This is a genomic window from Sporolactobacillus kofuensis (assembly GCF_024125425.1).
Lineage (GTDB): Bacteria > Bacillota > Bacilli > Bacillales > Sporolactobacillaceae > Sporolactobacillus > Sporolactobacillus kofuensis.
The window spans coordinates 1-82727 of record NZ_JAMXWN010000013.1 but is presented as its reverse complement, the minus strand read 5'-3'; the positions used below and the strand labels follow the sequence as shown (position 1 = coordinate 82727).

The window sequence follows — 82727 nt, the reverse complement described above, 5'->3', positions numbered from 1 at the left end:
TACTATGAGCCAATGGGAGATTTTTTTTTATTATCAAGTTAAATTCTAAATGGAAATAGGAAGTACAAGGCAAGCAAAACGTAGCGTTCACAACTCGTGAATCACGCTTTGTTCTCCATTAATTACGCGTTAATTTCTCTTTTAAGCGAGAGTAAAGGATTATTCGCTGAGTATTTGTCAGCGAAACTTTTTCTTTAACGGTTGATTGATGGAAAAATAACATGGAAGGTTGTGCCTTGATGTTCTTCACTCGTTACGATGACTTTCCCCTTGTGGTTTTTGATGATTGAATAGGTAACCATTAGTCCAAGACCGGTCCCGGTTTGTTTTGTTGTGAAAAATGATTTTCCAAGATTCTCGAAAACTTGTTTTGGCATTCCTTCGCCAGTATCCCTTATTGAAATATGTTCATGATGAGCTGATGATGAAAGATCAATGGTAATTTTTCCGTCTGCTGCTGTCGCTTCCAGCGCATTTTTAACAAGATTAACAAAGACTTGCTTCAATTGTGTCCGGTCACCAACGATAAAATGATGATGATTGCTTGAAGTGAGTTTAATAGCAACTTGCTGCTTCAAGGCTTGCCCTTCAAACAATGTCATGGTTTCCTGAGCAATCTCTACGAGATCAAACTGGGTGAATCGTTCTCGATTCGGTTTGGTAAAGTACAGCAATTCATTCGTAATCCGTTCGATCTGCTCAATCTCTCGCATAATAATTTCCATATAATCTGTATGAACCTCTGAACTCGCTTCCATAAGTTGAAGAAATCCTTTGATCGAGGTTAACGGATTACGAATCTCATGAAGAATCCCTGCTGACAATTCACCAATAACTGAAAGTTTCTCCGACTGCCGCATACTTTCCTCTACTGCTTTCCGTTCACTAATATCACGTATTGTTAGTTGAGCCATGCACTGTTCTTGATCTCTAAAAGGCTGACAAGTAAACTCAACAGGAATCTTTTTGTTCGTACTCGAATGAATGGATAGTGGAAAAGTAACGGCGTTTTTTTGGCCAGAACGAATTTCGTTTAAATGGTCAGAGAAAATCGGTAAGTCCAAAGGATCTAGAAACAAACCCATTGTAAGTCCATTGAGAGGGGTACGTTCATCGAAGGATAACAATTGATTGGCTGCTCGGTTAGAATATACAATTTTTCCATGACTAATCAATACAATAGCGTCAATGGTCTGTTCGATCATTTGTTTGAAATCGAATGCGGTCGATTTGCTATTTTCAGTCATTTCATAGCCTCCTAATGAAATCATAGATTTATGAATACCTTTTGTAAATACATATGTTGAACATTTGGCAAATATTTCTTCTTTTTGTATGATTTTATAGAAGAAAAGAAAGAATTGTCACAAATTGTTGAATTGCCGTTTTTTCATGAAAGAATGTCATAAGACGTTCATAAATTTATATTGTGATCAATAAAAAGAGGGGCTAAAATTTAATTGAAAACAATTCTCATTATCAATATTAATGCAATGACGTGAACAATAAAGGAGACTAGATCTATGGACGACGTGAATAGGTCTGTTTTAGGCAATGAACATACAGTTTGTCGTCAAGAAGCCAAGGAAGAAAAGAATCGAAATGCGCTCCCATTGAGTTTGGTTCATGCAGGTGACTCGGTGTGCGTAAAATGGATTTCCGGTAAAGGTGAAACGAGACGTCTTCTTAGCACCCTTGGATTTGTCGAAAATACTTTACTTACAGTGATTTCAGAAATGGATGGAAATGTCATTGTGAACATAAAAGGAACCAGAGTGGCGGTAAGTAAAGTCATGGCAAGACGTGTGATGACCGAATAATTGTCTTTTTAAAAGAGCACTTGACAGGTTAACCATCTGCAAGAGTTAAGTATTTATGGGGGAACAACATGAGAACACTTAGAGAAGTGAAGCCGGGAGAAACGGTTGCTGTTGGACGATTAAAAGGAGCGGGTGCACTTCGGAGGAGAATTATGGATATGGGTATTACTAAAGGAACGAAAATCTATGTACGCAAAATCGCTCCACTTGGTGACCCTATTGAAATTACGGTGCGTGGTTATGAACTCTCTATTCGTAAAGAAGAAGCGGATCAAATTGAAATCGTTTGAACGTGAAAAGTTTTTACAGTTTAGATAGAGAAGATGGGAGGCATAAGTCTTGAAGATCGCACTCGTAGGTAATCCAAACTGTGGGAAGACGACCATGTTTAATGCGTTAACAGGGAACAGTCAATATGTCGGGAATTGGCCGGGTGTCACTGTTGAGAAAAAAGAGGGAAGACTCAAATGTCATAAAGATGTAGTGATTACCGATCTTCCTGGAATCTATTCGCTTTCTCCATATTCATTGGAGGAAGTCGTCAGTCGAAATTATCTTCTTAATGAGCATCCAGATGCCATTATTAATCTCGTCGATGCTTCAAATATCGAACGCAATTTATACTTGACAACGCAAATTGTTGAACTAGGCATTCCCGTTGTTCTTGCTCTGAATATGATGGATATTTTGGTTAAGAATGGCGATAAAATCGATTTAAGAAAATTAGAGACAGTATTTGGTTGCGCTGTTGTTGAAACCGTTGCCGTGAAGGGAAAAGGTGCGATCAAAGCTGCTGAAAGGGCTATTGAACGCGTAAACGCTAACAAGAAACAGATACCTAAGCATAAATTTTCCAACGAGATAGAACTACCGATCGCAAAAATATCCGAATTAGTAAAGGATTATGTTGAACCAGTACATGTTCGGTGGTTCGCTGTAAAATGTTTTGAACGAGATAAAAAAATACTTGCAGAGGCAAAACTTTCTCCTCAAAAACTAGAACAATTGGAAAAAATTATTTCTCCGGTAGAAGATGAGTATGAGGATGATAGCGAATCGATCATTATCAATGAACGCTATGATTTTATTGCTCAGGTTGTTGAAGAGACAGTACATAAGAAAGCTAGGACGACATCGACTTCAGACAGAATTGACAAAATTGTTACCAATCGTTTTCTCTCGCTACCCATTTTTGCGGGAATCATATGGCTTGTCTATTATGTCTCCGTAACTACTGTTGGAACGATGGTCACCAACTGGACCAATGATACATTGTTCGGTGGATGGATTACTCAAGGGGCAACCCGTTTTTTTAATATGATCGGAACTGCTGATTGGTTGACTGGTTTAATCGTCGATGGGATCATTGGCGGTGTTGGCACCGTGCTTGGCTTCGTACCTCAGATGTTGATCTTGTTTTTCTTTTTGTCGATTCTGGAAGACTCCGGATACATGGCGCGGGTTGCTTTTATCATGGACCGAATTTTTCGTCGTTTTGGACTCTCCGGAAAGTCATTTATTCCATTATTGATCAGTTCAGGCTGCGGTGTTCCTGGAATCATGGCAACCAGAACGATTGAAAATGAGAAAGACCGTAAACTGACAATTATGCTCACGACATTTATTCCATGTGGTGCAAAACTGACGATCATTACAATGATTGTGACGACCTTTTTTCCTGGTTCTACCTGGATTGCACCAGCTATGTACTTTCTTGGAATTACAATGATTGCGATTTCGGGCATTATTTTAAAAAAGACAAGATTTTTTGCCGGAGAACCTGCACCATTTGTTATGGAATTACCCGCCTATCACATGCCTTCTCTAAAAGGTGTTTTGATCCACATGTGGGAACGCGGTAAACACTTTATTATTAAAGCCGGAACGGTTATCTTTATTGCCTGTGGCTTGATATGGTTTCTCTCCTCATTTGGATGGGACCTTCGATTAACAGAGGATATTAATCAAAGCATGCTCGCAACAATTGGAAAAGTGATCAGTTGGTTCTTGGTACCCCTTGGATTTGGCACATGGAAGGGGGCAGTTGCGACAATCAGTGCTCTAGCCGCTAAGGAAAACGCGATTGGCACGCTTGCTGTTCTTAATGGCGTATCCATGCAAGGAAATGCTCATGCATTAATTGACGGTATTCGTTCAATGTTCTCAAGTGTGGGTGCGTTATCTTTTATGCTCTTTAACTTGTTTAATCCACCGTGTATTGCTGCAATAGGAGCAACGAGTAGAGAAATGGGTGGCCCTAAGTGGACAATGATCGCTCTCGGTTATCAGACGATCTTAGGGTATAGTGTTTCGTTTATCGTCTACCAATTAGGCAGTGTGTTCTTCCTTGGAAATCGTTTTGGCATCGGCGCCATACTATCAGTTATTATTCTGGCGTTCGTACTCATTCTTCTTCTGAGACCAGCACCTAAGTTTCATGATTTTGCACGCCATCGTTCCGAAATTAACCTATGAAAGATAAAGGGGTTTTGTCGATGAATGGATCAACAATTCTTATACTTTTCTTCATCCTCACGCTCTATGTATTGGCGATTCGTTATGTGAAAAGAAATAAAAGCGCGTGTACAGATTGTGGACTGAGCGGTGCATGTCCTGTGAAAGATTTGCGAAAAACGGCAAAACAATGCCACGTCTCTCTTACTGAATTGCCAAAGCCTTCACGAGACGAATTGCGGATGATGATCCGGAACGACTAAATTTGAAAGGTGTGGTGACTATTTTGTCCACAATACTACTATGTACGATCCTCATCATCTTGGCGGTACTTGCATTTCAGAGCTTAGTGAGAAGCATACGCTCGGGTTGCTGTGGTAGCGGAAGGAACGCTCTCAAGAAAATAAAAGTGCATGATCGAGATCCCCGTCATTACTCTAATGTTGCGCTTATTAGAATAAGTGGAATGACATGTCAAAACTGTGCACTACGTATTGAAAATGCATTGAATGCATTGCAAGATGTTGATGCAGAGGTATATTTTGAAAAGAAAGAAGCGATCGTGAGGATGCAGAAAAGTATTCCTGAGCGGATCGTTTCTCAAGTCGTTTCCAAGGTAGGCTATACCGTAACTGCAATCTCAAAAATAAATAATTAATAAAATGATAGCCTTTACATTTTTTAAGAAAGGGTTTACAATATCATTGTTATGAGTTGTTAAATGCCCATCATAATACTTTGCACCTTGCATGGTTACCCAGTTTTTGATATGGATTTTTAAAATCTAACGTAAGCCGGATTGCCCATCACGACTTACTTCAGATTTTATTCATGAACAAATCCATGATTTGCTCCCTAATGTCTAGGGGGCTTTTTTATTATTTAAACGTAGTGAAGAGATCAATAAGTTCTATTGAGACTAACAAGGGTATAAAAAAACACTCCTAGAGGAGTGTTTTTGTTGAAAACCTTATTTTGTTTCAGCTGAAGGAAGTACTTCTTTATCGCTCGGACCTTCTGCAGTGAGGTAGTAGCGATTGAGTGGCTTCAGATTGTCGTCCAGTTCATAAACAAGCGGTGTGCCTGTAGGAATATTCAAGCCTACAATCGTATCAGCATCAACATTATCAAGGTGCTTAACCAGCGCACGAAGTGAGTTGCCGTGTGCAGCGATGATCACTTTTTTGCCGGCTTCGATTTGAGGAGCAATTTCTTTTTTCCAGTAAACAAGAACACGATCAACAGTGTCAAGAAGATCTTCTGTTAATGGCTGTTCAGATTCTGGAAGATTTGCGTATCTTGGATCATTCAGCTGAGCAATAAAGCGTTCATCATCTTTTTCAAGTGCCGGTGGCTTAACATCAGCAGAACGTCTCCAGATATGTACTTGCTCATCACCATATTTTTCAGCGGTTTTTGCTTTGTTCAGACCTTGAAGTGCTCCGTAGTGACGTTCGTTTAGACGCCATGAGTGTTCAACAGGAATCCAGGTCAGATTCAAGGCATGAAGAACGTTCCATAAGGTGTGGTTAGCTCTTGTCAGTACAGAAGTGTATGCTTGGTCAAAAGTGTAGCCGTTCTTCTTCAGAATTTCTCCTGCTTCCGTAGCTTCCTTTTCACCTTGTTCAGTCAAGTCTACGTCTGTCCAGCCGGTGAACCGGTTTTCAAGGTTCCAAGCACTTTGTCCGTGCCTGATCAATACGAGTTTGATCATTAGTGTGAAACACTCCTCTCAGTTTTGAAAACAATGTGATCACTTGTAGCCTGCTCATATAAGAAGGAAGATTAGTTTCCTTCACATTTTCTTAGTATAAGCATGTACTAGAAGTATCGACGTGATGAAGTCATTTTACTCAAATCACTTGCGTCAAGCGGCATAGAATGACGAAGCAGTGATTTTTACATCAACTAATTATAGCATGGTTTTGTTTGTTTGACATTTTCATCTTTTAAAACTCTGTGAAAGTCTTGTTATCAATGAATGCTCATATTATAATGAGCATACTCAAAAAAGAGAGAGAAGTCGTGAAGAATGAATGGTTTCTTAGAAAAGTATCAAACGAAGGGCAGTAAGGATGAATTTATTCATGAAGTTGCAGCAGTATGTGTATTAACGGGTAAAATACTTCTTCAAAATGGAGCAGAAACGTATCGCGTTGAAGATACAATGAATCGAATTGCTAACAGTTATGCGGTGCATCATGCACAGAGTTTCGTTACACCAACTGGAATCATCTTTTCCATTGAGGACCATGATGTCACACAGTTGGTTCGAATTAATCAGAGAGGCACAAACTTGCGAAAAGTAACTGAAGTCAATACGTTGTCACGAAGAGTAGCCCAAGGAGAAGTTAGTCTTAATGAATTGTATCAATTACTTCGCCAAATTGATCGTTCAACGGTCGCCTATTCCGAGCCTTTACAGATTTTTGCAGCAGCCGTTGCAAGTAGCTGTTTTTTATTGATGTTCTTGGGGAAATGGCAAGATTTGCTTCCGGCTTTTTTTGCAGGAGGAGCAGGTCAGGCGGGGATGATTTATTTCCACAAATTAGCTAAAGTTAAATTTTTCTCGGAATTTATGTCATCAATTGTCATTGGCATGATTGCTCTATTAAGTGTAAGACTCGGGTTGGGTATCGAAATGAACAAAATCATTATAGGTGCGGTAATGCCGCTTGTTCCTGGCGTTGCGATTACAAATGCCGTACGTGATATTATGGCAGGAGATTTGGTTTCCGGATTGTCAAAAAGTGCGGAAGCAGGACTTACCGCTTTTGCCATTGGCATCGGTGTGACGTCTGCCATGATGCTTGGTTGAGGTGACGGTTATGCATTTATTCATTGTGATTACGATTCAAGCGATAACGAGTTATCTTGCTACTTGTGCTTTTGGAATCATCTTCAACATCCCGATGAAACCATTGCTGCATGGCGGACTGATCGGAATGGTTGCCTGGCTCATTTATTTCTTTCTCTTTGAATTCAGTGGTAATGATTTTGCAGCGACATTTGCTGCATCCCTTGTTATCGCGATTATGAGCCAAATTTTCGCTCGCCTGTGCAAAAATCCTGTGATACTCTATAGCGTTTCCGGGATCATCCCGCTTGTTCCTGGCGGCTTGACTTATTCAGTCATGAGCCGAGCCGTTTATAACCATTTTGATGTTGCCCTGTATTTTGCAGAAAAGGTTTTTATTCTCTCAGGGGCGATTGCGATGGGGCTTATTTTTGCAGAGGTATTTTATCAAATTTTCGAAAGAGTAAAGCATCACTCATCCAAAAAAATAAAAAAAGATTTTTTCTTTGTAAAAAAGTAATTTATTTCTCACAATAATCTGTAAAAAGCTGAGTTCATTTGGTAGTATTTAGCTTATAATGAGTTTGCTCCGATCGTGTGTACACGATCTGTGCAAGGCCCTGTCGTGATAAATGAGAGGTGATTGGAAATGAAGATGATTTGTTTTGGCGACAGCGTCACGCGTGGTATTACGTTTGTTCGTGGAAGATTTAAGATTATCAGAGAGAATTATCCTGCGCTTTTGCAACGATTTCTTGGTGACCAAGATGAAGTCATCAATAAAGGAGTTTTCAATGATAACTCAGACTTGTTAGTGAAAAGGTTAGATCAAGATGTACTCAGTCTACATCCTGATTTGGTTTTCATTAACATCGGAGGAAACGACTGTAACTTTCCATGGGATCAAGTGGCGAAGTTGCCTGATTCGGAACATGTACCCATTGTCCCTTTGGATCGCTATTTAACCAATGTAACCGAGTTGATTTCTCGTATTTCTTCTTCAGGTGCCCTACCGGTGATTCTAAGCTTACTTCCACTTGATCCGGCCAGATACTATCAATCACTGATGCAGCACTACAATCATTCAATCGGTCATTGGATTGGAATGTGCGGTGGAATTGAACATTGGCATGGGATGTATAATCGTGCCCTAAAAGAACTTTGTCAGAAAACAGGTGCAAAACTGATTGATGTACGCTCCGCATTTAAGCAAAAAGGGGAATTTAATGAGTTGATCAATGAAGATGGCTTGCATCCGACAGCAAAAGGTTACCAGGCACTCGCTGAAATTGTGTTCTCGTGTATTCCCGACTTGAAAAGATCGGCAAGCCAGTTTCACGCATTATGATTTGATTCTAATAATAACTGGGCAAAATCGCCCGGTTATTTGTTTGCTTCAAATTGTGCGCTTGACGTGGGGGAGATCTATGAGCCTCCTTGGTCAAGCACCGATCTGTTAGGGCTAACTTGGCTCGCATCAATAGGAATGCGTGTAGTGTCGCGCATCTTCGCTGCATTTTCGAGCACAATGTTTTCTATATTTTTATCGTTGCAGAAAGACCATCGTTAATGAATAACGATGGTCTTTTTTTGAAGCGAACTAGGGTTCCTATCTTTATCTGATTAATCTTTATCTTGATGCGTATTAAAAGCGTTTTTCAAAGCGTCTGCAAGGCTATTTCCGAGAGGCTCACTCGTGCTGTTCAATTTATTGAGTAAACGACGTGTTTCTCTCTTGTCTGCTTTCTTCCTTGTCTGCTCTGCTTTTTCGATGATACCGCAATTCCGACACTGAAAGTAGATCCCTGCTTTTCCATGATGCATTTCCATCTTTTTGTGGCATTGTCGGCACCGTTTATTTGAAAGTTTCGGGTCTTTTCGTTTTCGAAAACCGCATTCTCGGTTGATACAAACAAGAATACGGCCACCATCGCGATCGCGAACTTCTTTCATAGGCGACCCGCATTCAGGACATTTTGAGCCCGTAAGGTTCTGCATTTTGTAAGCATGATCGCTCTCTTTGACTTCGCGGACAAGCTGCTCGGTTTGCCGGCGGATCTTCTCCATGAATTGCGAGGGGCTTCCATTACCCTTGGCAATCTCTTCGAGTCGTTGTTCCCACTGAGCGGTTAATTCCGGGGACTTAAGGCTATCATTGACCAGATCAATCAATTGTTTGCCCTTTGCGGTCGGATGCAATCGTCCATTTACACGTTCGACTGACTCTGCTTGTAACAATTTCTCGATAATATCTGCACGAGTAGCGGGTGTGCCTAACCCAAATTGTTCCATTTTTGTAAGCAAATCAGCTTCTGAGAATCGGGCCGGAGGTTCTGTCATCTTTTCCTTTTGGATAACTTGCTTAATGTTCAAGGCCATTCCTTTTTGAAGATGCAAGCGACTTGATGTGCTGCTCTCTTCATGACGTGCATTTAATTTCTTAAAACCAAGTTCTGTTTGAGTGTTCGTCTTTAAAATAAATAACTCACCATGAACAGCCAATTCAGCGCGCATACTTTGATAGGTGTATTCAGGGTAAAAGAGGGCGAGAAAGCGTCGAACAATTAAGTCATACAATCGCCGCTCATCCTCAGACAAGTCGCCTACGAATACGGGTTCTTCCGTCGGAATAAGTGCGTGATGGTCACTGACTTTATTGTCATTGTATACAAAAGAGGCAGACACTTTTCCTTTTTGTTGAGAAAGAATGGGGCGCACTTCATCTCCATACGCCGAAGAAATCGCCTTTAATCGATCCGGCATAGTCGCAGCAATGTCGCGCGTCAGATAACGGGAATCTGTTCGTGGATAGGTGACAATTTTATAGCGTTCATAAAGATTTTGCAGGACATTCAACGTTTTTTTCGCTGAAAAACCAAATTTTCGATTGGCATCACGTTGAAGCTCTGTAAGATCATAGGGGAGGGGCTGTTTTTCGTGCTTCACCTTAGTGACGACATTTCTAACGGTTGCTTCTTGACCGGTAACCTTCTGGCGTAATCTCTCTGCTTCTTCACGTGCTTGTATGCGCGATTGATCGTCTTTTTGCCAAACTGCGGTGCACTGACCAAGATCAATGTGGAGTGTCCAATAAGGTTGTGGTTGAAACGCACGAATGACTTCTTCTCTTTTTAGTATCATAGAAAGCGTTGGTGTCTGTACGCGACCGGCAGACAGTGAATCATTGTATTTAGTTGTCAATGCACGTGAAATATTCAGGCCAATCAGCCAGTCTGCCTCTGATCGACAAACCGCAGACTGATAGAGTTTATCATAGGATTTTGCTGGTTTAAGTTGGCTAAATCCTGAGCGGATGGCTTTATCTGTTTGCGAAGACACCCATAAGCGCTTAACCGGTTTGTGCCAATTAATTTTTTCAATAATCCAGCGAGCAACAAGTTCCCCTTCACGACCTGCATCTGTTGCAATGATCAGATCACCCAAATCTTTCCGTTGAGCGAGATTTTTTATGGCTTGATACTGTGCGCGCGTCTGCTTAATTGGTTTGATTTCCATTTTATCAGGAATGATCGGCAAATCTTCAAGACGCCAAGTCTTATATTTTTGATCATATTCTTCAGGCATTTTTAACTCGATGAGATGACCGAGTGCCCAGGTAACAACATAGTGATCACCTTCGATAAAGTGACGATTGGCATTCTTACAACCGAGTACACGGGCGATTTCTCTTGCTACACTGGGTTTCTCTGCCAAAACAAGTGATTTAGACATACACAAAGTTCCTTTCTTCCGAGTCCGAGATCGGGCAATACTCATTATTATAACGGAATGGATCAAGAATTTCAGGAAAAAAGAAAATGGTCAAAGAAGGACAATTAAATTTGACCTTATTTGACCATAGAGCTATAATAAGGCTGTGAGGGTTAGGAAAGGTGATAACCCCAAATAATAATCAAACATGTTTAAGAGGTGCGATGAGTGATGTGATTTATAGTTTATCAATTACAGAGCTTAAATGCAGATCATTAACCTTTAAACAAAATGCACATTTAGGAGGAATTAATATGGCAAATCTTTATCCAACAAAAAGAGATCGTGATGGATTCTTTGATTTTCTACCTTCCTTGTTTGATGAATGGGGACACAATTTCATGCATAACACTTCATTACAACCTCTTGCCGCTGATGTTCAGGAAAAGTCAAATGCATATGAAGTAAAGATGGATCTTCCTGGGTTCACTAAGGAGAACATTCACATTGATTATGATCAAGGTGTTTTAACTATTGATGCAACGCGGAATCAGGAGTCTAATGAAAAAGCTGAAGATGGAAGCTTTATTCGTAAAGAACGTGCTTCAGGCTCATATACAAGACGGTTTATGCTCGATGGTGTTAAAGATGAAGCGATTCAAGCATCTTTTAAAGATGGTGTTCTTGCGATTACGCTACCTAAGAAAGAGGAAAGTAAGCAAAATCATAAAGAAATTTCAATCCAATAAATACACTCGATGAAAATAAGAGGAGATCTCCGGATTTCCTCTTATTTTTTACAGAGAATAAACCAATTGATTAATCGTAAATGGAGTGAGGAAGCGAGACGCCAGCGGGATCAGGTGCCAGAGAGACCCCGCAGATTTTTGCTTGTTCAAGGAGGCTCACGGTGCGCCCGCGGCAAGCGAGCAATCGAAGCAAAACCGATGCAAACTAAGTACTGGACGATTTTTGCCCAGTGTTATTATGAATGATTGGTGAATTGATGGAAATTCTAACAAGATTCATTCAATTCAGGGTTTACTTCAATTGGAAATAATTATATAATGGCTACATTGATTTTAAAAGGGTGGAGGTGAACGTCATGAGAAGAACATATCGGACAATTAATGGAGTACGCAAGTTCGTTGTTAATCCCGTTGTCCTTCTGACGTTTGCCTCTTTTCCTCGGCACATTTGACGATTTAATCGGCTAGTTCTAGCGATTTTATGTCTTTACGAAAAAGCCACGGAGAAGAGATGCGTTGTTCTCCGATGGCTTTTTTTGTGCTGTTAAGATGATTGTGTTTGACAAGGGGGTAGTTGCGTGCGCATTTTTATTGATCTATGGTGGTTTTTTAAACAAGAACGATTAAAGTATTCTCTCGGCGTTCTGTTTCTCATGCTTTCAAGCTTTCTTTCGCTAATACCGCCCCATGTCGTTGGGGTGTTGGTGGATGACATTCGGACAAAAAGCTTAACGCCCGTTTTATTGGGTAAATGGATTCTATTTCTCGTGATTATTGGCGTTATTTACTATTTTACCGGTTTTCTATGGCGCCAATTGATCTTCGGTTCTTCAATCATATTGGCTAATCAGTTGCGTAATGATCTCTATAAACATTTTACAAAATTGTCTCCAAACTTCTTTCAGAAAAGAAGAATTGGAGACCTGATGGCACATGCGACAAACGATGTGAATGCAGTTCAAGGAGCTGCTGGTGAAGGAATCCTCACTTTAGTTGATTCTATGACCATGGGAACGATGGTTATTATGACCATGTCAGCGCTCATCAGCTGGAAACTGACCATTATTACATTATTACCAATGCCGATCATGGTTATGCTGACGATGTATTATGGAGCGCTTCTCCATAAACGATTTGGAAGGGCACAAGCTGCTTTTTCCGATCTCAATGACAAAGTTCAGGAGAATGTTTCGGGAGTTCGCGTGATCAAAGCTTTTGGAGAAGAGAAAGCTCAAATTAAAATGTTTCAAAATGCTTCTCGTGATGTAGTAAATAAGAACATTGCGGTCGCAAAGATTGATTCACTTTTTGATCCTACGATTACTTTTATAGTTGCAATCTGTTATTTCCTTGCCCTTATTTTTGGAGCAAAGTATGTGGTTGAGGGATCGATGACGATTGGTGGATTGACCAGTTTTACCTTATACCTTGGTCAGCTCGTTTGGCCAATGCTCGCTTTTGGGTTCTTATTTAACATTGTTGAACGAGGCAGCGCTTCATATGACCGGATTCGCAAATTACTCGCCATTAAACCTGAAATTACCGACAAAAAAGGAGCATCTGCCAAGATTCCGAGTGGTGCTGTAGAATACGCTATACCTCGTTTCCATTATCCGGAAAGTGCTGCGGAAGTACTCTCGGATATTCAAATCAAAGTGGAACAAGGGCAAACCCTTGGTATCGTCGGAAAAACTGGTGCCGGAAAAACAACGTTGCTTCGACTTTTGCTTCGTGAATTTGATCTTCAAGAAGGTAAACTATGCATTGGTGGAACCTCTATTTCCGATGTCACTTTGGAAGCATTGAGAAGTGCCATTGGCTATGTGCCTCAGGATCACATCCTTTTCTCCGCTACAATTGCTGAAAATATTGCTTTTGCAAAACCAGAAGCAACGCGTGAAGAAATTGAGCGGGTAGCAAAACTCGCAAGTATTCATGAAGACATTCTTCATTTTAAAGAGGGCTATGAGACCATTGTTGGTGAGCGCGGAGTCACTTTATCCGGTGGTCAAAAACAGCGGATTTCTATTGCCCGAGCATTACTCGCTCATCCGGAAATTCTTATTTTTGATGACTCGTTATCTGCAGTTGATGCGCGTACTGAAGTTTCCATCTTGCAGGCATTGAAACGTGAACGGTCAAACAAGACGACACTTATATCCGCCCATCGCTTAAGTGCCGTCGAACACGCGGATCTGATTATCGTGCTTGAAGAAGGAAAGATTATTGAACAAGGTACTCATGAAGATTTGATTGAACAACACGGATGGTATGCAGAGATGTATGCACATCAACAATTGGAATCTCTTGTTTCGGAAGGAGGGCAAAAGGCATGAACGAAGAAGAAAAATTAATGAATGTTAGCGGTCGTTCGGTCATGAAGCGGTTGCTATCCTATCTGAACTATCATAAAGGCAAAGTGACGTTCACTCTATTCGTCTTATTAATTGCAACTGCGGCAGATGTACTTGGTCCAATTGTTATGAAGATTTTTATTGACGACTACCTTACCCCACGCATTTTTCCGGTAAGACCGTTAATTTTGCTTGCAGGAGCGTTTTTAGCTTTGTATTCGATCTCAGCATTGTTTAATTATTACCAAGTCATTTCCTTCCAGAAAATTGCATTAGCGATCATTCAAAGAATGCGCGTAGAAGTCTTTGCTAAGGTTCAGCATCTCGGTCTGCGTTTTTATGATCAGACACCGGGCGGAAGTCTTGTGTCAAGAATCACGAATGATACGGAAACAATCAAAGATTTGTATGTGACCGTATTGTCGACAATTGTAAATAGTACAGTGATGATGATTGGTATTTTTGCAGGGATGTTCTTCCTTGACGTGAAACTCGCATTGATATGTTTCATTCTGATGCCGTTTTTGATCGTGTTAATGTGGGTGTACCGTACACTAAGTTCAAAAATCTATCGTGTAACACGAATTAAACTCAGCCAGTTGAATGCAAAGTTGAATGAGTCACTGCAAGGAATGGCTATGATTCAGGCGATGCGACAAGAGAAACGGTTACGGAACGAATTCGGTAAAATCAATGGTGATCATAAAAGAGCGATGCTTAAAAGTGTTCGGTTAAACAGTTTAATGCTACGCTCTGCAGTATACTCAGTCTATTTGCTGGGATTAATCATGATTCTTGGGTTCTTTGGTATCCAATCATTTGACCATGTGGTGAAAATTGGTGTGCTTTATGCATTTATTAATTATCTTGACCGGTTCTTTGATCCAATCAACCAAATTATGCAGCAGTTGACCATATTTCAACAAGCGATGGTTTCAGCTGAACGGGTATTTGGTCTACTTGATGATGAGCGGATGGCTCCGGTGCAGCAGGGATCCTCCAATCCGAAAGTAGAAGAGGGAAAGGTAGAATTCCGAAATGTTACCTTTTCTTATGATGGCAAAACGGATGTGCTGAAAAATATCTCATTTACAGCAAATCCTGGTGAAACGGTGGCACTCGTGGGGCATACCGGGAGCGGAAAAAGTTCAATCATTAATCTGTTAATGCGTTTTTATCCAATTGAACATGGGGGTGTCTTCATTGATGGTGCACCACTCACGGCATACTCGGATGATGAGTTAAGAACTCGAATCGGCTTAGTACTTCAAGATTCCTTTATGTTTGTAGGCGATGTGGCCGACAACATACGGCTCAGTCATGAACACATATCCGAGAAGCAGATTGAAGAAGCAGCAGAATTTGTGCAGGCCGATCGATTCATCAATAAACTGCCAAATCAATATCACGAGCCAGTGGGTGAACGCGGTGCTACTTTTTCGAGTGGACAGCGCCAATTACTATCTTTTGCGCGTACTATGGCATTATCTCCCAAAATTCTTGTTTTGGATGAAGCAACAGCAAGTGTTGATACAGAGACTGAGGAAGCAATTCAAACTGCCCTTTCTAAGATGAGAAAGGGGCGGACGACGATCGCAATTGCACATCGGCTTTCCACTATTCAAGATGCAGACCAGATTCTTGTCCTTCATCGTGGTGAAATTGTTGAACGTGGGACGCATCAAGAACTATTACAAAAAGGTGGTCTCTACTTTAATATGTATCAGTTGCAGCACGGAAAAGGAATGGAACATGTGTCTTCCGCTCAATAAATGCGATTGGAATCTTCATCAATGATTGGATTGTAAGAGGGTGGTGTCTCATTCGTTTATTTTTAACAACAAGACACTTTTCTTTTTGCAGAAAAAGAAGAACAATTTTATGAATCAAAGTACGGAGTAAATGAACAGTTACGCGTAATCGAAGCACAGCATTGTTGTTGGTATACCCGTTAGGGCTAACCTTATTTTTTTTTCGTACTCGGTGCATGAAGAACGTTTTATCGTGGACGTGTTATTTGCTGATAGGTAATACGGATCAATTTTGCTCATTTTCCTTGTTTACCTTTCGATAAGGTGGCGAAATGGCATATAATAAGGGTGTAAGGCGTGCCAAGAGAAATTGAGCAAGAGGTGATTTCTAACCATGGCAAAACAAATTGCATCGATCAAAATTCCATTAACTTCATCTGGCGGATTAACCTTAAAGCGGGCGATTCGGCTTTATGAAAGAATTAGAAAGTGCAGCTGTAAAGCATACTTTTCTGATAATGGAACGACATTTCCGATTGAGAGCCTAACACAAACAATAACCTATTTATCCACGATTAATAAAAAAGAGATATTACTGGTGCTTGAAGGTGAAGATGCGCGCGTCCTGCATCAAAAGATCATGGAAAGCATTCAACTCGTCCAAGAAAATGCACGTGAAAATCCAGGACTTTATCGGCATGGTTGAGTTACAGAGAATTTTGCAGAGTTATAGTGAAGTTAATAGATCAAATAATAAACAGGACAACGTAGATGTTGTCCTGTTTATTTAAATGGATCAGATGATGCTCATGCATGACTGATGAGGGCCAAGCATAGAATGATTTCAAGTCCATCTGTCTATCCGTAACATCACTTTTGCAAGAAGATCTGAATTCACAAGGAGAGAACATGATGCGCCGACGATCTATTGAAATCACCACTTGCTCCATTAGCGTTGCAGCCGCAAGTGCACAAGCTCTATTCGGTGGATTTTCCTATCTTGCCGTTCAAATGGATCCTATGATGACCAGGTATTCGCATATTAAGAATAATGATATAACCGTCCGCGGGATACAAAGCAGTTTGCTGTCGTTTGGCAGTCATGCTTTTTTCGCAGGTCTTCTCTGTATGCTGATGTCCCTCATTGCTTTATTGTTCTTAGTAAAAAATCGAACGCCAAAATTCTCAGGACTGTTGCTTCTTCTAGCCGGAGTAGTGAATAGTCTCATACTCTTTGGTACAGGTCTTCCAGTCGGCATCATTGTCGTTATCGCGGGGATCATTGTGATCACCGGTAAATCCGTCGTTCACACTCCATATTTACCAAATCATGATCAATGAATGGATTTCTTAATGAATAAGTTCTAATTTTTACTGACATTAAACGCTCAAATGAAGAGGAGACGTGTATCATAACGTTACTCATTTTTTGAGCAAATTGCTTATTCTTGAGCATGTAATTGTGAATGTTCAGCTTTGGTATCATTACTTGAATGAGGTTTCTGAATCGTTTCTTCCTGAGCAGGTACAACCACTAACGCACGAGTTGTTGCCATATTTATTTGTTCTTCCTGGAGAATTTCCAATACAGCATAGTTGTATTTTTCTTTTTCTTTGAGCCATTCTTCAAAGTCAATGGTTTTAATAAAAAAGTCAATTGTTAAATCCATACTGTTAGACGTAATCTTATCTAAATAGACTAATTTCTTTTCATCATAAACTTCTGGGTCTGCTGTTAATGTCTGCTTAATTTTCGCAAGGCATCGCTTTAGCTGTTCATTGCTCGTATTTGGATCAAGGTGAAGGTTGAGAACAACGCGTCGTTTATCCATTTTTGATAAATTTGTGATTGGAGAATTTGCAAGCGTTGAATTCGGAACAGTCACGAGGGCGAGATCAGCTGTTCGAATTCGAGTTGACCTGAAATTAATATCCTCAACTACACCCTGAATGGATCCCGCTTGGATTAAATCGCCAATGGTGAATGGTGCATCGGTAATGATCACAATTCCACCAAATAAATTACTTAAAGTATCTTTCGCTGCCATAGCAATTGCGAGTCCGCCAATGCCTAGTCCAGTGATCAACCCGGTTACATGATAGTTCCATTGATCGAGGATTAATGCAATCGTCATGACAGCAACAACAAATTTCATAATCTTTGAAAGAAAAGGAATGACAATCGTATTAAATTGCAGATCATAGCGATCCCCCATCCGATGGAAGAAAATACCGATCGCATCAGAGAAAATATAGAATCCCCATCCAATTGAAAATGTTGCAACTGATTTGTAGAGTAAGGTGACCATGCCCTTCCAATGATGCGGCATAGGAAGGTAGAGCAAAGCCAGATAGAAACCGGTACATAATAAGATAAAAGTAATTGGTCGACGAAACGCGGTAACCAGTGCATCGTCAATCGGTGTTTTACTTAATTTTACAATCCGAGAAACAAGGTTCATAAAGTATTTTGAGAATAATTTTCGCAATAGAAAAAAGATAAGAACGATGGAAACAGAAATAATACCGTCCAACCAAGTGATTTTTACAATCCAATCAAACATGTCCACTTCATTCACTCCGAAATAATATTTACTACTATCATAGCATGGAATGCTTATCCGTTGATCATGCGCGAAACGAAAATCAACCCTGACCTAGGCAATAAAAAAGCGGCGATGCAACGAAGCGTTGCAAGCCGCTTTTCATCTTTATTCTGAGAAGATTACATTTTACCATCAGTGAAGATTTGGAACGTAATACCAAATTTGTCTGTGACAATTCCATATGCCGGGCTGAAAAATGTTTCTTGTAACGGCATTTTCACTTGACCACCATCACTTAATGCATTAAAAAACTGTGTTGATTTGTCTTTGTTTTCAGAAGTGATACAAAGCGTAATTTGATCACCTGTTTGGCTTGATTGGCCTGGAAAATTATCGGAAAACATGAGATCGGATTCTCCGATTTTTACCATTGCATGGGAAACGAGATTTTTAGCCTCTTCAGGTAGTGGAGCATTTGGGCTTTCAGGCATCTCTCCGAAACTTTGTTTGAATACGACTTGTGCATCCAATACTTTTTCATAAAACTGAATGGCTTCTTCTGCATTCCCGTTCATCATTAAATAGGGTGCTATTTTCAATGCCATGCTTATCTCGCTCCTTTTTCAATTCGATTAGTTTGACCAAAGTACGTATTAATTATACGAAAAAGAACTTATGTTCGCAACGGAAATTTGCTATATTTGTCACATTTTTGTTGATAGATTCCAATTCTCGGTGAGCGTGACAAGCATCAGAGTGACAATGAAAAATGAGAGCGCAAAAAAGCGTTGACCGATGGCGTAGAAAGCAATTGCACTCAATGAAAAGATGATTATTTTTACAGGAATGCGTATCATTAAGCCAGTAGGGTATACCGCTTTTGGTGCAAGAAACAGTCCCCAACTAATGGCAACGACAAGCGGTAGTCCAATACCAAGCAGACATTTGAGAAGCAATCCTTTTGGTATTTGGAAACCCCAGAGACCAAAGGAGAGAAGAGCTGTAAGTTCAGCAAAAAAGGTTAGCGTAAGCATCCATATTTTTATTATGTCCATGTAAATCAACCCTTTTTTTAGATTGTGTTCGCTTTAAGATAATCAGAAAGCTGATCGGCAGGAAGGAAAACAGATTGACCGTGGCAGACCTCGAGTCGCGTAGGTTTTAACTGATCGACAATTGCTGCACTTCGAACGGCTTCAGCCATATCTCCAGTGAACATAGGCATTGGTCGGTGCAGAGCGCCTTTTTTTGATGTGAATAAGTCACCAGAAAGTAGAATGTTATCTTGTTCATGGAAATAAACGACATGTCCCGGGGAGTGGCCAGGAGTGAAATAAGGTGTGAGATCGCCAATTGGATTGAATTTGCCATTCATTTCATCAAGTGGTTGAACGCAGTGCTTCTCTACGGTCTTCTGAGCTTTCTTACGGCGTGGGTAAGGTAAGTCTCCTTCCATGTAAGGAATTTCTCTTTCGTGAGCATAGATGGGCACTTGATGATGTTTTAGAATTTTTGAAAGGGCACCTGTATGATCACTGTGACCATGCGTGAGCAAAATGCGCTGCAGAGGTCCTCGGCCGAGTCTTTCAATTTCATTTACTATGCCATTAGCCATCGGTGAAACACCAGCATCAACTAAAGTCAATCCCTGTTTGTCAGCAACAAGCCATACAGTAATTGGGATCAATATCCAAGATTGCACACTCCAGATATGTTCGGAAATTTGTTTTATTTTCAATCTTCCTCACTCCTTTTCTACTCTTCGTGTGAAACCGGTAAGTAAAACATCGAATGCTTCAATAAATGTCGGTGTAAGACGTTGACTCAATGCTTCAACTGTTTCTTCAGACTCCATATACGTGCCGATGATCCCGCGTATCAGATAGAATAAAATACGTGAATAACTGAGTTGAGCGGAATCACTGACATTATTTGGCAAACATTCGCACAATGCCTGTTTCAGTAGTTGAAAGATTTCAATTCGGATCTTATTTATTTCAATTTCAGGATGCGCTTCATCGACTCTCGATGGTTTCGTTTCAAAGAAAATCCGATACATATTACGATGTCTCAGGCAAAAATGGATGAAAAGTAAACAAAAAGAAATTAATTTTTGTTCTGACTGATTATTCTTTTGAGAGAGCACGTGTTCCAGCTGAGCTTTCAAATGAGTAAGTGACGGTTCGGATAATGCATAAAGCAATGCTTCCTTATCTTTAAAATAGATATAAAGAGTTGTGTGTGAGCAGCCAGCATTTCGAGCAATCTCACGTATAGTCACTGCATTATAACCTTTCTCAGTGAATAGTCGTGCAGCGGCTTTTAATAGTTCATTTTTAGTTCTTTCTGAGTGTTGTTGCGACAATTTGGACATAAATCGAAGTCCTTTCATTTTATATAACCATTGGTTATATAATAACCGTTGGTTACCTTATTGGCAACGGTCAAGAATTAATTTTTTCACCTGACAAATTATGTTACAGTGAGATCAGAATCTTGTTCAGAAATGCGGACATAGTAAAAGGATGATCGAAGAAAGTGTGAGGTTAGACTTATGATTCGAAGAGCGAAGAGTAATGATTTAAAACAAATTATGGAAATTATTCATCGGATCATTCCAATTATGCAATCGGGCGGTATCGATCAATGGGATCATACCTATCCAAATGAGGCAGTTATCGACGGGTGTGAACAAGGTTATCAATCGATACGACTAGATACATCGGTTAAAAATAAACCGGCAATTAAATTATATTTAAAACTTGGGTATAAAAAATTAGGAACAATTTCATTTCGAAATGGGCTCTTTTATTGCTTTGAAAAATCACTGATATAAGGAAGACGTGTTGGATTAATTTTTGCGGTATCTGCTCATACACCGATCATTTGAGACTTCTTCGGAACAAGAGTAAAATGAGTAATAGAAATGATGAGTGGGGTGTTGTTCACGATGCTCTACTTTTCATTAGTCTCGAAAAGTGAAACTTTTTGATCATTAACACGTAAGTAAGTCATGCAAGAATAGGGAGTGACTTTTTTTATGGCCAATAATTATGACCTGATCCTATTAGGTGGTGGAACAGGCGGGTATGTGGCGGCAATACGCGCGAGTCAATTAGGGCTACGAACCGCCATTGTCGAAAAAGACGCGCTTGGTGGAACATGCCTACACAAAGGATGCATCCCAACAAAAGCCTTACTCAGAAGCGCAGAGGTATATGAAGAAGTTAAAAAAAGTGCATCATACGGTATCGAAGTATCAGAAGTTGCACTGCATTTTGGAAAAATACAAGAACGCAAGCAAGCGATCGTAGACAAATTACACCAGGGTATTCAGCAACTGATGAAAAAAGGGAAAATTGATGTTTATCATGGAATTGGTCGTCTGCTTGGACCATCCATATTTTCACCTCTACCCGGTTCGATCTCAGTTGAATTTCCCGACAACAGAGATAATGAAATTCTGACATCAAAGAATGTTATTATTGCAACGGGTTCAAGGCCGCGTTCACTGAAAGGACTGGCCATAGACGGAGAGTATGTGCTCACATCGGATGAAGCATTGCAGCTCAGCGATTGTCCAAATTCGATAATCATTGTTGGCGGTGGTGTCATCGGCGTAGAGTGGGCATCCATGCTGGCTGATTTTGGCGCTGAAGTGACGATCATTGAATATAGTGATCGAATCATTCCGACAGAGGACAAGACACTTTCCATCACGCTCGCGAGAAGCCTGAAAAAAAGAGGCATAAAAATTGTCACTTCGGCGAAGGTTCTTCCGGAAACATTGCGAACAGGTGAAGGAGTCACAATTAATGCAGAAATTGGCGATCAACAGCAAACGTTTCATGCAGATAAAATGCTGGTTTCTGTTGGCAGACTGCCAAACACAGAAGATCTCGGACTTTCAAACACGGCAATTGAATTAGATCATGGGTATATTAAGACAAATGCATTTGGCCAAACGAAAGAATCTCAGATTTATGCAATAGGCGACGTCATCGGAGGTCTACAGCTTGCTCATGTTGCCTCCCATGAAGGAATAAAAGCAGTTGAGCATCTCGCCGGACTCCCGGTTGAGCCTCTACATCCAGAACTCGTTCCAAAATGTATCTATACCCACCCAGAGATCGCATCGATTGGATTGACCGAAGCTGAAGCGAAGAAAGAACATGTGGTGAAGGTAGGTAAAGTTCCCTTTGGCGCGATTGGTAAAGCACTCGTTTACGGTGAATCAGATGGATTTGCAAAGATAATCGCTGATAAGGCGACCGATGATATTCTAGGTATTCATCTGTATGGACCCCATGCTACAGACTTAATTGGTGAAGCAGCCCTAGCAAAATTACTGGATGCAACACCTTGGGAATTGTCAGAAGCAATTCATCCACATCCGACATTGACCGAAATTATCGGAGAAGCCGCGCTTGCGGTCGACGGGAGGGCTATTCATATATGATTAAAGATAAAAGTGAAACAACAATCGAGACGAATCGACACCAAGAACTCGGATTAACCGATCAAGATGTTTTGGATATCTATCTGAATATGTTGAAGGCAAGGAGAGTTGATGAACGGCTATGGCTCTTAAACCGTGCGGGAAAAATTCCTTTTGTTGTTTCCGGTCAAGGCCAGGAAGCAGCACAAGTTGGTGCAGCTTTTGCATTGAATCGAGATAAAGACTATGTGGCTCCTTACTACCGTGATTATGGCTTTGTTCTCGCTTGGGGCATGACCATTAAAGAGTTAATGCTCAATAACTTTGCAAAAGCAGAAGATCCAAATTCCGCAGGTCGTCAAATGCCCGGACATTTTAGCAGTAAGAAATTACGCATATTGAGTCATTCATCACCCGTAACGACTCAAAATCCTCATGCTGTTGGCATTGCTCTTGCCGCAAAGCTAAAGGGAGACGACATTGTCAGCTTCGTAACCTTTGGTGAAGGTTCGTCGAATCAAGGAGATTTTCATGAAGCTGCCAATTTTGCGGCGGTTCAGAAACTTCCAGTTGTCTTCATGTGTGAGAATAACCACTATGCAATCTCTGTTTCATTGAAACATCAATTAGCTTGTGAAAAGATTTCAGATCGAGCTATTGGTTACGGCATGCCAGGAAAGACTTTTGATGGCAATGATCCCCTTGCAGCATATGCCGCAGTCAAGGAAGCTTCCGACCGCGCACATCGTGGTGAAGGACCAACGTTACTTGAAGCAAATTGTTATCGTCTAATGCCGCACACGAGTGATGACAACGATATGACCTATCGGACAAAAAAAGAAGTTGATGAAGCTAAAAAAAATGATGGCGTGCTAACCTTTGCCAACTATTTGCGTGCAGTTGGTGTTCTGACTGAGGATAGAGAAAAAAAGATGGAGGAACAAGTCCGTAAAGAAATTGACGAAGCAACTGACTATGCGGAAAAGGCGCCATTTGATGATGCGGATACTGTTCTTCGTTACGTCTATGAGGAAGAGAACTAAGGAGGAGAGTTCATGCCGGTTATTTCATATATCGAAGCGCTCACTCAAGCACTTGACGAAGAAATGAGTCGCGATGAAAATGTATTTATTATGGGTGAAGACGTCGGGATGCGTGGAGGCGTCTTTCAGGCTACAAAAGGATTGTATGAGAAGTATGGAGAAAACCGAGTCATCGATACACCTCTAGCTGAATCGGCAATTGCAGGTGTTGGCATTGGTGCAGCAATGTACGGCATGCGTCCGGTTGCTGAAATGCAATTCTCAGATTTTATGCTGCCAGCCGCGAATCAAATTATATCGGAAGCAGCAAAAATGCGCTATCGTTCCAACAACGACTGGTCCGTGCCGATGACGATTCGGGCACCTTTTGGTGGTGGGGTGCACGGCGGCCTCTATCACTCACAATCTATGGAAGCAATATTTGCCAATGTGCCCGGTTTGAAAATAGTAATTCCATCAACCCCTTATGACGTAAAAGGGTTATTAAAAGCATCAATCCGTAGTAATGATCCAGTTCTGTTCTTTGAACATAAACGTGCGTACCGTTTAATTAAAGGTGAAGTTCCTAATCACGATTATGTACTCCCTCTTGGAAAAGCAGATGTGAAGCGCAAAGGTACAGATGTTACAGTGATTACCTATGGACTGATGGTTCATTTTGCATTACAAGCAGCAGAGAAACTGGCGGATGAAGGAATTTCCGTACACATTCTTGATTTGCGTACCGTTTATCCTTTAGATAAAGAAGCCATTATCGAGGCGGCATCCAAAACGGGAAAAATTCTGCTCCTTACGGAAGATACGAAAGAGGGCAGTATCATGAGTGAAGTGGCAGCAATCATTGCTGAAAATTGTTTGTTCGACCTTGATGCACCGATAAAACGTCTGGGAGCCCCGGATGCTCCGGCGATGCCTTATGCAGGTCCGTTGGAACAAGCATTTATGGTCAAGCCTGAACAAGTTGAAAATGAATTACGGAATTTAGCTGAATTTTAAGGAGAAGGGGGGATCCATATGGCAGTAGAACAAATGGCGATGCCACAATTAGGAGAAAGTGTAACAGAAGGCACAATCAGTCAATGGCTCGTATCCGTTGGTGATACAGTGAACAAGTATGATCCAATCGCAGAGGTAACGACTGACAAAGTGAACGCAGAGATTCCTTCAAGCTTTTCTGGTAAGATAACAGCTTTACTTGTTGGTGAAGGTGATACGCTACCTGTTGGTGAACCGATCTGCACAATCACTGTAGAAACAGCAGCCGAACCATCCGTTGAGAAACTTGCAAAGAATGCTTCAGTCGTGCATGCAAACCATGAAGAAGTACAGCCAGATACCTCAATGAAGAGACGTTATTCACCTGCTGTACTTAAGCTGGCTCAAGAACATCAGATTGACCTTGAGCATCTGTCAGGTACAGGGAGAAGCGGGCGTATTACGCGAAAAGATATTGAAAACTATATTACTAACGGTCAAGCAACTCAAGAAAAACAGATCGATGAGACGAAAGCAGAATCAACCCGTGCTGGCTGTTTCTCAGATGCCGTCGCACAAGCGGCTACTCAGTCAACTCCTGTTCAAAGGATTCATGAGAATGAGGCGGGTGATCATGTTGTCCCATTGACTGGGGTTCGTCGGGCGATTGCTTCAAATATGTTGCGCAGTAAGCACGAAATTCCACATGCTTGGACGATGATTGAAGTTGATGTCACCAATTTGGTCAACTATCGAAACCAAATTAAAGGTACCTTTATGAAAAAAGAAGGTCATAAGTTAACGTATCTTCCTTTCTTTATAAAAGCGATCGTTGCTGCACTTAAAGAGTTTCCTCGAATGAACAGTACATGGGCAGGAGATAAGATCATTGAAAAAAAAGCGGTCAATATTTCACTCGCTGTTGCCACGGATGAAGCACTTTATGTACCTGTAATTAAAAATGCAGATGAGAAAAGTATCAAAGGATTAGCTTTTGCTGTAGATGACCTTGCTGCAAATGTACGGGAAAATCGTTTGTCACCTGATGATATGCAGGGCGGAACCTTTACAGTGAATAACACGGGTTCATTTGGCTCCATTCAATCACAACCCATTATCAATTACCCTCAGGCAGCAATACTCTCAATTGAGTCGATTGTAAAACGTCCGGTCGTAGTCAATGATATGATTGCTATTCGGAATATGGTGAATCTCTGTATTTCTATTGATCATCGCGTTCTGGACGGGCTGATCACCGGAAGGTTTCTTGCTCGAGTTAAAGAGCTGCTGGAGAATATTAATCCGGAAAACACACCGATTTATTAATAAATAAAAAGGAATATAAGTAAACACCTCTCTTGTCCATTCTTTATGGGTAAGAGAGGTGTTTCTTTTTAATCGATAAGCTCGATGATTATTTTGTGTGTTCTCTTGTCACTATCGATTGCTGATACTGACGGCTAAGTGCAAGCACATGAGTAAAGAAAGATTCATGATAGGGGGTAAGCTCTTCAGTTGTACAACGCTGTCGTGCTTTTTTCAAGATCTCTTTCTCTCGTTGAGAATCGAGAACAGAACAGTCATGTTCCGTTTTGTATCTTGCTATAGAACGAGTGATCACCATGCGTTGGTTTAGCAGGCTGCTCAGTTGTTCATCAATAGAATCAATGGATTGACGGTACCGTTGGATTTCATTCATGACCAGTACTCCAAACCTTTGATTTGGCAGATCGAATCGAGAAGTGAGAAGGCCATTGCTGCTTCAACAACAGGTACTGCGCGTGGTACAATGCAAGGATCATGTCTTCCTTTAACGATTAATTTCGTCTGTTCACCGGTCCTCATATTTATTGACTGTTGCGGCTTAGCAATTGAGGCGGTAGGCTTAAAGGCGACATTTAAGAGGATAGGCATGCCACTGGTAATCCCTCCTAAAATACCTCCATTGTGATTACTACTCGTGGTGAGGTTTCTTTGGTCATCCATTTGATCATATTGATCATTTGCCTGACTACCGCGCAATGTTGTAATGTCGAATCCATCCCCAAATGATACGCCTTTAACAGCGGGAATCGCAAAAAGAATAGAGGCCATACTGCTTTCCAGTGCATCAAAAATAGGGGAACCAATACCTGCAGGGACACCAATAATTGCGGCTTCCACAGTCCCGCCTACGGAATCACAATCTTTACGGGCAGACTCGATCAATGCTTTCATTTGATCGCCAGCAGTATCATCAATAACTGGAAATTGTTTTAGGGCGACTTCACGGAAAAGGTGAGAGGCAGGATCAATAGGGTTGAATCGTGTATCCGAGAGCGTACCAATTGTCCGAATATGTCCGCCAATCTGAATGTTTTTGGTCGCTAGTACTTGACGAGCAACAGCGCCGGCGAAAACAAGAGGTGCAGTCAGGCGACCAGAAAAGTGACCCCCGCCGCGATAATCTTGATAGCCATGGTAACGAACATTTCCTGTGAAATCAGCATGGCTTGGTCGAGGCACAATATTCAGCTCCGCATAGGCTTTCGATTTCTGATCTCGATTCCGAATCTGGAAGGCAAGAGGCGTACCCGTTGTCTTTCCTTGAAACATGCCGCTTAATAGTTCCCATTCATCCGTCTCATGACGATGCGTTGACCATTGATGTTGACCAGGAGCACGGCGTTTCATTTGGAAGCCGACTTCATCAAAGTCAATCGTCAATCCCGGTGGTAACCCATCAATCACCCCGCCAATGGCTGTCCCATGTGACTCTCCAAAAATGGTTAATTTAATTTGATTTCCCCAACAACTACTCAATACATTGGCCTCCTAATTGATTAACAATTTGATAGAATTCAGGCCATGATTTATTCACTGCTTCTGCCTGTTCAAGTCGAATTTCACCGTGAACTGCGACACTAAGTGCAGAAAGCATCATCGCCAGTCGATGATCATTCATGGAAGATACCCGAGCGCTTCGTAGCTCGGGCACACCGTCAATGATCATGCCGTCTTCAGTTTCAGATACCTTTGCGCCGAGAGATGTTAACGCTTCGGCAACTGAAGTAATCCGATCGGATTCTTTATCCCTTAATCTTTTTCCTCCAGTAATAACACTTCTTCCTTCAGCGAGTGCCATTGCTCCGGCAATTGCCGGAGCAAGATCCGGGCACTGAGAGACATTAACGGTAGTTGCCTTTAAGGAAGATTTTTCAGCGACAAGCAACGGACCTTCCCAATACAGAGTTCCACCCATAGATTTAAAGATGGATTCTATGATTCGATCACCCTGGATACTCATTGGGTTAAGACCACTAATGGCCACGCGTTCACCAAGCAGACCCATTAAGAGCAGGAAGGCTGCCTGAGACCAGTCCCCCTCTACGGTGTATGTCTTCGGACGATACGCACTCGGTGTGACGAGATAGGTGTTTTTTGATTGCTCTATATAAACCCCGAAATGCTTAAGGACATCGCGTGTCATCGCTACATAATTTCTTGATTCAAGTGTGTCAGTAATGATCAACGTCGATTTATCTGTTAAAAGCGGTAAGGCGAAAAGCAAACCGCTGATGAATTGCGAACTGATCTTTCCTGTGATCATAAATTTTCCAGGTTTCAAGGTACCTTGAATATGTAGTGGAAATTGATTACATTCTTGGTTCCATTCAATCTTTTTATCTGTGAACAGATGTTGATAAGGCGCTAGAGATCTCTGTGCCAATCGTCCAGCACCTCTAAATGTTGCTGCTCCACGTAAAGCTAATGCAATAGGAATTGTAAATCTCAGTGTTGATCCGGATTCATTACAATCGATTTGGGGCGCATCATCATGAACCTTTCGAGAAATGCCACATACTGAGAGTGTATATAAAGTATTAGTGTTACCCTTACTCAATGTGATCTTTGCACCAAGTGTTTGCATGGCATGTAGTGTCGCTTGCATATCGGAGGACAGAGCGACATGTTTGATCGTACTGTTGCCACCCGCCAGCGCGGCGGCGATAATCGCGCGATGTGCATAACTTTTGGAAGGTGGAATTGCCACGGTTCCTCGCCATTTAGATGTTATGATTTGCACAAATCAATCGACTCCTTTTATCGACTAAAAAATGAGCGTGTTCGACTCTATTGTTTAGCTAATTAAAGTAAATTCTAGTAGTTACGCTTTTTACTGTCAACATTCCTTAGATTGGCGCGCGTTGAAACTTATGCTTCAATGACACTCCGGTTGCTCGCTTGCCGCGGGCGATCCGTGAGCTTCCTCGATCGCCGTTGTCTGCAGGGTCTCACTTGGCTCGCAGCTTTTCTTTATTCTCTAGTGAAAATTTTGTATTAACCTTATCTTTGAAGCGAGAATCTTAGCTTTCAAAGTCTATGATGACTTCTTTCGTGACATCGGTAAATGCTTTTGCAGCAGGGGAAGGAGGATTTCGTGTTGCAAGGCTGATTGATCTGTAGCTATTGGATATTAAGGGAATGGCTTTCAGCGGCGAAATGTCTTCCGGAAGGACCATCTCGGGGAGGATACTGATCCCCAGGTGGTGCGTGATCATTGCTAAAATCGCATTTTCTTCCATCAATTCAAACCGGACATTTGGTCGACAGTGGTGTTCTGCTAATAGTCGTTTGACTTCATGATAGCCTCCGAATGCAGGCATAATAAATGATTCGTTCTCAATTTGACGAAATGAAACGTCTGAAGCGTCGTAGAGCGAACTCTCTGATGAGACGATGCAAAGCATACGGTCCTTTTTTAGAGGGGTCACATCAAAAGGTTTGAATGATCGCTTGTTGATAAAGCCACAATCTAATTCGCCGCTGGATAAACCATCCTCAATCTCTTTATAGTTGCCTTCGGATAATCGAATTTTAATAAATGGATACTTTTTGTCCATCCTTTGAATGATTTGAGGAAGAAGATGTTTGGACACACTCGTAAATACACCGACTGAAACTGTACCGCTTGCAACACCGAGTAAGGCGGAGGCTTCTTGATGAATTTTATCATCCATCCTAAGTATCGCCCGAATCGAAGGGAGAAGTGATTCTCCTTCACGAGTAAGCGTAATTCCGGATCGATCTCTATTAATTAATAGGAAACCAAATGTATTTTCCAAGCTCGTGACAGCATGGCTAACTGCTGATTGTGTAAGTCCAAGTTGATCAGCAGCCTTTGTAAAACTGCTGACATCCACGACTTTAACTAAGATTTGATACTTAATCAGACTCATCGTTGGTCTCCTTATGTAAATGAAAAATGTTCATGTTCATGATTATAAACATTCATTTTATTAATGCCAATGATGCTTTTATACTATATATGGAAAATGATTAATTGATGATTGAAGGAAAAAGACCGATGAATCAAAAAAAAGCAGATTGGATGCTTGTTGTCGTCACCTTATTTTGGGGATCCTCCTATTTATTTATGAAAACCGGACTTGATTCATTAGGCGTGTTCAACTTAATTGGCTTACGCTTTTTAATTGCTTTTGTCATCACCGTTTTGTTATTCAATCAATGGATTCGAAAAACAAATCGACAGACATTCATGTATAGCTTTTATTTAAGCATTATTCTCCTTGGCGTCTTTCTTTTTATTATGCTTGGTGTGAAGACAACATCTGCATCAAAAGCAGGCTTCTTAGTAAGTCTCACCGTTCTATTTGTTCCCCTAATTGAAGCTTTGCTGATTCGGAAAATTCCGGAGCGGAAAGTTCTATTGAGTGGTTGTGTCTCTTTACTTGGCATCTTTTTATTGACTGGTGGAAGCGATGCTCAAGTTAATCTCGGAGATCTTTATTGTATTTTGGGTGCACTTTTTAACGCAGGCTATATCGTTTTTGCCGATCGATTTGTTAAGCGTGTTCATGCGATTGCATTAGGCGTATGGCAAATGGGTTTTGTTGGGGCTATCGCGTTGTTCCTTTCTCTTTTTACTGAAGGTGTACACTTGCCACATACTCCAGGTGCCTGGATTTCTGTACTGGGACTTGGTATTTTATGTAGTGCTGCAGGGTATATGATACAAGTTGTCGCACAGCACTTCACTTCTTCGGTTCACGCTGGGATAATTTTTACACTTGAACCCGTGTTTGCGGCATTATTTGCCTTTCTCTTTACAGGTGAACAGTTATCGACAAGTGGATATTTCGGAGCAGCACTTGTAGTAGTGAGTATTGTCATGATGGAGCTCCGCCCAATGAAGATTATTCGACGATTCAATGCATCATACAAAGAGCGCAACGTCTGACATAAATAGTCAAGGAAAAAATCAGCCACATTATTTCGGAAAATACTCAGTATAGAAATCATTATGCCAATCAACTATCCTTCATTCTTTGCAGCAGAATTGACTTGATTCATCTTCTGTTCATAGTTACACTGCAAACTATGGGTGAATGAACTGAACTGTAATTGAAGGAGGTAGGAGTCTATGAATAAAGTTCTTGTTGTAGACGATGATCCGCATATTCGTGAACTTGTAACGCTCTTTCTAGAAAATGAAGCAATGTCGTGTATCGAAGCAGAAAATGGAAAAGAAGCACTGCACTACTTAGAGCGGGAGTCCATTGGGTTAATTGTTCTGGATATTATGATGCCGGAAATGGATGGGTGGACATTTTGCCATGAAGTCAGAAAAGCTTGGCAAACGCCTATTCTGATGCTTACTGCAAAAGGAGAAACGATGCAAAAGGTGAAAGGTTTCAGACTGGGTGCAGATGATTATCTCGTTAAACCTTTCGAACCAATTGAACTGGTGATGCGTGTCAAAGCTTTACTTAAGCGCTATCAGGTTTCTGTTTCCCAGACAGTGCGGGTTGGAAAGTTAAATCTGGATCGAAAATCATTCACGATTCATCACGGCAGCAAATCGATCATGATCCCAATGAAGGAGTTCGAGCTTTTATTCATGCTTGCCAGCTCTCCAGGCCGAACCTTTACACGAGATGATCTCATTGAAGAGATCTGGGGATATGACTATGTAGGGGACGAACGAACAGTTGATGTCCATATAAAGCGATTGCGTGAACGCTTTTCAAATGAAAACTCTGGATTTGAAATCAAGACTGTTCGTGGACTCGGCTATCGATTGGATGAACGTCTATGAGATTATTGTCATGGAAACGTATCAAAGCCCGAAGTCTCTTTCTCTTCTTCTTGCTCCTTCTGAACGCACTATGGATTATCTTTTACATTGCTGTGGATTTTATTTTGAACGTATATCACTTATCATGGCCGCCGATCGTTCTTCATTTGATTAGTGCTTTTTTCGGTTTTCTTTCGTTTGTTATCCTTATGATCCAGGTTGGTAAGCGAGTAAAACCGATGAGACTCAATTATCTTCAGACCATCACTCAAGCGATTCGACAAATAGCCAAAGGGAATTTCGAAATTAAACTCGATCTTCCGATTGCACATGAGGGTATTCATAAAGACAATCCATTCATTCAGCTTGCCGACAGTGTACATGATATGGCAAAAGAGTTAGGGCAGTTGGAAAAAGTACGTCAAGAATTCATATCAAATGTCTCACATGAAATTCAGTCACCGCTTACATCAATTAAAGGATTTGCACGAGCACTTGAAAATGATCAACTTTCAAAAGAAAAGCACGATCACTATCTTAAGATTATACAGACTGAAACTGATCGGTTATCGAAGCTAAGCGATCATCTGCTGAAGCTGACGGCTCTTGAGAATGGTAGACATCCGTTGCATATGACCAATTATCGTCCGGATCGACAAATTAGATCCTGTGTGCTTGCGTTAGAACCGCAATGGAGTAAGAAACAATTACGAATGACAATTAATCTTGATCCTGTATTTATTAATGCAGACTCTGAGTTGATGAATCAGGTGTGGATGAATTTGATTCACAATAGTATAAAGTTCACCCCGAACCAAGGTGAAATAAGAATAGAATTAAAAAAAATAGGTGATCAGATTTGTTTTCGACTAACAGATAGCGGAATAGGTATAAAAAAAGAAGATTTTGTACATCTTTTTGAACGTTTCTATAAAGCCGATCGCTCACGTAATCGTAAACAAGGAGGAAATGGATTGGGTCTCTCAATCGTGAAAAAGATTATCGATGTGCATCATGGAGAGATTCATGTGAGCAGTGACTATGGTAAAGGCACACTATTTTCGATCTTGCTTCCAGTGCGTGGAGAAGGAAATGAGAAAAGCGCCATTAATTAAGCGCTTCATTTACAATCGCAATAATAAAAGCTGATACAGTTGATAAAACAAGGGCACCGATCATCACATAAACTACGAATTTAAATAGTTTTTTCGACATGGATAAGATCCTTTCTACAATTACTTGTTTCATTATAGTAGAAGATCTGTGATCTTTTCAATCAAGAGAATAAATTCAATGCGAATGATATGATAAAATAACTAGGAATGTATTAAATTGGACAAGAATGGACCGGAATAGATCATTCTGTCCTAAACGAAATGGGTGAATGTCATGATCGATAAAAATCAGTTGGTAGACAATTTCTGTGAATTAGTGAAGGTGGATTCTGAGACGGGTAATGAAGCACGAATTTTTCAAGTGCTTAAAAACAAATTCGAGGCATTGGGATTGGACGTTAAGGAAGATGATGCGAAGAGAGCGACTGGTCATGGTGCAAATAATTTGATTTGTACATTGCCAGCAACAGTAAAGGGTACACCAATCTTCTTTGGTGCACATATGGATACGGTTTTTCCAGGACAATCGGTTAAACCAATTGTCAGTGATGGATATATCAAATCTGACGGTACAACAATATTAGGTTCAGACGATAAGGCGGGTGTCTCAGCAATACTTGAAGCTCTTCGCGTCATTCAAGAGGAACGACTTGACCATGCAGAAGTGCAGGTTGTGGTTACCGTTGGCGAGGAATCAGGACTTGTCGGTGCTAAGGCACTTGATACGTCTCTTATTCATGCAGATTATGGTTTCGAACTCGACAGTGACGGACCCGTTGGTGATCTTATCATTGCCGCACCCTATCAAACGAAATTAGAAGTAAATCTCTATGGAAAGACCGCTCATGCTGGCATTGAACCTGAAAAAGGTATATCGGCGATCACCATTGCGGCAAAAGCGATAGCGATGATGCCACTAGGTCGTATTGATAAAGAGACAACAGCAAATATTGGCCGTTTTGAAGGCGGAAAAGCAACCAACATCGTTTGTGATTCTGTTAAAGTCCTAGCGGAAGCTCGGTCTCTGAATAAAGATAAAATGGATCGTCAAGTGAAAAAAATGAGTGAGGCATTTGAAACAACTGCTGACGCAATGGGTGGAACGGCTGATGTTCACGTACAATTCATGTATCCTGGATACCGCTTTGAAGCTAAAGATGCATTGGTTCAATTCGCCTCAAAGGCCATTGAGAAGGTAGGCAGAACAGCACGACTTTTACAAAGTGGTGGAGGTAGTGATGCCAATGTCGTTTGCGGAAAAGGTATACCGACGCTGAATCTTGGTGTCGGTTATGAGAACATTCATACGGTAAAAGAAAAAATAGCTATTGCTGAATTGGTAAAGACCGGTGAATTAGTCTTGGCACTGATCGATCAAGCGGCCATGAACGATTAATTAATACATTGGTGGGTCGCAATAAGGGGATGAGAAACGATGGGGAAAGCGAGCGTAATTTTTCATATTGATATGAATAGTTTTTACGCCTCGGTGGAAATCGCGAATCATCCGGAGTTAGAAGGTCGGCCACTTGCAATTGCGGGAAAACCCGAAGAACGTCATGGAATTATTGTCACGAGTAGTTATGAGGCAAGAAAAATGGGTGTTCGTACCACGATGACTGTTCAGGAGGCACAAAAACGGTGCCCGGGCTTGATTGTCAAACATCCGGACTTTCCGTTGTATCGCAGAACATCGGAGCATCTCTTTCAGATGCTTATGTCCTATACCCCGCTTGTTGAGAAAGCATCAATCGATGAAGGTTATCTCGATGTTACGGGGCAGATTGAACGCATTCATCCACTCCGATTGGCTTCTGATATACAAGCGCGAATTGCAAAGGAACTCCATTTGCCTTGTAGTATTGGCATTGCACCCAATAAATTCCTAGCTAAAATGGCTTCTAATATGAAGAAACCAATGGGAGTAACCGTAATTCGAAAGCGTGAACTTGCCGATAAACTTTGGCCGTTACCGATTGGAAAAATGCATGGCGTTGGTCCGAAGACAGAAAAAATACTGATTAAAGACGGTATGTTTACAATCGGTGATCTTGCTCGAAAAGATCCTCAGTACATAGCAACGAAGTACGGAATTAACATGAACCGTCTCCATGCGCATGCTAATGGTAATGATGATCGACCTGTTGATCCTGAAGCTTGGGATCGGTATAAGAGTATTGGTCATTCGGTCACGTTAGCGCGTGATACGCGTTCGTTAGATCTCATACGAAGCACTTTTCAGAAACTCGCTTCAGAATTAGTCATTCAATTACACAGAGAGCACGTGGTGAGTTATGGAATTACTGTGACCATTCGTTATTATGACTGGACAACGGTTACAAGACAGAGGTCCACTGTTCAGCCCCTCAATGATCAGGATGAAATTGTGAATGTTGCGTACGCACTTTTCCAAAAAAATTGGAATCATTCAGCTGTTCGTTTACTTGGTCTAACACTCGCTGATTTTCAACCCGTAAGTGAGTCAACGAAACAACTGGACATTTTCACTTATCAAGAGGATGCCAAAACTGAGCGTCTTATGGGTTTAGTTAACGAACTCAATGACCGTTTTGGCGATTTTACATTAACACCTGCTGCTCGATTACTGAATGAGCAGTCATCAGCAAGACAAAATGAGGAAGAAACGAAAAAGACGGAAAAAAGATAGAGATTCGTGCTTTATGCGTTGAAAAAAGGGTGGATGGAATGAATTTTACTTTTCTAGGCACGGGTGCAGGAATGCCGGCGAAAGAAAGAAATGTGACTTCGATGGCTTTAGGGTTTCCAGAATATGATGGTGATCTCTGGCTCTTTGATTGTGGCGAGGGCACTCAACGACAAGTTCTGTATACATCTGTTAAGCTAACAAAATTAACCGTAATCTTTGTCACCCATTTACACGGCGACCATTTATTTGGATTGCCCGGCATTTTAGGTAGCCGTTCGTTTCAAGGAGCAGAAACGCCATTGCACTTGATTGGTCCAGTTGGTTTAAAGGAATATGTAGAAACTTCTCTGAAACTATCGGGAACGCATCTCCACTTTCCTGTGACGGTAATTGAAATTGAGCATAACGGCGTTGTTTATGAAAATGCTCATTTTGTGGTTACTGCTCGTGAGTTGGATCATGGCATTAAAAGTTACGGATATCGAGTAACTGAAAAAGATCAACAAGGTGAATTATTGGTTGATAAATTGAAAGCGATCGGCGTTACCCCGGGCCCGATCTATAAGTTAATTAAGGAACAATCTGAGGTAGAATTGCCAGATGGAACGAAATTAGAGACTGCAGCATTCATTGGTGAAAAAAGAAAAGGTCGCATTATCACAGTCTTAGGAGATACACGAACCTGTGCTGCAACTGTTGAGCTTGCAGAGAATGCAGATGTATTGGTTCATGAAGCTACTTTTCGAGGGGATGCCGAACAGTTGGCCCATGATTATCATCATTCGACATCCATTCAAGCCGCTGAAACGGCGAGACAGTCATCGGTAAAGACATTAATCTTGACGCATTTAAGTTCTCGCTACCAAAGAAAAGAACAATTGGGTCTGTTGAATGAGGCAAAATCGTTATTTCCTCATACATTTCTTGCTCATGATCTTTGGCACTTTCAATTAAAGATGCAACCAAGAGCATAATCAACTTCATTTATCGGTTATTGATACACATAAAAAAGAGGGGCTTCCTATTCAAGGAAGCCCCTCTTATCATGTACTTTTAACTTATGCATTAAGTAGGTTAATTATTTCGTTTCACCGTAACCATATGCACCGTGTTCACTAATATCGAGACCTGCTTTTTCAGCCTCAGCAGAAACGCGAAGTCCCATTGTTGCTTTCATGATAGCAAGTACGATGAAGGATGCAACTGCAACGAATGCAAATGCTGCAACAACACCAAGCGCTTGAACACCTAATTGGTGGAAGCCGCCACCATAGAAGAGACCTGCTTTACCAACACCAGCCAATTTCACGAGTGCAGGAGCTGCAAAGAATCCGGTTGACAGTGTACCGATGATACCTGAGATACCATGAACAGAGAATGCATAGATCGGATCGTCAAGACCTTTAGCTTCAAGGGCAATTGCAGTCCAGTACGTGAACGCACCGGCAACGGCACCAATAACGATCGCAGCCCAAGGTTCAACGAACGCACAAGATGCTGTGATAGCAACGAGTGCTGCAAGAACACCATTACACATAGCTCCGATATCAGCTGTTTTTCTGAGGATCATTGCAGCGAACAGTGCGCCAAGAGCACCTGCAGCTGCTGCCATGTTCGTTGTCAATGCAACATAGCCGAAGAACATACCATTGCCGATACTTACAGTACTACCGGCGTTAAATCCGAACCAGCCAATCCAAAGAATAAATGTACCAAGATAAACGAAAGGAATGCTGTGAGCTGGAATCGTTTGTGGTTTTCCGTCTTTGAATTTTCCAATTCTAGGTCCGAGGAGTAATGTACCTACAAGAGCTGCAGTTGCACCTTGAAGGTGAACGACTGTTGATCCGGCAAAGTCTTGCATACCGAGTGTACTTAGCCAGCCGCCGCCCCATACCCAGTGACCAACGACCGGATAGATAATAGCGATAAACACAGTACCAAAAATGAAATATACTGATAGTTTTGCACGTTCTGCAAAACCACCCCAAGCAATAGCAAGGGACACAGCGGCGAAAGCAAGTTGGAAAAGGAAGAAAATAGAGTCAGCGCCACTTGGAACACCGCTCAAGAAAAATTTAGAACCGCCAATAAATGCATTTCCATCACCAAATGCTACACCATAACCAACTGCCCAGAAGACAATCGATGATATAGCAAGAGTGATAATTTGCTTGCCTGTAATGTGGCCAGCGTTCTTGCTTTGCAGAGAACCTGACTCAAGAAAAGCGAAACCTGCTTGCATAAGAAGAACTAAGATTGCTGCAATCAATACCCATAATGAATCAACACTTGCAGATAATTCTTTCATGTATCTGATGCCCCCTTCTTTCGAATGAAATTATTATAACATAACATGTCAGTAAAAGTTACAACAAAATATTAAAAATATTCATTTATTTATGAAAGCCTTTCCAAATACGACAATTTTTTTGATTTTTACATACTGAAGATCCCGGACAAATTTACCGTATTGTAGGAAATCATAACTGATTTCATCGTTATTTCCCGATTAATTAGGAACAATGTAAAATTCAAGAGGCTAATGAACAGATTTTGTTCATTGATAATCAGACAATGAAGAGATCAAATTCAATGTCAGAAAAATCATCGTTATCAACAAGAAATCAAATCCAATAAAATTCAAATTTATATTTTAGGTAAATGGGTTCCTGTTTCGTAAATGCTTTTCATATGTTTCAATTGTTTTCTATAATAGAAGAATAATTTTGAAGATCTTGCGTGAAGGTGATTGAGGGATGCTTAAGAATAGAGTTGTTGTGATTACAGGAGCTTCAAGTGGATTAGGCAGTGAGTTAGCGTTGCTCTTTGCCCAAAAAGGAGCAATAGTGGTGCTGCTTGCACGGAATGAGAAGAGACTTACTGAAATTAAGCAACAAATTAATAGTGAGGGTGGTCGAGCATTCAGTATGACGCTTGACATTACCAAATCCGAAGCTGTCTCTGATGTTTTTAGAAAAATAGAAGATCAATTTGGCATTATCGACATTTGCATTAATTGTGCAGGCTATGGCCAATTTCAAAGATTTACAGAAATGACTGATCAGAGCATTGAGCATATGTTCAAAGTCAATGTTCTTGGGTTAATTGCTTGTTCAAAAGCTGCACTGCCTTTGCTTCTTAAAGGGGAACGGAAACAGTTGGTCAATATCGCTTCAATGGCGGGAAAGGTGACCACGCCTAAATCAATTGTGTATGGAGCGACGAAACATGCCGTTATAGGTTTTTCTGATGGACTGCGCATGGAACTTGAAAATGAAGGCCTTCGCGTATTGGTTGTGAATCCAGGTCCGATTCGCACCCCTTTTCTGAATATTGCAGATCCGTCCGGTCATTATGTGGAATCAGCGGGACGTTTTTTATTGGAGCCCCATCACGTTGCAGAAAGAGTGTTCAATGCTATTGAACGGAACAAACGTGAACTCAACCTTCCATGGTACATGGCTATTGGTGCCAAGCTTTTTCAAATCACACCAGGTATTTTTGTGAAATTTTTTGGAGCATTTTTAAAGATGAAATAAGTAAAGATGCGAAATTTGTAAATCTATTTTTTTGCCTAACTTTTATAATTGAGGTATTATTGTTGTGAAAGTAACCGCTTACAAAATTGGTGTGTGCCAATTTTGGTATGTGGTAAATGACGGGAGGAGTCAGAATGCAAACAGAAACACAAGCATCCGCAAAAGACATGACCGTTGACACCGCAAGATGGATTTATACTAAAATGCAAGAAATTCGCCAATTTGAAACCGCAGTTCATGACATCTTTGCGAAAGGAGAAATTCCTGGTTTTGTGCACCTTTATGCCGGTGAAGAAGCTGTTGCAGTAGGTGTTTGTGCACATCTTACAGATAATGACAGCATCACAAGTACTCATCGTGGGCATGGGCATTGTATTGCCAAAGGCTGTGATCTAAATGGGATGATGGCGGAAATATTTGGACGTGCCACCGGTCTATGTAAAGGAAAAGGCGGCTCGATGCATATCGCAGATGTATCGAAGGGGATGCTCGGAGCGAACGGAATTGTTGGCGCAGGATTACCACTTGCAATTGGTGCAGGATTAACTGCAAAGGTGAAAAAAACAAATGATGTAGCTGTTTGCTTCTTTGGAGACGGCGCAAGCAATCACGGCACATTTCATGAAGCAGTGAATATGGCTGCGATTTGGAAGCTTCCGGTTATTTTTGTGTGTGAAAATAATGGATTTGGTGAGGCATCCACATTCGATTATGCTGCTGCAGCTGATCGAATTTCAGACTTTGCCAAAGTGTATAAAATTTCCGGGGAGACTGTGGACGGAAAAGACTTAGCTGCTGTATATGAAGCAGCGGGTAAGGCAGTGGAACGTGCACGCAACGGAGAAGGACCAACAATTCTGGAATGTCTCACCTATCGTGACTTCGGACATTTTGAAGGTGATACACAATCCTATAAAGATAAAGACATGCAGCAAAAAGCAGTTACAGATGATGATGCCATTTTACGCTATCAGCAATTTGTGAAAGAGCACAAGATTTTGTCTGAAGAGGACATTAGAGAGATTGACGATCAAGTGAAGGCAGCGATTGAGGAAGCTATTCGATTTAGTGAGGAAAGTCCGTTTCCAGGTGAAGGTGAAGTGACAACCGACGTCTATGTTTCTTATTAATTCGATCTGTGAAATCCGGAGGTGCTTGCAATGGCAGTCAAAATGAGTTATTCAGATGCAATAAATGATGCGATTCGTTTGGCAATGCGTAAAGATGAAAGCGTTATCTTAATTGGTGAAGATGTAGCGGGAGGTGCCGAAGTCGATCATTTGCAAGACCAAGGCGCATGGGGCGGTGTTTTTGGTGTCACCAAAGGCATTGTCGAAGAATTTGGCCGTGATCGTGTTATCGATACGCCCATAGCTGAATCCGGATATATGGGGGCAGCAGTCTCCGCTGCAGCTACCGGATTGCGACCGATTTCAGAACTTATGTTTAATGATTTTATCGGTAGTTGCTTGGACGAAGTAATGAACCAAGCAGCGAAGTTCCACTATATGTTTGGAGGAAAAGCCAAGGTCCCACTCACCATTCGTACAATAGATGGAGCAGGATTTAATGCGGCTGCACAACATTCACAGAGTTTGTATGCGCTATTCACTCATATTCCTGGATTGAAGGTTGTCGTTCCGAGCAATCCATATGATATGAAGGGATTACTTCTCAATGCTATTTTTGACGATGATCCGGTCATCGTATTTGAGGATAAGACGCTCTATGGAATGAAGGGGGAAGTCGGTGAAGGCTTCTATACGATTCCATTTGGAAAAGCAGAAATTACTCGGGCTGGAAAAGATCTTACCATTGTAGGAATTGGGAAACAAGTGCATACCGCGATGAAAGCAGCGGATCAACTTGCGAAGAAAGGCTTTGAAGCTGAAGTTATCGATCCAAGAACATTATCCCCACTCGATGAAGATACGATTATCAATTCGGTAAAAAAGACCGGACGGCTCATTATTGTCGATGAAGCATATCCACGTTGCAGTGCGGCAACAGATATTGCAGCTATTGTCGGAGACAAAGCTTTTGATTATCTTGACGCACCGATTAAAAGAGTGACTGCTCCCCATGCACCGGTGCCTTTCTCTCCACCTCTGGAAAAACTATACATGCCTTCACCGGAGAAAATTCTCGCTGCATTCAGTGTGATGGTTGGCGATAAGGTTTTTTCAGCTGTGTGATGGTCGACGATGAACTCCGTATTTTATTTCTTGAGCATTATCTTAGTTAGCTGAAGATCCTTGAGTTTAACCGAAAGGAGCGAAAAGTACATGGCTGTAGAAATCATTATGCCGAAAATGGGCATGGGTATGGAAGAAGGAACCGTTGTCGAATGGCTGAAACAGAAAGGCGATTCGGTTAAAAAAGGCGAATCTGTAGTTTCAATCAGTTCAGATAAAATTGAAAAAGAACTCGAAGCACCTGAGGAAGGTGTGTTGATCGAAATTGAGGCGGATGTTGATGATATAGTGCCGATCGGCAAACCATTAGGATACATTGGTTCACCAGGTGAATCAATAAATGAGCCGGGTGAACCGACATCTTTGATTCAACCTACGCAAGAAGATTCTGATGTTCCTACTGTGGAGATCAATCAAGCTACAGCAATTGCTTCTGAAGAAGAACCTAGACTTCGTGTATCTCCTGCTGCAAGAAGACTGTCTAAAATCATGAAGGTTAATCTATCCACAGTTACCGGTTCAGGACCATTAGGCAGAATTACAAAGGCTGATGTCGAACATGCTGCAAATACTCAAAAAGTAGAACCGGAAAACAAGACAATTGAGATCGAGGAAAAACCTTCAGCTACACCTCCATCGATTGGTGGAACGACAAAACGGGTGACCGGGATGCGGAAGGTTATCTCAGAACGCATGTTCCAGAGTTTGCAACAAACCGCACAGCTCACCTTGCAAACTACAGCTGATGTTACGGAATTACTGGCCTTTCAGAAAAAAGCAAGAGAAGCCTACCAGATTAATGATGAAGTGCGCTTAACCATTACCGATTTTATTGCAAAAGCGGCAATCAATGCGCTCCTTGATCATAAGGAAATGAATAGTCTCTATCAAGGAGACTCGATAACGACGTTTGATTCGGTGCATCTTGGTGTTGCAATTGCTCTACCTGAAGGACTTGTTGTACCGGTGATTCAAGACGCAGATCGAAAATCACTCAGTGCAATCTCTCGAGAAATTAGGAAAGCGAGTAAATTGGCGCGTGCATCAGAAATGAACCAACTTCAATTAAACGGTTCTACATTTACGATTACTTCACTTGGAACTTATGGTATTGGTTTCTTTACACCTGTGCTGAATCCTCCCGAAGTCGGGATTCTCGGTGTGGGTACAATTAGTGAGCAACCCGTTTATTTCGGTGACGAACTGAAGAAGCGGAGCATGCTTCCACTTAGCCTCACCTTTGATCACCGAGCAATTGATGGCGCACCTGCTGCATCGTTCCTCGCCGCTATTAAGGCGAATCTTGAGAAACCATTTAAACTTGTACTCTAAAAAGAGATCAATCGCTTCAAAAATTGAGTTAGTCAATGAGAACAGTCCTGCCCCATGCGGAACTGTTTTTTTTTGTACAAGAGAGCGTATATAAATTTGGATGGTATCAGTGTTCGTATTTGCACAGTCATAGTTGGTACAAGTTAAAAGTCAAACACGAACGTGCGAGACGCCTGCTGGAGCGAGTGGTCGAAGCACACTTGATGCACCATCTGGATGGAGTGTTTTTTTAGTTTTTCTTATTCTGAGTTTACGATTATAAAAGTATTGTTCGGAATTGATTGGATAAATGAATGAAAATTAGGGTACAATGTGTGTAAATACTGCGTTGTCACACCGGTGATCGCTATAGAAGGGGAAATCAAATGCCACAGTCTAAGTACTTTCGTTTTGCCGTTTGGTTATTAATCATTCTCGTAATATTAATGGTAGGTTCGAAGCTTACTTTTATTCTTCAACCCGTTGGGGTGCTGTTTACCTCCCTTGCTGCCCCACTCATCATCTCAGGATTATTGTATTATCTGTTGCGCCCACTTGTTCGAGGATTGGTTCGATTAAAGATACCTAAAGTAATAGCCATAATTATTATCTATCTTATTGTGATTGGTGGCATCACGCTGCTTATTCTCTCATTTGGTCCGGTATTATATAATCAATTTCTTTCACTAATTACTACTATGCCGGGGTTAATTCAGCAGCTTGGGGATCAACTCGTCAATTTTCAGCAGAGTGAACTGTTTTCCAAAATGCATCTCGATGAAATTCCATATCTTGATTTTGCAAATCGATTCTCAAAATCATTCTCAACAATGGTTACGGCCATTGGGAATAATGTCCTTTCAATCATTCAATCGGTTACAGGTACCGTACTGATTATTGTGACTGTTCCATTCATACTCTTTTATCTATTAAAAGACGGCAACCGCATGTCGCGTGGGGTAATGAAATTTGTTCCAGAAGAACATCAAGACAAAGCACATGAAATTCTAAAAGATATGGATCAGACGATTAGTGGGTATATACAGGGACAAATGATTGTTTTGCTTTTTGACTTTATTTTCATTTATATTTGGTATTTAATCATCGGGCTTCACTATTCTTTGGTACTAGCACTTGTGATTCTTTTTACAAATGTGATTCCATTCGTTGGCTCCTTTATCGCTACGATTCCCGCTGTCATCGTGGCTTTTATTCAGTCTCCTATACTCGCTGTCTATGTCATTGTTGGGGTTACAGTTGTCCAACAGATAGAAGGAAACGTCATTTCTCCGCTTGTTATGGGAAGAAAACTGGATATTCACCCACTAACAATCATCTGCCTATTGTTGGTAGCCGGCAATTTGGCGGGGATTATTGGTATGCTGCTTGCAATTCCATTTTATGCCGTTTGCAAAGTCATTGTTACGAGGGTTTATCAACTGGTTCAATTGCGCAAACAGTGGAGAAACCAAAATGAGGTGAAGTAGGATGGGATACGTACAAGAACTTCGAAAGCAGATTGGTCATTATCCGGTAATGTTGGTCGGGGCTGTTGCATTAATTGTTGATAAACAAGGAGCTGTTTTGCTTCAAAAACGTAAATATCCGGAACAGTACTGGGGATTGCCTGGCGGCTTAATGGAATTAGGGGAGACGGCTGAAGAAACAGCGAAACGTGAAGTGTTTGAAGAGACCGGATTAACCATTCACAATCTGCAATTATTTCAAGTATATTCCGGGGTAAAGACGCCTTCACGAGCTGCAAATGGCGACCAGTATTTTCCAGTAACGATTGCGTATTTAGCAGAGATGGTGGCTGGTGAATGGAAGATTGATTCAAAGGAATCCGAAACCTTTGAATTTCGTTCCATTGAAAATCTCCCTGATCTTATTTTAAAAAATCATCGTATCATTATAAACGAGTATTTCTTAAAGAGGGGTAAAGAAAACAAGTGAAGCTTCGTTCACATGTTATGTTTCATTCGAGCATAATGCGAACTTCCAATGAATGGTTAGGCAATAAATTTGTAGTACAAAAAAGCAATGATCCGGAGCATGGCTCTGGGTCATTGCTTTTCATGTAAAATAAATTAGTTAATTGCCGTTTCAAGTGCAATTTTGATCATAGAATTAAAGGACGTTTGCCGTTCTGCAGCAGTCGTATCGTCCTCATCAGTGAATATATGATCGCTGACCGTGAGGATCGTCAGAGCTTGTGCACCATATTTTGCTGCTAAAGTGTATAAGGCAGAGGTTTCCATTTCAACAGCAAGTACGCCATATTCACCAAGCTTTTTCACAATATCCATACTGTCACGATAAAAGACATCGGCTGAAAGGACATTTCCGGCGCGTAAAACGATTCCAAGTTCTCTGCCGATCGAATAAGCTTTCTGGAGCAAGTCGAAATTCGCAGTAGGTGCAAAATCAATTGTAGGGAATGTGCTATGGTTCACGGATGAATCCGTTGTCGCCGACATCGCAAGGATGACATCGCGAACATGAATATCTTTCTGAACACCGCCGCATGTACCGACGCGAATCAACTTTTTCACACCATAGTCGCGAATAAGTTCATTGGTATAGATTGAAATTGATGGGATGCCCATTCCCGTTCCTTGGACAGAAATTCTTTGACCTTTATACGTTCCTGTATAGCCAAGCATCCCCCTGACATTGTTGTACTGTACCGCATTCTCGAGATATGTTTCTGCAATATATTTGGCACGGAGCGGATCGCCAGGAAGTAAAATGCGGTCCGCAATTTCGCCTGGTTTTGCTTCAATATGAATACTCAACGCTTTTCCTCCTTTAATTATGTATCAAATCTCTTTTATTTTAACATGTAATCGAAGCACAATGGAGTTAAGTCTGATAGAGCTCGAGTGGCAAATCATCAGGATCTCTGAAAAATGTGAATGGCTTACTTGTTAATGGATCGATTCGAATCGGCTCCGTAACAATACCTTTGTCGTTTAACTCTCGGACAGCAACCGCAACATTGGGTACCTTAAACGCAAGATGTCGCAGCCCACATGCCTCTGGTTGTGTCTGTCGATTAGGCGGTGCGGGAAAGGAAAATAATTCAATTTGCGACCCATCAGGTAACGAAAGGTCGAGTTTATAAGAATGCCTTTCTGCACGATAGGTTTCCTCAAGAATCTTAAATTCAAGCAAATCAACGTAAAAATGTTTGGCTCGCTCGTAATCAGAACAAATAATCGCACAGTGGTGAATGCCTGTTATAGTGATCATGTGTACGCCCTCAATCTTATGACTTGTGTTAGAAGTATAACAAATTCGTTGTGGCTTGTGTAAAATGGTCGTCAGAAAATGCAAGAAATATTGACACTTTATTATGTAAGAACGATACTATACATATGAACGATTAAACATATGTTCAATTGTTATTAGGCATTTACGGTAAGCGAGGCGATACGCATTGGACACGCACAACAAAAATCATGAAAGTACACAGAATCATGAGCATCATCATCCATCTAACAATCAGAAATTGCTCTTTATCAGTTTTTTAATTATATCGGTGTTCATGATCGTGGAAGCGATTGGCGGCTTTTTGAGTCATAGTCTAACTTTGTTATCAGATGCTGGCCATATGCTGAGCGATGCTGTCTCATTAGGATTAAGTTTTATCGCCATGGTAGTCAGTGCAAGAGCTTCTGCCAACACTAATAAAACCTTCGGTTACAAGCGATTTGAAATCTTAGCCGCACTTTTTAACGGGGTATTGCTCCTTATTATTTCATTAGTAATAATCATCGAAGCAATCTCACGCTTACGCGTGCCGCAATCTGTCGCAAGCAGTGAGATGTTGTTCATTGCGAGCATTGGACTTGTTGTCAATATTGTTGTCGCAGGGCTTCTCATCCATGGAGAAAAAGAAGAGAACCTGAATATACGGAGTGCTTTTCTCCATGTACTTGGAGATTTGCTTGGCTCGGTTGGAGCTATCGTTGCCTCACTCATGATCATGTGGTTCGGTTGGGTGATTGCAGACCCGATTGCAAGTATCCTCGTATCCCTCATTATCTTAAAGAGCGGATGGGGTGTTACGCGCCAATCGGTAAATATTTTGATGGAAGCGAAACCTGAAAATTTAGATCTGGAGGAGGTTCGCAGTCGCATCCTCCAATTAAATGGGGTGCAAGGGCTACATGATCTGCATATATGGACAATCACATCGGGATTTTATTCGCTCAGCTGTCATTTGACCGTGAGTGATGGTGTTGATCGTGACCAAATTTTGACTCAAGTAGAACAGTTGCTGGCCGACTACCATTTGGAACACTCTACGATACAAATCGAAAATAGTCATTATGCAGAGTGTCGCTCAGATTGCGCACATCAGAAACATGGATAAAGAAGATAAAGATAAAAAGCAGGAATGAAGATTATCTTCATTCCTGCTTTTTGAGTGATAAACTTAAGCTTCAATTGTTTCTAGATAGGCACGAATTTCTTCTGGTGATTGGTCATCGGCACGAAGATGTGCTATTTTTTTACCGTTCTTGAAAGCCAGCAAGCTGGGGATGCCGAGTACTTGATAATCCCGTCCAAGTTCTGGAAATTGATCGCGATCCGCGCTATACCATTCAAAGTCAAAATCTTTAATAATATCATCAATGTACATGTTCAACCTTTTGCAGTCCGGGCACCAAGTGGTTTCAAATTTAATCATGATTGTCTTTGGTGTGTTGATGACTTGCTGAAATTCTTCTGTCGTTTCAATTGCTTTCATCGCAAATCTTCCTCTTTTCAAATCATCTTGTTCTCATTTTAGCAGAATCCCACATGAACGGAAAGAATTGTTTCTCTCGTTTTACTGTTAAGGAACAGCGAGCCGTGATAGAGTAGAGTTAATTATGAATGGGGGGTCTTTTTGTGGCGAATGAAGCACTTCTTATCATTGATATGAGTAATGACTTTGTGGATGAGCATGGTGGATTGACAGCAGGCAAGCCGGCACAGAAAATCGTGCCGTATATTGTCGATATGGCCAATCAATTCTTTGAAGCAGAAAAACCGATCTTTTTCTGTATGGACGCACATGAGCAGAACGATGCACATTTTCAATTATGGCCGCCTCATAATATTAAAGGAACATGGGGCGCTGAATTGTATGGAAATCTGAATGTCTGGTTTCAGGCGCATAAGACTGAATCGAATGTCTTTTTTGTTCCCAAGCCAGAATATGATGCTTTTATGGGTACCGATTTAGACCAAATGTTACGTGCACACTCGATTGATACTGTTCATCTCACTGGTGTTTGTACAGATATTTGTGATTTTCTAACTGCTTACGGTGCGTATTCCCGTGGTTATAAAACAATTGCTCACAACAAAGGCATGGCAACGTTTACCGATCAGCATCAGTTGTTTCTGAACCACATGCATGCCATTTTTAAGACAAAATTAATTAATTAATCGAAAATCGAGGTGAATGTGATGAAAGTACAACATGAGATTGAAAAGAGGAGATGTGCATGGTCCACTTCCGATCCTGATTATATCGACTATCATGATCTTGAATGGGGTCGTCCTCACTATGATTCACAAGAATTATTCGAAATGCTTTGCTTGGAGGGTATGCAAGCCGGTTTAAGCTGGATCAGCATCTTAAAACGACGCGATGCTTATCGAGAGGCATTTGCAAACTTTGATCCCCAAGTCATTGCAAACTATGATAATGACAAAGTCGAACAATTGATGGGAAATTCAGGGATCATTCGTAATCGATTGAAGATTAATGCGATCATTGTCAATGCAAAGGCGTATCTGGAAATTGAACAAGAACAATCTTTTAGCGATTATATTTGGTCATTCATTGGCGGTAAACCAATCACTCATCATTTCTCGGAGGAAGGTTCGATTCCTTCTTCTAGTGAAAAATCACGAGTAATGAGTAAAGCTTTGAAAAAAAGAGGCTTTAAATTTGTTGGCGAAACGATTTGCTACGCTTTTATGCAAGCAACAGGAATGGTGAACGATCATGTGACGCATTGCTTTTGTTTTGATGAAATCACCCGACACTAATTAAACATTTTCCACGCTTAATCATAGTTCCTAATTGCAGGGATAAAGAGACAAATGGCGATCATGAACAGTCCGGACATGCTCAACACGACCATGGCAGAGATGCCGCCAATCATACTTGCAAACCAACCGGTGAATAGATAACCGACCGGAAGCAATGCAAATGATCCGAGCATATCCAGACTTGCTACACGACCGAAAGACTCCGGCTCAACGAATTCCTGGAGACTGGTTTCCCAAATCAATCCAAAAATCATACTTCCTAGCCCTTCTAGAGTCATCAACAAACTAATTACAACCGGACTATGAACAAATGGCATGATCAAAAAAGCGGCAACACCGATACCCACACCAAGGTATGCAATAATTCCGCGGTACCTCCAGGTTTTGCGCATTCCAAAAATAAATGCTGCGAGTGCGGAACCCACTGCCTCACCGGACATTACAAAGCCATATACATAAGAAGGAAAATGATCGTGCACATTAAGTAGCCATGGAATGAGTATCACAATAACACCTGATGTACAAATATTAATGAAGCAAAAAGCGAGAATTGTGACCCAGAGCCACGTGTTATTCTTGATAACTCGAATGCCTCCGAGGCTTTCTTTGAACAAAGAAGATTTTTCCGTTTCTGTTTTAACATTTTTGTTAATCTCGCCTTCCTTTGTCAAAAAAAGAAGACAAATAAATGAAATAAAAAAGGTTAGGGCGTCAATGCCAAAGCCTACAGGAGCCGACCAAAGTGCGACAATCATGCCACCAATCGCCGGACCGATCAAACGCATCCCTTGAACACTGAGCTGATTCAAAGCATTTGCTGAGGTACGGATGTCGGGCGTGAACACAGAAGCCCGCATTGCGGAAAAAGCCGGCTGAAACAGACCGCTACATAGACCAAGCATAACTGCGAAGATGATCAGTAATTGTATCGTTAACAAATGTGTCAATGCTAAACTCATAATTGTTAATGCAATGAAACCTTGAATGAAGTCTGTCAGACGCATGATTTTTGCACGATTATATTTATCAACGATAACGCCTGCAAAGGGAAGCATGAGTACATTGGGCAACATATACGCAGTCATAATCAAACCCATCGCTACTGTTGACTGAGATAAAGAGTAGACGAGTAGTGGAATAATCACACCTGTAATTGATGAGCCAAAATTAGAAAATGTATTGCCGATCCACAAAGAGCGAAAGGCTTGCGACTGATAAACGGGGAGGAGAATTTGAGGAATCTTACACTTAGATTGCATCATTGGTGTATGCCCTTGGCTGTTCACGATTGCCACCTCAATATAGATTGATAAATTCAATAACACTGCTCACACTATAAATCAAAATGGAAGAATAGTCACGACATGATTAATAATAGGTTGCGTAAAATAGTTCTCGGAAAGGGAAATTAGGAAGATTAGGTGCGAGCTGCCTACGGGACTTCCCTACTGATCACGAGTACTTCGGATTCGGAAAATTTGACACAGAGTAATGATCATACAGTTCATAACGTAACGTCTGACTATGATAAAATGAAAAAAGAAATGCGTTCCTAAATAATGGATTTGAGGAAAAAAGGATGTGGAATTAATGGACGGATTAACTGAAAAGAAGAAAAGTTCTCAAGAACTATTTAAAGGAAGAATTGTTCATTTATTTTTGGATAAGGTGCTTTTACCAAATGGTCAGGAATCCACCCGCGAAGTTGTCAAACATCCGGGAGCGGTCGCAATCATTGCTGTGGATGAGGATGGAAAATTGCTTCTTGTAAGACAATATCGCTATCCACTCGACAGTATTATCTTTGAAATTCCTGCGGGAAAGCTTGAACCAGGAGAAGATCCTGATGACTCCGCTCGCCGTGAACTCGAGGAAGAGACGGGCTACCAGTGCAGAGAAATGAAAAAAATTGCCTCATTCTATTCATCACCGGGCTTCTCTGACGAACTCTTACATATCTATTTTACAGATTCTCTCATTAAGAAGGGGGAGCAACATTTAGATCAAGATGAGTTTCTTGAAGTTCGTGCGGTTGACTTGGAAGAAGCCATTAGAATGGCTGAAGATCATCGAATCTATGATGCGAAGTCTATCTATGCAGTTCAATTCATGCAGTTGAGGGCATTACGTCATTAATAAGTGAGAATAGAGCGACAGTAACCGGCTTGGTCATAGTTATCTGAAAAAATCATAGAATGAGATTATAGATTTCAGATGATCGAACGAGTCGGGAGGTCGACAAGATGATTAACGAGCGATTAAAAAAAGCTCTTGCCCAGCATGTACAAGACTATATGTCCCTATATACCTTTGTGACAGGATTACTCCTAATGGGCATTATCTTCGGTGCAATTGTTGTGAATTGTCTTTCCTATGAATCCAGAAGTGATCTTCTTAATTATTTACAACAGTTCTTCGGAGAATTAGCGAAGAATCAAATTGCCGATCCCCAAGCGCTGTTCAAAGAAAGTCTCTTTCACGATCTGCAGTTTCAGATTTTAATCTGGGTGCTTGGGCTCTCAGTGATCGGATTACCGTTCATCTTCTTGCTCATTTTTGTCAAAGGGATGTTCCTTGGCTTTACCGTTGGTTTTCTGATTAGTGAAATGGGGGTAAAGGGGCTATTGACCGTACTGGTCAGTATATTTCCTCAGAATCTATTAACGATCCCTAACTATTTATTTATCGCAGTACTTGCAGTTGCTTTCTCTTTAAAGATGTTCCGACAGTTATTGATGAAAACAAGAAAGCAAGCGATGCTTCCACAGTTTATCAATTATGGTCTGGTATTGGCAAGTACAAGCCTGATTGCTGCCGCTGCTTCAGGATACGAAGCTTATGTATCACCTGTTCTCATAAGGATGATCATTTCGTGAACAGTGTTCTATAAGAAGTTGTCACTATTTTTAAATACAATAATTATAATTTGAAAATGATTATACTTAATTGACACCATTCTCAATAAGGATTATAATTTACCCATGATAGACAGTGGTTTTATTGATAATATGTCATCTTCTTTGACAATTTTCATTCACGATCACCCGCATTGCCGACAACCTCAAATGATTTGTTGCCGATATAACGATGGATTTGTTCTTGCGAAGGAGGGGCTTGTATGGAAGGCAGAATTAATCGAATTAAGAAACAGCTTCATGCTCAAAAATACAAATTGACGCCCCAACGAGAAGCGACAGTCAGAGTCTTGTTGGAAAATGAACAAGATCATCTGAGCGCTGAAGATGTCTATCTTCTTGTGAAGGAGAAAGCTCCTGAAATCGGCCTAGCCACAGTATACCGAACACTTGAGTTATTGTCAGAGTTGAAGATTGTTGACAAAATTAACTTTGGAGATGGCGTCTCGCGTTATGACCTTCGTCGAGAAGGTGCAAGTCACTTTCATCATCATTTGGTTTGCATTGAATGTGGTTCAGTTGATGAAATCCAAGAAGATTTGCTTGGAGAAGTTGAGAAAGTGGTGGAGCGTAAATGGCATTTTAAAGTCAAAGATCATCGCTTGACTTTTCATGGCATTTGCCATCGCTGTTTAGAAAAGCATGAAGAAGAAAATCGTTTGAATAAAGAAAAGGAATTTGAAAAAGAACCTGAAAAAGTATGACCATTTGATCATTAACAGCCTGAGCTATTCAGGCTGTTTTTTCAAAAAATATTTACATTTAAAGTTTTTGTCCGGATAATTCAGCGAAGATGCGAGATCGCCCGCGGCAAGCGAGCAATCAAAGCGCGATGGATACAAATAAGGACTGAAAGTTTGTAATACATAGGAAGAATCTTGACATTTAACTCCTGCTGTCTGCATGTTTTTAGCATCAAAGTTCATATGAATGAATAAGCGATCATTCATGTGAGGACAGGCAGGGGTAAAAAATGAAAAATACTAGTCAAACAACCATTCAATTATTAAAAATGCTGATAGTATTCATTTTATTGACAGCTGTATTTTATTATGGAATGATTTGGATGGATCAACATCAGCAGAATGTCCACCGGTATGAGGAGCCTGGGGCTGGGGCTGCCGAGGTGAGCGCAATAACAACTGGTGGCGAAGGGCAATACATGTTTTGGCATGTTCAGCATGATTATGCAAGGCTTATAGAATTTTTACGAGATGGAGAGTGAGCGATTGAAGAAACAGTTGGATGACTTTTTAGCTGTTCTAATCAAAGATCGTGGTCTCTCAAAAAACACTATTGAGGCCTACAGGAACGACTTGCATCAATATTTGGATTATCTCATTTATCAAGAGCATTGTACTGCTTGGGAAAATGTCACGGACTTGGTTGTGATAAAATATCTCTATTATTTAAAAGATCGAGGCAATGCAACAACGACACAAGCAAGAAAGGCTGCTGCGGTACGTGGATTTCATCGCTACTTACTTCGGAATCATCAGATGACACATGACCCCGCTTATACATTGGAAATTCCGAATGTAGAACCGCGTACATTATCTACCCTCTTGACCATTGACCAGGTAAATAAGCTTCTAAAAGCTCCCGATTCGAGTACAAAGCTCGGAAGACGTGATCGGGCAATGCTCGAATTATTGTATGCCACTGGGATGCGTGTCTCCGAATGCATCCAATTAAATCGTGAACATGTGAATCTTGAACTAGAATTTGTTCAGTGTGTCGGCGGAAAAAAAGGGAGTGAACGGATTATTCCGCTTAACCCTCCTGCAATTGAAGCACTTGACCAATATATGAACATGGATCATGAATCGGCAGAGGAAGAAAAGGCTGAACAGCCTCTATTTATCAATCGATTGAATAGAAGGCTTACAAGGCAAGGGGTTTGGAAGATCCTTAAGCACAATGCTGAAATTGCGGGTCTGGCCATTTCTTTATCACCGGAAACGCTTCGCCAATCCTTAACCGCACACTTGTTGCAAAATGGTGCTTCTCTTGAATTCATTGATGAACTGCTCGGCCGCTCACCTTCCTCTACTGTACTGAGGTATTCTCTTCCGAAGCGACCGCCGTTGAAGAAATTGTACGCAAGTTTCCATCCTCGTGTAAAAGAATAGTATAAAAGATCGTATCGATCGACTGACTGGAGCGATTTACATGAAACCAATAAAAGAAGTTATGGACAAACTCAGACACTATACAAATCAAAAACCCCATATCGGTTTAATCCTAGGCTCCGGTCTCGGGGACCTTGCAGAAGAGATAGCGGATGCGGATCGCATTCCTTACCATTCGCTTCCTCATTTTCCTGAATCAACCGTTAAGGGTCATAAAGGCCAATTTGTGATCGGCGAGCTTGAAGGGAAAACGGTTGTTGCAATGCAAGGACGCTATCACCATTATGAGGGTTACTCTTTGGCACAAGTTGCTTTTCCTGTCTATGTCATGAAGGCAATGGGCATAGAAAAATTGATTGTGACTAATGCATGTGGTGGGATAAATACCTCATTTCAACCAGGCGATTTAATGTTAATTAATGATCACATCAATATGCTCGGGGGTAGCCCACTGATCGGTCCGAATGAAGATGAACTTGGACCGCGATTTCCAGATATGTCGCATGCATATAGTCCGGCATTGATTCATACGGCAAAGCAGGCGCTTCAACACTGAATATTCATGTTCAGGAAGGTGTATATCTTGCAACGCATGGTCCGCAATATGAAACACCGGCTGAAATTCGTATGATGCGCGTGATGGGTGCGGATGCCGTCGGAATGTCTACTGTTCCGGAAGTCACAGCAGCGAGCCATCTAGGACTCGATGTCCTTGGAATTTCTTGTATCACAAATATGGCTTGTGGCATTCTTGATCAGCCGTTGTCGCACAAAGAAGTCATAGAAACGGCTGATCGAGTCAAAGCAGATTTTACTTCCTTAATTAAATCCATTATTCGTTCAATCTAATCAAAAATTAAAAAAGATGAGTTTATGCTAAAAACCCCATGACGTTGGAAATCCAATGCCAAGGGGTTTTTATTTACTCTTTTTTCTTCTATTAAAATAATTCATCAATCATAAGTGTTGCTCATTTGTGTTCCTTTTTAATAATCAACTTATGCCATCATCAATCGCTACTCTATTCTTCTACTCTCACGTGAGAAGTTTGTATAACCATTCAGTGTTCTTAATGAACGTTTGCGTTGTTCATTAATCTAAAGACATATTATTTTGCGTGATTTTCTGTATAAAAGAAATGCTCATGGACAGAATGATAAAGATTATTGTGAGGAGGTTTAGTCATGAGGGTATTTTCTATTTGGACGATTTGTGCCGCACTAATTATTGCGACCTTTCTTCCAGCGGCTGCGGCATTTGCTGAGACAAAAGGAAACACAGATAAGGAGACTGCTAATCTAAAATCGGCAATTGTTATCGAGCAGGAGACTGGGAAGATTCTATTCGAACAAAATGAAAACAAAGAGTTACCACCCGCGAGTATGACAAAGGTCATGACGCTTCTCTTGATCTTTCAAGCATTGGAAAAACACCAAATTTCATTGAAAGATAAAGTGAATGTGAGTGAACACGCCGCGTCCATGGGGGGATCACAGGTATTTCTTGAACCTGGAGAGACAATGACTGTGGACGAACTATTGAATGCGATTTGTATTGCATCAGCTAATGATGCGTCGGTAGCAATGGCGGAATTTCTCGCAGGGTCAGAGAAAGCCTTCGTTGCTAATATGAATCGGGAAGCAAAGAAATTAGGCTTAACACATACTCATTTTGTTAATCCTACTGGATTGCCAATAACGGATCATTACACAACGGCTCACGATATGGCGGTGATGGCTCGAGCACTTTTGCAACATCCTAAAGTACTCCACTACACATCAAAATATGAAGACTATCTGCGTGAAAACACGGATAAGAAATTTTGGCTTGTCAATACGAATAAACTCATAAAGACCTACCCAGGGGCTGATGGACTAAAGACCGGATTTACAAACGAAGCAAAATATTGTCTCACAGCGACTGCAAAAAGGAACGGAATGCGTGTTATCGCAGTGGTCATGGGCGCACCAACTCCGAAAGAACGAAATAAAGAGATTGCAGCCTTAATGGATAATGCATTTGCAGCCTATATGACAAAACCACTACTTAAAAAGAATAAAACAGTGGCATTGGTTAAGGTCAATAAAGGAGAACATGCAGAAGTCCCAATTGTAACAAAACGTCCCGCTGTTCTCCTTCTCAAAAAAGGAGAGAGCACGAAGGGACTGAAGAAATCTATTCAAATGAAAGGCACTTTACAGGCGCCAATTAAATCAGGAACTGTTGTCGGTCATTTTATCGTTAAAAAGAAAAACATCGTAATCTCCAAAACACCACTTATTGTTAAAGAAAATGTGAAGCGTGCTTCGTGGTGGCAATTATTTAAACGCAGTGCAGGTTCAATTCTGACCCATTGATGATCTTCTTGTTCATTGACTTTCAGAAGTAATTCTTTGCCGAATCCGCACTAGTTCTGTCGTCATGCAGGAGCATCAAAGGACAAGAGAGAAATAGAACAGTGAATCACTAAACAATCCATTCAGGGAGGGGCGTACAGCATTGAGTTTAACAATGGATCTCGAGGTAAAGTTCGGCGTGCTGTGTATCCGGCTTGAGGGTGAACTTGACCATCATACGGCAGATGAATTAAGAGAAAAAGTGAACGCGATTATGGAAGAACAAATGGTGCACCATATTTTATTAAATCTAGGAAAGTTATCTTTTATGGACAGTTCGGGTCTTGGGGTCATTCTCGGGCGCTACAAACGTATTTCAGGATTAGGTGGGGAAATGGTGGTATGTTCGATTTCTCCGGCCGTCCGTCGCTTGTTCGAATTAAGTGGTATGTTTAAAATCATTCGCTTGGAGACTGATGAAGATTATGCGCTCCATACACTGGGGGTGGCCTAATTGAGAAATGAAATGTCACTGACTTTCTCGGCAATGAGTACGAATGAATCCTTTGCCAGAGTCACCGTTGCTGCATTCGTTGCTCAGCTTGACCCGACATTGGATGAATTGACAGAAATTAAGACTGTCGTCTCTGAGGCAGTAACGAACTGTATCATTCATGGTTATGAGAATAGCGGTGAAGGTAAAGTGGAACTGAACACAATCATTGAAGACGGAATGGTGACGTTAACCATTCATGATGATGGCGTTGGCATTAAAAATATCGAACAGGCAAAGCAACCACTGTATACGTCAAAACCGGAATTGGAACGGTCCGGTATGGGCTTTACGATTATGGAAAATTTTATGGATCATATCACGATTGTGACGAAAGAAGGCAAAGGAACCACACTCATCATGACCAAGGAAATTGCCCGAAATCGAGCAGTATGTAAGTAGGGAGACATGCAAATGGAGCTTGATCGCAAAATGGCGTCTAGAGAACCGTTGCTTGATGATGAAGAAGTAAAGCAACTGATCCAACAGAGCCAATCTGGAGATCATGAAGCACGTGATCGGCTTGTCCAGAAGAATATGCGCTTGGTTTGGTCGGTTGTGCAACGATTTATTAATCGTGGCTATGAACCAGATGATCTCTTTCAAATTGGCTGTATTGGTCTACTAAAATCAGTCGATAAATTTGATTTGTCCTATGACGTACGTTTTTCAACCTATGCTGTTCCGATGATCATTGGGGAAATCCAGCGGTTTATCCGAGATGATGGTGTTGTCAAAGTAAGTCGCTCACTAAAAGAAACTGGGATAAAAGTGAGAAAGAAAAGGGACGAACTTTCGAAACATTTGGGTCGAAATCCAACAGTTAGTGAACTGGCTGACGCACTCGATCTTACTCCTGAAGACATTGTCCTTTCTCAAGAAGCTATTCGTGCACCATCGTCCATTCATGAGACAGTTTTTGAGAATGACGGAGACCCAATAACCATATTGGATCAAATTTCAGATAGTGAGAGTAATAAATGGTTTGATAAAATGGTTGTACGAGAAGCTGTGGAGCAATTGAATGATCGAGAAAAACTGATTGTGTATCTACGCTACTATAAGGATCAGACACAAACAGAAGTAGCTGAACGTCTCGGTATTTCTCAAGTTCAAGTGTCCCGATTAGAAAAAAAGATTCTTGAAGAAATCAAAAGCCAGATGGCCGAATAACGGTCATCTGGCTTTTGATTTTTGTCATGCATATCAGTGGAACTGCTCTGTTTATTCTCAAAGAAACAAGGACTTGCGGTGTTTTGTCCGGATTTTCTCAAAGTCATTTTCTCAGCCTGCGTAAAAAACCTCTTTCTTTTGTTATTGATTTAAGCATAATTAACAGCAACTGGCAAATACTAATCTTCAGCAAAGTTCGTGAAAGGAGTTTTTCTTGATGCTAAACGATCCGAAAAATTACAAAGAAAACGTGGCTGCGTATCAACCAAAGATTCCTTACTTTAAGAATTGCCTGAATGCCTTTCTGGTTGGAGGTTTTATTTGTGTCATTGGACAGGGAATTCAAACCTTTTTTATGTACGTTTTACACTTTTCAAAACAATCGGCTGGCAATCCAACCGTTGCAACGCTCATTCTGATTTCCGCATTGATGACAGGGTTTGGGGTCTATGACAAGATTGCAAAATTTGCCGGAGCCGGAACGATTGTCCCTGTGACCGGATTTGCAAACTCAATCACGAGCAGCGCGCTCGAGCATAAGAGCGAAGGCATTGTGCTTGGCATTGCGACCAATTTGTTCCAACTGGCCGGTGAAGTGATTGTCTTTGGTGTTGTATCGGCGGCTGTTCTTGGTGTGCTCAGGCTCTTTATCGAACAGTTGATGTGAAAGAGGGGAATTGACGTGGGAAAAGTGAGAAAGCAAACGTGGCGATTTGAACATCCAATATATCTTGCTGCGACGGGAACTGTTGTCGGTCCATTGGAGGCAAGAGGACCACTTTCAGGAAGTTTTGACAAAGAATATGAACATCTAAATTGTGGAGAAAAAAGTTGGACCGAAGCTGAACGCGCATTGCTTCGTCGTGCCATTTCCTTCTGCCTCGCAAAGGCAGGAAAAGCAGAAGGGGACATCGATCTGTTCTTGGCGGGAGATTTAATGGATCAAACCGTAACATCTAATTTTTTGGCGCGGGAGAATCGTATCCCATTTTTGGGCATGTTCGGGGCGTGCTCAACATCTATGGAAACCTTGGCAGTTGGTGCTCAATTGGTAGATAGCGGTTTTGCAAAAAATGTCCTGTGCGCAGTGAGTAGCCATAATGCGACAGCGGAACGGCAATTTCGTTATCCGACGGAATATGGTGGCCCATCGAAACTTACTCAAACCTTTACCGTAACAGGCGCAGGTGCAACGATTGTAACGAGGGAACCGGGTAAGGTGATGGTGAAAGAGGCAACGATCGGACGGGTCATCGACTGGGGTATTGATGATGCAAGTAATCTTGGTACCGCTATGGCACCTGCGGCTGCGGATACAATTTGGACCCATTTTCAAGATACCGGAAGAAATCCTAAAGATTACGACATGATTGTAACCGGCGACCTTTCGAGCGTCGGTTCACCGATTCTTAATGAACTATTACTGGAAAAAGGACTTGATATTACTGAAGTGCACCACGATTGCGGGACTATGATCTACACTTCTGATCAGCCTGTGAATGCAGGGGGGAGCGGTTGTGCATGTTCGGCAGTTGTGACCTACGGATACTTATGCAAACGTCTAGCGGAAGGATCACTCCACCGCGTGCTCATCGTTGCAACGGGTGCATTACTAAACAGTGCGACACCAAAGGAAAAAGATACCATTCCGTGTATCGCACATGGTGTTGTCTTAGAATCAGCAAAGGGGGATGCGCAGTGATATTTCTTTATGCATTTCTAGTAGGCGGGGGTATTTGCGTCATTGGCCAGATCATGATGGATGTATTTAAGTTAACACCTGCCCATGTTGTTGCTACATTTGTAGTACTCGGTGCTGCATTGGATGTCTTTGGCATCTATGATCGTTTAATTGATTTTGCCGGTGCCGGTGCAACCGTACCGATTACCAGCTTTGGACATTCTCTATTGCATGGCGCTATGTCGGAAGGGCATGATCATGGTTATCTCGGGATTGCAATGGGCATTTTTAAATTAACATCTGCAGGAATTACATCAGCAATCCTGTTTGGCTTTATTATTGCGCTCATTTTTAAGCCTAAAGGTTAACTTCAGATTGAGAGGATAGAGCATGGAGAATCAAAAAAGTAAAAAAGCAATCACAAAGGACATCTATGAAAATGCAGAAGTCATGCAACAAGTCCTCGATTTCGGACCACATAATTTTGATGTCGGCTTACGTGAGTTACAGTTACTTGGTCGAGAAAGCCGAATATACTATACAAACAGTTTAGTGGATTCGAGTATTCTTGTCATTATGATGCGGGAGTTTATGCGCCTCTCGAATCAAAACACGAGTCAGGATCTGGACGTGTATAAAATCATTAAGCAACATTTAGTACATCAACAGGTTGAGGAAATCACGACAATTGATGATGCGGTCGATAAAATGTTGACCGGACGCATTGTGGTGCTGATTGATGGAGAGACCAAAGGTCTTTGTGTTGATCTCAGGCACTATCCTGGGAGGCAGCCACAGGAACCTGATGTCGAAAAAGTAGTACGTGGATCCAAGGATGGTTTTACTGAAAATATTATTGAAAATTCAGGTCTGATTCGGAGACGGATCCGCGACCCACGTTTTCGATGCGATCTCTTACAGGTTGGTGTACGCTCCAAAACAGATGTATGTTTATGTTACTTAAAAGATGTTGCCAATCCGGGCTTAATTCATACGATCAAGAAGGAACTGAAAGCAATCAATGTCGATGGTATACCGATGGCGGATAATGCGATTGAAGAATTTATTTTAAAGCAGGGGTGGAATCCCTTTCCACTTGTGCGCTATACAGGACGACCGGATGTCGCCGCATCCCATCTGCTGGAAGGTCATGTGGTCATCATTACGGATACCTCACCAAGTGTCATGATCTTACCAACGACTTTTTTTCATCATATTCAACACGCAGAAGAATATCGCCAAGTAACAGCTTCGGGGGCATTGCTACGCTGGTTTCGATTTATCGCTATCCTTGCTTCTATTTTCCTTGTCCCTTTATGGCTTCTGCTCGTGAAGGATCATTTACTACCAGATTTTCTTAACTTCATTGGACCAAATGTTAAAGATTACCATATCCCGCTGCTTATTCAAATTCTGATCGCAGAAGTCGGCATTGAGACCTTAAGACTGGCGGCAATTCATACGCCTACTGCCTTATCAACTGCACTTGGCTTGATCGCCGCTGTTCTCGTCGGACAAATTGCGATTGAAGCAGGTGTTTTTGTAAATGAAGTGATTCTTTATACATCTGTCGCAGCAATTGGTGGATTTGCAACACCAAGCTATGAGCTACAGTTAGCGAACAAAATGGTACGCATCTTGCTTATCCTAGCTGCAGGATTGTTCCACGTACCAGGCTTTATGCTCGCGTCAACGTTGTTTATCATTTATCTGTCGCATGTCCGTAATCTGAATACACCCTATCTATGGCCTTTCATTCCATTTAATGCAACAGGTCTCTACAACATAATGATTCGACGTGCATTGCCGACATCCGTGATCAGGCCGAGCATTGTTCGTCCGTTAGATAGATTTCGACAACCCGAGAAAAGCAAGGCTAAATGAAACTTGTCTTCAAGGAGTAATCATGATACACTATCACTAAATTTTGACTGTATATACTTAAAATTGATCGTGGGATAAAGAGAAAAGTAGAGATTATTCCTTGGGTTTATGCATGTTATTTGCTTGACGGGAGAGGGTGTTTTTTTGTACGGTACACAAGCGATTAATGGAAAAGGGCATTTAAGTATTGGTGGCGTGGATACAACCGATCTCGTCAAAGAATTCGGTACACCGCTTTATGTATATGATACGGCTTTAATAAAAGAAAAAATAAATGCATTTAAAAATGCGTTTCGTGCGTTTGATAATCTGGAATGGCAAGTCGCGTATGCAAGCAAAGCATTTTCGACGATTGCCATGATTCAATTGATTGATGAACAGGGACTCTCATTGGATGTTGTTTCCGGAGGAGAGCTGTTCACGGCATTGAAAGCAGGCTTATCGCCAGAACGTATACATTTTCATGGGAATAATAAGTCAGCAGATGAACTCGCGTTGGCTCTCGATGCCAAAATTGGTGCAGTTATTGTTGATAATTTCTTTGAACTTGAATTACTGGAAAAAATGTGTTCAGAACGTAATCAGGCTATAGACATTTTGCTTCGCGTAACGCCTGGGGTCGAAGCTCATACCCATGAATTTATCATGACTGGACAGGATGATTCGAAATTTGGCTTTAATTTAGATGATGGAATGGCCGAACGTGCAGTGAAACAAGCAATGACTTCTGATCATTTGAATTTAAAAGGGATTCATTCACATATTGGCTCTCAGATTTTCGAAACAGATGGTTTTGCCCGATCGATTCAAGTCATGATCCATCATGCAGACGCGTGGCGAAGAGAATTCGGCTTTCATCTAGAAGTACTTAATGTTGGAGGCGGGTTTGGGATCAAGTATACAGAATCCGATCAGCCGTTACCGATTCGCAATTATATCGAAACGATTGTGCAAACGACACGTAAGGAATGCGCGCGATATCAGTTATCAATGCCTGCCATATGGGTGGAACCCGGGCGGTCCATTGTTGGTGAATCGGGTACGACGCTCTATACCGCAGGCGCATCAAAAACGATTCCTGGAATTAGAAAATATCTTTCCGTTGATGGAGGTATGTCAGATAATATCCGACCATCACTTTATCAGGCAAAATATGATGCGATTTGTGCAAATAAAGCAAACGAGATTACCGATACAGAGATGACACTGGCGGGAAAGTGCTGTGAATCCGGAGATATTCTGATCAAGGATGCCTTCTTGCCTGAATCGTGCACGAGTGGTGATTTGATTGCTGTTTTTTCGACCGGTGCCTACGGATATTCGATGGCAAGTCATTATAACCGTATTCCCAATGCTGCGGTTGTGTTTATAGAAAATGGTGAGGTGTCCCTAGCTGTAAGAAGGGAAAGCTTTGACGACCTGATCCGGAACGACCTACCGATTAAGAAATTGTCGCGAAGAGATTAATGATCTTTAAGGGATACTCATTTGGTTGCACACCTTTTTCAACGTTATTGAGTGATGAGATGCACACTTTCCTACTTTTGGTTATAATATAGACTGTACCAATTACATTCATATAAAGCCATTGATGAAATTCTTGTTATCTCATAGTTATGAGGGGTTCAAAATGCTGATTCGCTATAAGAAGAGTTACGAAAAGATAGCCATGGGTCTGCTATCTTTTATCCCGTCTGAGAAAGAAATTAAGCTACTTTTGCAAACGGTAAAGAAATATGAAGAAGAAGACAGTTGGCAGCTGTTCTTATGGAAAGATGATGAAGACATTCTTGGTGTCATCGGAATTCAGATGATTTCCGATGACGAAGCTGTTATTGAACACATCAGTGTCAATCCTTCGTATCGAGCAGAGGGAGTCGGAAAGAAAATGATTTTTGAACTGGGCAAATTGCTCGGAGATAAAATTCGACTTGCTCCATCCCAAGCCATCCAGTCTTACTTTGATAAATGTTTTGAAGAAGGCGATGAAAAGGAAACCAATTCTTGATGATGGTTTCTTTTTTTTGCTAGATAAGAAAGTTCATCTTTTTTGCGTAAAAATAAAGCGAAGATACGAGAATGCCTGCGGGATCAGGGGGATAAATTTTGGAGTACAAAGTAAAAATCGATGCTTTCGAAGGTCCTCTTGATTTACTTCTGCATCTGATTAAAAAACTTGAAATTGACATTTACGACATTCCGGTTGCTGAGATTACGGATCAGTATATGGATTTTATTCATCAAATGCAAAAACTAGAATTAGATATTGCAAGCGAATATTTGCTAATGGCAGCACAATTAATTGCAATGAAGAGTAGGATGTTGCTGCCAAAACCGGAGCTTGATCAAGAAGATAGTGATGAACCATATGAAGATCCGGAAATGGCTCGACAAGCATTGATGCAGCAGCTTATTGATTATCGCCAATTTAAAGAAGCGGCAGAGGCGTTAAAGGTTCATGAAGGTGAACGCATGCAATTGTTTGCAAAACCACCAACAGACTTAAGTGAATACGAAAACAATGATCTAACTGCGATCCCAATTGCTGGACGAGCAACAGTTCATGATATGCTTCATGCTTTTCAACGGGTAATACTTAAGCATAAATTGGAGCAACCATTGAGTACAAAAATTGACCGACAAGTGCTACCGATTGGTCAGCAGATGAGCAATGTTATGGATAAATTAAGAAAAACGAACATCCCGCTGTCTTTCCAATCTATTTTTTTGTACACGGATCGCTCTCATCTTATTGTTACTTTTCTTGCTTTGTTAGAGTTGATGAAAATGAATGCAATTGTGTGTAATCAGAGTAAGAATTTTGATGACATCATGATTATTCTTGGAGAAGGAGCAGATAATTTTGAAGCAAGCGAAGATTCGTTCGATTATTGAGGGACTGCTCTATCTTACAGGCGAGGATGGACTTACCATAGATCAGATCAGTAAAGTCATTCCCGAGTGCTCGATTCAGGAACTCTCAAATCAGATTGAACAAATGAAAATGGCTTACAATCAGAATGAGTCCAGTGGCATCATGATTGTCGATATGCCGAATGGGTTTCGATTAACCACCAAACCATTCATGGCTGATTATGCTGAACAGTTTGCCGTCATTCCAAAGACAGCACCATTGTCTCAAGCAGCACTCGAAACGGTCGCCATTATTGCGTATAAACAACCCGTATCCCGAATATCTATTGAAGAGATTCGTGGTGTTAAATCAGAGCGTGCTTTACAGACTTTGATGGTAAAAGGGCTTATTAAAGAGGTTGGGCGTGCAGAAGGAAGCGGACGTGCAATTCTGTACGGGGTAACCTCACTCTTCCTTGATTATTTCGGACTACATGATCTTAGTGAATTACCGCCACTCGTTGAAATGATGAAAAATCAAAACGAGCAAATGGATGCATATGATCTCTTTTACGATCATTATAAAGAAACGATTAACGAACTTTCAGAATAACTGTTTCGCGCAGCATGAACAAGCTTTTAGGGTACTTTACAGAAGGTATGGGACATGTTTGAATTTTTTCAAGCGTATTGGAAATCATTTAGTGAGCGTCATCGGGAGCAAGTCATTTCTTTTGGCTTATCCACGCCAATATTGACCCTAATCCCTGCTTTTCTCTTTATTATTATTCTCCACGGATCGATGGCGGAAGGGGTGACCATTCTGCTGTTGCTTGTATCGCTTACCCTTCTCGTGAGCATACCGATTTTTTTACTCTTTCTTACTCCGTTTCACTCTCGGATTTTCCAAATAATCTGGGTGATGCTTAAGTTTGTTTTTTGATCTTCTGGATGATCCTCTTTCAGATCGCTGGTGTTTACATTTGAATTGAAAGTCAAGTCATGAATCATATTCTGTTTGTCCCGGCATAACTTGTAGTGAAGGGTGTCCAAGTTATCCGGGAATCGTGTACATTTACGTTTCAATGTAATGATTTGAGATGACCAGGCTATCTTATGCCTGATCCTCCCGGTGCTTTATCCCTTGTAGGAAAGATCTTAAATCGATCAGAACAGGGGATGGAAATTGTGGGGATCATGATAAAGAGAGCTTGTTTTTTTATGTTTTGCTTGCTACTCATCTTTTCCTTCATTCCGAATGTGGCGCGAGCGGACGGACCATCTGTGTCCGCACAATCAGCCATACTCATGGATCAAGCATCAGGACGTGTCCTATTCAAGCAGAACAGCAATGAAAAGTTACCAATAGCAAGCATTACAAAAGTAATGACAGCGATCATTGCCATTGAATCAGGGAAAATGAATCGGAAGGTGACAGTCAGTCAAGAGGCACTCAGAACAGAAGGTTCTTCGATATACCTGAAGGCGGGGGAAAGGATTAAACTCAAGGAACTTGTCTATGGACTGATGCTCCGTTCTGGGAATGATGCCTCGCGGGCGATTGCTGAAGCAGTATCTGGAAGTGAATCAGGATTTGTGCTGATAATGAATGAAAAAGCACGAGAGCTGGGCATGATGGATTCCCACTTTATGAATCCAAATGGTCTAGAACATCTCGATCATTATTCTACTGCGTATGATATGGCCCTTTTAATGCGTTATGCAATGGGAAATGCACAATTTAGAAAAATTGCCGGTACGCGCATTCATCGTGTACCAGCAACCAATAAAGAAGTTTCTCGTGTTTGGAAAAATAAAAATAAAATGCTCCATTTATATAAATATGCGACAGGTGGAAAGACAGGATTTACTAAAAAAGCGAGAAGAACGTTGATTTCAACAGCTTCAAAGAACGGTCTGGATTTGATTGTGGTTACGTTAAATGATGGTGACGACTGGAAGGATCATCAGAGTTTATTTGAATGGGCATTTGCAAATTATAAACCTGTTCAATTAACAAGAAAGGGAAAACTGAAGGCAAGGGTTGCCTCATTTTATAGTGGAAAGTTAGTCATCGATCGTGTACTTACACTCCCGCTTACGAAAGATGAGCAAAAATCAGTTCGGAAAAGCTTGGTATTGCTGAATCTGCACCATGAGAAGCATTGGCAACCAGAAGGACCAGTGGGGAGACTGACAATTAAAGTTAACCATAACGCGCTTGCCTCTGTTCCTGTTTATTATCAACAAAACGCAAAGAAAAAATCAGGCTTCTGGTCACGATTTAATGGTTTTCTTCATGCAATTATGACCGGAGAAAGTCGGTAGCGCATATGATTAATATTATTTGGGTTGCCTTATTTCTTATCGGTTTGATCTATGCTGCCATTCATGGAACGATTGACGAAGTCAACAAGGAACTCTTTGCATCCGCTTCTGCTGCGATCGAAATCTGTATTGGTTTGATTAGTATTCTTATCTTTTGGTTAGGTCTGATGAAAATTGCAGAGAAATCTGGCCTGCTTGAGAAGTTGAGTAGCTTATTCCGCCCCATCATGAGAAAAATATTTCCTGAAGTACCACCGGACCATCCAGCTATGGGTTACATCTTGTCGAATACAATTGCCAATATGTTTGGATTGGGAAATGCTGCCACACCAATGGGGATAAAAGCGATGGAAGAACTAAAAAAATTGAATGGTGGCCGCTCTACACCAAGCCGTTCGATGATCACACTATTGGCGCTTAACACTTCCGGACTGACACTTGTTCCGACGACGGTGATTGCAATCAGGATGAAGTATAATGCGGTTTCGCCTACTGATATCGTCGGCCCTACGCTTATCGCGACTTGCTGCACGACACTTGCTGCATTACTGATTGATCGTTTTTTTTATTATCGCCGAACCAGAAAGGGGAGAAAATAGGATGGGTGCTGTGACAGTACTTTCAACCTGGTTACTTCCATGCTTAATTGCCATAATCCTTCTCTATGGGACGCTCAAGAAAGTGCCTGCATATGAAGCGTTTGTTGAAGGTGGGAAAGAGGGTTTCTCGCTAGCCGTATCCATTATGCCCTTTCTCGTTGGTATGCTTGCCGCAGTCGGTGTGTTTCGTGCATCCGGAGCGATGGATGCGTTCGTTCATTTACTTCAACCACTACTCGCGGCCATTGGAATGCCACCGGAAGTGGTTCCTTTAGCACTCCTTCGCCCAATCTCAGGAACCGGTGCACTCGGCTTAATGAGTGATCTGATTCAGACCTATGGAGCTGACTCATTTATTGGGCGTTTGGCTTCTGTGATGCAAGGAAGTACGGATACAACATTTTATGTAGTTACCGTTTATTTTGGCGCTGTCGGGATCCACCGGAGTAGCGATGCACTTAAAGTTGGCTTGCTGGCAGACTTATGCGGCGTCATCTGTGCCGTATGGATTGTCTCCTTGGTGTTTGGGTAATGAAATGAGCTGAAACGGGTGTGAGGGGCGCAACATTCGGAAACAACATCATGAATAGAGGCCCCCTTTCTAAAAATCGAAAAATGGAGCGAAGATGCGAGACGCCTGCGGGATCAGCGAACCAGTGAGACCCCGCAGATTTTGCCTGTACCAGGAGGCTCACGGATCGCCCGCGGCAAGCGAGCAATCATAGCGCAATTGAAGCAAACTAAGGACAGTATGTATGTTGCTCAGTTATCCATCAAAAGACGAGAAAAAATAAAACTTTTTACCTCAACATGGAGCGAAAATGGGAGACGCCTGTGGGATCAGCGAACCAGTGAGACCCCGCAGATTTTTGCCTGTATGAGGAGGCTCACGGATCGCCCGCGGCAAGCGAGTAATCGTAGCACAATTGAAGCAAACTAAGGACAAAGTAGTTTTTGAACGTTTTTTCTCGATTAAGTGACTATTAAATGAAACTTGAGAAAAGATTTTTGGCGCGGTATGATAGCTCTGAGGTGGAAGGATGGAACGATTACAAAAAGTGATCGCCCGAGCAGGACTTGCTTCGCGGCGAAAAGCAGAACAATTGATATTAGAAGGTAAAGTACAGGTGAATGGCCAAACGGTCACTGAGCTTGGCACAAAAGTATCAAATAATGACAAAGTTACGGTAAACGGTGTTCCAATAGATAAGGAACAACTGGTCTACTATCTGTTATACAAGCCAACAGGTGTGATCTCTAGTGTGAAAGATGATCGCAATCGAACGACGGTTGTTGACTTTTTTAAGCATGTACCGGAACGAATTTTCCCCGTGGGGCGTCTTGATTATGATACATCCGGCGCGCTATTGCTGACAAATGATGGGGAACTTGCAAACCGACTGATGCACCCAAGCTTTGAATTTGACAAAACATACATAGCAAATGTAACGCCAATACCAAGCAATGATCAATTGCGCCAATTGGCAGTGGGGATCAAGCTGGAGGATGGAATGACGGCAAAAGCACGCGTTCAGCTGATTGCCTCCGATAAAGAAAAGAAAACAGCCTCTGTTCAGTTAACCATACATGAAGGACGTAATCGCCAAGTTCGTCGTATGTTTGAAGCACTTCATATTCATGTGCGCAAACTGAAACGGGAACGTTATGGTTTTCTTGGCTTGAACGGGCTTCACCCAGGAGAGAGCAGAGAATTAAAACCGCATGAAGTGAAGACATTAATGCATAACACACGTCAGTCTTAAATAATTTATACTGTATTTTTTAAAGAAATTGTTTAAAATAAGACATAGGATTGACACATATGCAAAAATAGTCGAATCGTGTATTATTTGCATAGTTCCTGTTTAACGGGTTTTCGGAAAGGTTGAGCAGCACACGAAGCCATTATAGAAATAGAAAATGTTCATGTATATACGGAAACAGAATCAGAAGAGATATAAGGATTTGGCCGGAAAAGGGAGGATCTGGATGGAAGAGCAGAAGTCGACGATATTGGTTGTTGATGATGAAGAAAGAATTCGCAAACTTGTAAAAATGTACTTAGAGCGGGAAAATTATTCGATTGATGAAGCCGGGGATGGGGAAACAGCTCTGCAAATGGCTTTGGATAAAGATTATGATTTAATTCTTCTTGATTTGATGTTGCCTGGAATGGATGGCGTTGAAGTGTGTGAAAAACTACGCGAGTCGAAAGCAACGCCGGTTATTATGCTGACTGCAAAAGGTGAGGAAGCAAACCGCGTTCAAGGATTTGAGGTAGGCACTGACGATTATATTGTGAAGCCCTTTAGTCCACGCGAAGTGGTGTTGCGCGTAAAAGCATTATTGCGCCGATCATCGAAGACGAAGTTTTTGGAAACTGAAACTACGACGAAAAATGTTATTGTCTTTCCGCATTTGATCATTGATCACGACGCACATCGCGTTAAGGTTGATCAAATGGAAGTCAATCTAACGCCGAAGGAATATGAATTACTTTATTACTTGGCGCAGAATCCCGATAAAGTCTTCTCACGTGAGCAATTGCTCAAGGACGTGTGGAATTATGAATTTTTTGGTGATTTAAGAACTGTTGATACACATGTAAAACGGCTTCGTGAAAAACTGAACCACGTTTCGGAAGAAGCAGCAGAAATGATTGTTACCGTATGGGGCGTTGGCTATAAAATTGAGGCTGATTCAAAAGCATGATTTGGAGAAGTATTATTGGTAAACTTTGGGCGACAATTATTGTGATTGTCACGATTGTTCTACTTTTCTTAACGCTTTTCCTGCTTCAGTTCTTTGAAAACAGTAACATTCAGCAGGCGGAACAACAGATGGAGAAGATCGGCGTAAAAGCCGAACGGATGCTCGAACATTCGGACGGACGCTCGATGAATGAGCTATTGAATTCAGTTTCTGATATTGTTGATGTCTATGATTCCAGTTATGTGCTAATCATGAATCATCATGTCTGGAAGGGACCAAAAGGTCAAGCAGAAACGGGTTTAACTCAGAGGCTCTTCGAGAAAGACAGAACGCTCAAACAGGTGTTTTCTGGGCGAAAAGTCAATAAAATGAGTAGTTTCCGGGTAAAAACCGATCACGGCATCAAAATGCAACGATTGCTCATTGTTGGCGTTCCTGTACGTGTTTCTTCTACCGAGTTTGGTGCGGTTTATATTATCCAACCTGTTCAAATTGCACAAAATGCACTTGATCAATCGAAGAAGCTTATCTATATTTGTGCCGGATTGTCCATTTTGCTTACGACGTTCTTTGCTTTTTTTCTCTCAACCAGAATAGGCGCTCCGCTGCGGAGAATGCGAAAAGCAGCGCTCCAGGTTGCCTTAGGTAACTTTGATATTACTGTTCCTGTGATCACACGGGATGAAGTTGGCGATCTTGCTATAGCGTTTAATAATATGAGAAAAAAGCTTAAAGAAAATATGACAGCACTTCATCAAGAAAAAGAGCAGCTTGCGGGTATTTTGCAAAATATGGCGGATGGTGTTCTTCTTATTGATACGGATGCAAAGATCGCAGCGAGTAACCCGCCTGCAGATCATTTTGTTTATTCGTGGAATTACGAACAAAGACAGGATACGGAGAATCTCCAAACCCCAACTATTCTGCGTGATTTGCTTCTCAAAGTTTCTGCCGATGGTGTGCAGAAGATTCAAGAGATAACAGTAAAAGGAAGAATTTGGGTTGTAATTATGAAACCGCTCTATGACTCCAATAAAATTCGCGGTGCGGTTGCAGTTTTGAGAGATATGACCGAAGAACGTCACAATGATGAAATGATTCGAAGTTTTGTCGCAAACGTTAGTCATGAACTTAGAACACCAATCGCGATGATGCAAGGCTACAGTGAAGCAATTATTGATGATATTGCAGAAACTGCTCAAGGGAAAAAGGACATGGCACAAATCATACTTGATGAATCTAAACGAATGGGCCGTTTGGTCAATGAACTTCTTGATCTAGCGAAATTAGAAACCGGCCATTTTCAATTGGATCGACGCAGTATCGATATCGGCGATTTCTTTAAGCATGTCGTGATGAAATTTAGCAACTTAGCGAATGAAGCGGGCATAAGGCTTCAGGCGGATAGTCAACAACTTGAGGGAACATCTTTTCTACTCGATCCTGACCGAGTGGAGCAAGTGATGACCAATTTGATTGATAATGCCATACGCCATACACGAAAAGACGGTGTCGTTGTCGTTTGGGCGAACATCGAAGAAGATCTGCTTCACGTCTATGTTAAAGACTCTGGTGTCGGCATCGCACAGGAAGATATCCCCTTTGTTTTTGAACGCTTTTATAAAGCGGATAAAGCACGAACGAGAGGAAAAGCGGGAACGGGTCTTGGCCTTGCAATTGCAAAGCATATTGTCGAGGCTCATGGTGGAGAAATTAGTGTAAACAGCATTCAAGGTGAGGGGACAACATTTCAATTTACTCTCTCACAGGTGGAAGAGACCGGAGGTAAATAAAATAATATAAAAAAGAGAAATGGAGCTCATCTTCATTTCTCTTTTTTATCGCTTATCTAATGGTACGAGCAGGCTTTTACTTATTGGTTTACGACTTGACCATTGAAAGGCTCGTCAGAAAGGCAAATGGATTCAGTGGGACAGCCTTCATAAGCATCCACGAGATCCTCAAGCAGCTCGTCAGGAACTGCAGCATTTCCAGTATTTTGATCAAGAAGCGTAAAAGCGAGTCCTTCATCATCATAATCAAACAAATCCGGAGCAGTTGCTGCACAAGCACCGCAAGCGATGCACGTATCTTTATTTACGATTGAATATTTTTCAGCCATTTTTCTATCCTTCCCAATAAATGATTGCTTGGAAAATTCCTACCCCTATTATTCTAATGAAGCTCTTCCTCCATTTCAATAGTCGTTAAAGGAGCATTGGTTAACACTTATCGAAAATTAGTTTAAAAAAAGGTAGAATAAAAGGAACACATGATTGAGGAGTCGAACAAATTGCTCTACCGCGATGAACTGATCCTATATTTAATTCATTGTTTTCAAGGTGAACGCACGATCTCCGGAATTTATCATCTGTTAAAGGGTAAGAAATCTGCACAAAGTATCCAAGACAGTTATCTTTTTCATGTGGAACCTTTTTTTCATACGTGTGAGGATCTTGACCGCATGGAGTTTGATTCGTTAATCATGGAATGCCAACATGCAGGTTGGATTTGCCCCAAAAATGATAATAGTCATCACTATATATTGACGCAAATGGGGAATGAAGCACTTGCTGGTCAAAAGACGAATCTGTTCCCGGACGGGCTGAGGTTAACTGATTACATCAATGATGAAAGCCAATATTGGTTGAAGCTTCAGTTAATGGTGCAATCCCTTTCAGCATTGGTGCATCATCAACAAGCTTACCTACCCTTGACGCATGTGCCAAGTGTGACAGAAAGTGTTCGTCGATGCCTCCTGAGCACAACGCTAAGTCGTCATGATTTAGCCAATCGCTTTTATGAGGAACTTGTACGCTTGCTCTCGAATTGTCCTTCAAAAGAAGCTGACTTGCTCGTATCTCAGCTCACCGGTTTTAAAAAAAATGGTTTAACGATTCGTCAAATAGCGGTATTAACGGACAGGGACAATTATGAATGTCGTTTGCTCTTTAAGTCGGGTTTGCGGCGGGTAATGAAACAGATTGCGGAGAAACCCGATCAATTTCCATACAACAGTAAGTTATTACATACACAAAGAAGCGGACTCTCACGCTCAGCAGCAGAAACATTGCAACGCATTCGTGATGGTTTATCCCTCGGCGAGGTCGCAAGAAGCAGACGGTTGACAGAAAGCACAGTTGAAGACCATCTGGTTGAAATCGTTTTGAAAGACCCGAATTTTGAAGTCAACCACTATTTGACCGATGAATTGGAACTTCAGATCATTCAAACAGCAACTGCAGCGAAAACCCGCCAACTGAAAGCGATAAAAAGTCAACTCAAAGCTCAGGCAAGCTATTTTCAGATTCGGCTTGCCTTGGCAAGGAATGCTGTACGAAAAGGGGAAACGTTCGGTGGAACTTCGAGATGAAACGCAGAAACTGAAGCGAGCTCATGTGATTCTTAAAGAGAAGTTTGGCTATGAACAATTCAGGGCTGGTCAATGGCAAGTCATCCAGGATGTTCTGAATGGTCATGACGTCTTTGCGATGATGCCAACAGGGAGCGGAAAATCGATTTGTTATGAAGTCCCTGGGTATCTGATGGAAGGTTTAGTATTAATCATTTCTCCGCTCCTTTCGTTAATGGAAGATCAAGTGCATCAATTGCGCAAAATCGGTGAAAAACAAGCGCGAGCACTGAATGGATTGATGCATCCACAAGAACGAAAGCGTGTATTGCAGAAAATAAATACATTGAGGTTTCTGTTTATTTCACCAGAAATGCTTAGACAACCACAAATACTTGCTGTATTGCAACGGACCAAGGTTTCTTTGTTTGTGGTCGATGAAGCCCACTGTGTCTCACAATGGGGACATGATTTTCGTCCGGACTATCTTTATTTGGCTCAAATTAAAGCAAAACTCGGGTATCCGCCTTGTCTTGCTGTCACAGCAACAGCAGATGAGCGTGTCCGCGTAGATATTGCACGTGCATTGGACTTAAGAGATGTAAGGCAATTATTAATGAGTGTGGATCGAAGCAATATTGCTCTGATTGTAAAGAAGGTTATGGACAACAGTGAAAAAGTTGACCAATTGATTCAATTACTGAGTAAAGTTCGTTTACCCGGGATTGTCTATTGTGCTGCACGTGATTGGACAGAGCGACTAGCGGAACAGATTCGTCTACATACCGGTCTGCGTACAGCGTACTACCACGGTGGTATGGATGCTGTTGACCGAAGAAAGATTCAAAATCAGTTTCTCGATGGAGAACTCGATGTGCTCTGTTGCACGAACGCATTTGGAATGGGCATCAATAAGCCAGATATTCGCTTAGTCGTACACTTTCAGTTTCCAGGGACGATGAATGCCTATCTTCAAGAAATAGGACGCGCATCACGTGATGGAAAACAGGGGCTTGCGGTCCTTTATTACACAGAACAAGATGAACGTTACCCTTCTGGATTTATTGATATGAATTTTCCTGATGACACAATGCTTCACCAGGTTTTAGTTGAACTAGATCAAGGATTATTGCAGACGGAACCAAAAGACAACTTTTTAGAGACATTGCAAGGACGTGGCGCAAGTGAAACTGCCGCACGATTTCTTTATGAACAAGTACGAGCAGTTCCGCGAGAAAAACGTTTCTTGTCTATTCTGGACGAATGTCGAAGAATCATCCGTGAGCGGCGCATCATTCAAATGAATGATTTAAAAGTGATGAAGGATTATATTAACAGCAACACATGCCGAAGAGCATTTTATCAGTCATTCTATAAAGAAAAGCAGCAACATAAGCCAAAGTTGTGCTGCGATCAATGTGGTCTTCAATTCGATGCATTTTCTGGAGAAGAATCACCAGAAGATCGTCCACATTCAGAACAAATACTTGAATGGCGGGCACGGTTAACTTTGCTTTTAAAAGGAAGTGACCATGAGAAATGAGAGCATCAATGAGCGATGAAATGACCGACAAAGAGATTCGGCATGTATTGTATCAATCGCAAGGGCTTTTATTAATTTTGGATTTGGGTTTATGCATCTTTTTTGTAGAAACGTTACCACTGAATCTTTGGTTTCACGTTGAAAGTAAATCGGTTGCACTTGGTCTCGGCGTCGGGATTATTATGGCAGCACTTCAGGGTGTTGTAGATTATATTCTTCCCACACGATGGGGCACTGAGGATCATCTTGATGAACGGCTGTTTTGCGCCTTTCCTTTGCCAGCACTTGTATTAACGATGGCTGTGGTTGCGTTCATTGAGGAAGTGTTATTCCGAGGGTTGGTGCAGCATTTCATTGGTTTTGTTGCAACGTGTGTCGTATTTACATTCATTCACTTTCGCTATCTGAAGAAACCACGGTTACTAATAACAGTAGCTGTCTTCAGTGTTTGTCTAGGAAGTCTCTATCTTTTGACTGAGAGTCTAATTGCACCAATTCTGGCCCATTTTACGGTAAACGTCACCTCAGGACTGATCTACAAGTGGTTAAAGAATAAACGGGCTAAATAAGGAATATGGATAAAAATTGATCATGGATTGTCCTATTTATTGTATTGCATTCATAACCTATAAAAAGGGGTGAACGGCAATGTCACTGAAGGGTTTTCGTGATCAAGGATTGATTCCCGGAAGGACCTATACTATTTTACTGGAATTAATCAAACGAAAAGAGAAAAAAAATAAGTGGAAACAGAAAGAATCTGTTGTGGGTCTCGGCTTAATGGTCAGTAGCGGTATACTCATCACCTATCTATTCTTTTTTCATTCGGAGAATTTAGGTTCCATTCATGGTTTTCATGCGTTAATCGGACGACCTGAGCTTTGGCTGATGCTGTTCTGTTGTCTTTTTTTCATGATCCTCTTTACCTATTGTCATGGTGAGCGCGTGGACGCAGAGGATGATTTCGATGATTTGCGAGAGGAATGTATTGACCGTGAGGAGCATCTCTGGCCAAAAGAGCAAGCGAATGCGTATGGCGATTCACCGCGATACGTCATATTAACCACCGTAAAAAAAGATTATGATATTAATCTCTTCTACAAATAGTGGTCATGAAAAGAAAAGGGCTGCTTAAGTAGCAAGCAGCCCGCGTGAACGTTACAGGAGTACTCGATTAAAAAACTTTCTTTTTTTGCTGCTCCTCCTTAAGTAATTCTACAGCTTCACGAAAACGTTGAGAGTGAACAATTTCACGCTCACGAAGGAACCCAAGCGAATCTTTAATCAGTGGATCATCTGAAATATTGATAATCCATTGATAAGTGGATCGAGCTTTCTCTTCAGCAGCAATATCTTCATACAGATCAGCAATCGGATCACCTTTAGACTGAATACACATGTCAAACTTCTGCCCTGCAGCATTATGGTAATAAATGGATTTGCCATGATCGACATAATGATCACCCAATCCTGCTTCCTTGAGTTGCTCCGGTGTGGCATCTTTTGTAAGTTTGTAAACCATCGTTGCAATCATTTCAAGATGGGCGAACTCTTCGGTACCAATGTCATTAAGTAGGCCCATGACGCGACTGGGGATTGTGTATCGTTGATTCAAATAGCGGAGTGCAGCGGCGAGTTCACCATCGGCACCTCCATATTGTTCAATCAAAAATTTTGCCATCCTTGGATTACATACCCCGACACGGACTGGGTACTGCAGTTTTTTCTCATAATACCACACGAATGTCCGCCTCCTTACGAATTAATAATTAAACTTAAACCTGCCACGGCCATGGGGTATCTTTCCATTGCCAAGGATAAGCGGAGAGGCTCTGTCCAAACTGCTGAAGTGGTCCATATTTTGCTTCAAAGTCTTGGCGAAGCTCTGCACTTTTTTTTGCTGCTGAATTAAACTGTTTCAGTGCATCCAAATCATTTGGATGTGTATCTAAGTACAAGGTAAGCTCAACGAGAACAAAATCAATTGCTTGAAGCGATTTTAGATCCGAATAATAGCTTTCAGGAACTGGTTTAGGCTCAGCCATCGTTATCATGCCTCCTTTTTTTCGACGCATAGGGGTTGGTGTACGGCGTGAAGAGTCCCGGCCATAGCGTCCCATGTGCAAGCGCTTCAAATGGTGAGAATTGCTTCATACCAGTCGGTTGAAAACCAAGATAGAGCTGTACAGGTGTCTCATAGGACACAGGTACAAGCGGTGGGCAAGGATCGAGAGGACTGACATAAGGTGTATACCACTTTCTGTAAGTCGCCAAATGAACACCTCCTTTCGGACATTCGTATAAACTCATCATCTTGTTATATGCCAGTGGTGCTCGTATAAAGACCGATGCTTTTAAAATCCATAAAAAATCTACTTTTGACGCAATCATAAAGAGTGATGCGAATCTTTTTTTGAATGGATCCATGGTGGGGGGCTTTCAAATGACACTTTATTATTTAATTGCAGGTCTTGTCCTGTTGATGATTTTCATGTTTTACGAAGCACATATGAACCGTTTGGTTAAATTGGATTTAGCAGTTCAAAATCTCAGTAGTGACTTTGAAGGAGTGACTATTTTCTTTATCTCGGATATTCATCGCCGAGAAATTTCAGAACAGTGGCTAAGTTCATTTAGCCGCAATCCGGATTATATTGTCATTGGCGGTGATCTTACAGAGAAGGGCGTACCATGGGCGAGAGTTCGTGAAAATGTGAGACGGCTCAAAAAGCTTGGACCGGTACTTTTTGTATGGGGCAATCACGACTGGGAAGCGGGCCACAATCAAGTGGCAAGTATCCTGAACGACATGCAAGTGACCGTGTTAGATAATGAAACCTGTGTGATTGATAGAAATGGTTACTCGATTAATTTTTCCGGCGTGAATGATACGTCTAAGAATCATGATGACCTTATGAGAACATTAGGTTCAAGAAAAGTAGGAGTGCCTACTTTGCTATTCAGTCACAACCCGAATATTAAACACCAACTTGCTCGGTCTATGTGCGTCGATTTTGTCATTTCTGGACATACACATAGCGGGCAAATCAGTCTTTTCGGCTATCGATTAAAGGAAAAAGCAGGGGTAAAAAGGTATTCATTTGGCACACTAATCATCAGTAGCGGATTTGGTACGACCAAACTTCCACTTCGTTTCGGAGCCAAACCCGACGCGTTAATGCTTACCCTTAGAAAGGGTTAAAGCCGCTGGAAAGTGTAAAAGCATGTACATTTTTGTTGTTGCGTTGTATACTACACTCAAGTCTCTTGTTCGCTGTGTAGTAAAAGAATCCGGTCGGTTTTTCGTTGTCTGATCAGAGATACCTTAAGACAGTAGACACCGAAAAGTGCCGAGATCATATACATGTAATAAAGAGTCTTCGGTGGTGCAAAGAAGAGATTAGGCTGGAGGGGCAAGGAGGACATTTGCGATGCGATTGGAACGTTTAAATGGTGACAAAATCAAAATTTTCCTGACTTTCGATGATCTCAAAGAACGAGGCATTACAAAGGAAGACATGTGGCATGACTTACCAAGAGTCGAGAAACTCTTTCGTGATATGATGTTGGAGGCTGATGATGAGCTGGGTTTTGAAGCCTCAGGTCCGATTGATGTAGAGGTATTCTCACTACCTGCACAAGGCATGGTTGTGATTGTTTCTCGAGGAAGAGACGGACACCATGAGGATGATGAGTTTGAAGATGACGATGATTTTATCCAAATGCAGGTGACACTGGATGAAAGCCAGGATGTCCTTTATCAGTTTGAACAGTTTGAAGATGTCATTTCACTAACGAAGACCCTATATGATCTGGATATTCGTACAGGCAGCCTCTTTCTTTTTGAAAATAAATATTATATTCATTTTGATGAAAATCAATTGAGTGATGAGCATGATCTCGAAACGCTTGTTGCAATACTGGCTGAATATGGAAATACCTCGACAATTACGATCTATAGAATTGAGGAATATGGAAAATGCCTGATTAAAGGTAAGGCCATTTCTGAAATCTACCGATACTTCATTGACACTCCGCAGAGCTGAATGAGCGGAGTTTTTCATTCCCTCGCCTGTAAAAGCATCACATCTTTTTCAATAATAGGTATGCACGAATTCACTTGCTCATGAGTTAAAATGCTGAATAATCATCCGTATTTATCAAATAACATTTGGGGTTATCTAGAGAAAGGACGATTTGGGTGTCTGTTTTCCATCAGGAATATAGGATTAAACAGGATCAATCTTTGTCAGCGGTACGCATGCAGATGAAGCAAGCGCTGAAGGAATTGGGCTTTTCAGAGGATGTCTATCAACTGCTGAGTGAACCACAACGTAGCTTATCGGTGAGAATTCCGGTTAAGATGGATAGTGGACATGTACGCGTCTTTACAGGTTATCGCGTCCAACATAGTTTCTCAATTGGACCAACAAAGGGTGGGGTACTGTTTCATCCAGAAGTCACAGAAACACAAATGGAATCTCTTTCAATCATGAATAGTTTGAAAAATGGGTTACTGAGTATTCCTTTTGGCGGAGCAAAAGGTGGAGTCATCTGTGAACCTCGGGAACTCTCATTTCGGGAACTGGAACTTCTAAGTCGTGGATACATACAGGCAATCAGCTCTGTGATTGGTCCTTATCAAGACATACCTGCACCGGATATTTTTACGAATTCTCAAATCATGGCTTGGATGATGGATGAGTACAGCAAGCTATGCCCAGATCAGTCTGCCGGATTTATTACAGGTAAGCCGATTGTACTCGGTGGCTTAAAAAGTCGAAAGAATGCTGCAGGACGTGGCATTGTGTTGTTTATATCTGAAGCCGCACGAAAGCTAGGTATTGAATTAACCGAAGCGACTGCAATCGTTCAGGGCTTTGGATCTCTAGGGGGCTACGTGGCAAAGTCCTTAGCAGATTCAGGAGTGACAATAACCGGACTTTCCGATGCGTATGGTGCCGTCTATCAAGAACAAGGCTTAGATATGGATTCGTTAATTGAATGCCGTGATAGTTTTGGAACAATCACAAAAATGTACAAACATACATTGACAAGCAAAGAATTAATGGAAAAGTCGGCCGATATCATGGTTCTTGCCGCTGTTTCCGACCCAATTACGGAGCAAAATGTGAGGTCGATGAAGAGTAAACTTGTTATTGAAGCTTCAAGCGGCGCAGTGACTGATCAGGCTGCAGAATGGATAACGAATAACGGAATTCTGTTCGTTCCGGAAATATTGACGAGTTCTGGAGACATCACTTCTTCCTATATCGAGTGGGCACAAAACCGACAAGGTTTGATTTGGAGTAAAGAAGAAGGCGAGATGCGTGTGAAGCAGATCTTGGCCGATGCATTTTCAAGTGTTCACGAAATTGCTGAAGAGCGAAAGATCCCGATGAAAAAGGCTGCGTATATTGCTGGAGTATACAAAATGGCGGAATCTGCACGATTTCGAGGATGGTTCTAAATTCTCTGTACACTGAATAGAAAAAAATTCAATTAGAAGTAAAAGACGACTATGTGAACGACATAGTCGTCTTTTTCTCTTTTCCTCTTAAATGCATAATTCAATCTTTTATTGGAAACATAAAGCTGATTTCTGCGAACGATGAAATCAATTTAATGATTTTGGGTTGTGTACCATAGGGGAGGATAAAGATTTGAAGAAAAGATTGATACGAGGCAGTTTCGGAGCTTTTCTCGCAGCTTTCTTGCTCTTTCAGACCGGCGCAGCCGATGCGTTTTCAGAACGAGTGATCATGCGCGGAGATACCGGGGACGATGTGATTGAGCTTCAAGCACGTCTCCAGTATACAAGTTTCTACAAGGGAAAAATCGATGGCTCATTCGGTTACGGGACATACTGGGCATTAAGAAATTTTCAATCTCAATTTGGCTTGCCGATTGATGGTACGGCAGGCAGTCTAACCAAACGAAAACTCACACAAGCGTCACAGTATAATCGAGACTTTGTAATGAAAAATCTTCGTGAAGGAAACACGTTTACCTATTATGGAGGCGTTCCACTCGATCAACAAGTGAAAAAGAATACCCAGCGACCTACTACAGGCAGCACGAAGAACAGTGGGCGTAGTAAGTCTGCACAGCCGAGCGGAGGAAAATATACGATGGATAATCTTCCACAGGGGTACTCCAAATCGGATGTGAATTTAATGGCTAATGCCGTCTATGGTGAATCGCGTGGTGAACCCTATATAGGGCAAGTCGCTGTTTCATCAGTAATTATCAATCGTGTTGCCGATCCGAGATTTCCAAATAACATTTCAGACGTCATCTTTCAGCCAGGAGCATTCACGGCGGTTGCTGACGGACAAATCTGGCTAACACCAAACGATACGGCAAAGAAAGCAGTTATGGATGCGATCAATGGCTGGGATCCATCAAATGGTGCACTATACTATTTTAATCCGGAAACCGCAACCTCTGCATGGATTTGGTCACGACCGCAAATTGGAAAGATTGGAAAGCATATTTTCTGTAAATAGGGGGGATATGAATGAACCGCCGATTGTGGATTACACTTATGTCAGGAGCTGTGGCATTATTAGTGATTAGCTTGGGTGTTTGGGCCTATCAGGAACATCAAATGAAAAAGGCTGTGATGATCCATGCGGAAAATCACTATCAGCAAGCTTTTCACGAATTAACATATTATGTCGATTCATTGGAAGAATCACTGGGAATGTCTCTTGCGATGCAATCGCGTGAAACTATGCGCCCACAGCTTGTAGAATCTTGGCGCTTAAGTGCCCTTGCGCATGCAGCCGCTAATGAATTGCCACTGACATTACTTCCATTTAACCGAACCAATGAATTTTTGTCTCATGTCGGGGAATTTACTTATAACACTGGCGTTAAAACAACCAATGATCGCCCTTTAAGTAAAAAAGAGTACAAGAATCTTCAGAAACTCTACTCAGAATCCATGTCCATACGTGATGGATTACGGGATGTCCAGTCCGAAGTGATGACCCATCATCTACACTGGATGGATGTGGAATGGGCACTGAAGGAGAATAAAGGAAATAAAGATAATCAAGTGATCGATGGGATGAAACGTATTGATGGTCAGGCAACAGAATATACCCAGAGTTTTAGCCCAGAGAACCCACGTAATGTCGTCTTGGAGAAAAAGAAAATCAATCCCATGAAAGGCCCAATCGTAACCAAAGAGCAAGCAGTAGCTCACTTAAAAAAATGGATGGCCTTGAATCACACGAAACTAACTAAAATCAGTGAGACAGGAAAAGGATCAAATACTCCTGCCTATGAAATTTCGATGCAACATCATAGGCGAAACTTGAACGCATCCGTAACCAAAAAAGGAGGGCATGTGATTTGGTTTTTATTCGAACGATCGATACAAAAAGAAAACTTGTCGCTCTATGAAGCTTCGCAAAAATCAGAAGCATATCTCAAACAACATCAGATTAAGAATATGGCGCTGACAAAAAGGAACAAGTACAACGGCGTTGCTGTTCTAACGTATGTACTGAAAAGAAATAACGTTCGTATTTATCCTGCTTCAATGCGTATTAAAGTGGCACTTGATAATGGTGAAATTATTGCCTTCGATCAGACAGATTATCTCTTTAATAAATATGACGATGTGCCTCTTTCACCAAAGATAAACGAACAACAAGCCAGAAAACAATTGAATTCGAACTTGAAAATTCAGGAGAGTAATCTTGCTGTTTTCCAAAACCCGTTGCTAAAAAATGTGCTCTGCTATGAGTTTATTGCGACAAAGGATAATGATACCTACCGTGTAATGATTAATGCAGATAACGGTGACCAGGAAAAAATTGAGATGCTCAAAGACTAGACGACATGGACAGGGCTTGGCTGAACCAAGTCTTCTAACACTCGTTAGGAATTAAGTTGAAAGGGATTAGAGGAAACAAGTGTAAGTGTGACTAAGGTTCATCCTTGAACAGGGCTTGGCTGAATCAAGTCTTCTAACACTCGTTAGGAATTAAGTTGAAAGGGATTAGAGGAAACAAGTGTAAGTGTGACTAAGGTTCATCCTTGAACAGGG

At 41.4% G+C, this 82727-nt stretch carries 88 protein-coding genes and 1 pseudogene; 67 read left to right on the top strand and 22 right to left on the bottom strand.

Going from position 1 to position 82727, the window contains the following annotated elements:
* Positions 1–194 precede the first annotated feature (194 nt).
* Positions 195–1247 (bottom strand): ATP-binding protein, encoded by a 1053-nt coding sequence (locus NIE32_RS11295; protein ID WP_253077002.1) that lies wholly within the window; start codon positions 1245–1247, stop codon positions 195–197.
* Between the two features lie 276 nt (positions 1248–1523).
* Between NIE32_RS11295 and NIE32_RS11290 the strand changes: the two genes are divergently transcribed.
* From NIE32_RS11290 to NIE32_RS14280, 5 genes are all read left to right on the top strand, one after another.
* Entirely contained in the window at positions 1524–1820 is a 297-nt protein-coding gene (locus tag NIE32_RS11290; protein ID WP_253077001.1) for a FeoA family protein, read from the top strand.
* 68 nt (positions 1821–1888) lie between these two features.
* Positions 1889–2110, top strand: a complete 222-nt coding sequence (locus NIE32_RS11285) for a FeoA family protein (RefSeq protein WP_253077000.1) — start codon at positions 1889–1891, stop codon at positions 2108–2110.
* Positions 2111–2159: 49 nt separating this feature from the next.
* Positions 2160–4295 (top strand): ferrous iron transport protein B, encoded by a 2136-nt coding sequence (gene feoB / locus NIE32_RS11280; RefSeq protein WP_253076999.1) that lies wholly within the window; start codon positions 2160–2162, stop codon positions 4293–4295.
* A gap of 20 nt (positions 4296–4315) precedes the next feature.
* Positions 4316–4537: a hypothetical protein gene (locus NIE32_RS11275; protein WP_253076998.1), complete on the top strand. Its 222-nt coding sequence runs from the start codon at positions 4316–4318 to the stop codon at positions 4535–4537.
* A gap of 11 nt (positions 4538–4548) precedes the next feature.
* Positions 4549–4932, top strand: coding sequence for a heavy-metal-associated domain-containing protein (locus NIE32_RS14280; protein ID WP_354327363.1), 384 nt, complete (start codon positions 4549–4551; stop codon positions 4930–4932).
* A gap of 312 nt (positions 4933–5244) precedes the next feature.
* On the opposite strand, the gene gpmA is transcribed toward NIE32_RS14280, so the two are convergent.
* Positions 5245–5988 (bottom strand): 2,3-diphosphoglycerate-dependent phosphoglycerate mutase, encoded by a 744-nt coding sequence (gene gpmA, locus NIE32_RS11265; RefSeq protein ID WP_253076996.1) that lies wholly within the window; start codon positions 5986–5988, stop codon positions 5245–5247.
* Positions 5989–6306: 318 nt separating this feature from the next.
* Here gpmA and NIE32_RS11260 point away from each other — a divergent pair, with 318 nt between their 5' ends.
* The 3 genes from NIE32_RS11260 to NIE32_RS11250 all read left to right on the top strand — a co-directional run bounded on the left by NIE32_RS11260 (position 6307) and on the right by NIE32_RS11250 (position 8419).
* Entirely contained in the window at positions 6307–7092 is a 786-nt protein-coding gene (locus NIE32_RS11260; RefSeq protein WP_253076995.1) for a threonine/serine exporter family protein, read from the top strand.
* Between the two features lie 10 nt (positions 7093–7102).
* The gene (locus tag NIE32_RS11255; protein ID WP_253076994.1) at positions 7103–7591 is read left to right on the top strand and encodes a threonine/serine exporter family protein; all 489 of its coding nucleotides are present in this window, start codon (positions 7103–7105) and stop codon (positions 7589–7591) included.
* 129 nt (positions 7592–7720) lie between these two features.
* A complete protein-coding gene (locus NIE32_RS11250; RefSeq protein ID WP_253076993.1) occupies positions 7721–8419 on the top strand; it encodes an SGNH/GDSL hydrolase family protein in 699 nt (232 codons plus the stop codon).
* 275 nt (positions 8420–8694) lie between these two features.
* Here the strand turns inward: NIE32_RS11250 and NIE32_RS11245 are convergent, their stop codons facing one another.
* Positions 8695–10803 (bottom strand): DNA topoisomerase III, encoded by a 2109-nt coding sequence (locus NIE32_RS11245; protein ID WP_253076992.1) that lies wholly within the window; start codon positions 10801–10803, stop codon positions 8695–8697.
* 293 nt (positions 10804–11096) lie between these two features.
* Between NIE32_RS11245 and NIE32_RS11240 the strand changes: the two genes are divergently transcribed.
* The 5 genes from NIE32_RS11240 to NIE32_RS11220 all read left to right on the top strand — a co-directional run bounded on the left by NIE32_RS11240 (position 11097) and on the right by NIE32_RS11220 (position 16977).
* Positions 11097–11531, top strand: a complete 435-nt coding sequence (locus tag NIE32_RS11240; protein ID WP_253076991.1) for an Hsp20/alpha crystallin family protein — start codon at positions 11097–11099, stop codon at positions 11529–11531.
* Between the two features lie 578 nt (positions 11532–12109).
* Entirely contained in the window at positions 12110–13867 is a 1758-nt protein-coding gene (locus NIE32_RS11235; protein ID WP_253076990.1) for an ABC transporter transmembrane domain-containing protein, read from the top strand.
* Complete coding sequence (locus NIE32_RS11230; protein WP_253076989.1) at positions 13864–15657, top strand: ABC transporter ATP-binding protein; 1794 nt, start codon at positions 13864–13866, stop codon at positions 15655–15657. The genes NIE32_RS11235 and NIE32_RS11230 overlap by 4 nt, the downstream gene beginning before the upstream one ends.
* A 373-nt stretch (positions 15658–16030) precedes the next feature.
* On the top strand, positions 16031–16342 hold the full coding sequence (locus tag NIE32_RS11225; RefSeq protein WP_253076988.1) for a hypothetical protein: 312 nt from the start codon (positions 16031–16033) through the stop codon (positions 16340–16342).
* Between the two features lie 203 nt (positions 16343–16545).
* Entirely contained in the window at positions 16546–16977 is a 432-nt protein-coding gene (locus NIE32_RS11220) for a hypothetical protein (protein ID WP_253076987.1), read from the top strand.
* 101 nt (positions 16978–17078) lie between these two features.
* Here the strand turns inward: NIE32_RS11220 and NIE32_RS11215 are convergent, their stop codons facing one another.
* From NIE32_RS11215 to NIE32_RS11195, 5 genes are all read right to left on the bottom strand, one after another.
* The gene (locus tag NIE32_RS11215; RefSeq protein WP_253077008.1) at positions 17079–18200 is read right to left on the bottom strand and encodes a mechanosensitive ion channel family protein; all 1122 of its coding nucleotides are present in this window, start codon (positions 18198–18200) and stop codon (positions 17079–17081) included.
* A 161-nt stretch (positions 18201–18361) separates the two neighbouring features.
* Entirely contained in the window at positions 18362–18787 is a 426-nt protein-coding gene (locus NIE32_RS11210; protein ID WP_253076986.1) for a VOC family protein, read from the bottom strand.
* Between the two features lie 99 nt (positions 18788–18886).
* Positions 18887–19237 (bottom strand): YrdB family protein, encoded by a 351-nt coding sequence (locus NIE32_RS11205; protein ID WP_253076985.1) that lies wholly within the window; start codon positions 19235–19237, stop codon positions 18887–18889.
* 17 nt (positions 19238–19254) lie between these two features.
* Positions 19255–19920 (bottom strand): MBL fold metallo-hydrolase, encoded by a 666-nt coding sequence (locus NIE32_RS11200; RefSeq protein ID WP_253076984.1) that lies wholly within the window; start codon positions 19918–19920, stop codon positions 19255–19257.
* Between the two features lie 6 nt (positions 19921–19926).
* On the bottom strand, positions 19927–20556 hold the full coding sequence (locus tag NIE32_RS11195; protein WP_253076983.1) for a TetR/AcrR family transcriptional regulator: 630 nt from the start codon (positions 20554–20556) through the stop codon (positions 19927–19929).
* A 180-nt stretch (positions 20557–20736) separates the two neighbouring features.
* Between NIE32_RS11195 and NIE32_RS11190 the strand changes: the two genes are divergently transcribed.
* From NIE32_RS11190 to NIE32_RS11170, 5 genes are all read left to right on the top strand, one after another.
* Positions 20737–21018: a GNAT family N-acetyltransferase gene (locus tag NIE32_RS11190; protein WP_253076982.1), complete on the top strand. Its 282-nt coding sequence runs from the start codon at positions 20737–20739 to the stop codon at positions 21016–21018.
* 204 nt (positions 21019–21222) lie between these two features.
* Entirely contained in the window at positions 21223–22641 is a 1419-nt protein-coding gene (lpdA, locus tag NIE32_RS11185) for a dihydrolipoyl dehydrogenase (RefSeq protein ID WP_253076981.1), read from the top strand.
* Between the two features lie 23 nt (positions 22642–22664).
* The gene (locus NIE32_RS11180; RefSeq protein WP_253077007.1) at positions 22665–23663 is read left to right on the top strand and encodes a thiamine pyrophosphate-dependent dehydrogenase E1 component subunit alpha; all 999 of its coding nucleotides are present in this window, start codon (positions 22665–22667) and stop codon (positions 23661–23663) included.
* A gap of 12 nt (positions 23664–23675) precedes the next feature.
* On the top strand, positions 23676–24659 hold the full coding sequence (locus tag NIE32_RS11175; RefSeq protein WP_253076980.1) for an alpha-ketoacid dehydrogenase subunit beta: 984 nt from the start codon (positions 23676–23678) through the stop codon (positions 24657–24659).
* 18 nt (positions 24660–24677) lie between these two features.
* Positions 24678–25964, top strand: a complete 1287-nt coding sequence (locus NIE32_RS11170; RefSeq protein WP_253076979.1) for a dihydrolipoamide acetyltransferase family protein — start codon at positions 24678–24680, stop codon at positions 25962–25964.
* An 88-nt stretch (positions 25965–26052) separates the two neighbouring features.
* On the opposite strand, the gene NIE32_RS11165 is transcribed toward NIE32_RS11170, so the two are convergent.
* The 4 genes from NIE32_RS11165 to NIE32_RS11150 all read right to left on the bottom strand — a co-directional run bounded on the left by NIE32_RS11165 (position 26053) and on the right by NIE32_RS11150 (position 29857).
* Entirely contained in the window at positions 26053–26337 is a 285-nt protein-coding gene (locus NIE32_RS11165) for a chorismate mutase (RefSeq protein ID WP_253076978.1), read from the bottom strand.
* A complete protein-coding gene (gene aroC / locus NIE32_RS11160; protein ID WP_253076977.1) occupies positions 26334–27440 on the bottom strand; it encodes a chorismate synthase in 1107 nt (368 codons plus the stop codon). Before aroC ends, NIE32_RS11165 begins: the two co-directional genes overlap by 4 nt.
* Entirely contained in the window at positions 27433–28704 is a 1272-nt protein-coding gene (aroA, locus tag NIE32_RS11155) for a 3-phosphoshikimate 1-carboxyvinyltransferase (RefSeq protein ID WP_253076976.1), read from the bottom strand. The genes aroC and aroA overlap by 8 nt, the downstream gene beginning before the upstream one ends.
* Positions 28705–28984: 280 nt before the next feature.
* Positions 28985–29857 carry a LysR family transcriptional regulator gene (locus NIE32_RS11150; RefSeq protein WP_253076975.1) on the bottom strand — a complete coding sequence of 291 codons (873 nt, stop codon included), beginning with the start codon at positions 29855–29857 and terminating at the stop codon, positions 28985–28987.
* 128 nt (positions 29858–29985) lie between these two features.
* Between NIE32_RS11150 and NIE32_RS11145 the strand changes: the two genes are divergently transcribed.
* From NIE32_RS11145 to NIE32_RS11135, 3 genes are all read left to right on the top strand, one after another.
* The gene (locus NIE32_RS11145) at positions 29986–30879 is read left to right on the top strand and encodes a DMT family transporter (RefSeq protein ID WP_253076974.1); all 894 of its coding nucleotides are present in this window, start codon (positions 29986–29988) and stop codon (positions 30877–30879) included.
* Positions 30880–31062: 183 nt separating this feature from the next.
* The gene (locus NIE32_RS11140) at positions 31063–31737 is read left to right on the top strand and encodes a response regulator transcription factor (protein ID WP_253076973.1); all 675 of its coding nucleotides are present in this window, start codon (positions 31063–31065) and stop codon (positions 31735–31737) included.
* Entirely contained in the window at positions 31734–32831 is a 1098-nt protein-coding gene (locus tag NIE32_RS11135) for a sensor histidine kinase (RefSeq protein WP_253076972.1), read from the top strand. The genes NIE32_RS11140 and NIE32_RS11135 overlap by 4 nt, the downstream gene beginning before the upstream one ends.
* On the opposite strand, the gene prli42 is transcribed toward NIE32_RS11135, so the two are convergent.
* Positions 32824–32931 carry a stressosome-associated protein Prli42 gene (gene prli42, locus NIE32_RS14385; RefSeq protein WP_354327354.1) on the bottom strand — a complete coding sequence of 36 codons (108 nt, stop codon included), beginning with the start codon at positions 32929–32931 and terminating at the stop codon, positions 32824–32826. The genes NIE32_RS11135 and prli42 overlap by 8 nt on opposite strands.
* A gap of 174 nt (positions 32932–33105) precedes the next feature.
* Between prli42 and NIE32_RS11130 the strand changes: the two genes are divergently transcribed.
* From NIE32_RS11130 to rnz, 3 genes are read left to right on the top strand one after another with little or no spacing between them, the layout of a single operon-like run.
* Positions 33106–34227 carry a M20/M25/M40 family metallo-hydrolase gene (locus NIE32_RS11130; protein ID WP_253076971.1) on the top strand — a complete coding sequence of 374 codons (1122 nt, stop codon included), beginning with the start codon at positions 33106–33108 and terminating at the stop codon, positions 34225–34227.
* Positions 34228–34266: 39 nt separating this feature from the next.
* Positions 34267–35499 (top strand): DNA polymerase IV, encoded by a 1233-nt coding sequence (locus NIE32_RS11125; protein WP_253076970.1) that lies wholly within the window; start codon positions 34267–34269, stop codon positions 35497–35499.
* Positions 35500–35537: 38 nt separating this feature from the next.
* Complete coding sequence (rnz, locus tag NIE32_RS11120) at positions 35538–36473, top strand: ribonuclease Z (RefSeq protein ID WP_253076969.1); 936 nt, start codon at positions 35538–35540, stop codon at positions 36471–36473.
* A 104-nt stretch (positions 36474–36577) separates the two neighbouring features.
* On the opposite strand, the gene NIE32_RS11115 is transcribed toward rnz, so the two are convergent.
* Positions 36578–37810, bottom strand: a complete 1233-nt coding sequence (locus tag NIE32_RS11115; protein ID WP_253076968.1) for an ammonium transporter — start codon at positions 37808–37810, stop codon at positions 36578–36580.
* Positions 37811–38258: 448 nt separating this feature from the next.
* Between NIE32_RS11115 and NIE32_RS11110 the strand changes: the two genes are divergently transcribed.
* From NIE32_RS11110 to NIE32_RS11085, 6 genes are all read left to right on the top strand, one after another.
* Positions 38259–39041 carry an SDR family NAD(P)-dependent oxidoreductase gene (locus tag NIE32_RS11110; protein WP_253076967.1) on the top strand — a complete coding sequence of 261 codons (783 nt, stop codon included), beginning with the start codon at positions 38259–38261 and terminating at the stop codon, positions 39039–39041.
* A 134-nt stretch (positions 39042–39175) separates the two neighbouring features.
* Positions 39176–40171, top strand: a complete 996-nt coding sequence (locus NIE32_RS11105; protein WP_253076966.1) for a thiamine pyrophosphate-dependent dehydrogenase E1 component subunit alpha — start codon at positions 39176–39178, stop codon at positions 40169–40171.
* A gap of 30 nt (positions 40172–40201) precedes the next feature.
* On the top strand, positions 40202–41236 hold the full coding sequence (locus NIE32_RS11100) for an alpha-ketoacid dehydrogenase subunit beta (protein ID WP_253076965.1): 1035 nt from the start codon (positions 40202–40204) through the stop codon (positions 41234–41236).
* A 90-nt stretch (positions 41237–41326) separates the two neighbouring features.
* Complete coding sequence (locus NIE32_RS11095; protein ID WP_253076964.1) at positions 41327–42568, top strand: dihydrolipoamide acetyltransferase family protein; 1242 nt, start codon at positions 41327–41329, stop codon at positions 42566–42568.
* Positions 42569–42933: 365 nt separating this feature from the next.
* Complete coding sequence (locus NIE32_RS11090; RefSeq protein ID WP_253076963.1) at positions 42934–44034, top strand: AI-2E family transporter; 1101 nt, start codon at positions 42934–42936, stop codon at positions 44032–44034.
* Between the two features lies 1 nt (position 44035).
* A complete protein-coding gene (locus NIE32_RS11085) occupies positions 44036–44503 on the top strand; it encodes an NUDIX hydrolase (protein WP_253076962.1) in 468 nt (155 codons plus the stop codon).
* A gap of 134 nt (positions 44504–44637) precedes the next feature.
* Here NIE32_RS11085 and deoD read toward each other — a convergent pair whose 3' ends face one another.
* Positions 44638–45345, bottom strand: coding sequence for a purine-nucleoside phosphorylase (gene deoD / locus NIE32_RS11080; protein WP_253076961.1), 708 nt, complete (start codon positions 45343–45345; stop codon positions 44638–44640).
* 67 nt (positions 45346–45412) lie between these two features.
* Complete coding sequence (gene gloA2, locus NIE32_RS11075) at positions 45413–45802, bottom strand: SMU1112c/YaeR family gloxylase I-like metalloprotein (protein WP_290443595.1); 390 nt, start codon at positions 45800–45802, stop codon at positions 45413–45415.
* A gap of 187 nt (positions 45803–45989) precedes the next feature.
* On the opposite strand from gloA2, the gene NIE32_RS11070 reads away from it, so the two are divergent.
* Positions 45990–46928 carry a cation diffusion facilitator family transporter gene (locus NIE32_RS11070; protein WP_253076960.1) on the top strand — a complete coding sequence of 313 codons (939 nt, stop codon included), beginning with the start codon at positions 45990–45992 and terminating at the stop codon, positions 46926–46928.
* Between the two features lie 63 nt (positions 46929–46991).
* On the opposite strand, the gene NIE32_RS11065 is transcribed toward NIE32_RS11070, so the two are convergent.
* Positions 46992–47306 carry a thioredoxin family protein gene (locus tag NIE32_RS11065; protein WP_253076959.1) on the bottom strand — a complete coding sequence of 105 codons (315 nt, stop codon included), beginning with the start codon at positions 47304–47306 and terminating at the stop codon, positions 46992–46994.
* 143 nt (positions 47307–47449) lie between these two features.
* On the opposite strand from NIE32_RS11065, the gene NIE32_RS11060 reads away from it, so the two are divergent.
* Positions 47450–47992, top strand: a complete 543-nt coding sequence (locus tag NIE32_RS11060) for a cysteine hydrolase family protein (RefSeq protein ID WP_253076958.1) — start codon at positions 47450–47452, stop codon at positions 47990–47992.
* Between the two features lie 21 nt (positions 47993–48013).
* Positions 48014–48601 (top strand): DNA-3-methyladenine glycosylase I, encoded by a 588-nt coding sequence (locus NIE32_RS11055; RefSeq protein WP_253076957.1) that lies wholly within the window; start codon positions 48014–48016, stop codon positions 48599–48601.
* Positions 48602–48618: 17 nt separating this feature from the next.
* On the opposite strand, the gene NIE32_RS11050 is transcribed toward NIE32_RS11055, so the two are convergent.
* Entirely contained in the window at positions 48619–49866 is a 1248-nt protein-coding gene (locus NIE32_RS11050) for an MFS transporter (protein ID WP_253077005.1), read from the bottom strand.
* Between the two features lie 328 nt (positions 49867–50194).
* On the opposite strand from NIE32_RS11050, the gene NIE32_RS11045 reads away from it, so the two are divergent.
* The 25 genes and pseudogenes from NIE32_RS11045 to NIE32_RS10925 all read left to right on the top strand — a co-directional run bounded on the left by NIE32_RS11045 (position 50195) and on the right by NIE32_RS10925 (position 71563).
* Complete coding sequence (locus NIE32_RS11045; RefSeq protein ID WP_253076956.1) at positions 50195–50740, top strand: NUDIX hydrolase; 546 nt, start codon at positions 50195–50197, stop codon at positions 50738–50740.
* 107 nt (positions 50741–50847) lie between these two features.
* Complete coding sequence (spoIIM, locus tag NIE32_RS11040; RefSeq protein ID WP_253076955.1) at positions 50848–51480, top strand: stage II sporulation protein M; 633 nt, start codon at positions 50848–50850, stop codon at positions 51478–51480.
* 242 nt (positions 51481–51722) lie between these two features.
* A complete protein-coding gene (gene fur / locus NIE32_RS11035; RefSeq protein WP_253076954.1) occupies positions 51723–52223 on the top strand; it encodes a ferric iron uptake transcriptional regulator in 501 nt (166 codons plus the stop codon).
* Between the two features lie 269 nt (positions 52224–52492).
* Positions 52493–52744, top strand: coding sequence for a DUF4227 family protein (locus NIE32_RS11030; protein ID WP_253076953.1), 252 nt, complete (start codon positions 52493–52495; stop codon positions 52742–52744).
* A 4-nt stretch (positions 52745–52748) separates the two neighbouring features.
* Positions 52749–53651, top strand: coding sequence for a tyrosine-type recombinase/integrase (locus NIE32_RS11025; RefSeq protein WP_253076952.1), 903 nt, complete (start codon positions 52749–52751; stop codon positions 53649–53651).
* 40 nt (positions 53652–53691) lie between these two features.
* Positions 53692–54500, top strand: a pseudogene (locus NIE32_RS11020) (purine-nucleoside phosphorylase).
* A 335-nt stretch (positions 54501–54835) separates the two neighbouring features.
* A complete protein-coding gene (locus NIE32_RS11015) occupies positions 54836–56008 on the top strand; it encodes a D-alanyl-D-alanine carboxypeptidase family protein (RefSeq protein WP_253076951.1) in 1173 nt (390 codons plus the stop codon).
* Positions 56009–56150: 142 nt separating this feature from the next.
* Positions 56151–56501, top strand: a complete 351-nt coding sequence (gene spoIIAA, locus NIE32_RS11010) for an anti-sigma F factor antagonist (RefSeq protein WP_253076950.1) — start codon at positions 56151–56153, stop codon at positions 56499–56501.
* On the top strand, positions 56502–56942 hold the full coding sequence (spoIIAB, locus tag NIE32_RS11005; RefSeq protein WP_253076949.1) for an anti-sigma F factor: 441 nt from the start codon (positions 56502–56504) through the stop codon (positions 56940–56942).
* A gap of 12 nt (positions 56943–56954) precedes the next feature.
* Complete coding sequence (gene sigF / locus NIE32_RS11000; RefSeq protein ID WP_253076948.1) at positions 56955–57713, top strand: RNA polymerase sporulation sigma factor SigF; 759 nt, start codon at positions 56955–56957, stop codon at positions 57711–57713.
* A 217-nt stretch (positions 57714–57930) separates the two neighbouring features.
* A complete protein-coding gene (gene spoVAC / locus NIE32_RS10995; protein WP_253076947.1) occupies positions 57931–58380 on the top strand; it encodes a stage V sporulation protein AC in 450 nt (149 codons plus the stop codon).
* 15 nt (positions 58381–58395) lie between these two features.
* The gene (gene spoVAD / locus NIE32_RS10990; RefSeq protein ID WP_253076946.1) at positions 58396–59415 is read left to right on the top strand and encodes a stage V sporulation protein AD; all 1020 of its coding nucleotides are present in this window, start codon (positions 58396–58398) and stop codon (positions 59413–59415) included.
* Positions 59412–59762, top strand: a complete 351-nt coding sequence (spoVAE, locus tag NIE32_RS10985) for a stage V sporulation protein AE (RefSeq protein ID WP_253076945.1) — start codon at positions 59412–59414, stop codon at positions 59760–59762. The genes spoVAD and spoVAE overlap by 4 nt, the downstream gene beginning before the upstream one ends.
* Positions 59763–59784: 22 nt before the next feature.
* Positions 59785–61278, top strand: coding sequence for a spore germination protein (locus NIE32_RS10980; RefSeq protein WP_253076944.1), 1494 nt, complete (start codon positions 59785–59787; stop codon positions 61276–61278).
* Between the two features lie 108 nt (positions 61279–61386).
* Positions 61387–62745, top strand: a complete 1359-nt coding sequence (gene lysA, locus NIE32_RS10975; protein WP_253076943.1) for a diaminopimelate decarboxylase — start codon at positions 61387–61389, stop codon at positions 62743–62745.
* A gap of 163 nt (positions 62746–62908) precedes the next feature.
* A complete protein-coding gene (locus NIE32_RS10970) occupies positions 62909–63286 on the top strand; it encodes a GNAT family N-acetyltransferase (protein ID WP_253076942.1) in 378 nt (125 codons plus the stop codon).
* Positions 63287–63384: 98 nt separating this feature from the next.
* Positions 63385–64173, top strand: coding sequence for a segregation/condensation protein A (locus NIE32_RS10965; RefSeq protein ID WP_253076941.1), 789 nt, complete (start codon positions 63385–63387; stop codon positions 64171–64173).
* The gene (scpB, locus tag NIE32_RS10960) at positions 64142–64744 is read left to right on the top strand and encodes an SMC-Scp complex subunit ScpB (RefSeq protein ID WP_253076940.1); all 603 of its coding nucleotides are present in this window, start codon (positions 64142–64144) and stop codon (positions 64742–64744) included. The genes NIE32_RS10965 and scpB overlap by 32 nt, the downstream gene beginning before the upstream one ends.
* A gap of 54 nt (positions 64745–64798) precedes the next feature.
* Positions 64799–65074: a hypothetical protein gene (locus NIE32_RS10955; protein WP_253076939.1), complete on the top strand. Its 276-nt coding sequence runs from the start codon at positions 64799–64801 to the stop codon at positions 65072–65074.
* A 278-nt stretch (positions 65075–65352) separates the two neighbouring features.
* The gene (locus tag NIE32_RS10950; protein WP_253076938.1) at positions 65353–66459 is read left to right on the top strand and encodes a D-alanyl-D-alanine carboxypeptidase family protein; all 1107 of its coding nucleotides are present in this window, start codon (positions 65353–65355) and stop codon (positions 66457–66459) included.
* A 5-nt stretch (positions 66460–66464) separates the two neighbouring features.
* Positions 66465–67058 carry a nucleoside recognition domain-containing protein gene (locus NIE32_RS10945; RefSeq protein WP_253076937.1) on the top strand — a complete coding sequence of 198 codons (594 nt, stop codon included), beginning with the start codon at positions 66465–66467 and terminating at the stop codon, positions 67056–67058.
* Position 67059: 1 nt separating this feature from the next.
* Positions 67060–67590, top strand: coding sequence for a spore maturation protein (locus NIE32_RS10940; RefSeq protein WP_253076936.1), 531 nt, complete (start codon positions 67060–67062; stop codon positions 67588–67590).
* A gap of 508 nt (positions 67591–68098) precedes the next feature.
* On the top strand, positions 68099–68821 hold the full coding sequence (locus tag NIE32_RS10935) for a pseudouridine synthase (protein ID WP_253076935.1): 723 nt from the start codon (positions 68099–68101) through the stop codon (positions 68819–68821).
* Positions 68822–69047: 226 nt separating this feature from the next.
* On the top strand, positions 69048–69770 hold the full coding sequence (locus NIE32_RS10930) for a response regulator transcription factor (RefSeq protein WP_253076934.1): 723 nt from the start codon (positions 69048–69050) through the stop codon (positions 69768–69770).
* The gene (locus tag NIE32_RS10925) at positions 69767–71563 is read left to right on the top strand and encodes an ATP-binding protein (protein ID WP_253076933.1); all 1797 of its coding nucleotides are present in this window, start codon (positions 69767–69769) and stop codon (positions 71561–71563) included. Before NIE32_RS10930 ends, NIE32_RS10925 begins: the two co-directional genes overlap by 4 nt.
* An 80-nt stretch (positions 71564–71643) precedes the next feature.
* Here NIE32_RS10925 and NIE32_RS10920 read toward each other — a convergent pair whose 3' ends face one another.
* Positions 71644–71892, bottom strand: coding sequence for a ferredoxin (locus NIE32_RS10920; RefSeq protein WP_253076932.1), 249 nt, complete (start codon positions 71890–71892; stop codon positions 71644–71646).
* A 150-nt stretch (positions 71893–72042) separates the two neighbouring features.
* Between NIE32_RS10920 and NIE32_RS10915 the strand changes: the two genes are divergently transcribed.
* The 4 genes from NIE32_RS10915 (at position 72043) to NIE32_RS10900 (ending at position 75772) form a co-directional block, all read left to right on the top strand.
* Positions 72043–73143 (top strand): YpbB family protein, encoded by a 1101-nt coding sequence (locus tag NIE32_RS10915; RefSeq protein WP_253076931.1) that lies wholly within the window; start codon positions 72043–72045, stop codon positions 73141–73143.
* Positions 73127–74665: a RecQ family ATP-dependent DNA helicase gene (locus NIE32_RS10910; protein WP_253076930.1), complete on the top strand. Its 1539-nt coding sequence runs from the start codon at positions 73127–73129 to the stop codon at positions 74663–74665. Before NIE32_RS10915 ends, NIE32_RS10910 begins: the two co-directional genes overlap by 17 nt.
* Entirely contained in the window at positions 74662–75234 is a 573-nt protein-coding gene (locus NIE32_RS10905; RefSeq protein ID WP_253076929.1) for a CPBP family intramembrane glutamic endopeptidase, read from the top strand. The genes NIE32_RS10910 and NIE32_RS10905 overlap by 4 nt, the downstream gene beginning before the upstream one ends.
* Before the next feature lie 79 nt (positions 75235–75313).
* On the top strand, positions 75314–75772 hold the full coding sequence (locus NIE32_RS10900; RefSeq protein WP_253076928.1) for a DUF2663 family protein: 459 nt from the start codon (positions 75314–75316) through the stop codon (positions 75770–75772).
* Between the two features lie 67 nt (positions 75773–75839).
* On the opposite strand, the gene NIE32_RS10895 is transcribed toward NIE32_RS10900, so the two are convergent.
* The 3 genes from NIE32_RS10895 to NIE32_RS10885 are packed head-to-tail and all read right to left on the bottom strand — an operon-like array spanning position 75840 to position 76939.
* Positions 75840–76406: a manganese catalase family protein gene (locus NIE32_RS10895; RefSeq protein WP_253076927.1), complete on the bottom strand. Its 567-nt coding sequence runs from the start codon at positions 76404–76406 to the stop codon at positions 75840–75842.
* 34 nt (positions 76407–76440) lie between these two features.
* Positions 76441–76710, bottom strand: coding sequence for a spore coat protein CotJB (locus NIE32_RS10890; RefSeq protein ID WP_253076926.1), 270 nt, complete (start codon positions 76708–76710; stop codon positions 76441–76443).
* Positions 76703–76939 (bottom strand): spore coat associated protein CotJA, encoded by a 237-nt coding sequence (locus tag NIE32_RS10885; RefSeq protein ID WP_253076925.1) that lies wholly within the window; start codon positions 76937–76939, stop codon positions 76703–76705. The genes NIE32_RS10890 and NIE32_RS10885 overlap by 8 nt, the downstream gene beginning before the upstream one ends.
* A gap of 169 nt (positions 76940–77108) precedes the next feature.
* Between NIE32_RS10885 and NIE32_RS10880 the strand changes: the two genes are divergently transcribed.
* The 5 genes from NIE32_RS10880 to ypeB all read left to right on the top strand — a co-directional run bounded on the left by NIE32_RS10880 (position 77109) and on the right by ypeB (position 82514).
* Positions 77109–77867, top strand: a complete 759-nt coding sequence (locus NIE32_RS10880; protein ID WP_253076924.1) for a metallophosphoesterase — start codon at positions 77109–77111, stop codon at positions 77865–77867.
* A gap of 229 nt (positions 77868–78096) precedes the next feature.
* A complete protein-coding gene (locus NIE32_RS10875) occupies positions 78097–78711 on the top strand; it encodes a genetic competence negative regulator (RefSeq protein WP_253076923.1) in 615 nt (204 codons plus the stop codon).
* A 215-nt stretch (positions 78712–78926) separates the two neighbouring features.
* The gene (locus NIE32_RS10870; protein ID WP_253077004.1) at positions 78927–80135 is read left to right on the top strand and encodes a Glu/Leu/Phe/Val family dehydrogenase; all 1209 of its coding nucleotides are present in this window, start codon (positions 78927–78929) and stop codon (positions 80133–80135) included.
* Positions 80136–80328: 193 nt separating this feature from the next.
* Positions 80329–81174, top strand: a complete 846-nt coding sequence (gene sleB, locus NIE32_RS10865; RefSeq protein WP_381452133.1) for a spore cortex-lytic enzyme — start codon at positions 80329–80331, stop codon at positions 81172–81174.
* An 11-nt stretch (positions 81175–81185) separates the two neighbouring features.
* Entirely contained in the window at positions 81186–82514 is a 1329-nt protein-coding gene (gene ypeB / locus NIE32_RS10860; RefSeq protein ID WP_253076922.1) for a germination protein YpeB, read from the top strand.
* The last annotated feature ends 213 nt before the right edge of the window (positions 82515–82727 follow it).

Excerpts from the sequence above, each read along its gene's own strand:
- NIE32_RS11295 (WP_253077002.1), bottom strand. The coding sequence starts at position 1,247 with ATGACTGAAAATAGCAAATCGACCGCATTCGATTTCAAACAAATGATC.
- NIE32_RS11290 (WP_253077001.1), top strand. The coding sequence starts at position 1,524 with ATGGACGACGTGAATAGGTCTGTTTTAGGCAATGAACATACAGTTTGT.
- NIE32_RS11285 (WP_253077000.1), top strand. The coding sequence starts at position 1,889 with ATGAGAACACTTAGAGAAGTGAAGCCGGGAGAAACGGTTGCTGTTGGA.
- NIE32_RS11275 (WP_253076998.1), top strand. The coding sequence starts at position 4,316 with ATGAATGGATCAACAATTCTTATACTTTTCTTCATCCTCACGCTCTAT.
- gpmA (WP_253076996.1), bottom strand. The coding sequence starts at position 5,988 with ATGATCAAACTCGTATTGATCAGGCACGGACAAAGTGCTTGGAACCTT.
- NIE32_RS11260 (WP_253076995.1), top strand. The coding sequence starts at position 6,307 with ATGAATGGTTTCTTAGAAAAGTATCAAACGAAGGGCAGTAAGGATGAA.
- NIE32_RS11255 (WP_253076994.1), top strand. The coding sequence starts at position 7,103 with ATGCATTTATTCATTGTGATTACGATTCAAGCGATAACGAGTTATCTT.
- NIE32_RS11250 (WP_253076993.1), top strand. The coding sequence starts at position 7,721 with ATGAAGATGATTTGTTTTGGCGACAGCGTCACGCGTGGTATTACGTTT.
- NIE32_RS11245 (WP_253076992.1), bottom strand. The coding sequence starts at position 10,803 with ATGTCTAAATCACTTGTTTTGGCAGAGAAACCCAGTGTAGCAAGAGAA.
- NIE32_RS11240 (WP_253076991.1), top strand. The coding sequence starts at position 11,097 with ATGGCAAATCTTTATCCAACAAAAAGAGATCGTGATGGATTCTTTGAT.
- NIE32_RS11230 (WP_253076989.1), top strand. The coding sequence starts at position 13,864 with ATGAACGAAGAAGAAAAATTAATGAATGTTAGCGGTCGTTCGGTCATG.
- NIE32_RS11225 (WP_253076988.1), top strand. The coding sequence starts at position 16,031 with ATGGCAAAACAAATTGCATCGATCAAAATTCCATTAACTTCATCTGGC.
- NIE32_RS11220 (WP_253076987.1), top strand. The coding sequence starts at position 16,546 with ATGATGCGCCGACGATCTATTGAAATCACCACTTGCTCCATTAGCGTT.
- NIE32_RS11215 (WP_253077008.1), bottom strand. The coding sequence starts at position 18,200 with ATGTTTGATTGGATTGTAAAAATCACTTGGTTGGACGGTATTATTTCT.
- NIE32_RS11210 (WP_253076986.1), bottom strand. The coding sequence starts at position 18,787 with ATGGCATTGAAAATAGCACCCTATTTAATGATGAACGGGAATGCAGAA.
- NIE32_RS11205 (WP_253076985.1), bottom strand. The coding sequence starts at position 19,237 with ATGGACATAATAAAAATATGGATGCTTACGCTAACCTTTTTTGCTGAA.
- NIE32_RS11195 (WP_253076983.1), bottom strand. The coding sequence starts at position 20,556 with ATGTCCAAATTGTCGCAACAACACTCAGAAAGAACTAAAAATGAACTA.
- NIE32_RS11190 (WP_253076982.1), top strand. The coding sequence starts at position 20,737 with ATGATTCGAAGAGCGAAGAGTAATGATTTAAAACAAATTATGGAAATT.
- lpdA (WP_253076981.1), top strand. The coding sequence starts at position 21,223 with ATGGCCAATAATTATGACCTGATCCTATTAGGTGGTGGAACAGGCGGG.
- NIE32_RS11175 (WP_253076980.1), top strand. The coding sequence starts at position 23,676 with ATGCCGGTTATTTCATATATCGAAGCGCTCACTCAAGCACTTGACGAA.
- NIE32_RS11170 (WP_253076979.1), top strand. The coding sequence starts at position 24,678 with ATGGCAGTAGAACAAATGGCGATGCCACAATTAGGAGAAAGTGTAACA.
- NIE32_RS11165 (WP_253076978.1), bottom strand. The coding sequence starts at position 26,337 with ATGAATGAAATCCAACGGTACCGTCAATCCATTGATTCTATTGATGAA.
- NIE32_RS11150 (WP_253076975.1), bottom strand. The coding sequence starts at position 29,857 with ATGAGTCTGATTAAGTATCAAATCTTAGTTAAAGTCGTGGATGTCAGC.
- NIE32_RS11145 (WP_253076974.1), top strand. The coding sequence starts at position 29,986 with ATGAATCAAAAAAAAGCAGATTGGATGCTTGTTGTCGTCACCTTATTT.
- NIE32_RS11140 (WP_253076973.1), top strand. The coding sequence starts at position 31,063 with ATGAATAAAGTTCTTGTTGTAGACGATGATCCGCATATTCGTGAACTT.
- NIE32_RS11135 (WP_253076972.1), top strand. The coding sequence starts at position 31,734 with ATGAGATTATTGTCATGGAAACGTATCAAAGCCCGAAGTCTCTTTCTC.
- prli42 (WP_354327354.1), bottom strand. The coding sequence starts at position 32,931 with ATGTCGAAAAAACTATTTAAATTCGTAGTTTATGTGATGATCGGTGCC.
- NIE32_RS11130 (WP_253076971.1), top strand. The coding sequence starts at position 33,106 with ATGATCGATAAAAATCAGTTGGTAGACAATTTCTGTGAATTAGTGAAG.
- NIE32_RS11125 (WP_253076970.1), top strand. The coding sequence starts at position 34,267 with ATGGGGAAAGCGAGCGTAATTTTTCATATTGATATGAATAGTTTTTAC.
- rnz (WP_253076969.1), top strand. The coding sequence starts at position 35,538 with ATGAATTTTACTTTTCTAGGCACGGGTGCAGGAATGCCGGCGAAAGAA.
- NIE32_RS11115 (WP_253076968.1), bottom strand. The coding sequence starts at position 37,810 with ATGAAAGAATTATCTGCAAGTGTTGATTCATTATGGGTATTGATTGCA.
- NIE32_RS11110 (WP_253076967.1), top strand. The coding sequence starts at position 38,259 with ATGCTTAAGAATAGAGTTGTTGTGATTACAGGAGCTTCAAGTGGATTA.
- NIE32_RS11105 (WP_253076966.1), top strand. The coding sequence starts at position 39,176 with ATGCAAACAGAAACACAAGCATCCGCAAAAGACATGACCGTTGACACC.
- NIE32_RS11100 (WP_253076965.1), top strand. The coding sequence starts at position 40,202 with ATGGCAGTCAAAATGAGTTATTCAGATGCAATAAATGATGCGATTCGT.
- NIE32_RS11095 (WP_253076964.1), top strand. The coding sequence starts at position 41,327 with ATGGCTGTAGAAATCATTATGCCGAAAATGGGCATGGGTATGGAAGAA.
- NIE32_RS11090 (WP_253076963.1), top strand. The coding sequence starts at position 42,934 with ATGCCACAGTCTAAGTACTTTCGTTTTGCCGTTTGGTTATTAATCATT.
- NIE32_RS11085 (WP_253076962.1), top strand. The coding sequence starts at position 44,036 with ATGGGATACGTACAAGAACTTCGAAAGCAGATTGGTCATTATCCGGTA.
- gloA2 (WP_290443595.1), bottom strand. The coding sequence starts at position 45,802 with ATGATCACTATAACAGGCATTCACCACTGTGCGATTATTTGTTCTGAT.
- NIE32_RS11065 (WP_253076959.1), bottom strand. The coding sequence starts at position 47,306 with ATGAAAGCAATTGAAACGACAGAAGAATTTCAGCAAGTCATCAACACA.
- NIE32_RS11055 (WP_253076957.1), top strand. The coding sequence starts at position 48,014 with ATGAAAGTACAACATGAGATTGAAAAGAGGAGATGTGCATGGTCCACT.
- NIE32_RS11050 (WP_253077005.1), bottom strand. The coding sequence starts at position 49,866 with ATGATGCAATCTAAGTGTAAGATTCCTCAAATTCTCCTCCCCGTTTAT.
- NIE32_RS11045 (WP_253076956.1), top strand. The coding sequence starts at position 50,195 with ATGGACGGATTAACTGAAAAGAAGAAAAGTTCTCAAGAACTATTTAAA.
- spoIIM (WP_253076955.1), top strand. The coding sequence starts at position 50,848 with ATGATTAACGAGCGATTAAAAAAAGCTCTTGCCCAGCATGTACAAGAC.
- fur (WP_253076954.1), top strand. The coding sequence starts at position 51,723 with ATGGAAGGCAGAATTAATCGAATTAAGAAACAGCTTCATGCTCAAAAA.
- NIE32_RS11030 (WP_253076953.1), top strand. The coding sequence starts at position 52,493 with ATGAAAAATACTAGTCAAACAACCATTCAATTATTAAAAATGCTGATA.
- NIE32_RS11015 (WP_253076951.1), top strand. The coding sequence starts at position 54,836 with ATGAGGGTATTTTCTATTTGGACGATTTGTGCCGCACTAATTATTGCG.
- sigF (WP_253076948.1), top strand. The coding sequence starts at position 56,955 with ATGGAGCTTGATCGCAAAATGGCGTCTAGAGAACCGTTGCTTGATGAT.
- spoVAC (WP_253076947.1), top strand. The coding sequence starts at position 57,931 with ATGCTAAACGATCCGAAAAATTACAAAGAAAACGTGGCTGCGTATCAA.
- NIE32_RS10980 (WP_253076944.1), top strand. The coding sequence starts at position 59,785 with ATGGAGAATCAAAAAAGTAAAAAAGCAATCACAAAGGACATCTATGAA.
- lysA (WP_253076943.1), top strand. The coding sequence starts at position 61,387 with ATGCATGTTATTTGCTTGACGGGAGAGGGTGTTTTTTTGTACGGTACA.
- NIE32_RS10970 (WP_253076942.1), top strand. The coding sequence starts at position 62,909 with ATGCTGATTCGCTATAAGAAGAGTTACGAAAAGATAGCCATGGGTCTG.
- NIE32_RS10955 (WP_253076939.1), top strand. The coding sequence starts at position 64,799 with ATGTTTGAATTTTTTCAAGCGTATTGGAAATCATTTAGTGAGCGTCAT.
- NIE32_RS10950 (WP_253076938.1), top strand. The coding sequence starts at position 65,353 with ATGTTTTGCTTGCTACTCATCTTTTCCTTCATTCCGAATGTGGCGCGA.
- NIE32_RS10945 (WP_253076937.1), top strand. The coding sequence starts at position 66,465 with ATGATTAATATTATTTGGGTTGCCTTATTTCTTATCGGTTTGATCTAT.
- NIE32_RS10940 (WP_253076936.1), top strand. The coding sequence starts at position 67,060 with ATGGGTGCTGTGACAGTACTTTCAACCTGGTTACTTCCATGCTTAATT.
- NIE32_RS10935 (WP_253076935.1), top strand. The coding sequence starts at position 68,099 with ATGGAACGATTACAAAAAGTGATCGCCCGAGCAGGACTTGCTTCGCGG.
- NIE32_RS10930 (WP_253076934.1), top strand. The coding sequence starts at position 69,048 with ATGGAAGAGCAGAAGTCGACGATATTGGTTGTTGATGATGAAGAAAGA.
- NIE32_RS10925 (WP_253076933.1), top strand. The coding sequence starts at position 69,767 with ATGATTTGGAGAAGTATTATTGGTAAACTTTGGGCGACAATTATTGTG.
- NIE32_RS10920 (WP_253076932.1), bottom strand. The coding sequence starts at position 71,892 with ATGGCTGAAAAATATTCAATCGTAAATAAAGATACGTGCATCGCTTGC.
- NIE32_RS10915 (WP_253076931.1), top strand. The coding sequence starts at position 72,043 with ATGATTGAGGAGTCGAACAAATTGCTCTACCGCGATGAACTGATCCTA.
- NIE32_RS10905 (WP_253076929.1), top strand. The coding sequence starts at position 74,662 with ATGAGAGCATCAATGAGCGATGAAATGACCGACAAAGAGATTCGGCAT.
- NIE32_RS10900 (WP_253076928.1), top strand. The coding sequence starts at position 75,314 with ATGTCACTGAAGGGTTTTCGTGATCAAGGATTGATTCCCGGAAGGACC.
- NIE32_RS10890 (WP_253076926.1), bottom strand. The coding sequence starts at position 76,710 with ATGGCTGAGCCTAAACCAGTTCCTGAAAGCTATTATTCGGATCTAAAA.
- NIE32_RS10880 (WP_253076924.1), top strand. The coding sequence starts at position 77,109 with ATGACACTTTATTATTTAATTGCAGGTCTTGTCCTGTTGATGATTTTC.
- NIE32_RS10875 (WP_253076923.1), top strand. The coding sequence starts at position 78,097 with ATGCGATTGGAACGTTTAAATGGTGACAAAATCAAAATTTTCCTGACT.
- NIE32_RS10870 (WP_253077004.1), top strand. The coding sequence starts at position 78,927 with ATGCAGATGAAGCAAGCGCTGAAGGAATTGGGCTTTTCAGAGGATGTC.
- ypeB (WP_253076922.1), top strand. The coding sequence starts at position 81,186 with ATGAACCGCCGATTGTGGATTACACTTATGTCAGGAGCTGTGGCATTA.